We start from the raw sequence: 115,343 nt of genomic DNA, 5'->3' as shown, positions 1-115,343 counted from the left end.
GCGAAATGGCAAAAGCGTTTTATAAGAAATCAACTGGTGCGGCAGTACTTTGTTGCTGCCGAGCTTGAGCTAACGACTTCAATATTTAGGAACAACTATGAGCAATATCCCTTCAGATCTACGTTATGCCACTACTCACGAATGGGTTCGCCCTGAAGGCGACGGTACGTTTACTGTCGGTATCAGCGAGCATGCCCAAGAGCTTTTGGGCGATATGGTATTTGTTGAATTACCTGACGTTGGCGCGACCGTCAGTGCGGGCGACGACATCGCGGTTGCGGAATCAGTGAAAGCGGCATCAGACGTTTACGCGCCAATTGGCGGTGAAATTGTTGGCGTAAATGAAGACCTAGAAGACAGCCCAGAGCTAGTTAACTCTGACCCATACGGCGACGGTTGGTTGTTCCGCATCAAAGCAGACGATGCAGACGAAGTTGAAGGCCTGCTTGACGCTGAAGGTTACGAAAACAGCATCGAAGAAGAATAAGTATTCGTTAATACAAAGAGCAACCTAGTGTTGCTCTTTGTTGTTTTAACGATGGTTGTTTTTCATGTTTCTAAGCAGAGTTAGTGCCTTGCCAACGGCAACATAGGCTAACACTGCCCCTTGTATCACCAAATATATTACTTAAATCAAAGTTGTTTGCTTTGATTTAGGCCACTCACGTTTTAAGGAATCGGTAAGCCAGTTATGCCACATGCTAATTTTTCCCTTTCGCAGTTAGAGCAAACGCAAGATTTTATTCGCCGCCATATTGGCCCAAGTGAAGCTGAAATGGCTGACATGTTGGAATGTGTTGGTGCCGACTCGTTGAACGATTTAATGCAGCAAACCGTACCTGAAGGTATTCGTTTGCCAGAAAGCCTAAACGTGGGTGAAAGCCAAACTGAGGCACAAGCCTTGGCCTATTTGAAAACCGTGGCCAGCAAGAACCAAGTAAACCGTTCTTACATTGGTATGGGTTACAGCGATACCCTAACCCCGAACGTTATTTTACGTAACGTGCTAGAAAACCCAGGTTGGTACACAGCGTACACGCCCTATCAGCCGGAAATCGCCCAAGGGCGTTTGCAAGCGCTGCTTAACTTTCAGCAAGTGACCATTGATTTAACTGGAATGGAGCTTGCCTCTGCTTCATTGCTAGATGAAGCTACCGCTGCAGCTGAGGCCATGGGCCTTGCTAAACGCGTATCGAAAAACAAAAAATCAAACCTGTTCTTTGTGGCCGACGATGTACACCCGCAAACCTTTGATGTGATTCAAACCCGTGCGGATATGTTCGGTTTTGACGTCGTTGTGGGCAAAGCGGCAGATGCAGCCAGCCATGATGTATTCGGTGCCTTGTTACAATACCCAGGCACCACAGGGGCAGTAAATGATTTAACCGACATCATCGCCCAAGTTCAGGCAAACAAAGGCATAGTCGCGGTATCGGCTGATATCATGAGCTTGGTACTACTTAAAGCGCCAAGTGAAATGGGTGCAGACGTGGTGTTAGGCTCTGCTCAACGTTTTGGCGTACCTATGGGCTACGGCGGGCCACACGCTGCGTTTTTCGCCACGCGAGATGCCTACAAGCGCTCTTTACCTGGGCGTATTATTGGTGTGTCAAAAGACACGCGTGGTCGCCCAGCCTTGCGGATGGCACTGCAAACGCGTGAGCAACATATCCGCCGTGAAAAGGCCAACTCAAACATTTGTACTGCTCAGGTGTTACTGGCCAACATGGCATCGTTCTACGCTGTGTACCACGGCCCAGATGGTTTAAAAACCATTGCGTCACGTATTCACCGCTTTGCGGACATTCTTGCCGCTGGTATTACTCAACATGCCGACAAAGGCGTGAGTCTGGCCAATAGCACGTGGTTCGACACCATTACCGTGAATGTTGGCGACAAAAAAGACGCGATCGTGGCTGCAGCTCATGCCGCGCAAATGAATTTACGCACCGATTTAGACGGCGCTGTGGGTATCAGCCTTGATGAGACCACCACCCGGGATGACCTACAAAACCTGTTCAACGTGTTGTTAGGCGACGATCATGGTTTAGACATTAACCAACTTGATCAGCAAATTGTGGCGAAAGGCAGTCAGTCCATTCCGACTGATTTAGTGCGCACCAGCGACATTTTGACCCACGAAGTGTTCAACAGCTACCAGTCAGAAACTGAAATGCTGCGTTATATCAAATCACTAGAAGACAAAGATTTAGCGCTTAATCACTCGATGATAAGCTTAGGTTCGTGCACCATGAAACTGAATGCCACCGCTGAAATGATCCCAGTGACGTGGCCTGAGTTTGGTAAATTGCACCCGTTCGCGCCTATCGAACAAGCACAAGGCTACAGCCAAATGCTCAGCGAATTAAGCGAATGGTTGCTAGATATCACAGGTTACGATGCGCTTTCAATGCAGCCCAACTCAGGTGCACAGGGCGAATACGCTGGTCTTATCGCTATTCAGCGTTACCACGAAAGCCGCAACGAAGGGCATCGTAATATTTGCCTTATCCCAAGCTCTGCACACGGCACTAACCCAGCGTCAGCGCAAATGGTCAGCCTGAAAGTGGTGGTGGTGAACTGTGATAAAAACGGCAACGTCGATTTAGCCGATTTACGCAAGAAAGCCGCAGAAGTGGCAGACAACCTGTCTTGCGCCATGATCACCTACCCATCTACCCATGGTGTGTACGAAGAAACCATCAAAGAAATGTGCGACATAGTGCACGAATTTGGTGGTCAGGTGTATCTTGACGGTGCCAACATGAACGCACAGGTAGGCATTACCTCACCTGGCTACATTGGCTCTGATGTATCGCACTTAAACTTGCACAAAACCTTCTGCATTCCACACGGTGGCGGCGGCCCAGGTATGGGGCCAATCGGTGTTAAATCCCATTTAGCCCCGTTTTTGCCAAACCATAAAGTGATCGACACAGGCAACACCAGTGCCGGCAATGGCGCAGTATCTGCAGCGCCTTGGGGCAGTGCATCCATTTTGCCCATCAGCTACATGTACATCAAAATGATGGGCAGTGCAGGGCTTAAAAAGGCTACCGAAGTAGCAATTTTAAACGCTAACTACATCGCCAATAAGCTAGACGGCCACTACAACGTCTTGTATCGCGGGCGAAATGGCCGCGTAGCACACGAATGTATTATCGACTTGCGCCCTATTAAAGAAGCATCAGGCGTCACCGAAGTCGACATCGCCAAGCGCTTAAACGATTACGGCTTCCACGCACCGACCATGAGCTTCCCAGTAGCGGGTACACTGATGATCGAACCAACGGAATCAGAAGCCAAAGTCGAGCTAGACCGCTTCATCGAAGCCATGGTATGCATTCGCGCAGAAGCGGCAAAAGTAGAATCAGGTGAGTGGAGCGCAACAGACAACCCATTATACAACGCACCGCACACCCTAGATGATATTTGCGACGCCAACTGGGATCGCAGTTACGATCGTCACACAGCGGCATACCCGGTCGCCAGCGTAGCGAAAAACAAATTCTGGCCTTCGGTTAACCGCATCGATGATGTGTTCGGGGATCGCAATTTGATTTGTTCTTGCCCGAGTATTGAGAGTTATATAGAAGAGTAGGGGCGCTACGCTTAAAAGCATGCGCTTCGCTTACCGCCATCCATGGCTTTTTTCTCCCAGCATCCATGCTGGGAGACCTACTCTTCTTCTACAGCTAAGAAAAGTAGGCAAAAGAAGCCGCGCTCCAGCCAATTTTCAATTCATATTTATAATAGACTTCAATGCCAGAGCGGCGAAAGGTAACATCCATGTAAAGCGGTTCGCCTTGCCCTGACGTCCATGTCAGAGCATCTGGCAAGTCTATCTAAAATCTGGAAAATTGGAGTCGCGGTACATCAAAAGCATGGCTTTGCCATACAAGAAGGTGTTTCTTTTTCTTAAGTTAAGATTTTCAGGATTTCGTAGAAGAGTTAAACAGGCTCTTATGACAAGTTTAGGGTCAGTATTTTAAAATGACTCTGACCCCTTTTATTCTTTTATTCTGCTTCGATCAACTGCTTGTAACTCATGGTGATACTCTTTTTGTTTGGCGACTTAAGAATACCACCAACAGGCAGTTGTTCGTCTATCCCCAATTAACCATGAGTGGTGCACTTATTATCTGAATTCGGGAATACATCAGGGGATATCTGTTTTGATAGGTCAATGTTGGCATCGATCATAGCAAGGCTTTTAGATTCAGCTGATTGCTTGCTTATCTGTTCCATTTTTTTCATGTTTATTGCTTTATTTGGTATCTGATAATCGTTTGATATCTGCATACAGCTTGTAAAGCCTATGAGCAGACATATCTAAAATGGGTTCGTACATGAATGAGTTAAGATGAATATTCTCAGGCGTCATTAGGTTTACCTGATCAAGTAACGCCTGAATTGTTAACTCGCTTGAAAATAAATCACAATACCTATTGAATAGCTTTCTAGTTTGATCTTTGGTGATACCCAAAACGAAAACACTATCGTTTATTTGGCTGATCATAAATTCTTCAGCTTTTAGGCGAATAGAGATGGCTAATATCACCTTATTTTCTAACTCTATAGCATCGGTATTACCTTGCAGTAACTCTTCGCTTTTAGCATAAATCATGTCTTTTAATATATTTTCTTGATTTGGTAATACTAAGCCTTGTTGGTCTGCAAAGATGGCTTTATAGATATTTTCAAGATCGGATACCTTAATATCGGTAGTATCCAGTTTTATGTGTAATAGAGAGGTTAACTTTGTGTAGTGCGCCTGATGACCGCAGTATTCAGCTATATTTCGTGCAAATGGAATACTTGCTAATAAATATCCAACATTACCTGTTAGCTCTTGTTTCCAAGCGGCAAAAACATCATTTTGATATCTTTCTTGGGAAATGTCAGTTGTATCAACACAACGCGTTGCCATTAATCTATTTTTGCGTTTAACGCCCACTCTGCTACTGATTATTCGGTGAAAATCAAAATTGTGAGTCAGTGAAAATAAGTGAAAGATATCTATTCCAGCAATGTCTTGTAAATATTCGACAATAGCGTATTTGTTTTTATAATCGAATGAATCTGCAATATCGTCAATGACGATAATCGTTGGCATTGCTTGCTGCTTTTTAACCTCGACCTCAAATAGCACATTCAGAATGTATAATGCGCGTTTTTCACCTTGGCTAAGCGCTTCAATTAAGCTTTCTTGGTTGACTATTTCAGGAGCGCTACGTCCATCATTAAATTCAAACTGAATTGTTGGAGCCTGGTTATTTAAAATAACGTCATCTTGATTGTTTACGCTTAGTTTAAATGGCACGGTAAAACGTTCGTTAAACGTATTAACTACAGCTGCCCAGGTTGTTTGTTCGGCTTTAGCTTGTTGAATAATACCTTCAACCACAGCTTGGTTATTTTGGTAGGTTGTGACTAAGTCATCCCATAAACTTTGATGCGCTTGTAGGTAGCTTTTAATAACCGTTTTTTTAAATTGAGGGATATCTTGATAGTCAGCGAGCAACGCTGGGTTTTCAGTAATAAAATCTCTAAAAGCAGCAGTATCTTTTGTTTTTAACTTATCGTCTATTTTTGCAAATTGTTGTTTTAGGTCATCGCTATTGAGTACTTTCTCTTGTTCAGCTTGTAATATTGCATTTAGTTGTTCTAAATCTTCAGCCAATTGAGGCTTACCATCTACTGATATATTGACACTATGTTTCGCCTTAAAAAAGTCCGCCTCGCCAAGGTTTTTGGAAACTATACCGGCTTTTTGATGATTGAAGCTTTTTGTTAACACTGTTGATTGGTCAATTAATTTATCGTAAGTATCAACGTAATCTGATAACTCTTTGGCAAAGTCACCTTCAGCGATTACCGCTAATACCTTATCGTTAAATAGGTCTGCAAACTTATAAGCGGTATAGTAACTGTAGTCCGGCACTGTTTCTTGCTGTAACTCTGCTAGTAACTCTAAGAATGTCTTTTCAGGCTTCCCAAAAGTTTCACAAATTAATTTAGGAAAAGCATTGATAGCAACGCCTTTTTTACCTGCTGGCTTCGCTATTGCTTTAACTAGCGCTGTGCGCTTTTGGTCAACTTCTTTTAACGCTGTATCGTATTGTTGCTTTAGCGTATCGTTTACTAACAGTGTTGAAACTTGCTTAGAGCTATAACTTTCATTGTATGACTCTATCACCATGATTTGCTCAGGAGTGATAGCCACATTATCAATAGTGATATTTCTTTTAGTCACACGCTTAGGAAAGATCAAATCTTTGGTTTCTTTTCCGTTGATCACATCGATAAAGGTTTTAGCAAGTGATGTTTTTAGCGTGCCGTTTGGCGCATAGAGTGAATTAACACCAACGTTACTTACTGATTTTGTGAAATCAAATTCTCTATTTAACTGATTTATTCCATAGCAATTTTCTAAAGCTAATTTAAGTTTCATTGGCTTCCTTGTTATCAGCGTTTAAAGCTGTTCCTTAAGTTTTAATTTATTTTCTCTCTTGCTTGAATATTAAACTTAACCTTATTGTTCATAAAAATATACAAGCACCCATCACTAAAATTATCTACTGATTTTCTCCTTCTGCAAGATGGAGCTTCCTACACGAGGAGTTGACCTTCTTAAGGTCAGGCCGATCGAGGATTTTCACTGGAATGTTGAGCGTTGAGGAAGGAAAGGGCGTTTAGGGTTAATTTTTAGGCCAGAGGCTGAACCACAAGATATGTAGGGAATGTGTTTTTACAAGACACAAATCGAGAGTGGTTCAGCCCTGAAAATTGACGATTTTTATCACGGGTTTCTCTAAACCGTCCTTCTGATATTTTTAAACGCTATCAATTTTAAAGCGTTATTTTGACTGGCGTTTGTCGATTACATATTGAACGGCCATTCTAGCAAGACCAGCACCAATGCCTGACACTACTGCCCACGTTACAGCCTCTTTAAGGTCAGTGTTTTCACTTCCCTTGTCTTTCGGGGCGGGTTCGTTAGTTACCTTTTCCCACGATTTTTGTAGCGTTTTTCTTGCTAGAATGCCTGCCGATGCGGCGGCAAGTCCAATACCTACGTTCGTGATAAATTGTTTGTTGCTCATAATGTACCCCTTCAGATTGTGAGTTAATATTTGTTGCAAACCATAGACCTACTTTGTCAATTTCTTACGTTATTGTTTGAGTTGCGGTCGTAATACAGCTTGTAGGCTGATCGCAACGAAAATAGGATCGTTTTTTTGCGCCATAACAATCGCTGGAGCAAAAATTCGCTAACTATCTTACGGGTAATATTGTAAATATTGCTGCAGTAAAGGGCTCTATTCTCTTGATGACCGGTTAATCTCTTTATGTGATTCACTTTCTTTGCTCCTGTGAAAGTATTTGGCGCATAACCATAAAGTCAGGTAGCCGTTTCTAACGTTGAACTTGGCCATTTTTATTCAATGCAGCTACGAGTGTTTTGTCGTTTATTGGCTCCTGCAACGGCCGCGATAAATCATTGGAGTTGACCTTCTTAAGGTCAGGCCGTTTGAGGATTTTTATTGGAATCTTGATCGCTGAGGAAGGGAACGGCATGTAAGATCAGCCTTTAGGCAAGGGGCTAGGCTACAATATATGCATGATATGTAATGTTGGGAGTTGATTTAAGCACGCTTTAACAGAACTTTTGCTTTCGTCATTCCTCGCAGCCGTTGATGATGGGTGTGGCGCTTGAACGCATTCATCATTTGCTCAGCACCTGATGCATAGCAAAAGGTTTTTCGAACTCAGTAGTTAAGATTAACCATTGAGCAGAATCTAATCCTACTCTTTGTAGAATAGACCTTCGACTATTTCTTTTTGTCCTGCTGATTGGTTAGCGGGTACTCTGGCTTTACCAGCAAATTAATGAAGCTTGACATTTTTAAATTAGTAGTTCATTTTTTAAACAGGTAAGTTGTTGTTTGAAATATGGATTGTTTATATGCACTATTTAACCCTGCGTAATTTGCAACAATCTTTCTATATTCCCTTTTTTATTCTTGCCTTTTTTCTAGTAAATGGTTGTTCGGTTACCCATTTTGACAATGACACACAGACACTTCATGTAATTGGGTTTACTCACGTAAAAATGCGTGTTCCTAGAGAAAATGAAGGTAAAGCAGTACTCCATCAAGTTAACTCTTATGGTATTGCAGCGGGAAGTTTGCGTGAAGGTAGTCATTTAACGATAGGGTACAGTGAAAATACTTTGTTGGACATATCAGGTGATCAATTGTTGTGTTTCGAATGGCCAACAGGAAGTTTGATTGACGTGAAGGTCGATAACTCTAATCCCTTTATGCTAAATGGAGTTTGCAAAAATGAATCCGAGGAAAGGAATACTAACAACTAGTTTCGCAATATTTGTATTGTCTGGATGCGTCGGTATAGACTCAACAGCCTTTTATACTAAAAGCAATGTAGGTCTTGAAGTTACTAGTACCCCACCAACAGTAGCCCTAGATATTTCTAGAAATGAAGGGGTAATCACACCGCAATTTGAAGGTGGGAAAACACTCCCGGCACTCGCTAGTTTTAAGACTGAAAGTGATGGACTTTTTTCTGGTGATATAAGTTCAACATTTGCAACAGGTAATGCAGCTGTAACAATGGCTCGCCTTTATAATTCTGCTACAGAAGGCGAACCATTTAAATCCAAGCTGGAATTAAATAGAGCACCTCATAAATCAAAAACTGACAAGAGTAACCCGCTACAAACTAATGAAATAAGGCCTGTTTTTTTTGCAACTAAAACAAGTCTCGGATTGAATCTCTCTTGGTCTGCAATGACGGCTTCCGTTCCAGATAGCTTCACTCTTGGCTTTAACAGAAAAGAACTAGCGGTTTTACCTATTTCGCATTCTGAAGAATCAAATAAACACTACGTCGATCAAACGTCCTTATTGGCTACGTTGGACTTTGTTTACGACAATTTGAATGTTCCACCGGGTAGTAGTGAAAGTAATAAAAGTAAGCGGAAATACTTACAATATTTTGCGACAGGTGATTCTGCTAGTTATTTAGCGACACACCCTGAAGTTAGAATCGCAATGATTAATAGGTTGGACCCAGAGGCTAATGTTAGTCTTACTTCAGGAGCATTGACGATACTTCCTGCGTTAAAACGCACAATTGAAGCATATGCTGATAAAGATCGATATGCATCAGATCTCCTTAGTAGGGTCAACAAAAAAACTTACAATATGTCTAGTGTTTCTGAAGTAAAAAATATTATCAGTTATGAAGATAGTGTTTCCCCAAATGACGTTCGCCAGTCAGATCTTAGTATTAAAAGTAACGACTTTGACTCTCTTTACGGCTATGTTTTTGACTTAGATAGCAATATTGGTACCACACAAAGCGCTTTAGTCAGGATGAAAAGTGCAAAGAATAATTTAGATGCAAATGGAGCACCTGCTCCAATTACTGTGAATTATTTGAAAAGTGATGGGAGTCAAATATGGTCACGTGTGCCTTCTGATGCTGATGTAAAAGTAGTTGAAGACAATCTTAGTAAACTTAAACAAGAATATACTAAGCATTACCAAATATTAGCCCAAGACAAAGATGTAAAAGTGTTATTTAAATATGTAATTAGTAAATTTTCTCATGGAGGCTCATCATGAATCTGACGAAATTAAGAGACAATGAATTAACCACTAACACTGCTACTGAAAAAAATAAACGAATGATTGAGTTACTTGAAGGAAGATGGAACACCGAGAACTTGATGAAAATCGAATTTGAAGAGAAAGCGGATGGAAGTAAAGGAAGGTGGATAGCACAAAGCGCATAAATTGTTAATTTATAGTGGATAAGCGTTCTTCTAAACTGCGCTGATCTATCACTAGATGAATTACAGTGTATTTATTAAAATGAATTAAGATTTTGATGGAGAAAAGAGAAAAGAACGTTGGTTTGTAGTGGTATAGCTAATTTGATTAACAAAAATTCAACCTTAAACTTTGTAAATGTAAAGTTTGGCCGACTACAATATTGCAGTTTTGGAAGTTTAATGGCCTAATTTTCTCGCAAAAGGATTAAGTTAATATGTTAAATATTAAAGAGTTAAAGGGAAGTTTTTCAAACCTTAAAAATTCAAGTTTTCTGATCGCATTTTTGATTTTAGCAATTTATATGCTTGACCGGGCTATAGGGGCGATTATTTACCCTGCGGAAAGCTCAATATTAACTAACTTGCCACAAAATGACGGAAGTCAGCTATACCTGCTCGATTTGGATTCAGTTACTAGTTACGCTACGAACTCCATCTTATTTCCAATCCTTCTCTTAATTTTCTATCGATTGGCAAAAGGTAAAAAACTGCCTTTGCTTATTGCTCCCATTGCTCTACATTACTTGTCCGTCATTATTGTAAGTACATATTTTTTAATTATAGCTGCTGAGGAAACTTCTGAGTACTTGTTAAGACTTCAGGTATATGAAACCGATGCTGGGGAGCGTTTCAGGATTAATGAACACTTCGGAGGGCTTGAAATGAGTGATGGAAAAATATTAGATTTATTGAATACTCAGGAGGGACGTTATTTTTACGTTGTATCAAATGAAGGTTATGATGCTCCTGAAGATAGCAGGGTTTATTTAAAGGAGGTGGCGGGAAAACTTTCCTTAACAGAGTATACCGTATTCTATTATTCACCTTTAATGGCGCTGTTTTTCGTGTTCCTTAGTGCTTTAGGTCTATGGTATTGCTTCCAATTAAATTTAGACGAACTTTTTGAAAGCAAGAAAGAAAAAGATGGCAGTACTAACGAAGATATAAAAGCTGAGGAATAAAACTGGAAGTACGTAACATGAATATTTCTGAGCTACTAAAAATCATCGAAATTAGCGTTTATTCCCATCGATAATCATTTTGCGAGCTCTTGCATCTGAATTTCGAATCATATCGTCAATCAGTGCTGTTTCAGGCATGTTCTTCCAGTACTTTTTGGGCATTGAGCTTAGCATCGCGCTCTTTTTGATACGGGCGGGATTAAATATATTAGTGTAATAAGTGAGCCAATATTTTTCGATACGGTCTTCATCAGGACACACACTCGGGTCGGGATTATCTTCTAACACTAGCTTTTCAGTGTCCCAATGGGCAGCCCTATAAGGCGTCAGTATCGACCAGCGCATATTTTTAAAGCGAGTTTGGAAGAAGTCGAGTTTAACCTCTAAGCTGAAATGCTCGGGTTCATACCAAGCGATAAAGTGCTCTTGTCCGTCAAGCGCAACTTCTCTAAACCTCAAAAAAGCACTCATTTTGTATGCATCACGTTTTACCGCTTTGGCTAAAGTAACAAGCTGCATTATATCTTCGTCAGTTTTTAGCTGAATAAGGTTTTTGTTCTCGAAAATAACGCGCCATAAAACCCGATAACACAGTGCGAAGCGGCTAGCATCTCGATGACACAACGCGTATTTAAAAAGCATTAATATTGACTTGGGAATGGTGTGTTTCATTTGCCCTTTAGGGGCCGCAATAACCTCTTCAGGATGGCCAAACAAGTCGTCCTGTATGGACTCTGAAGTTTGCCAAATAATGTTTTCAGGGGAGATAGCTTGCGCTAAACATTCTCTTGATGCTTTGCGCCACTCGTTATATCCGGGCACGGAAGTGATGGTAATTTTTTTCATCTTGAGGCTACGTCGTTTAGGCGCCGAAGAGCTCAAACTGTTTTGGCTGTTTGAACTGCAGCTCAAAATTATTGCTATCGAGTAAGTGAATAGCAGGTGAGTAATCATTCACAGTAATAAAAGGTTTTAGCTTTTGTAATGGCAAACGCATTTTAGTGAGATCCATCCAGTTAAGCTTTGTATAACGGCGGATCGCTACAATTTTTTGTACGGTGCGCGCACCAAGACCAGGTACTCGTAACAACATCAGTTTGTCGGCTTTATTCAAATCGATGGGGAATACATGACGATTGCGCAATGCCCACGCGAGTTTAGGATCATGGTCCATATCAAGCATGTCATCGTGCAAGATTTCATCAAGATTAAAGCCATAAAAACGCAATAGCCAATCAGCCTGATAAAGACGGTGCTCGCGGATCAAAGGCGCTGGCTTGAGCGGTAAAACCTCAGACGCATCAGGTATTGGCGAGAACGCAGAGTAATAAACGCGGCGTAGCTTTTGTTGGCTATAAAGTTTAACACTTGTTCCCAAAATGACTTTATCGTTTGAGCCATCGGCCCCTATGATCATTTGAGTAGACTGTCCGCCAGGGGCAAAGCGAGGTGGACGTTTGCCGGTATGCGTTTTATCTACTTTATGCTCGGCTATTTTGTCTTTCAGAGTATTCATCGAGCTATGAATAGCGCCGAGGTCTTTTTCTGGCGCGTATTTATTTAATGAAGGCTGGGTCGGCATTTCTACATTAATGCTAAGCCTGTCGGCATATAAACCCGCTTCAGCCTGTAGTTCAGGCGAGGCATTGGGAATTGTTTTAAGGTGTATATACCCCTTGAACCCGTGATCGATACGTAACGACTTTGCAATACGCACCATGCTTTCCATTGTAAGGTCAGGGGAACCGACGATACCTGAGCTAAGAAACAAGCCCTCGATATAGTTGCGCTTATAAAAATTCAGTGTCAAATCTACCGTTTCTTTCACAGTGAAACGAGCACGTTGAACACTACTTGATACTCTATTGATACAATAGTGACAATCGTAAATACAGTAGTTCGTCATTAGTATCTTTAGTAATGAGACACAGCGGCCATCAGGGGTAAAACTGTGGCATATTCCTGTACCGCCAGTAAGCGAACCAATGCCCGTTTTATCAGTTTTCCCAGCCTTGCGTTTACCTGCCGTACCGCTTGCACATGATGCATCGTACTTAGCTGCATCTGAGAGGATCTCGAGTTTTTGAATCAGTTTGTCATGCATCGCAGATTATTACTTTCTCTTAGCAAATACACAAAAGCGGTCGATTCTGTCAGAAATGATGAAACAACACGTGTGTATCCGTTATTTGGTTTTTAAATTATCTTAGGGTTTATATCATGTATAAATATACAGTACAATTTGCATTCTAAATTAAAAGGATTATTAGTAAAAAGGGGCAGAATGCTTTTTAATAGGCGAGACGGTTGCCGCAAAAAGTACTCAGACCCTATCACTGCTTACCCCATCACAGCCCTTAACCTAAAGGGCCTGTTATACACATTCTTTTTCACCACCTTTGCAACGAAACGCACTTTCAACAAACTTATAAATAGATCCGTATTTAAAATTTCGTAATAGCTCGGACCGACTTCAAGGTGGATATTCCGACAACAAGAATTTAAGTACTTTAAATCAGGCCGGTTGCGGGTTTTGACAAGAATATTGAACGCTGAGAAGGAAGCGGCGCGCTAAGTCAGTTGTTAGGCAAGCGTCTAGGTTTAGGTAGGTATGAAATGTGTTCGTTAGGGGAGCTTCAAGCGCATTTTAATAGCGACGTTATCCCTTTTTGGCTATCGCTCTGCTAGTTTCAAAGATAGGGTAGGGCGCAGTGTCACCTATCGAGTTTACAGTGTTTCATTTAGGCTCGTGTTTATAACGTTGATTGGACAAGTTTTATATTGGTGTTGCTGACGCCGTGTTGTTTTGAAAGCGTTAGCTAGGCCTATCTTAAATTTTCTCTCATGCTTTGAGCTGGTTTTCTCTTGGCTTTATTTGGGAGTCAAAATGGCATTCCAGCGTAATACATGGGGGCGGCACGATATGCCTTTATCAAGTCGTATTGGGCAGGGCTGATGACAGCCCTATTCAAGATTTTTAGTCGTTTTAACAGGCGAGTTAATAAAAAGTAGTTAAAACAATAGACGCGCTAGACATCATCATTCACTAACCTTCAATCGCATTCATGCCAATAGTTGCCTGAAACGTGAACGTCGTTCTGCTGTCGTCTGAGCAAACGGATAATGTACCGTCATGAGCAGAGGTGATTTGGGAAGCAATAAACAAACCCAAACCTAGGCCGCCGGTTTGCTTGTTGCTTTCATTGCGCCAAAAAGGTTGAAACAGTTTATCAATCACCTCTGGTTTTATTGGCTCGCCGCCATTACTCACGCTCAGTGAGAATAGTCCGCTCTCTATCTGTGATGTCACCTCAATAGCTTGCTGCGGGTCGCCATGCACAATGGCGTTGATTAACAGGTTAGATAGCAACTGGGCGATTCGCTCAGGGTCGCAATTAACCGAGCCCTTGATATCAATGTGAGTCTGTATTTCACGCTGGGGGTGCAGCCCAGAGAGCTCATCAACGGTATGGGTAAGAATATCTTCTAGGTTGTTCACCGTCTTAACGTTTAACTGCATGCCGTTACCCATTTTACCTCGGGTTAGGTCCATCACATCGCTAATCAAGCGTTTCATTCTTGTTGCGCTGCTGTCCATGCGTGCGAGTATTTTTTGAGAGGTGGCGTCCGTTACTTGGTCTTTTAAAAAACTGACCCCCATAGTCAAAGCAGATAATGGTGTTCTTAAGTCGTGCCCTAGAATGGCAATGTACTGCTCTTGAAGTTTGGCCGCTGCTTTCTCGTTGAATAACTCGGATTGGGCAGTGATGAGCTGTTCGTCAACTTCAATCTGGCGAGAAATCAACTCAGCGAATGACTTAATTTGTTGTTGAATCTCAACCGTTTTCAACTTTATCGGTAGGGGATCTAAACCGCACAGCGTGCCGAAAAAATCACCGTCTTTATTGTAAATGGGAAACGAAAAGTAGCTTTCAAACCCATACATGATTGGAATTTCGCTTTTGCTGTAGTGATCATCTTTTAGAGCATGTTCAATAACAATCGGCTGAGTTGACCTTTTTACCTGAATGCAAAAGGTGGTAGATATATCAAGCTCGTCACCGGGAAGAAGGTTGAAGTTGACTTGATCGAATACCGCGCAGGTCGTCCACTTCTCATCTGTAACCCGTGCAATGCAAATGAAGCGCAATCCGGTGGCATCTGACAGCATCTTCATTATATGCGGCACAGCTTCTATAGACTGGATAGTCTGAATGTCTTTTTCAATTAACGCGTTCATTACGTACTCTTTGCTTTTCGCTCTTTTGGCTTATGACTGTTTACGACCTGTATATATTGTCATTCTATGGTCGATAAATCACTGAAGATTTTTAGTCATAAATGTCGGCGGTTTAACCGCTCTGCCACTTCGGCGGGATATTTAGTAAAACCAAATGACTTCTTAAATGACATTAAACCGTTTACTTCATCTTAAGTCTCTCTTTGAGAGAAAAAATTGTTGATATTGTCAGTTAGCGTTTATATCTATGGCCACTTTAACAAGTCTGTTCGCAAGTTCATTTTTCAAGGTATTTGACACAAGTTTCGCAAACATATTGCATTAAAACATTACTTAAATATCAGGGGGCAGGTCAGGGTTTTAGATGGCGGCACTCGGTATATTGGCTCTGGGTGAAGCAGTGTTACTTATACATTTATTTCCATGTAAAGCCCAACGCCTAGTACTAAGATATAACGTTTTATCAAAAGCGGTCTCAATTTATGCTCGCTGCTTATCCACTTATCCACTTATCCACTTATCCCCTTATCCCCTTATCCCTTTCATCCTTCCACTCTGGTCATTCATCCTGTGTTTTTATAATGATTTACAAGCGCTCAATAAAACAACAATGAATGTTGATCTGGATCAAGATGAGGATCAATAAAATCGAGTTTAATTTTATTAGCTGATAGGCGATGTCGTGCTAGCAAGCTTATCAGTCAACCCAATTCAAATTTTTGATAGGAGATTGATGATGAGTAATATCAACTTAACGAATCGTTCTACTGACAAAAAACCTTCCGGCCAGTTTCCTCATTTGTTTGGCCAACATTTTTTGGATGATTTTGTGCAAAACTTCAGTTCGCATTTTCCGTTCGTACGAGAGACACCAGCAAAGGGGGAAAGCAAACTAGATTTTGTGGATCCAAAGGTTGATATCACTGAGAACAAAAAAGCGTATACCTTAACCGCCGAGTTGCCCGGCCTTGATAATGACGACATTACCTTAGATTTATCCGACGGCATCTTGACTTTGAGCGGTCAGAAGAAATACGAAAATGAAGCTGACAAGGACGACAATATTCACATTATGGAGCGTAGCTACGGTAGCTTTCAACGCAGTTTCAGTTTACCGGTAAGCGTTGACCAAGATGCGATAAAAGCCGAGTTCAAAAAAGGCTTGCTCAAGGTGACTTTACCCAAATCGGTAAAAGCTCAAGAGCTGCAACGAAAAATCGAAATTTCTGGTTAAGGTTCGCTAAGTGAGTCATTTACTAAGCGTTAGCGCTTAACGAACAGTACAACACTTGGTCAGGGACGACCTTTATCGGAGCTTGTTATGAATGTGGAAGCAGATATGCAAACGGTAGTAAAAGACACCTTGGTATTAGTGCTTGCTGGCGGTCAGGGGTCGCGCCTTGATGGGCTAACGGAGATGCGCGCTAAACCCGTATTAGAGTTTGGCAGTCATTGTCGAATTATTGATTTTCCTCTGTCTAATTGTGTGAACTCAGGGTTGAATCAAATTGCCGTGCTGACACAATATAAATCGCAATGCTTAATACGTCACTTGATGAACCATTGGGGACGCTTGAACAGCAATGTCGGCGGTTGTTTTGATGTGCTGCCTGCTTCCCAGCAAAATGACCAGAGTTGGTATCAAGGTACTGCAGATGCTTGCTTTCAAAATATCGCCTACATCAAGGGGAAAGCGCCTAAGTATGTGATGATCCTCTCGGGTGATCACGTTTATCAAATGGACTACCGTAAACTGTTAGCTACCCATGTGAATAACAACGCAGATATGACGGTGTCTTGCATCGAAGTGCCCACTAAAAATGCTGCCAAACAACTCGGGGTACTCAGTGCTGCGCGTGATGGTCGCATTACTGCATTTGCTGAGAAACCTGATACACCTCACGCGTTAATTGATGCACCAGATTACTGCTTAGCGTCGATGGGTAATTATGTTGTAAATGCCGATGTGTTGTATTCATTGTTAGAAAAAGACGCGAAAGTCGCTGATTCTGCACATGACTTTGGCAAGAATGTGATCCCTAGCATTATTCAGCAACATCGCGTTTTCGCTCATCGTTTTCGCGATCCTAGCGGCGATCAAATACCTTATTGGCGAGACGTCGGTACCTTAGACAGCTATTGGCGTGCCCACTTAGATTTACTCAATAACCGCGACATGCTTAATTTTACCGACCCTGCCTGGCCGATATGGGGCAGTGCGTTCGCAAATTCCCCAGTGGAGATCACAAACAGCTCTGACTTGGCTAAGTGTGACATTAAGCAAGTACTCATCGGCTCAGGTTGTCGTCTAGACAGTTGCAGTGTTACACAATCGGTATTGTCTACTAACTGCAAAATCGATCCTTGCGCTGTAATAGAAAGATGTGTGTTGCTGCCTGACGTCACAGTCGGCTTTGGCGCTAAATTAGAAAACGTGATTGTGGATAAGGGGGTAAATATACCGGCTGAGTTTGTACTGAATGACAAAGACATAGCTCAACAGCAAGGTTTTACCGTCACCCCAAAAGGGATTGTGCTTGTAACGCAAAAAGTGCTGGATACCCTTATAGATAAGGAGCAACCCGATGTGATGCCCAAGCACATACTTAAATTGTGCGGTGACGAATGGCTAACCGCAGGTGGAAAGACGAACCAACCGCTTGCAGAAGTGCCCGAGAAGGAAACAGGTCGTCGCTCTGCGTCTTAACGCTAGATTTTATTCAGAGCATAAAAATAGAAAGAATGGGCGCGTGGTTTATTACAAGCGCTGTGGCCATAGGAAAACGGTAAAGTTAAAAAAACTCGCTAGTTATAGGTTATAGCTATCGCGCGTGAAGTGGAAATACTCCAATTAAGTGACACTTAGTAGGTAATAAGCCGTTAACAACGCCTATATAAATAAGCCGTGTTAAAGATACTATTTGCTAAATAAGCAACAACAAAAACACGCGCGAACCTCATTCAAGCTATTATTTTTCTGCCTGTAACAAATAAAGCGGTTATGAATTTTACCGATTATCCACGCTTTCACACGCTTATTAGCCCCAATTAATCATTAAGTGTATGATTTTATTAAGTAACAACTAAATCTTCCGTTATTTCTTTAGATCTAATCTGTGGATAAAAAATATCAAAACAAGACGTCTAGACGGTTGACATATAGACGTCTATACGGCAAATTGAGCTCCATGAACGTAGATTCGAAAATAATAACAAGCACCATCGGCATGATTATGATTATTACCTCTTTGAGGTGATCGCTGGCTTGTGCACATAAAACAGACATAAAGCCCGCAAATATAGCGGGCTTTTTTGTTATTTAGCGCAGCAAAAAGTTAATTAATGGTTGTTTCGACGCGGTGAAAGCCCTGCGTAAACAACCACCAGAGGAGCAAAATAAATGAAGGTGTTGAAGTTTGGCGGTTCGTCATTAGCTGATGCAGAGCGTTATTTACGGGTTAAAGATATCTGTTTGGATACCCACGCAAGCAACGGCGCAGCTGTTGTGTTATCAGCCCCTAAAGGCGTAACCAATGCGCTATCTCTGTTATGTGAAGAAGCGGGTAGTGGTAAAGATTACGGCGAGTTGTTCGCTAAGCTGAACATGGTGCTTTTCGGTATTTTAGATGATTTAAAAGATACCCTACCTGAATTCGATGACAGTGAACTTGCCCCTTACATTCAACGCATTTTGAATGAGTTGAATCAACACCTTGAAGGTTTTGCGCTATTACGCTGCGCGCCTGAATCTGTGGTCGCTAAGATTTTGAGCATTGGCGAGTACATGAGCGTTAATATCTTCAGTCAGATACTGACCACCCTTGGCACCAAAAACCAAATTATCGACCCAGCTGAATTAATTTTAGCAGAAGGCGATTACCTCGATAGCATCGCCGATGTGGCCGTGAGCAAAGCACGTTTTAGTGACGTTGATAGCTCAGGCGACGTAGTGCTTATTATGCCAGGCTTTGTGGCCGTAAATGCCGAAGGCGAGAAAGTCACGCTAGGGCGCAATGGCTCTGATTATTCAGCCGCTATTTTAGCTGCGTGTATCGATGCCGAATGTTGTGAAATTTGGACAGACGTTGATGGCGTTTATAATGCCGATCCTAACCAGGTTGATGGTGCGGTATTGCTCGATAAACTGACTTATCAAGAAGCCATGGAGCTTTCTTATTTCGGGGCGAAAGTACTTCACCCGAAAACCATCGGGCCGATTGCACAGCACCACATTCCCTGCCTTATTCGTAATACGCTTAACCCAGCGGCTCCTGGCACGCTTATCAGCAACGAAAAGAGCACCAAGTGGACGAGCGTTAAAGGTATTTCGCATCTGGATGACATGACCATGTTTAATGTGGCGGGCCCAGGTATGAAAGGCATGGTTGGTATGGCCAGCCGTGTATTTGAAGTGATGTCGAATGCGAATATCTCGATCAGCCTTATTACGCAATCTTCTTCTGAGTACAGCATCAGTTTTTGTATTCATAGTAAAGATGCCACCCGTGCTCAAGACTTGTTAGAAGACTCGTTTGCATTAGAGTTAGCGAATAACTTACTCGACCCGATTGAAGTACGTCATGATTTAGCGATTGTGACCTTGGTCGGTGACGGTATGCGCCATTCACAAGGCTTGGCGGCTAAGTTCTTTAGCTCATTAGCACAAGCGCGGGTAAACAACGTGGCGATTGCTCAGGGCTCGTCTGAGCGTTCAATTTCAACGGTAATTGAAAGCAGCAAAGCGAGAAAAGCAGTGAAAGTGGTTCACCAGAATTTCTTTTCAAATTTACACGCGATTGATGTGTTCTTAGTGGGCTGTGGTACGGTCGGCAAAGAATTGTTAGGGCAAATTGCTCGCCAGCAAGCGGTGCTACTTGAACGTGGCATAAGCTTGAAAATTTACGGTATCGCCAACAGCCGCAAACTTTTATTAGAAGCGGGCGGAGTGGACTTAAGCGCCGATTGGACAAGCCAGCTAAATGCTAGCGAGCAGTCGCTTTCTGTTGATGCTTTGCAAAACTTTGTGATGCGCAACAGCTTGGTAAACCCGGTGGTGATTGACTGCACTAGCAGCACAGTGATTGCTGAGCTGTACGTTGAGTTAATGAATAGCGGCTTCCATGTCGTTACGCCTAACAAGAAAGCCAATACTGCGTCTTACGCATATTACCAGCAATTGCGTGAAACAGCGCAAAATACTAATCGCCAGTTCTTGTATGAAACCACAGTAGGCGCGGGCTTACCGGTAATCGATAACTTGCAAAAACTGATTTACGCCGGGGATGAACTTCAGCGCTTTGAAGGCATTTTGTCAGGTTCATTGTCATTTGTATTTGGTAAGTTAGATGAAGGTCTAACGCTTTCTCAAGCCACTGAAATTGCTAAAAAGAACGGCTTTACTGAGCCAGACCCGCGTGATGATTTAAGCGGCACGGATGTGGCCCGTAAACTATTAATTATGGCTCGCGAGGCTGACTTAAAGCTTGAACTTGAAGACATTCAAATTGAGCCTGTGTTGCCATCGCACTTTGACGATAGCGGTAGCATCGACGAGTTCATGGCAAAGCTACCTGAGCTAGATGCCCTGTACACAGATAAAGTTAACGCGGCCAAAGAAGAAGGCAAAGTACTGCGTTACGTAGGCTCTATCAGCAAAGGTAAATGCGTAGTCTCGATACAGGCGGTGGGTGAGGATCACCCTCTGTTTGTGATCAAAGAAGGCGAAAATGCGTTGGCGATCCACAGTAATTATTATCAGCCTATTCCTTACGTAATACGTGGTTATGGGGCGGGCGCTGCGGTAACAGCTGCAGGTGTTTTTGCTGATGTACTTAGAACCATGCCATGGAAGCAAGACGTGTAATGAGCGAATTAAATGACATGATGGGTAAAACGCTGCGCGCTTTTGCCCCAGCTTCAACAGGTAATGTTAGCTTAGGCTTTGATTTGCTAGGCGCTGCGTTGAAGCCCGTTGACGGCACAGTGCTTGGGGATGAGGTTGACCTTGAATTGGCTGACGAGTTTAGCCTTGCGGTAGAAGGTGCTTTTGCTCATAAATTACCAGCGGATCCTGACACCAACATAGTGACCCGTTGCTATCAACACTTTGTAAAAGTGATGAGCGAAAAGGGCGTCGAGCTGCCGCCAGTCAAAATGACCTTACATAAACATTTGCCTATTGGCAGTGGTTTAGGGTCAAGTGCGGCATCGGTTGTGGCCGCACTGCATGGTTTAAATGAATTTTACGGCCAGTTATTGGGCGAGGTGCCATTTAACCAACATGAATTGCTGCTTATTATGGGCGAATTGGAAGGTCAGATCAGTGGCAGTGTACATTATGATAATGTCGCACCCTGTTACTTAGGTGGCTTGACCTTAATGGCAGAACAAGCCGATACGCTTGCCTTACAATTGCCAACGTTCAAACATTGGTATTGGGTGGCGTGTTATTCAGGTATTACGGTATCAACCGCAGCGGCAAGAGATATTTTGCCGAAGCAGGTGTCTATGCCAAATACGTTGAAATTTGGCCGTCAGTTGGCTGTTTTTGTGGATGCGCTTTATCGCCAAGACGAGAAGCTCGCGGTGAGTATGATGACGGATGTTATCGCAGAACCTTATCGCAAATCTTTATTGCCGCACTTTGATGAGTCACGTGAGTTTGCGATGCAAAATGGCGCTATGGCGTTTGGTATTTCAGGATCTGGGCCGACCGTATTTGCCGTGTGCGACAACCTTGAACAGGCGCAAACCATCAGTTCGTGGTTGCAAGAGAATTATATCCAAAATGACACCGGCTTTAGCCATGTGTGTCAGCTTGATGAACAAGGTGCTGTGGCAAAAGACATCAGCGCCTAGCATAATATTAAAATACGCTTAGTTGAATAAGCACATAAGGTAAGAAACGTGGAACTAGTTAATTTAAAAGACCCTTCGGACAAAGTTAGCTTTGCACAAGCGGTTAAAAAAGGGTTAGGCAAAAACCAAGGGTTATATTTCCCTACTAGTTTGCCAAAATTTGATGATATCGATGCCATTCTTGATATGCCATTTGTTGAACGCTCGGTTGAAATTTTAAGCCAGCTGATTGGTGATGAAATCCCTAGAGATCGTTTACAGGGCATCGTTGAGCGCGCTTTCGCATTTGACGCGCCATTGGCAAAAGTAACAGATAATATTTACAGCCTTGAGTTATTCCACGGTCCGACACTGGCGTTTAAAGATTTCGGCGGCCGCTTTATGGCTCAATGTTTAACCGAAATTGCCGCTGGCGAAAAAATCACCATTTTGACTGCTACCTCTGGTGATACTGGCGCTGCCGTTGCTCATGCATTCCATGGTTTAGATAACATCAATGTGGTTATCTTATTCCCGAAAGGCAAAATTAGCCCACTGCAAGAGAAGCTATTCACCACCTTAGGTGACAACATTCACACTGTCTCGATTGAAGATGACTTTGATGCATGTCAGCAAATGGTAAAAAGTGCGTTTGATGATGTTGAAGTGCGTGAAGGTTTGCACCTTAACTCAGCTAACTCCATTAACATTAGCCGTTTAGTCGCGCAGGTTTGTTACTACTTTGAAGCCGTTTCTCAGCTAAGCAAAGAGCAGCGTGATGATTTGGTTATCTCAGTACCTAGTGGCAACTTCGGTAACTTGACCGCCGGCATGATTGCGAAAACCATGGGCTTGCCTGTTAAGCACTTTGTGGCTGCTACTAACTTGAATGATACCGTGCCGCGTTATTTGAAAACCGGTGAGTGGGATCCTAAAAGTACCGTGGCGACTATGTCTAACGCGATGGATGTTAGCCAACCAAATAACTGGCCGCGTATTGAAGCCATCATCGAGCAAGGTTATTTGTCACGTGAAATACTGTCAGGTGACATGGTTGACGAAGACTATACCCAAGTGGCTATGCGTCAACTTGCCCAGTTAGGCTATGTGACAGAGCCTCACGCGGCGATTGCTTACAAAGCACTGCTTCGCCATATGGATGAAGGCGATACAGGGATATTCCTTGGTACGGCGCACCCTGCTAAGTTCCGCGAAACGGTCGAAAACGTATTGGGGCAACCGATTAGTTTACCTCAACCTTTGGTTGACTGTTCTACCAAAGAAAGCTTTGCTGTGGATTTACCAAGCGATTATGACGTGTTGAAAAAGCACTTGTTTAGCCTACTAGGCTAAGCGGTTTTATAACGCTATAAGGCAGGGTAAATGACGCAAGCCGCAACATGGCACACGCTACTCGGTGAAGAAAAGCAGCAAGCTTACTTCACCGACATGATGAACTTTATTGCTAGCGAACGAGCGAACGGTAAAGTGGTTTATCCCGCCGCTAAAGACGTATTTAATGCCTTTAGTTGCACCGAGTTTAATCAAATCAAAGTGGTTATTCTTGGGCAAGACCCTTACCACGGGCCTAATCAGGCCCATGGTTTGAGCTTTTCAGTACAAAAAGGCGTGAAAACACCCCCTTCTTTGAAAAACATGTACAAAGCACTGCAGCACGATTTTCCTGATTTTGTGGTGCCTGAGCATGGCTGTTTGCAATCTTGGGCTGAGCAAGGTGTATTTTTGCTTAATACAGTGCTCACCGTTGAGCAAGGTAAAGCCCATTCGCATGCCAAGATTGGCTGGGAGAGATTCACCGACAAAGTGATTGCACTTATCAATGAGCATGCTCAAGACGTGGTATTTCTGTTGTGGGGCAGTCATGCCCAGAAAAAGGCAGGGCTTATTGATGCCTCAAAGCACCATATTTTAACCGCTGCGCACCCATCCCCATTATCTGCTTATCGTGGCTTTTTCGAATGTGGGCATTTCGCTCAAACCAATCAAATCTTGCTCGACAGCGGACGTACGCCTATCAAATGGCAGATTTAAGTTCCACTCCATCTTCATTAACGACTGTATTTCGACCTCTTTGTTTGGCTTTATACAACGCGCTATCGGCTACGTTAAATAGCTCTGTGAAGTTCTGATTACGCTTAAGCTGTGCCACACCAAAACTACATTCTATCGGCTGACCAGGAGCGACTTCGGCGGCGTTAACATTGCTCAAAATCCGCTGTGCTACTTGCTGAGCATCGTTAATGGTTGAATCTGGCAGTAGCGCCACGAACTCATCGCCGCCGAAACGCCCTAGTAAGTCTGTGGGGCGCAGGGACAGTTGCGCCGCCCGGCAAACCCTCTGCAAGGCCTTATCGCCAGCACTATGGCCAAAGGTGTCATTTACTTTTTTGAAGTTATCCATGTCAAACATGATAAGTGACAACGGCACCTCGTCATTTTGGCTGCGATTTACTGCTCGTTCAGCTTGTTGCATAAAATGTTGACGCGACGCAGCTTGGGTCAGTGCATCAGTGGTGACGATAGCTTGCAGTTTTTCGTTGTGTGCCATCAATGCGGGGACAGCAATACCGAATAGGGCATTGGAAGCAACGATCACAATGGCAAATTGATAAATTAAGGCGAATTCATTTAATCCAAAAATGTTGACGAATAGCGCGATGATAATGCAGCTGTAAGTTAAGCTGAGTAGGTTGAACAGTGCGCTTTCCGTGCATGCTATCCACATATGCGGCAGCACGAGCAGGAAAATAGCAAAGGCACTCGCTTGTTGACCTGAGTACTGATTGAGTATAGTGGTTAGTATGACGAGTAAGGTGACGACGATAATTTTATGCGGGTACTCGGAGCTGGTTGTGGTTTGATTCGGGCTTAGATATTGTTCGAGATCAAAGCGCTCATGTGAGAAATATCGACTAAGTAAAGCACCAAAAAGCGGCGCTAATACCAACACACCCACATAATCACCGATCCAAAAGGGTAACCATGCTTGGCCTATTTCAGACGCAGTCATCATATTGCTGTAAATCAAGCTGAAGATCACCAACATAGTCGTAACAAGTGACCCTACGCCGGTGTGAATGATATACAGGATAATCAGCCCAGGTGTACTGAGTTTGTCTTGACGGGCTACCCAAGCAAATAGATATGCACTCAACCAGTAAGGTAAAATATGGGCCAAACCGAACAAAAGACCCGCTTGTATCATCTGGGGGGGATTTAGCGGGAGGGAATACTGGATGCAAGTCAGTATGGTCACTATCACTGCGCACAGCATAAGCGGTATAATTGCCCTGATACCGATAATTAATAGAGCTGCGTAGGTTAAGCCTGACACGGGAAACCACACACTTGCGTGGGCGGTGTATTCCATCAATTGTGCTAACAGCCAAACAATTAACCATAACGCGACAAACGCGACAGCACGATACCAACGAGAGGGTAGAACGTTATCTGACGCATACTCAGGCATAAATGGCTTACCTTCGGCTTTCAGTGGAATGAATAATTCAACCTAACCTAATCAGGGTTTGTAAAGTACTGACCGATACATAGTGAATATCGCACAGCGAATTTCAAAGCGCACAAGTAGTATTATATTGACACAATGAGGTTCTCTGTCACCCTTTTTTAAAAGGGAAATACCGCTCAACGTCAAGCATAGCAATGTGTAAGGTGTTTTAATTTACCGGTTTGAAATGAGAATTCACGTTAATAAATGGCCATAAAAAAAGCCCCTAAAACAGCAAGTGCTTTTGGGGCTTTTTAGTCAGCATGCGCTGACAAGATTATGTCGTGAGAATTATTTTTGTTTCGACAACCACACAATCAAATTAACAATGTCGTCGTTGTTCATATCACGGGTAAACTTAGCTTGGTATTTGCCGTTAACGATGAAGTTAGGTACCCCACGCAGGTGACTGCGGTATTCCTGAACGAGCTTATTGTTCTTTTTCAACATGCTGTTGACGCCAAAGCTACTCACAAGCTTATCGAAATCCGCTTCTTCTACACCGTTTACCATAAAGATATTTTTTAAATCTTTGATGTTGGTGATAGGTGATTTCTGTACATGAATGTAACGGAAAATAGCGGTACTTAGAGAATCTTCTTTCTTCAATGCGCGAGCAACCATAAGGGCACGACTGGCATCGTCTTGGGTTTCACCGCTGGTAAAGCCCATGAAGTTCACGTGTACTTTTTCGAATTTTACATCGTCACCCATTTTCTCTTGGATCTTTTTAGCGATGGGTTCGAACTGAAAACAATGTGGACACCAGTAAGAGAAGAATTCATTGATGACAGGTTTGTCAGTGGCGGTTTCGTTGATGATGGTGTAATGCTCACCTTCTTTCCACGTTTCTTGGGCGCATGCTTGAAGCGGCACTAATACCGCAATAAAAAAAGCAAGTATGATTTTTTTCATTGTTAATTCATCTCTTTAGTAAAAATAACTCGGGGCAGATTAGCATAGCTAACATAAAATGCCGACTGCACTTTGTAAGCAGTTATATGAAATTTATCTTATTGCGCTGGCGATTAACAGAATCTGAATAAGCTTAAATACGAAGTTCAGTTTCCTGCAAAGCGGAGAACTGCTCTTTAAGCGCGAGTATTTGTTGTTCCCAATACTTAGGCTCAGCGAACCAAGCAAACGCCTGAGGAAACGCAGGGTCTTGCCAACGTCTATGCAACCACGCCATGTAATGCACCATACGCATAGCACGTAGAGGTTCAATTAGGCTTAACTGTCTGGGGTTAAACTCACAAAACTCATCGTAGGCCTCGACTATGGTGCTTAACTGAAGCGATTGAGCTTGACGATCGCCTGATAGCATCATCCACAAATCTTGTACGGCTGGGCCATTACGGCAATCGTCTAAATCCACAAAGGTAGGTCCATCGCGCCACAAGATATTACCTGGATGACAATCACCATGTAAACGCATCATGTCGCTTGTGTGGTAACGCTCACTAGTCAGCGCGACCACTTGCTCTAAAATAGTGAAAAACGCTTCGTGTAAGCTTGATGGAATAAGCTGACTATTTTGTAACTCAGCCACTGACTTCACCAAATAATCGTCAATATTAATGGTTGGTCTGTGGGTGAATAAACGTGATTTAGCCACTTGGTGAATACGCCCAATAAAACGGCCCATCCACTCAAGCTGATCCAAATTATCAACTTCAAACTGACGCCCACCGACGGAGGGGAAAAGTGCAAAATGATAGTCTTGGTATAAGTGTAGGCTCTTGCCGTTGATCACGAGGGGCGCGACGACAGGCACTTCATGTTCAGCGAGTTCTAACGAAAAGCTGTGCTCTTCGTTTAGTTGTGCTTCACTCCAGCGCTGGGGCCGATAAAACTTTGCCACATAACGCTTACTATCTTGGCCAACAAACTGATAAACGCGATTTTCATAGCTGTTGAGAGCGAGCAAACCGGATTCCACTAATACGCCTTCAGATTCGATGGCATCTAAGATGAGGTCTGGCGTTAGCTCGCTAAAATTAAATGTACTCATCAACGATACAAGAACTTAGAGGTTTGCTCGATAACGGCGTCCTCGTCTTCTTGAGCACGAATGGTAAAGCTAAAGGCCGTCACAGGATCTTCTAATTGGTACGGGTCGATTGCAATACTGATTGGCAGGTTATATACCTCACCGCCCATTACCGTGACACTTTGTTCCCCTATATATCTGTGGCCTTCAAGACCATTCACTGCAATATTAAAATGTTGAGTATGCTGTGATTTATTGAGTATTTTAAGGGTGTATACGTTTTCTATTAGGCCGTCGTTGGTTTCACGATAAAGGGCGTTACGATCTCGAATAATGTCGACTTCCAATGGTACTCGGCTTAACAGTTCAAAGACCAGCAGGGCACTCATTAAGACTAATACAACGGCATAACCCATGAGTTTCGGGCGAAATATTTTAGTTTGACCGCCCGCTAACTGAGTTTCAGACGTAAAACTGATAAGCCCTTTCGGGTAATTCATTTTGTCCATTACACCGTTACAAGCGTCAACACAGGCGCCACAGTTGATGCACTCGTATTGCAGACCGTTACGGATATCGATACCTGTGGGGCACACTTGCACACACAAGTTACAATCAACACAGTCACCTAAGCCTTTGGCAGCATTTTGCTCACGAGTGGCCTTGCGCGAACGTGGGCCGCGTTGTTCCCCGCGCTGTGCATCATAAGCCACTGTGAAGGTGTCTTTGTCGAACATGGCGCTTTGAAAACGTGCGTAAGGGCAAATGTGGGTACACATGATTTCACGCATGTATGCGGCGTTACCATAGGTACAAACTGCGAAAAATAGCACACATACGGTTGCCCAAAAACTTGAGGAAAAAGTAAAGAAGTCGACGAATAAGGCGTCGATAGGCGTAAAATAGCCAACGAAAGTGAGGGATGTAAGCAGCGCAACACTCACCCAAGCAATGTGTTTCAAGGTTTTGCGGATAAACTTGTCTGTGTCCATTTTGCGCTCATCTAATTTGATGCGCTTGTTACGACTGCCTTCAATTTTCTCTTCAAACCAAATATAGATGAAGGTCCATGTGGTTTGCGGGCACATAAAACCACACCATACACGACCAGCAAACGTCGTAACGAAAAACAAGGCGAATGCGGCAACAATGAATATCCAGGCTAGCAGCGTTAAGTCTTGTGGCCATAGGGTTAAGCCAAATATTTGAAAACGCTGAGCGCCGATATCAAGCAAAATGGCTTGGCTACCTTCAAATTGCAACCACGGCAGAATGGCAAAAATAGATAGAAACACTAAACCAAAGAAGCGCCTGAAGTTTTCTAGGGCACCTTTAACCGCTCTCACATAGATTCGATTGCGAGGTGTGTACTGATCATTGTGTTTGCTTTTGTCAGGGCGATGCACCTGAACCGGGGAAATATCTTTTACGGGAATGCGGTCACTCATTGCTGCTCCTTGACTGAACCGAGATGCTTAAGGCACATAATCGCGGCGCATATTAGCATTTTTTTGCTGTCATTACGCTAGTTTGCGTTATCGATTATGTTAAAGGTTGATACAGATCAGGATGTTGTGCTGCTGATAATAGAGAAACGTAAGGTCGTGTTAGGGCGTTGATGATTGGCGGTCGTGGCGGGGGTAGCGCAATACAAATGCAGCGCCGCCCAGCGCTGAATCGTGTACTTGGCAGTCCCCTTGGTGCCACTGCTGAATACGCCGTACAATGGCTAAGCCCAGTCCCGCACCGCCCGACGCACGCGTGCGCGCTTCATCTGGGCGATAAAATGCATCAAATATCTTTTCTTGGACGTCTTTTGGAATACCAGGTCCGTCGTCTTCTATGCTGAGCAAAACATGGTCTTGGTCTTGGGTGATATTGATTGAGATGCGCGACTTTGCATATCGACTGGCATTCACCAGTAGGTTTTCTAGCGCCCTTTGTACGAAATGATCATCTGCGAGTAGCAGTATGTTCTCCCCAGAAATACATACCTGATGATCTTTCAAATGCAGGGTTTGCAGATGGGCTACCACTTGCTCTACAAGCTCCTTCAACGGGATTTCAGCTAAGTTAAGCTCAGGAATAAGCACATCACTACCGGCGTAATCAAGCATCTCTTGCACGAGTCTTTCCAGCTCTTCCACATCCAGAGACATGGCGTTCCATTTTTCAGAATTGCTCGCGGGTTGTGCTTCAAGCGCGAATTTTAAACGCGCTAGCGGCGTGCGAAACTCATGAGCCACAGCCCCAGATAGCTCTCGTTGCGATTGCAGCAAACTCTTTACCTTTAGGCTCATGTTGTTAAGCGCTTGGGCAATGGGGGCGATGTGTGATGTGCTAGCAATGTGGTTATCCACTAGGCTGCCATCGTCTTGAACATGACTCACGCTGCGTTTTAGGGCACTTAAATCACGCCACAATGGCCATAGCCAAAGAGCGATTAACGCCCCTAAACACACGAAGAATATGCCGCTGTACACCATGAGCGTTTGGCTGTTGGTTTGCGGGCGTGTGATATTGAGCTCTAACAAGTCGTTTTCATTAAGGGCGATATACAGCTGTTCACCCATTTGCTCGTCGTACAATAAAACGCTTTTATTATTTTTGAGCTGAGCCGCGCTTTGTGCGCTCCAACCAATACTGTTGTAGGGCACAACTGTGTGGGGCAGAGCGGTACTTTGGGCCAACGCAAGTAAGTTGTCATGATTGTTTTTGGCGGCGTCCAACAAGGTCATTATCGTCGTAACATGGCCTGTTGGGCCTTGGGGGGGATGGCTGAAAAGGCGTTCTAACCCTGCACTTAGGCCAATCATGGCTAACACAATAAAAAGGTACAAACTGATAAACAATCTAGCCATACTGAAAGATTATTCCCACGCGTCAGCGACGAAATAAAACCCTTTTCCCCAGATGGTTTTAATACGATAGGGATGACGAGGGTCATCCTGCAGTTTTTTACGCAGACGCGAAATGCGCACATCCGCTGAGCGGTCTAAACCATCATATTCTCTGCCGATAAGCTCGCGGTATAGCGTATTGCGATCCACTAGCTGGGACGCATTTGCGGCTAACTTCCAGAGCATATCGAATTCATGGCTGGTTAGGGGCACATCTTCGTTTTTAAGGGTCACCTTGCGTGCTAGATAATCAAGCGTTAGCTGACCAAAACGCAGTTGGGTCGCTCTCTCAATTGGGGCTTTAATAGTATTACTTCGTCTCAGCAGCGCTTGAATACGCGCTAACAGCACCCGGGGTTCGACCGGTTTCATAACGTAATCATCTGCGCCAATCTCAAGGCCGAGTACATGATCAAAATCGCTATTTTTTGCCGTCATAAACAACAGCGGTCCTTGATATTCAGGGCGAATTTTTTTGCACAACGTAAAGCCGTTATCCCCCGGTAGCATAACGTCAAGCACAACCAAATCTGGCGAATGTTGTTTAATCTCATCAAGCAAACCCGTGCCGTCACTTAAACTGGTCACGGTGAAATCATGTTGGTTCAAGTATTCACTCACAAGCTGGCTGAGTCGCGCGTCATCCTCAACAAGTAATATGTGCGGCATTAGAAAAGGCTCCAAGGATTGTTGACCCGAAAACGGGTACTGCGCCGGGTCGACTTCACCCCTAACGGTTGTTGAAGAAGGGTTCCACCCAATGCGTCTTTTAATAATAAACGTGTGTTGTCGTCTATGGTCAGGGTTAAGTCTTTTTGCACAACCGTTTCGCTGGAGCAAAATAGCCGTTGTGGTGACAGTTTAACCACATACACACAGTATTCCTGCTGGTGTTCGTTTTGTACCTGAACTGAGAGCGTAAACTGGCACTGTGTGCCAACGCGCTGAGTGACGCACACTATCGGCTGAATTTGCCAGTTAACGTCATGCTCTACAGCGTGTACTTTGTCCCCTAAAACTATGCTTAAACAGGCTAACAGCACTCTCAAATTATGCGTGCTCCAACGAATGAGTTGAAACTATCTGCGTCATCTGAATACGTACCCAAGACCAATAAATACCGTACTTGTGTATTTTTTATCTACCAGTGGGCTGTTAGTCATCCCAGAATGAAGCCAAGTCACACTGGTTCGGATAAGCCATTGCCATTGTTGGTTTATCTTCTTGTTGGCGCTGAGCGCTAAGCTGGGTTGCCAACCCGCTGAAGCGTCGTAATAAAGATCACGGAGCACGTTATCTTGCTGATCCACACCGTAATAGTAATCAACTAATTTGCTGCTCTTCCAAATCACAGTTGGCGCTAAGCTAACTTGCCACTCGTTTAGCGACCAATGGTGTTGGTAGCTAATTTCAAATTGATGCCCGTGATGCACGTTTGAGGCATCTGTTTTGACCGCGATGCGCCACTGGGAGTGGGCGCTGCGTTTATGCCAGCGTACGCCTGCATCTATCGCCCATTTTCGACTTTTTACTTCGTCGACTGAGACTTGGCGATCATCAAAAGGTGACGCATTTGTTGGCCCAATAGCGTTACTCAAAAAATGACCAGAAGCGCCAAGTACATTGCTTGGGTGCCAAAAGGTGAAAAAGGCTTTTTCGGTGTTAACGCTGAAAAAGGTGTCTAGCGCAAAAGTCGGGGTTTGTATCCATTGATAGCCGACTTCGGCGTTATCCAAATAAACGTTATCACCGTAGTAGGCTATATCGGGGATGAGCACCAGAGGAATAGCATCGCCGCCAACGAGTGGATTGGTCTTTGCGCCAGCGCCGAGGGCTATTCCCACTCGCCATTTCTCAGTTTCGATGCATTGGGCCGAGTTGCAGTCTGCGTACGCGTATTTTGCGAGGGTAAAAAAGCATAGCAAAATGCACTTTGCGCCTAGCTTTTTTATACTGTTTGTACCCATTTACCACACCCACACTTCGAAACAACGTTGATCATAAGATAATTATCAAAAGTTCATAAAAACTGCGAACTTTTCTATTGATGCATCCTAGCAAACCCGCGGGTAAAGCTCACCACAGGGTTACAATTATTCACAAATCCTCGCAATTAAGATCGAGACACCTCACGCAGTGTGATTAGGATATTAAGCCAACACGATAGGCCCGAAATAAGACGGGCGACATTGGCTCATAACATCAAGGAAATGCACCATGTTAGGTACTGGTTTACGCGGTTTATTCATCTTCATTCTCACTTGGCAACTCGGCGCATGTGGGGGCTCTGATGATAAAGAAGACAGCAAAAAATATGACAAGCCTTACTTGCAGTTTTACAACGGCTCTGGGGGAAGTGGCTCTGTTTTTCTCAGTATTGATGAGAGCAGTAGCGCCGGCTCTGCCGTATACGGTGATGCGACTAGTGTACTCACACTTGAAGATAATGACGTTGATTTGACCTTTACTGAAAAAGACAATGATGGTGTTACGCATACCCTAGAAGAGTTATCTGTAAAAGTGAGCACGGGTCATAAAATGCTGGTGGTGCTTAGCGCAAAAGACAGTACGGCGATATTTAATACCTATGAAATTGAGCGTACAGAACTGGATAAACGTTTTCGATTATTTGCTACATCAGTGCTGACGAGCGACCAAGACTATGATGTGTACTTAGGTGAGAATGGCAGCTCATTTGCGAATGCACATTTGTTGGCGACCGTGTCAACAGACGAACTTGAGCAATTTGACTCATGGCAAACCGAAGACACAAGTTCGTTTAGCCAGGGGGAATATCAGGTGTATTTAACCCTGCCCGGTGCAGATACCCCTGTGTTTGAAAGTTCAGCCATTGCATTTAGTTACGCCACTGAATATACAATGATCATTCGTGCCAGCTCTGGAGCGATAAAGAATAATATTGAAATGGACTTAGTCATCAACTCTTCTTCCGTAAATAAATACACCTCAACAGATGAGGCTGCGCAATATCGCATTTACAATAGTCTTGAAGAAAAAGACGTGATCGTAGATGTAATGGGTGGCCAGGATAATCAGCAACAAGTGTCTGTGGCTGCCAATGCTTTGAGTGATTTTCGAGGCATCGCTTTTGGTGATTATCAATTGTCGGGTCAGGTCAGTGACGATAATAATCTTGCATTCTCAAATCGTTTGCTAAGCCTGAGCCAAGGCAGAAGCAATGCGATCGTGATATACCAAGATGAGGAGCAACAGTTAGTCACACTTACGTTTGAAGAAAGTAACTTGCCGCAAAGTGTCGAACACGACATCCAAGTGGTGAATGTGAACCCAGATTATGATGACCTTGATGTCTTCTTTGTACGCCAAAATGAAACCATTAATACGGCGAAATATCGCACCCAAAATTTAGCCTTTGAACACTCTGCGCGCTTAACTATAAAAAGTGGTCAGTACGAGATTGTGATGGTGCATAACGACGAGAATAATAGCCCGTTATTACTCGCACGAAGTGAAATGCTGGAGATTGATCAAGACGTTAATTACATTGTTAGCCTTCAAGCATCAACGTTATCACCCAGCGGCTATAAAATCGTGCTACTGCACTAATACGTGATCGGTGGTTAGGCAATAGCGCTATTTGGTCGCTGAAGTCGTGCTATCTGTTTTGGAAGCTAGCAATGGGGACAATAGCCAGAAGTCTAAATATTTTGATAGCACGCGGCTGATGTACTGCGAATTTATTCGCCGCAATACGGTCTATTTAATATAAGCCAAGATGAAATAGCGCTTTTGGCCCTAATGTTATTGTTAATGCATGTTACTTTGAAAGGCTTAGATTAGAGAGAGCGCTCTCATGAGTAGCCGGATTGAGTCGCTTAAAGGTGTTAAATAAAGGTGTGAGATAGTGTTCAGGCCGTATTCAGCGCGTTTGCGGTAGACTTTGATCAAATGCGATATGCGATATGGCTCAAGCGCATCTTAAATTCGCACAAAAAAAGGTGAATGAATATGAAAAATCTAGCTGTCGCCCTGTTATCGGGCGTTACGTTAATGTTATCCGCGCAGGCCTACAGCCAGGCCAAAGTGGATGTGACGTGGCAAGACCCAGAGAAATACACAGATGTGCGCCCTTCAAATGAGTCGCGTACCCGCTTTAAAGAGCGCACGTTTAAACAATTAGACGAATATATTACAGAGCTCGCTAAAACCTTGCCTGAAGGCCAGACCCTGAAGATGAACGTAACGAACTTAGATTTAGCAGGGCAGGTTTGGCCCGCTTCGTTTGTGGGTATGGGCAGTGGGGCAAACGATGTGCGCCTGATTAAAAGTATTGATATTCCGCGCATCGCGTTTAGCTTTGAGTTGCTTGGGGCCGATGGCGCTGTAATTCAGCAAGGTGAGCAAAACTTAAAAGACATGTCTTTTCAAAATCGCCACAATCCGTTTTTTGCGTCTGAGAACTTACGTTATGAGAAAAACATGATACGAATGTGGTTCGATGAGCAATTTCCCCAGGAAGTCGCAAAAAAGAATACTCACTAATTTATAACGTCGCATGATTTGCGACGTTTTTTTTGCGCGATACTACGAGGTGATAATATCCGAATAATGCACCATCCGGTCGCGACCACTTTGTTTGGCTGAATAAAGTGCGTGATCCGCTAAACGTTGAACATAGTCTGCGTCTTTCGGATCTTGCGGTTGACAGGTTGACACGCCGATACTGATGGTCAAATGTTCTTCTTTGGGACTGTATTTATGCTCAAGGTTTGCATCACGCACGGCTTCTAATAGCGCCGTGGCAACTCTTATCGCACCATCTTTATCTGTATTAGGCAAAATAAATACGAATTCTTCACCGCCGTATCTGGCGGCAAAGTCACCACTGCGTTGGGCGAATCTTTCCAGCAATTGCGCAATCGCTACCAGAGCTGTGTCGCCTGCGGCATGACCATAATTGTCATTGTAAAGTTTGAAATAATCCACATCAATCATCAGTAACGACAGGGACCATTTTTCTCGGTTCGCTAGCCTTAACTCACGCTCTAATCGTTCATCTAACGCTCTGCGATTGGGGATACCCGTTAATCCATCTAACAGTGATAGTTCTTGTAAGGCGAGCTTTTGCTGCTCGATGGTCGTGGCAAAATAGTCGATGGTATCGGCAATGTCAGATATTTCATCATTGCCTGAGATATGCGTAGTATTGCTAAAACCGTTGGCCCTGTCTTGAACCACCATATTAAGCTGAACTAAGCGTCTAACCACGCGATTTTGAATAAAGAATACAATGACTAACAGCAAAATGAGTGCGCCAATGACGTACAGCCCCACATTGTCTATTTGTTCTTTGATTCGGGTAGAGGTTCTGCTTGTTTGAGTGATAAGGGAATCACTCAATTGATAAGACTTAAAGTTGAGTAGACGTGCGTAATCGGTGATCAAACTATGCACAAAGTTGCCGCGCCCGGTCACCCGGCCTGATATACGCAACAGGTTAATTTGTAACGGAAATATTCCTTGATCACGAAGGGCGATATGGGTGAATTCATCGACGATCTTAATTAATCTCGGGCGCAAGGAAATAGGCAACGCATTAGCGTTTTTATACAAAGTATCAGTGATGGTTTGAGCCGCAAAGGACGATTGGCGGATAGCTTGTAACCGAGTCAAGTTGGCGGCATTACTAGATAGGGCAACAGCTTCATACAATGAGGCACGCCAATCTTGCAAACCTTGAATATCCTTTTTCGACAATGATGGGGCAGTAGTGATTTTAACCACTCTGTTATTGAGTGCATACAAGGCTTTTTGCTGCACAGCAAGTTGCTTGGCAAGCTTGATTCTGTGTAGCGCGATGGTTTTTAACTCTAGAATTTCGCTTTCAATCGCATTCAAGTGAAAATCAAGGTATTGGGTGCCTCCGTGACGCTCAGCAACAGTTCGAATCTGCTCCATCTTGTCATTAACATGCCGTTCAGCGATACGCAGTGCCGCCTCAGAATTGGCATAACTCAAGCCATCACTGATGGCTGAAAGGGCAGTGATATGGTTGTTTATTTGCTCTGAAAATACTACGTTGGGCAACGATTTATTCGCAAGGTTATCGAGGATTTCACGAAAATCACTCAGGCGTGAATGGGCTAATATAGTCACACTGATAAAAATGGCGAACACACTAACAAACGCTATTGCAAATACGCTGCTAAGAGGTATACGCGCCTTTAACGTTTTACCGGGTTTGCTGATAGCTGGGAGTTGTTTACTCATTAATATCTACCAGTCTCTCATCTAAATTTGGTCCTAACTCTTTGCTATTTCTCATGCTTTCCATAAATACGTCAACCACCATTGGCGGCTCCATATATCCCAGCGTAATCTGAGGGCAAGCACTGAGTACTTGATAGCCATCCCCGCCCTGTGCCATGTAGTCTGTGGTGGCTAATTTGTAGGCTCGGGTTGGCACAATTGCTCTACCATCGAGCGTGATAGACACAACCCGTTCCCCTGCTTTTTGACTTGAATCGTATTTAACCTCAATACCTGAAATCTGCGGAAAACGGCCGCGAACATTTTCAATCTCACTTAACCCATTTTCAATCGCAGCTCTTAACTGCAAACCCGTCACTGTTAATACAGCCAATTTGCTGCGAAAGGGTAATTCTTCAGCGATTTCACGGCGTGTGAGTTGTTGCCCTTTGGTGTATGAGCGATTTCCGCGAATGATGCCACCGTTAAGCAGTGCCATATCGGCATTGGCGAATGATTTCAATGCATCAGCCACGGCGTTAGCAAAGGCATTCTCTTCGGTGCGTACACTGCTTCTTTTGGTTTGAAAAGCTTGTGTAACGTTAGCGATGGGTTGATCGAGTAGGCGGTTTAAGCGAGATGTATAGCCCTTTACTTGCCCAGCAACTATGGGCTCTTTGGAAAATTCCGATAGGTTTTTGCTAACCCAGCTTATGTCGAGCTTAGGTTTCTTGCCGGTATGCACATTTAAGTTTATTTCAGCTAAGTGATTCAGGTAATTCAACACAACGGCGTGAGGATGTTGAGGTAATACTTCATCAGGTATGATCGTGGACTCAGGTGTTGTTGTTACTGATATGTCGATAATCTGCTTGTTCAATAGCTGATCTATAAACGCAAAGCTGTAGGAATACATTAAGATGACAATGTCAGCGCCTTTTTCTCGCAACGTTCTGGATGTTTCAGTAATGATTTGCTGTGGGTCGCGAATGACAATCTGCTTTAATAAATAGTCAGTGATAGCGCTATCATCTAGCACAGAAATAACGCCGAGCTTTACCCCTTTTTGCTCGACTATGACGTAATCGAGTAGTCCGTCTACATTGGCTTTACTGCGTTTGTCATAAACATTACTGGATATCAGTGGAAAAGCCGCTTCGTAGGAGCGTAATGACAATTCGTCTTCAAAATAGCTAAATTCACGCTTAGTGACAGACATGACGTCGGGCTCTAGGCTATTAAGAATATCAATGATATGTGTGCCGCGGTCTAGGGATGAAAGCGGACTAGGCGCCAGACTGTTGCCACCGAATAAAAAAAACGTGCTGGTATCTTTTTGATTGCGATACAATTGCAGTGCGCTAGAGAGCTCAGGATAACCTCCGACATGTTTTAAGCCTATAACCGGCATGTCAGATGCGTAGATGATTGTCACATTCTCACTTTTAGGCACGTCAGCGGTGACTTTATAAGAAAAACACGTCAGCATGCTGATGCACAAAAGTACAAATTGTATCCGATTGATGTTGCAGTCCCCTAGATCAAAAGAGCGTGTAACTAGCTGAAATGTATCAAGCAAGTATTACATATTGACGTTATTCAATAGTCAGCTATTAGTCTAATTTATACCAATTGTTTTCGTTTATTGTCGTAAATCTCTTTTCTCAATCAATTCTTGTTACGAGAGGCTTTTCACACCGCACTTTTCTCACCACACTTTTCACACCAGACTTGGCGACAAATGCATTCTGCACTGATTTTACAAGGTGTGCGAGTTAAATGACGTGTACTGTTCGTGTAGATATCGACGGCAATAAACTGCGCAGGCAAGTAGGCCTGCGCAGGAGGGACTACTTACAAATTTTCAATGGTTTGTTTCTGCTCTTTCAACTTCGTCATTTGCATGGTGAAGTCATCAAGCTTGGCTTTTTCTTTATCAATGACCGCTGGTGGTGCATTGCTAACGAATTTTTCGTTGCTCAATTTACCTTGAGTACGGCCAAAGTCAGCTTCAATTTTTGCTAACGCACGGTTAATCCGGGCCAGTTCTGCGTCTTTATCTATTAGCCCAGCCATAGGAATAAGAATCTCCATCTCACCTACTAGCGCGGTAGCACTGGCAGGGGCTTCTTCTTCTGGCTGCAACAATTCAACGCTTTCAAGTTTGGCTAGCGCCCCTAAAAACTCACGGCTGCTTTGCAAACGTTGCCAATCTTGAGCACTGGCGTTACGAAGCAACACATTTAACGGTTTATTAGGTGAGATATCCATTTCGCCGCGAATATTACGAATGCCCACAATCACGCTTTTGATCCACTCCATTTCAGCCAGTGTGTCTTCGTCGCGCAGCGCTTCGCTTTGTGCTGGGAATGGCTGAGTCATGATGCTGTCGGCTTGAATGCCGCATAGCGGCGCCAACCTCTGCCATATCTCTTCTGTGATAAACGGCATAATCGGATGCGCTAAACGCAAAATGCTTTCAAGTACATTGACCAATGTATGGCGGGTACCGCGTTTTTGCGCGTCAGTGCTCACTTCAGAGTTAAGTACCGGCTTCGATAGCTCTAAGTACCAATCACAGAATTGATTCCAAGTGAACTCGTACACCAAGTTCGCTGCAATATCGAAACGATAACCCGTTAAGGCATCTTCAAAGTCTTTCAAGGTTTGCTGGAAGCGCGCCAAAATCCACTTATCCGCTAGGCTAAGCTCCATGTCGCCGCCATTTGCGCCAGTGTCTTGGTCTTCAGCGTTCATCATCACAAAACGCGATGCGTTCCATAACTTGTTACAGAAGTTGCGATAGCCTTCAACTCGCTTCACATCAAAGCTGATGTCGCGACTGGTAGACGCCATCGCAGCAAACGTAAAGCGCAATGCATCGGTGCCATAAGCAGCAAAGCCTTCTGGGTAGCTCTTGCGGGTATTCTTTTCGATTTTAGCGGCTAGTTTAGGTTGCATCATGCCTGAGGTGCGCTTGGCGACTAAGTCATCAATACTGATACCGTCAATCAAATCGATAGGGTCGATAACATTGCCTTTCGATTTAGACATTTTATCGCCTTGCTCGTCGCGGATAAGCCCGGTGATATAAATTTCTTTAAACGGAATTTGCCCAGTGAATTTCTTGGTCATCATGATCATTCTGGCTACCCAGAAGAAAATAATATCGAAACCGGTAACCAATACGGCGCTAGGTACAAAAGTATCAAGCTCTGGGGTTTTCTTTGGCCAGCCCATAGTAGCAAATGGCCATAGGGCAGAAGAGAACCACGTATCTAACACGTCTTCGTCTTGGCGCAATGTGACGCTGGCATCAAGGCCGTTCTTTTCGCGTACTTCAGCTTCTGTGCGGCCAACGTAGATTTTGCCATTTTCGTCATACCAAGCAGGTATGCGATGACCCCACCAAAGTTGGCGTGAAATACACCAGTCTTGAATGTTGTTCATCCACTGGTAATAGGTTTTGTCCCAGTTTTCAGGAACGAATTTAATCTCGCCACTTTTCACGGCATCAATTGCGGGTTTCGCTAGCTCTTGAACTGCCACATACCACTGATCGGTTAAATAAGGTTCGATAACCGAGCCAGAGCGATCGCCTCGGGGCACTTTTAATTTGTGGTCTTCAATCTTAACCAATACGCCTGCGGCGTCTAAATCAGCGACGATTTGCTTACGTGCATCAAAGCGGTCAAGGCCACGGTATTGCTCAGGGGCAACATCGTTAATTTTGGCGTCATCGGTGAGAATGTTTATCATCTCTAGGTTATGACGTTTACCCATGTCGTAATCGTTGAAATCATGGGCAGGGGTAATTTTTACGCAGCCAGTACCGAAGTCTTGCTCAACGTAGTCATCTGCGATGATCGGAATAAGACGGCCTGTAATCGGCAGCTTGATTTGCTTACCGATAAAGCCTTGGTAACGCTCATCATCAGGGTGAACCGCAACGGCTGTGTCACCCAGCATGGTTTCGGGGCGCGTGGTGGCGACAATCAGCTCACCTGTGCCATCGGCTAATGGGTAGCGCATATGCCACATGAAGCCATTTTCTTCTTCGCTAAGTACTTCTAAATCTGATACCGCAGTGTGCAATACCGGATCCCAGTTGACTAAGCGTTTGCCGCGGTAAATCAGGCCTTCTTCGTGCAAGCGAACAAATACTTCGTTCACGGCTTCCGATAAGTCGTCATCCATGGTGAATACTTCACGATCCCAATCGGGTGACGTACCTAAACGGCGCATCTGTTGGGTTATGTTGCCACCAGATTCTTTCTTCCAGTCCCAAATTTTTTCAACGAACGCTTCACGACCTAAGTCGTGACGGGTTTTACCTTGGGCGTTTAACTGACGTTCTACCACCATCTGCGTGGCAATGCCCGCGTGGTCGGTACCGCATTGCCATAAGGTATTGTCACCCTTCATACGGTGATAACGAGTTAGCGTATCCATGATGGTTTGTTGAAAACCATGGCCCATGTGTAAGCTGCCAGTCACGTTGGGGGGCGGTAGTAATATGCAGTAAGGTTGGCCTTCGCCGCTGGCTTTAAAATAGCCTTTATCTTCCCACGCTTGGTAGCATTGCTGTTCAATGTTTTGTGGGCTAAATGTTTTATCCATGGTGTTGGGTCTCGTTATTGCGATGACTAATGACCAGCGAGTGAGTTGAGTAACTCAGTGCTGGGTAACGTATCTAGTTGGTGGCCTGCGGCGCGATAATGCTTATAGCGCTCACGAGCTTGCTGCTTTAGCGCATCCGCGGCGGGTACAAAATCATAAATTCGACTGAATTTGCCATGAAAATCAGGCATGTTGTCAGCCAAATTAATCAGTACCGGCTTATTAAATTGGCTTGGGCGTTGCCAGCAAATTTCAACAGGCGTACCCGCTTGTGGGCCTTCACCAGTGAGGTTGTGCGGCACAAAACGATCGTTAGGCAGTTGCCATAACAGCTCATCGAATTGTTCTGCTTGTGCCTGACTTTGGCACATCACCACACAGCGCTGTTTATTGCTAAAACACTGGGCCGCCAATTGACAAGCCAGCGCAAGGTGCGCTGGCTGTTGGCTGGTTGCTTCTGCTTCTTGCTCAAGCAGGTAAAACGTGACCTTTGACATCAGGTTATCCGTTTATTATTGGCTGACTAATCTTCTGACTCAATGCCTGCTCGGTTCATTAAGAACTGAGATAGCATAGGTACAGGGCGACCAGTAGAGCCTTTTTCTTTACCGCCAACCCAAGCTGTACCTGCGATGTCCATGTGCGCCCAGTTGTACTTACGCGTGAAGCGCGACAAGAAACAAGCAGCGGTAATTGAGCCCGCTGGGCGACCGCCTAAGTTGGTCATATCAGCGAATGGGCTTTCAAGTTGGTCTTGGTATTCATCCCACAGCGGCATGCGCCAAGCTTTGTCGCCACTTTGCTCTGATGCATTTACTAACTCATGGGCAAGAGGATTATGATTACTGAATACACCCGTCGCGTGGTGACCAAGAGCGATAACGCAGGCACCGGTTAAGGTGGCTACATCAATAACCAATTCTGGGTCGAAGCGTTCAACATAAGTTAAAGCATCGCACAGTACCAAACGGCCTTCGGCATCAGTATTTAGCACTTCAACGGTTTGACCTGACATGGTGGTTAAAATGTCACCAGGGCGATACGCATTGGCATCAGGCATGTTTTCACAGCCAGCTAATATGCCTACGACGTTTATCGGCAAGTTAAGTGCGCTGATGGTATGCATGGCACCTAAAACACCCGCTGCGCCGCCCATGTCGTATTTCATTTCGTCCATGGCTTCGCCTGGCTTGATAGAAATACCACCTGAGTCAAAGGTCAAACCTTTACCGACGAGCACAATAGGGGCTTGATCAGCAGGGCCGCCTTTATGCTCCATGATGGTCATAATGGATTCATTCACTGAGCCACGCCCTACCGCAAGGTAAGAGTGCATGCCTAGGGCATCCATTTGCTTTTCGTTGACTGAATCAACGTGCAAATTTTCATACTCAGCTTCAAGGGCTTTGGCTTGCTCGAAAAGGTACATAGGGTTACAGATGTTGGGTGGCATGTTGGCTACGTCACGGGTGGTCTTGCTACCCAATGATACGGCTAAACCGTGTTCAACTGCGCGCTCACCAATTGTTAGCTCGCGGCGTGTCGGTACATTAAACACCATTTTACGTAATGGTCTGCGCGGCTCGCCTTTTTTGGTTTTCAACTGCAAGAAGGTGTACAAAGAGTCTTGCGTCGCTTCAACCGCTTGGCGTACACGCCAGTAGGTATCACGGCCTTTAACGTGAAGCTCTGATAAGAAACATACGGCTTCCATTGAACCCGTTTCATTTAAGGTTTTAATGGTTTTAGAGATGATTTGCTTGTATTGACGTTCGTCTAACTCGCGCTCTTTACCACAACCGACCAACAATACACGCTCGCTCAGTACGTTAGGTACATGGTGTAACAATAACATTTGGCCCGGTTTGCCTTCCAGATCTCCACGGCGCAATAGGTTGCTAAGGTAGCCACCACTGATTTCGTCTAATTGTTCGGCCACTGAGGTTAAGCGGCGTGGTTCAAATACACCGACTACGATACAGGCACTACGTTGTTTTTCTGGGCTTCCACTTTTTACACTAAATTCCACGGGGCATCCTCGTCACGAAACTGTTAATCTGTCATTACATACTGGTTGTAACACTGAGCTTTTTGAATTTGTTATTGTGATGTTGTGCAAAGCGCTACGGCGTTATCTTTATAAACAGCGTTTCATTGCAATTGCAAGAAGAGCTCAAGCCAGACATAATCTGTAGATTACGTGCGGGCAAGCGCTTTAAAATGGCACACATTGCAAATGAAACGTGTGAAAACGTTAAGTTTACTTAAAATTTTGTAGCTTGCCACTAAAATTACCACTTTTGTGTTGGATATTGCGTGCTGATATTTCGTTATTTAGTTAAAGAAACCGTCAAATCCCAAACTGCCGTTTTTCTGGTTTTGATGGCCATTTTTATTACCAATAAATTTGTTAGGGTGCTCTCTGAAGCCTCAAACGGTGACATTCCTGCTAGCCTAGTTCTGGGTTTCTTAGCCTTGAGTATGCCGGTATTGGCCTCGCTTATTTTACCTCTGAGCTTATTTTTGGGGATCATGCTTGCTCATGGCCGTTTGTACGTAGACAGCGAAATGACTGTGATGCGGGCGTGCGGTATCAGTGAATGGTACGTGACACGCGTTATGCTAGTGCTTGCTGTGATCATGGCCTTGATAACAGGAGCCATGACATTATGGATAGCGCCCCTGTCAGTAGAGCGAGAATATCAACTTGAAGAACAAGCGGGTGCAGATACAGGTTTAACCACATTAATTCCTGGGCGTTTTCAACAAACCGCCAATGAAAAAGCAGTGATTTTTGTACATGAAATCGGTAACGACAGTGAACCGCTCAAACGTGTGTTTATGGCACAACACGACACCACCACCGATAGCCAAAATGTACACTTGGTTTACGCTAAACAAGGCGGCTTGCGTGAACTGCCTGATGGCTCTGAAACGCTAGTGCTTGGCGATGGTATTCAGTACGAAGGTACGCTCGGTGAAAAGGACTACCGCGTGGTCGAATTTGGTGAGTATCAAATTCAAATTGCAGAGCAAGAAGCAGAGCAAAAACGGCGCAAATTATCGGCATACACCACCATGCAATTGTTTGAAGACTCATCCATCGATGCTATAGCCGAATTGCAGTGGCGTTTTGCAATTCCATTATCCTTATTTTTCTTGGTGATTATTGCTGTGCCCTTAAGCGCTGCTGACCCGCGACAAGGGCGCTTTGGTAAAATGTTCCCAGCACTCATGTTGTATCTTGGTTACTTTTTGTTGTTGCTTGCCGGGCGTAAAGTGCTCGAAGATGGCAAAATACCGCCGATGCTCGGTTTATGGTGGGTGCACGCTGTCATAGGTATCATTGGTATGACGCTGATCTTTAAAGGGCGGCCAGTGGGCGTGCGAATACGAGCACGATTGCGGGGGAACAAAGCATGATTAAAATCCTCGACTGGTACATCGCTCGTACGCTACTCAGCACCACAGCCATGAGCTTAGGTGTATTGGTTGGCCTAAGCGCATTAATCAAATTCATCGAACAGATGAAAAGCGTTGGCAGAGGCAGTTACGATATGACTGTTGCCGCTGTTTACGTATTCTTAAGTTTACCCCGTGAGCTTGAGCAGTTTTTCCCTATGGCTACTTTGATTGGTGGCTTAATTGGCATGGGTATTTTAGCCAGCAACAGTGAATTGGTAGTGATGCAATCGGCAGGGCAAAGTCGCTGGAACATTATTATATCCGCCATGAAGTCGGCCATTTTAATGGTGTTATTTGTAATGGTCATTGGCGAGTGGGTTGCCCCGGTCAGTGAGACCAAAGCCAAAGAAATTCGCACCCAAGCAATATCGGGCGGTAGTTTGTTCTCATCTGACAGATTAGTGTGGGCTAAAGACGGTGATAACTTCGTGAGTATCGGCGAAGTGGTTGATAAAGATACTCTGCGGGATGTGAGTATTTACGAGTTCGATAACGAATTGTATTTGCGCCAAATTACCACCGCAGAAAGCGCTACGTATCAAGACAAAACATGGGAGTTGAGCCATGTTCAATCTACTGAGTTTTCCGATAACCGCATTCAAGTACAAGACGCGGCTGACGGGGCATGGGCTTCGTCATTAACGCCAGATAAATTAGGTGTGGTCACAGTGAAGCCTGAAGCACTGTCCATCCGTGGGTTGATTGATTATGTGAATTACTTAGAGAACAACAGCCAAAACTCTGAGCGATACCGTTTGGCATTATGGCGTAAAGTGCTGCAACCGATTTCGGTTGGGGTCATGTTATTGATGGCCTTGTCGTTTATTTTTGGGCCACTGCGCAGTGTGACCATGGGGGCCCGAGTGATAATGGGGGTGCTGACGGGATTTGGCTTTTTCGTCAGTAATGAAGTGTTCGGTTCATTAAGTACTGTGTACCACATACCGCCTTTTATCGGTGCTATTTTGCCAAGTGTGGTATTTACCGGTATATCGATCCATCTTTTGCGCCGCTAGAGGCGCTTTCAGTCATGACTAAACAGCTAGTTCAGATGACGCCAACTGCGATGGTGGTTGGCTTCTTTCGTTAGGCAAATCACTTCGGTACCCGCAATGCGATCTTGCAGCGATTGCTTATGTTTATAGTCGAGTAATACCAACAAGGTACCCAAACCTAAGAATGACGTCACCATGCGTAAAAATGCGCGGGGATACGTTAACGGGTTTTCATTCGTGCTCACGATACGCAGACGCCAAGCGCGCATACCAATCGTTTGGCCGCCGTTGCGCCAAAACCATAAAAAGAACGCGATAACCCAAGCGCCAACCCAACCTTGTAATACGTATTGATAAACAGGCGCATGCTGAATCAAATCACTGAAATGCTCGTAGCCGTGGTTGTCCAGCACGTTGTTTTCAACCAATAACAACATAGCCACCAACATCACCATAGCGGCGCACATACCCACAGCAACAGCGACCAAAATATCGTAAATAATCGCGGCTAAGCGACGAAAAAAACCAGCGCGGTAATAATGCTCAGAAGTCAAAAGGGCGTTCTCTCAGGTGAAGCGAAATTCAGCATACAAAAAAGTAAGCGTTTTAAGGCAATAGTTACTTACTCATAGTTTCGCATAGTTAATGAGGGTTAGGGTAGGGACGATAGCAAAAATGGTAAAGTTGATGATAAGTTGAGCAATTAAAACAGCAAGGCAAAAAATCACTTGCGCGCTTCAGGTAAATCGCTATAATGCGGCGCTCTTAAAGGTTGCACGCAACCTGAAAGCACCTTTGCCAGTGTGATGGAATTGGTAGACATGACGGATTCAAAATCCGTTGCTGAATAAGCGTGGCGGTTCGAGTCCGCCCACTGGTACCATCTCTTTGTTGTCTACACAAAGAGTACACAAACCGACTTCAAGTCGGTTTTTTTGTGTCTGAAATCCACGAAGTCGCCACGCGCGCGTGTCGGCCGAAGGTCGGTCCCATCAAGCCCGCACTGGTACCAAACATTTAAACCAACTTTTTAGTTGGTTTTTTTGTATCTGGGATTTGGTTTATTGGATGTACTGGATACAGAGTTAACACATCCCTGATGAAATTCCCCCAGCCACCGCATCCATGCGGTGTCGTGCAACTCGGCGGAACTTCGTTCCTAAGAAGACGAGCTTCACCCTCAAGTCGGTTTTTTTGTGTCTGAAATTCACGAAGTCGCCACGCACGCGTGTCGGCCGAAGGTCGGTCCCGTCAAGCCCGCCCACTGGTACCATCTCTTTGTTGTCTACACAAAGAGATACACAAACCGACTTTATGTGGCTTTTTTGTGTCTGGGATTTGGATTATTGGATTTATTGAGTACAGAGTTAACACGTTCCTGATGAAGTTCCTCCAGCCCAGAGATCCATGTCTGGTCGTTCAGCTCGGCACAGGTTTCTCCCTTCTTAAATATCAGGTTGTCCGTTAACATCAAAGGGTTTATCAGTGAACGCAAATAAGGTTTCAATTTCTTCCATAAGTGCATTTGCTTTGGTGTCGTTTGCACTAATGTTAGTTGTAGTCGAAAGGTGAAGGTAAATTCCCCATAAAATGCCCAATGAAACCGATTGGGCATATCTCACCACCCACATATGTCCCAGTTTCTCAAGCTCATCTACTACAGCACTACTGAGTAGCATCCCGTTTATGCCTTCTTTCAACTCAGTATATTTGAGCGGTCTATAATTTTCTGGAATAAAGCCCTTTACGGTGTCTTTTAGTTTTTCAAGGTAAGATATTTTAAGTGTTGTTCTTTGCTTAACATTTTCGAATTCAGGCTCATTGTCACTTTTCTTAAACTGCAGGAAAGCATCACGTTCTAAACTCGCTATATCAAAAAAATCACAAACTAAGCAGCAAACAAAAAGTAAGGGTAAAATGTTTTGGCCCGGCTCCTTTGTTTTGGATTCATTGGCAAGTTGCTGAATCTTTTCTTTAATTTCTCTAGTTGTCTTTTTCCTATCCGTTTTGTTAGTGTGTTTTGCTTCTCGGGTAAGACAGCAAACTTTATAGAAGAGGTAGAGAATAATACTGCTCGACAGACTGCCATTATCTGGTTCTTCATTTGCAGCTTCCTTGTCCAAAGGACTTTTTCCGTCATCAATTGTTTGGCTAGAAACGAGTTCAGTGGAGGTGAAAAGAAAAAAATTAATCAAATAGGTAAACATCGACAGTTCTTTCAAGTTATTTTCACGGGAGTCTGCGTCATCGTTTATAAAGGCTTCGAGATATTTAATACAGGGACTGTGTTCTGAGTATCTGACTTCTTCTTTTTTTTCCGACTCATCTTCTACTGGTAGTTTAATTTGATGTACGTTACGCAAAGCGAGTACACCAGCGGCGGCATTATCCCCTATCCCATGAGCAGTATATTCTGTATCTTTTGTTCCCTCTATTGTTAGCATTACTGCAGCGGAACCTTCTTCTATTGATATTTCTTCAAACGAGCCGGCTTGATCTTTCCAAAGTGCAATAATGGGTTTAAATGACTTTCCTTTCGGCTGAGATAGCTTACACATTCCTAACGCAGTTACCGTGAGTACCGATGACCCTGGATCTTCTGCTAAAACAGTAGCGTAGCGGGCTGGCCACCTCTCTTTCATTTGAGGGCCATCTAACAAAGCTGCAACCACAAGGTTTGGACCTACTCCTCGAATGACTCTAGATACCGGCTCAACTCTTGCTAAATCCTCGCAGATCAAAGGGCATAATGTGAACCATCCCGTGGCACTGAGAAACGCTATTTTTCGTTTAGGAATTGATGAGTTCTCCCACCAACTTCCCCCCCCTGGCAAAAAACCAGAAAGCCCATAATTTTCTATTTGGCTTGAATCTAACCTCCAGCGGTGGTGCTTGTCCTGATATAGGTCGTACCATCTTCCAGCAAAATATGCACTCAATACTACTCTGTTGCTCACTGTCTTAGCACATCGAGTATCGCCATTATCGTCATCCTCAACACTACTGCGTGAGGATCTGACGCCGGCCATAACCAATGGAATTTGATCGTTTGATGAATTGAGGAATAAATATTCCTTCAAGTGATTCAATTCCGCTTCAGAAATAGCGAGTTCAGGCAGAACCAGCATATGCACACGTCTGCAGTGCTTGCGACTAGACTCGATAATTCTCTGAACCTCTCGCACGAATGCAGCATCCCGATTTTCAACGGCCTCTTGCGGCTCAAAGCTAAAGTATCTAGCACTGTCGAAAGAAGCCCTAAAACGCGGAGTGATAGGTTTAAACCAGCTTTTACTTATTTCATTAGGTTTGGGAATAATGACGATATTTAACGTGTTTTCATCGAGATTCATCCAGGGGAGAGTTCGCCATACAACTTCAACTTCTGACTTGATGAAAGAGAGGTTGTGTGACATGGACCTAAGGGACAAACCTACTTTAGGTGTGCGAAGTTTAGGTAGTACGATACCGTGAGCTTTAGAAATACGTGATAGAGTTCCTTTCGACAGAAGCATGGTATTGGCTTCAAGTTCCAAGACACCGCGTTGTGCTTCACTGGGGCGGACAACACCCAAATTAACGGAAACTAAATCTGCGATGGCATGCATTTCTATCACGTCGACTATAAATTCGACGTATTTTTTATCTTTTTTATTTAGTTCATCACTTTTTCGTGTGTCGTAAAAGAGACTGTCATCCTCTACCAATTCATCAAGATATCTGGCTTTAGTTCCTTCCCAAAAACGATGAAACTTCTCCAATAAGCGTCTAAAACTTTTAGACTTAACGTGCTTAATTGAATTAGGTGTCGATTTTTCTATAGATTTTATGGTTGCCGTAAGCCTTTGGTTACTAATCTCCGTTGGGTCGCACTCCAATATATCTATCTTTTTTAACTTATTGATTTTTTTTAGTTGTACCATGTGCAGCCAAAGTCGCCACGCATTGGCGTATTCCTGAATTTCCTCTGTCCATTCAGGGTTAGTTAACCAGCATGAAATTTCATACTTGTGAATTTTTGTTAGAAATACCGGTGGACTCTCAACAACGAGTCGATACCAACCTGAGGTATCAAATAATATGGATGTAATACAGAAAATATCCGGGGGCCAGGAAAACCAGTTAACTTTCGACTTGGCATCAGCCTTTCTACTATTGTCTGGCCCGTAAATGTCTTGCATAAACTGATTTATAGTGTTGTTTGATTTTCCGCTCATTATAATCCCTTGCTTTATTCCGTGAATTCACTTTTTATTCTTTTTTGTCTCGTATCTCATGGCGACAGCATCTTTTAGCCCCAAGATGTTTTTCAAGGTGTTAAACCAAAATGGAGCCCCTAAACTTATGAGTATGGTACTGAGCAATAACCCCCCCAAATGACTCCGATAATCATTCCAAGACCAGTTATGGGGAAAAGGCCTAAGTGGCATATGGTTTTCCAAATAAAGTTTATTATGAGTGGGGCATCTAGCGATGTTTGCATTGGGAATATTGCACTCGCTGACAAGTAAATTAGTGGCCTGCCCAGGCTTGGTGTGTTCTTCCGATAAATTAAAAACAGAATTCTGTCTCATCTGATCACTAAGATCTTTAATAAGTGTGATGGCGTCAAGTTGAAGTACAATGACAAACACAGAAGCAATAAGAATCGACATAACGTCGCTATAGCCCTTATATCTTCCTCGCGTTTCATCTTCTACCAACGAAAACCAGCGCGCCAGTTTATCCTTATCTAATTCAACATTATCGGGAAGGAGATTTGATTTATTGTTAGCTTGTTGATATGCGTTTAACAGCTCATCAAAAGATGTGTACGCATTGCGTGAACGGGCGATGCCTTTACCAATAACACTATCGATAGACGATTTTATTCTGTTCTGGATTTCGTCATCCTGAGTTGTTTCTTTTGCGATGCAGTCGGCTAGCTTCCTCATACCTTGTTTCATAATCCAATATTTAACGACATCGCCGGTATTTAAGGCTGTCAAAGTAGTGGTCACGAGTAAACTCAGTGTCAGCATGATTGAGGCAAAAGCGATAATGATGCCTAGAAGTTCAAGCATTTGAATGCACCCCACTAAAAGCAGAGAAGTAAGAAAGTGGGAGTGTTGATGTTGAGGAATTCACGTTGCTGTCCCTTTCATCCATAAAAATATTACGCGACAGCTATTACACGTAGACAGCCAGAATCTAGTATATCGACTTCTGCTTTTCAAGTTTTCAATAACACATTAAGCCTCGTTCTCGAATAGCCAGAGGGTATGGCGACGAAAATTAATGACTCAAAAATTGGTAAAGGCGCTCTTGAGGGAACTACTCTCTCGATGTCATCTATGTGGATGGGGCCGACGACACTTCGTTCCTAAAAAGAACGAGCTTTACCCTCAAGTCGGTTTTATTGTGCTTGATATTTGATTTCACATTCTCTTGGAAAAGACTCAGACGAAGATTTAGAGTTGTTTGCTAATGAGACCACTGTCAATACAGGTGAAATGGTGTCGCTGATGCTCACCTTTGCAAAATGGGAAACGTATAGCGATACATCAAGTTACCAAAACACTGGCACTTGAAGGTATTGCTATAGCGGGTTACGAAACAGCGATTAGCGTGGTAACTGGTCAGATTGGGGTTTATTCGCTATTACTAGAAGAGTTAATCGACTAAGTTGAAATAACAATGCTTAAACCGAACGCTTTTCGCATTTCAAGAAACGTATTCTTCCATGCGTGTATGCCACCACTCATTATCTTCGTGCTGTTAGCCGTGTCATTATGGACACCAGCAAATGGTGAAGTGGAGTTCCCGTTAACCATGGCAATTTTTATTACCGGGGCGGGCGGAGGCATAATAAGTACCTACTTTCGCTTAAAGGGCGTGGTCTCAGCTAGAGTCGAGGCAAACGCGATCCTACAAATATATATTTCTCCGATTATTGCCGGATTACTTGGTTGGATTTGTTACGCCTTTTTTATTACCGACATGCTTAGCGGGCCGTTGTTTCCGGAATTTGTAAACAAGGAGCATGAGTACAACGGCCTCAAAAGTGTTTTCCAAATTCAACCGCAACACACTATAGATGCAGCCAAAGCCTTATTGTGGGCGTTTATCGCTGGTTTTTCCGAAAAAATGATCCCCAACATTCTCGATAAACTATCTCATCAGGCTGAAACTGAAATCAGGGTAAAAGAATCAAACACCACCATTGAAGTAGTGACGTCAAACGAAGATCAAAAATAGGAGAAATGAAAATGGATATCAGAAAAATAATCGATTTTCGGCAAAGTATCATTAAGCCGGTATTAAACCAAATGGGCGCCTCGAGCATAGCCGCGGAAGAGTTGTTATTGGGTACAGCTATTCAGGAAAGTTTGTTTTTAAAATATCGCGTTCAAATGGGCGGTGGGCCTGCGCTGAGTTATTATCAAATCGAACCGGCCACTCATAATGATATTTGGGACAACTATTTAAGATATCGCAGTGAGCTTGCTGCCAAGGCTATTGCCTTTCTTAGCTCGCCCGATGCGGACAAAATTGCAGAGCTTGAGGGCAACGACAAATACGCAACGGCAATGGCGCGAATTCACTATATGCGGGTACCAGAAAAGTTACCTGATGCGGGAGATGTAAAGGCGCAGGCAAACTATTGGAAACAATATTACAATACGCCGCTGGGTAAGGGTAAACCAAGGGAATTCATTGAAAAGTGGGAACAGTATCTTGAGGAAAGTAACATTTGGAACACGAAAAACCCTTAGTGTCGGTTTATGGGTTCTCTTGCCATGTTTGAGTGCTTGTTCAACAAGCAGCCAGCCCAACCAACAAGAACGGTCAACCCAGCAGATAGAGAATTCTGCTACTCAAGTAATTGATATAAAACCTAAATACGTGACTAATTTTAGCGCGTCAGGCAAGCCGTACTATCACTTGAGTTTTACGCTTGATATCGAAAACGTGGTGCAAGTAGAGCGCTATACAGTGCAAGAATTCGAGCAAAATGGTGGGCAGTTTGAAGTGCTTTTAAAAAAGAGCGCTTTCCCAATTCAGGCACCAAATTGCAATTCTAATCTGATTCTGCGCATGCCTTGGGTCCCTTCAAGTGTTGATTTGACCTTGAAATATCAATTATACAAATCAATCTTAGCTGTTTCTTTAGGGCAAACCGAACACGTCTCTGTCGTAGTAGAACTAAACCCTTATGTGCAGGAAACCGAGCAAGGACTCGAGCTAACGCAATGTAACTTATTTTTTAGGCATGCTAACTCTAGGTACGTACCGCACACTAGAAGTGTGAATTGATCTGCAAGCGTTGTCTCAATTAGCTGAATGTGATGACTAGGCCAGATCTTCAATCAGCGTTTTGCATCATGAGCCTGAAGATAACACGCAGCTATATCTCACTATCTGTATTAACAATCTCCATTGCTCTTGTTCGCTTTGTTTTCCTCATCTTTTACCATCTTAAGGTAGGTTGCGAGGCTCTTGTCTTTTTCGTCTTGGTAGCGTGTATTGAGTTTTGTAAATTCGGATATTCGGTCGAGGCGAAAGTTTCTATACGCACCGCGCAGTTCGCACCAGCCGGCGAGTAGCCAAATAGGACTAAAAGAAATTAACGCCAGAGGCCGGATAGTACGCTGGCTTTGTTGGTCGCTTAAATCTGTATAGGTAAAGCTTACAAGGTGCTTGCGCCTTATGCATTCTCGCACTTCGGTGAAGTTCACCTGCCATGGGATTTTATAGCGACTGGGGGCCGAAAACGTACTGATTTGATGAAGCTCGTTGATTAAAGGGGCGGGCAGAGTTGCTTGTATTTTGCGATAAGCACTTTGCGCTTTTTCAGCGAACTTTTCGTCAGTCCAGTTACTCACCATACCAATGCCCAAGGCGATTGCTTCTAGTTCATCGGCATCAAACATGATGGGAGGTAAATGGTACTTTTTATCAATCACGTACCCTACACCCGCTTCACCCAAAATCGGCACACCGGAATCAATCAGGTCTTGTATATCGCGATAAATGGTTCTGTGACTTACTTCTAATGTTTCAGCTAAGGTTTGCGCCGTCACTGCTTGGTGCATTCTGCGTAAGTGATGAACAATATCGTTGAGTCTTTCGGCTTTGCGCATATTTGATTGCTTTGGCGTTGTGAATACCTGACGTTATGTTATTCAAACACTACTGACATTAGCTGTCAGTAGTCAATGGCTACTATGAAGTTGCGTTAATTAATAACTTACAGGAGAGCGCAATGATTGGTTACGTAACGGTTGGAACAGCTGACTTGGCGAAGTCAGGTGCATTTTATGATGCGTTGTTAGGAACGATAGGGGCGACGCGATTTATGGAAGAGCCTAACTACTTTATTGCATGGGCCAAAGCCCAGGGAGAGGCATCTCTTGGAGTGGCATTGCCCTTTAATAAAGAGCCCGCCACTGTGGGTAATGGCACTATGGTGGCGATTGCACTAGAAACCCCAGAACAAGTGGATGCGTTTTACTTAAAGGCATTAGAGTTGGGGGCCACCACTGAGGGCGATGTAGGCTTTCGCCCAGCGGATGCCAAATCGGGTTTTTATGCAGGATATTTCAGGGACCTAGATGGCAATAAGCTCAATGCTTTTTGCATAGTGAGCTAGGCCTATTAGTAAATTTGCTTTCATCAGTCTGTTGACTGAGTAAGCAAAGCTGAGCAAATCATGCTGAGCTGATACAGCAGTCAATCCCGTGATGCTTGTGTAAAACTCTATGCCCTGAAGTGCAGTAATTCAGGGCTTTTTCGTTACTTGCGACCCTTGAAGTGTAAAGACAACCTTTACACTCTGGTTGGAGTAAACCGCTGTAATCTGCGTTAACATATACCGTTTAATGACACTTCACTTTATTAACCGAAATTTATCAACAGAGCGGTCTTAACCGAACGGGCAAAATCGAACTTTATACACATATCGCATTCTAAAACGAGCATGAAGGGGAGCGGGTGCCTATTTACGTCGCGTTTCTAGTGGTATGTGACATGTATTCAGCCCAAATACTCACTCTATTGAACAATTTAAGGATTTATATATATGAAAAGCAGTATGAAAAGCAGCACGAAACTATCTTCTATTTTACTTATTACCACGTTGAGCTTGTCGTCACAGGCGTTTGCGAATGACACAGTAGATAAATTGAAAGGTTTGCTAGGTAAATCCGGCAACACTGAGTCAGTCCAAACAACGCAGAGTGACGCTTCAGAGGCATCTGAATCATTAGATATAGCAAGCTTGGTTAGCATGGTGTCTGATAATTTAGGGGTGAGTGAAGAGCAGTCTCAAGGCGGTGTTGCATCCATTTTTGATTATGCTAAAGAGAACCTATCGGGTGGTGATTACACCCAGCTTGCTTCGAGTATTCCTGGCTTAGATGGTCTAATGGATTACGTTCCAGACGTGTCTTCTGACTCATCGTCGAAAAGCTCTGCCATGTCAGGCTTGTTAGACAAGGCTTCTGAATATAGCTCTTCGTTAAGCAGCATTAACGAATTGAAGAAGCAATTTGAAGCCCTTGGCTTAGATTCTGACATGATCAGTAGTTTTGTGACCCAAATCAACGCTTACTTAAGCGGTGACAGCGACACCCAAGCATTGCTTCAATCTGGGTTAGGTAAGTTAACCTCTTTACTTTAATCATCGTTTGGCGGGCTTATTGTCTATCTGTGGTCGGCTCGCCAGCCTATAATACTCTTCTCGTTTTAACATCAAGCCTGCCATGTCATTCAAAAATTTAGCTTCAACGTTCAGCAAGCAAGCAAAGTGGGTACGTATTGCTACTTATCTGGTTATTGCTTATCTCCTTTATGCACTGATTTTAGGTGTTATCACGCCGCTGGTGTTGCAATCTCAGTTGCCCAGTGTGCTAAGTGAAAAAACAGGGCGTGATGTAAACATCGAAAAAATACGCATTAATCCCTTTTTATTGCGCGTCCGGGTAACGAATATTCAAATTAACGAACAAGCTAGCAATGAGCCTTTTGTGCGCGTTGCGTTATTAGAGCTAGATGCAGGATTTTGGCAATCGTTATTACACCTGACACCAGCGGTTGAACATGTGTTTATAGAAAAGCCATATGCTCACGTAGCACGCACAGCGGGTGGCGATAATACTCGTTTTAATTTCACTGGTATGATTGAAGCGCTTTCTCAAAATGGCGATAAGCAACCGCAGGAGGATGAAGCGACTAGCGAAATCCCACATATTCGCCTTGGATTATTCCGACTTTCAAACGGCCACGTGATGCTGTCAGACAAGGTGACAGGCACTCAAATCAATTACCCAGAGTTAGGGTTCGAATTAACCGACCTAGATACACTCGCGTCAATCACGGTACCTGCCACAAAGAGGGATGCCCTTCTACCCGAAAATCACTATGCGTTTACCTTACTAACCGATGAGGGCGGGGCGGTTCATCTTGACGGGCAATTTCAATTGTCGCCCGTTGACGTCAAAGGGAAAATCGAATTAGAGAGTATTGCCCTGCCGCCTTTGTGGCCATTGTCGAATGCATTAATGGCAGCAAAACTCACAAGCGGACTGTTAGATCTTAATTTGAACTATGCCGTGACACAGGGTGATAGCGACATGCATTTACAAGTTAACCGTGCGCAACTGCGCGTTTCGGACTTGACGATGAGTGATGCGACGAGTCAGCCTAAAATTAATATCGCAGGTATACACATAAACGATTTTGAACTTGATACTGCTACGCAGCAGATTGATATTAATAGTATTCGAATCGATGAACCGTGGTTTGAAGCGAGCCTCGATAAAAACGGTGTGGATCTGGTTGCTTTACTGACGCCGAAATCAGAAACATCTTCTGCTTCGAACGCTGAATTCAATACAGAATCGATAGCTGAACCTAAAACGAAGCCACAATCAGAGCCTGAGCCAGAGGCTAAAACTGCTCAGGGCACAGAGCCACAAAACGAGTCTCGAACGGAATCACAGGCTGCATCTGTTTCACCCAAGCCCGCCGAGCCCGCATGGCGTGTCATCTTGCAATCATTTGCATTAAATAATGGTGGGGTTGATGTAAATGAAAGTATGGTTGCTGACGACGTTCACTGGCGCGTGTTTGATATCAATGCCTCGACAGGGGTAATCGATACGCGTTTTGAAAGCCCTATTGATTATACATTACAGCTCGGGGTAGCAAGTGATGCTACTAAGCGCCCAACGAGTGCATCAGGTAAGTTTGCGACTAACGGTAAGGTTATGGTTGCGGAGCAAAAACTGTCCGGTTCGGTAGATTTTAGCCAGTTCGCCTTGTCGCAATTACAGCCTTACATCTCACAGTATTTAAACGTCAACATGCAACAGGGAGACGCTGGCGTATCGGGTACATTTGCTGCTGGTGCAAATAGCCCTATTAGCTTTACGGGGCAGGCTGGCGTGAGTGCGCTTGTGGTCACCGACGGCCCCAAGCAAGAGCCGCTGCTTAAATGGCAAGATATGCAAGTGGCTGGCATTCAATACGACTCACAGAAACGCGCATTCTCACTACAAAAAATCGCCTTTGATAAGCCTTTCGCCAAACTAGTGATTGATAAAGATAAAAATACCAATATCAGTGATTTGGTTGTACAGCAAGCTGCAAATGATGGGATCACTGAGCATGCACCAGCAACTGATGACAGTAGTGATACAGCACATCAATCTGACCAGCAAACATCACTTGAAACAGCACCTGCAATGGCGATTAATATCGGTGAAATTCGCCTGCTCGGTGGCAGCGCTTACTTTGAAGATAATTCACTAAGGCCGCGTTTTGCATCCAGTATCGAGGCGCTCAATGGGAGTATTGCTGGGTTGTCGTCTAGTGCTGATAACCCTGCAGAAGTGGATATTGCTGGCAAAATTGATGGCTATGCGCCTGTTGCATTAAATGGGGCGATTAACCCTCTGCTTGAGGACATGTTTCTTGATTTGAATTTTTCAGTCAGTGGCGCAGAGCTGACCTCGGTTAATCCCTATTCAGGCACATACATGGGGCACTTTATTGATAGAGGGTTGTTGTCTCTGGATGTGAAATATTCCCTGCAGGACAATCAGTTACGAGGTGACAACCATGTGGTGATTGACCAGCTAACCTTGGGGAGAAAAACAGATTCAGATCAGGCGCTTAGCCTACCACTGGGGCTCGCTATTGCGTTGTTACAAGACTCAGATGGAGTGATTGACTTAGGCATGGAAGTGTCAGGTGATTTGAATAACCCTAGCTTCGGTTTTGGCTCTATCATCTTAAAAGCGCTCGGCAACTTAATTACCAAAGCCGTCACCGCGCCTTTTTCCTTATTGGCTAATTTAGTCGGCAGTGACGACGAGTTGAACGAAGTTGCGTTTTCCTCTGGCTCTGCTGCGCTGAACGAGGATATATCTGAAAAATTGAATACATTAGCTGAAGCTTTGGCTAAGCGCCCAGGCCTGCGAGTTAACATTGAGGGGACAGTGAACGAGGTGCCAGATGCGTTCGAATTGGCCGAACAAAAATTGCAGCAACAGTTACTTGATGTGTCTGGGGAGGCTGCTCTTCCTGTTGATTTATCTTCAAGTACGCTAGTACTAGCCAGTCCGTTTGGAAGTGCATTAACCACTATGTTTACTAGCGCGACGAATAAACAAGTGGATGAAGAAAGACTCACCGTAAAAGCCCAATTGTTGCAAGACCAGCCTGATGCAGTTGATGGCCAAAGCACTATCACTCAAGAGCAGTTGGACCAAGCCCTAGTTATTGCCATGTACAATCAGGTGAGAAGCAGTATTGATATTCCTCCGCATGCCCTGGGCAAACTGGCCGATACGCGGGCTAAAGCGGTTAAAACCTTTTTAGTTAACTCTGCCAATGTTGATACCAATCGTCTATTTTTACTCAATAGTCGCCAGCATTTACAGCGAGATGAGAGCGGTGTGACGCTCACTCTGGAAGCTAACTAGCAAGCTGACGAGCACGTAGTCATATTAGTGATAAATACAAAAATGCCGCTCAGGTCTTCTGCTTAACAGAACTGAGCGGCATTGACTTGTATTAGACGTTCATTGCTATGTGCATAGCAATTGACGCCTTGCAGTTAGTATTTAACGCTGACACCTGCGAATAAACGAGGGCGGTAATCGTTTACTTCTCCCAAGTTACCTTGCACATAGTAGTCCTGAGATTTCGGTGCGCTACATAGGTTAATCGCCTCTACTTTCACCCGTATATTGCTATTGATTTTATACGACGCGCGGGCTTCCCACACTCCTACTTCATCAACATAACGAAGACGAGCGGCGTTGCTGATATAAAGTTGGAAACATTCCCAGCGCCGATTATGTTAATAAATAACGATATAACCAACACATTTTAATTTACTTGACTAAAGTTAAAGGGTGGACGACTGTAAATCATTGATAATAAAAAATTAAAGCCTTTAAAACCGCACCCATAGAGATACCAATGAAAATCTCCAGTAAACTCCTGCTTATCGTTGTGTTGACCATTTTCGAAATAACGCTCACGCTATTTTCGATACTTGAGATCTCCAAAGGCGCCAAGTTTCATCAGTTGAACTCCTTGCATCTTAAGTACACCGTTCAATTTTCAACATATATTTCGACGTTGGAAAAAGACCAAGTAGATGAAAGAGAAAGTGACCTAGAGCAGTTGCGGATGGCAGTCAAAAATGTTCGCCAGCAACCCACTGAATGCTTAGATACCGTGGATTTTGTCAACGGTTTTATCATGCGCCAAATAGGTACTTTCCACGCAGTAGAAATATGTAAAAAAGATATCAATGACGCCAATTTTGCATTGAGCGTTATCGATAATTACGCTCAAGGTTTGATAGAGCGTGACACCTTTATTACTGATCTGAGAGACGTTGCACTGAGATTTAATCGAAACTCTGCGGATTTTGAGAAGCCAGTTGCAGATACTGTATCTTTTGTTATGCGCACTATGATCCCTTTTGTTATCTGTATTTCCTTGTTTAATATCCTCTTTATTAGTTACATGTCGAAAACGATTTCTTCTTCTATCCGAAACACAATTAAATTACTACGACGCACTGACGACACGCAAATTCTGTTTGAGCAGATAGAAAAACGTACACCAGGAGAGCTGAAAACACTGTTAAAAGTCGCTAAAAAACGTATTGCTAATGAAATGCTGACTGCCCAGATTAACCAGAAGCTCGAACGCCTAGTAGAAGAACGCACAAACAGCCTTTTACGAGCAAATGATGAGTTAGCACAATTTGCATATCGGGCTTCTCACGATCTTAAAGCACCGCTCACCTCATCAAAGATGCTGACCCAGTTTATTGTCGAAGACATTGAGAATGGCAACTATGCCAATGCCATCATTGATACCAATAAAATTCATGATCAAATGGAGCGTCTTGAGGCTTTGGTAATCGGTATTTTGTCGTTGACTTCAGCAGATGCAGAAAATGGTCACTACTCTAATATCTCATTGAATGCGGTCGTAGAATCAATAGAGCAGAGACTTTTTGGACCTGAAAATATCTCCAAGGGATTTGTTCACTTAAAAGACGACATGACCCAGCCGCTATTCAGTGACGAAGTGCGTATTGTGCAGATATTAGAGAATTTGATATCAAATGCGTGGAAGTATCGAGATGACTCTAAAGAGACTGAGCCATATGTGAAGGTATCGTCACGCTGTGTAAAGGGTGAATACCAGATAGTGGTTGAAGATAACGGTTTAGGTATTCCAAGCGCTCGAAAAGATGAAATTTTTCAGATGTTCAAACGTTTTCACCCCAAGGTAAGTTCAGGTTCAGGCTTGGGCCTAGCGATTGTGAAGAAACATGTGGAAATTTTAAAGGGGACCATATCGGTAGAGACATCAGAGCGTGGCACCTCTTTTGCTATTACATTGCCTAAACAGGTGTAAATATGAAAACAGTAAAAGTACTTATCGTAGATGACAGTGAGCTCGACCGATATATTCTACGCCGTCAGTTAAGGGAGTTAGGTGTTGATAAAGTGGAAGAAAAGGACGATGGCTCAACCGCTCTTGAATACCTGCGAGATTACGAACGGAATCTACGGTTACACCCCGACAAATATCCGCCCATAGTCATCTTTTTAGATATAAATATGCCTAAAGTAAACGGGTTCGATTTTTTGAAAGAGTTTGCCATTCTTCGTACGCAATTAGCCATATTGTCTTGTGTGGTCGTGATGTATTCATCTTCTGAGCGACGTGAAGATAAAGAGCGGGCTTTGAAGTATGAGTTCGTTCAACGTTATTTAGTAAAAGGTGAATTAAACCAAGGAGTGCTTGATGAAACGATTCAAGCGCTCGGCTAAAAATGATGGATAGCTGAGAAGGAAGGCAAATGCTAGAGATTGAACATTACATCGGAAGACCTAATCTGGCTGCAGAAGATTCAGAATGGCAGCTGAATTTAGATCCCTCCTTACTGGTCAACCTCAATAATATCTGCGAACTTGTTTTGCTAACGCTCGAGCCACTTTACTGCAGATTGGCATGTCACTATCAAAATATCGCTATCCCCGTCGCCCACAGCGGAAATGCCACAGCGCAAATGCTCGCAGATACCCATTCTTTTCGACAGTCGTTGTATTATCGAGATCAGGTAAACACCACAGAGTTAACAGACGCGAACTGGGTTTGCATTGACGACGATTATCATCGCGTAAGTATGCCAATCGTTCTTGGTGACGCCGCTGATGGCAAGGTACCCTTTGGTTATTTAGAGTTATATTACAGTCAAAAACGTGAATTTTTGCCCAAGGATATATCTACCTTAAATGTGTTAGTACGCGGCATTACTAGCCATCTTGAGCAGCACAAACATATTATCGAATCTCACCAAGCACGCGAACTTGACCAGCTTGTCTCTGAATATAATAAGGATTGGATCTACGTTAAAGACGCCAAATTTAGGTTCATTTACGCCAATCAAGCGTTCATGTCACTTTTCCCTAAAGATAGACAGCATGAGGTTATTGGCAATACCAATGTCAAAGAGCCTAGTGGCCAAGAGGCTAAGGATATACTCAACCAAGACAAAAAAGCGTTCAAAGATGGCCAGTGTGTCAGTATACAAGAGGCGTACTCATCAGCAGGTCAAAGGATGGTATATGAAACGATAAAAAGGCGATTTTACAACGCCAGCGGAAAGCCGCATATTTTATGTATTTGCAGAGATATCACAGATCGCGAAAATCTGATTCGGCAGTTGAAAAACGCTAATGATGATTTAGATGATTTTACCCATATCGCTTCTCATGACTTAAAAGCCCCTTTAAATGCCATACGTCGACTCCTTGGTTGGATTGAGGAAGATTGCCACAATATTCTGCCAACGGAATCGCAAGAGAATCTTCGCTTAGTTGTCAATCGTGCCAATAGGATGTATCAGCTTTTAGACGACTTACTTTCATTTGCCAAAATTGGTCGTAAAGATACAACCACAAAGCGCATTGTGTTGGAAACTCTGGTAGCAGATTTAACGCCACTCTTAGACGCCCCAGAAGAGTTTACTATCAATGTTGAGCCTGCAGAGCTAACGGTCGCCCCCGTTCCGTTTAAAACGATCATGCTAAATTTATTGGGAAATGCAGTTAAGCACAACGATAAATCAAGCCCACAAATCAATGTTAGCTTTCGCGAAATGCAACATTTTTACGTCGTAGGTATTGAAGATAATGGCCCAGGTATAGATCCAAAACACTTTGAGCGTATCTTTCAACTTTTTCAAACGTTGAAATCCAGAGATGAAGTAGAAGGCAGTGGGATAGGACTCTCTGTTGTGCTCAAGCACCTGAACCAGTACGGTGGCAAAATAGAAGTTGACTCTGATGGCGAAAATGGAACTACATTTACTGTGTATTGGCCAAAACCTAAACATGGAGTAGAGCAGGGATGAGAACATGTTTCAGTTATAACGTAAGACGCTATGCATCCATTGGGGGTGGCGTATGAAGGTACTCATTGTTGACGATGATGCTGTTGACAGGCGTGTTGTAAGAAGAACGCTTAGCGCGTCGGGTGATACCTATCATGAAGTGCAAGAGGCTAGTTCTGTTGCAGAAGGGCTTGAGCTACTTGATGGCAATCAATTTGATGTCATCTTACTTGATTGTCGTATGCCGGAGGTGGATGGCATTGAAATGGTCACTGATATGCATGCCAAGCCAGATATGGGTAATACTGCGGTCGTTATGATAAGTGCCTCAGACGATCCCGCTTTGGCGCTGCAATGTATCGAAGCGGGTGCTCAAGATTATATTTCTAAAAATGAGATCACGTTAGCCAAGTTAGAGCGTGCGATTTTGCATGCTAATAAGCGCTTCGAAATCGAGCAGCGCATGCACATGAGTTATTTAGAAGTGAAAAAAATGGCTGAAATGGACCCCTTAACAGGCCTGTCAAATCGCTACCATTTTGAAGAAACCTTAAAAGTGATGATTGCTAGCAATAAACGAGACGGCAGCAATGTTGCCCTTTTAGCATTGGACTTGGACAACTTTAAGCACGTGAATGACACCATGGGACACGAAGCCGGTGACAGTGTGCTTAAGCAGTCTGTAAAGAGAATACGCAGTTGTTTGCGCAATAATGAAGGGTTCGCACGCCTAGGAGGAGATGAGTTCGCCATTATTCTGGGGGACATCGCTCGTGTCGAGGATGTAAACAACATTAGCAATCGTGTGCTCAATTCATTTAAGCAGCCCTTTAATATTCAAGGAAAAGAATTTGTATGCGGCGTTAGCATAGGTGTAGCGCTATGCCCAGTGGATTCAGGTGATTCTCAAGCACTGTTGAAATGTGCAGATATTGCTATGTATCGCGCTAAGCAAGATGGCAAAAACGGCATTAGGTTTTATGAGCCTCATTACCAAATAGAATTTAACCAACGGTATATTATTCATAATGCCTTGACGAATGTGCTCGAAAATGACTCGTTCAGGTTATTCTACCAACCTATTTTCTGTGCTAAAAGTGACAAACTCCTAGGCTTTGAGGCACTGATTCGCTGGCCAGAAGCAGAAATATGCTACACGCCAGATGTGTTTATTCCCGTGGCAGAACAAAGTAAATTAATTGATCAAATTGGACGATGGGTCATTGAAACCGCAATCGCACAGCTTTCGACCTGGCATCAACGGTTTGATGAAAACTTGACCCTGTCGATTAATATCTCCCCGGTACAGTTGCAAAATGATGGGCTACTGAGCGAGTTTCAGCGCACGCTTGAAGCGCAAAACGTGTTAGCAAATAACATCATATTAGAGATAACTGAAACCGCATTGATTAAAGATAACAGTAAGGTAACGCACTCTTTGAATATCTTGTCTGAAAATGGTTTCAAAATTGCGCTAGATGATTTTGGTATGGGGTTCTCGTCGGTCGCGCACTTGATGGATTACCCCATTGACATTGTTAAATTAGATAAGAGTATGCAAGCCACTATGCAAATCACAGATAAACGCTTAAGAGTTTTTGAAGCGTTAGCACTGATGCTTAAAAAATTGGATTTCATTGTGGTTGCTGAGGGGATAGAAACACAGAATCAAGTAAGCCTATGCCAAAAGTTCGAATTAGATAGGCTACAAGGGTATTTACTCGGCATGCCAATGGACGTCAGTAAATGTAGTGCGTTTCTGGCTCTGCATCATAAAAAATAGCCTAATAAGGAAAATCTGATGTAAGCAAGTCGGTTAGCAGTGTCATGTTTTGGATATTCAATGCCCAGTTGAACTTGCATAACCGAAAAGGCGAAAACTTACCCAATGCCAACAAACGTAGATTTATCTTGGGATTGCCACTTGTACTGCTCTGACAATCCACTTAGTTCGCAACTTTCCACTCTCAATCGATTTTTCAAATTTTCTTTTATAGTCGCAAACAGTGTTCGAACTCGTCTCATTGTCAGGTTTTAGCTCTCCTATGTATCGCTTATAAATAATAAATTGAAATAAATGAATGCAACCAAAAGTCTAATTGCTATCATTTTATTCATTCAATAATTTCATTTTGGTCCGTTCGTTATTTTCATATTAAAATAAATCATTTCAAAATCAGTGCTTTGCAAATTGGCATGCTGCTTGCTTTTTACCGTTAGAGCGATAGTGCTAACTGAATTTACTTCGAACTCGGCGAGTGGATTTGAAAAGGAAAATATAATGAAACCAAAATTTAATAAGCAGCGAGCAGTACTGCTAGCGGGAATGGTGTGCTTTAGCGCTTTCGCAACAGCGGGCTTAAAAGTTAGCAGCTTAGTTAACGACATCAAATCTACTGTTGAGCCAGGTTCACTCGGAACTTCACAATTAGTTAAAACCGTTAATAGTTTAGTGGGTCTGAATAATGAAGTGATTATTCAGGGGGCTGAAATCAGTATCTTAACTGAAGTGATTAATACGCTTGGCGGCGTGATAACACATGAATTGCCCCTCATAAACGGGATTGGCGTTCGGGTAAGTGACGCACAGCTAGTTTTGCTGAATCAGTTGACTGACATTATTACTATCAAAAAGAACGAAGCCGTTTATACATCCAGCGCATTGGATCACTGTTTAGTATATGGAAGTCACGTAGCAGAGCTAACCAATAGAAGTATTCGCTGGAACTTGTATAACGCCCGTGACATGGAAGCTAACATGCAAAGCATGTCTTTCAAATGGCCTGAAGAGCTGGGACATATCTATTCTGTAAAAGTGAACGGTGCCACTGTTTACTGGCGCTTGTACAGCAAGAAGACTGGTGAACTGTCGATTGATATTAAGCGACTCAAACGTTTTGCCAAACTAGATTCGTTCGAAGGCGTAACGGTTGAAGTATCTTTTGCCAAAAAAGGCGTGAAAAATTACCAACAACGTGATTTTTCTTTGGATGTTCAATTCAAAGAGGGTTGTGATCGCAGCCTAGTGAAGGGGTACGACACCCAAGCAAATGAAGGTGATAGCAACAGTTATTATGTGAATAACATTGGTGCTGACGAACTACATGATCGTGGCATTACAGGTAAAGACGTTACCGTTGCTGTTATCGACAGCGGCCTATGGGCTGCGCATAGCGCGTTAGGGAATGACACGGCGAATAATACACGTATTAAAGCGGCATATGATGCTTTAGAAGATACGGAACTGAACGTGAGTAATCTTACTGATGAAAACAGCCACGGAACTCACATTACAGGCATCATTGCCAATAGTGACCGTGCGGTCGTAGACGGCCAAATGCGCAGTTATTATCAAGGTGTTGCACCGGACGCAAACCTAGTGGTCGTAAAAGCCTTTTACGAAGACGGTCATAGTACTTACTTAGACGCATTACGCGGCCTACAGTACATAGCTGATAACCATGAAGCGTTAAATATAAGGGTAGTAAACCTTTCCTTTGGTGCGCCGCCTCGTTCAAATTACTGGGATGATCCCATTAACCAAGCGGTAATGGCATTATGGGAAAAAGACGTCATTGTGGTGACATCAGCGGGCAATACAGGCCCAAGTGCAATGACCATTGGCGTACCTGCAAACGTACCTTACGTAATAAGCGTGGGGGCAATCAGCGATAATTACACTCAGGACAATGCAAATGATGACACCTTGCTTTCGTTCTCATCTCAGGGCCCAACTCACGAGGCCTTTATAAAGCCTGATATGGTGGCACCTGGCGGCCATATGTTTAGCTTAGCGAACGAAGACATGTATGTGCCTGCTAAATACCCTCAGTATATGGTTGGTAAAGACCGCTTTATCATGTCCGGTACGTCACAAGCTTCAGGTGTGGTCAGTGGCGTAGTCGCGTTAATGTTACAAGACGATCCAAGTCTCAGTGCGAACGATGTGAAATGTCGCTTGATGACCAGTACGACTATGGCTCAAGTGAATGGCAAACTGGCTTACAGCCCATTTCAACAGGGCTCAGGCAGTGTTAATGCAATAAAAGCCGTAGATTCCAATGAATCAGGTTGTGCGAATAATGGCATGGACATAGCGGCCGATATTAGTGGCGACCAACATTATATGGGCGCAGCTCGAAAAGATGAAAACGGCAACTACTACATTCAAGGGTTTGAGTTTGAAGTTTGGGAAGAAGCCTTCATGTGGGAAGAAGCTTTCATGTGGGAAGAAGCCTTCATGTGGGAAGAAGCTTTCATGTGGGAAGAAGCCTTCATGTGGGAAGAAGCTTTCATGTGGGAAGAAGCTTTCATGTGGGAAGAAGCCTTCATGTGGGAAGAAGCTTTCATGTGGGAAGAAGCCTTCATGTGGGAAGAAGCACACATGAACCAAGAAAACTTCATGCTGCAAGAATAACGACCTAATTTCCTAGAGGTATGCGGTAAGCCTCTTATCACTTTGAGCCTAGGTTCATAGCGATAAGGGGCTTTTCTATTTTCAATAATTAAAAATGCAACATTCTTTTATTTCTGCTTAAAGCGTACTTCTTGAGCTTAATTGGAGGGATAACTGCGGATTATGGCGCCATGAGAGGTTGCCAAGCTGCTGTATCTGTTGGCAATTCTACAGCGATGGGGTAGTCTGTTTTTTAAAAAATAATAAGTCACTGCACGCATATGGTCATGAGTAAGGTATTTGGCGTTCTATTTTTCTTCACGTTCGCTATGGGTATTCACGCTTCTGAAAGCCCTAATTTCAGTTTTACGTCCGCTGAATTAAACAAAGAATTATCGCAAAAAACCGTACGCCAGATTTATCAGGACAGTACCGGATACCTGTGGATCGTCACGCAAGAAGGCCTCAGTCGGTACGATGGTTATCAGCTCCTTAGTTTTGTACACGATCCGCGGCAACCGAACTCCCTCGGTTCAGATAATGTACGCGCAATATTAGAAGATGAGCAAAAAAGACTATGGATTGCGACTGATGGTGGGGGACTGAATCTTTTTGATTCAGCCAAGCAGACCTTCACCGTCTGGCAAGATGCTAAAGACTCTGGCCAGTCACCATTATCAAACAGACAGCAATCTCTTTATCACGACGCAGAAAATTACATCTGGATAGGTTATCGCGACGGTAACTTTAGTCGGTTCAATCCCCAAGATATGACATTTGAACATTTTGACACCCGTGCTCTGTTGCCTGAGTTGGACAAAGACGCCGCGGTCATGTCGCTAGTGGAAGATGGCAACTGTATTTGGTTGGCGACCGACGGCAATGGCCTACTCAAATTAGATAAAAAAAACAGAACGCTGACGCGTATTCATGCAGGCTCAAACGAACCACTGTTCAGTGACAAATTAACGCAAGTTTTCATTGATGTTCAGCAACGCTTGTGGATAGCCAGTCACGATGCAGGGGTAAGTATGTTGGACCCTCAGCGCACTAGGTTTACCACTTGGCAACATGAAAACGAGCAGGCAGGTAGCCTTGCGGCAAATCTAGTACATAGTATTTATCAGGATCAACGTCAGCGAGTGTGGTTGGGTACTGAGTCCGGTGCAAGCTTGTGGAACGGGCGTAACATGTTTACTACCTACACCACAGAAAACGGATTGAACGACAATAAAGTGCTGTCGATATTGCAAGATCCTTCTGGGTTAATGTGGTTTGGAACATTCAACGGGATCACCAAAAATATAGAAGTGCCCTTTGAGCATATTACTAAGGGCTTGGCCAATAATGTTGTACTGGGATTTGCGGAAACGCAGTCATCAAAAGGGGAGCGTGCTATTTGGGTGGCGACTTATGGTGGCTTATCGCGATTAAACGCCCAAGGCGAAGTGCAAGATGTTATTAATAAAGACAGCACCCCTGCATTACGTGATGCCAGAGTGATGACAGTGCGTGGTGATAACAACATGCTGTGGTTTGGTACCCGAGGTGGTGGACTGGGGCGTCTCAATGTCGATACTCAGCACATTGATTATTATGTGCATGATCCTCAAAATCCGAAAAGCCTGAGTTTTAATGGTGTCACCAGTGTCTTTCCTGACAGTGCCGGCAATATTTGGGTCGGGACATTCGGCGGCGGGCTTAATTACTTGGCGGCAGGCAGTGAAGAATTTGTGCACTATCGCTACGACGAAAATGACCCACGCAGCCTCAATAGCGATCGTGTGCTCGCTATCTACCAACTTCTTGATGGAACCATAGTGGTCGGCACGGTTGCGGGCATTAATATGCTTGATCCGGTATCGCTGAATTTTGATCATATAGAGCATCAACCGAACGACTTCGATAGTCTATCTGCACCTATGGCGTGGGCTTTTTACCAGGATTCAAAAGCACAACTTTGGGTCGGTACTCAAGGCGGCGGCTTAAACAAGTGGTCTGCGAGTGATATTGGACAATTACGAAATCACTTTACTCGTTTCGACGGTTTCAGTGGGCTACCCAGTAGTCATATTTACGCTATTTTGAATGATAAAAATGACAACTTATGGCTGAGCAGCACGGCGGGTTTAACGCGGTTGAATCCAGAAAGCGGCAAGGTTCGCCATTTCGACACCTCACAAGGGCTCAAAAATAGCGAGTTTAATTTCGGCGCGGGGTTCAAAGACAGTCAAGGCGTAATGTATTTCGGTGGCAATGAAGGCGTTGTGCGTTTTCACCCTGATGATATAAAAGACAACGATGTCGTGCCGCCTGTGGTATTGGTGCGCATTAAAAAGCTCAATGAGCAAGTGTGGTTCGATGTCCCTTACCAGCGTCTACAAAATCTGGAGTTGGATTACACAGATTATTTCATCTCGTTTGAATTTGCTGCTTTAGATTATAACGCGCCTGGCCTAAACCAATATAGATACAAACTAGAGGGACTTGATCCTAGTTGGATTGAACTGGAGCACAGACGCTTGGCTACCTTTACTAATTTGCCCCCAGGTGAATACGTTTTAAAAGTACAGGCGAGCAACAACCAAGGCTTGTGGAATACCCAAGGGGTTGAATTGCCCATATCTGTGTTGCCTCCGCCATGGAAAACCCTTTGGGCTTACAGTTTATATTGCTTGATAGCGCTGCTAATTATCCTCAACGTTATATGGCGATATCGTAGAAAACGGCAAAAGGAACTGCAACAACTCATAGAGTTGGAAGAAAAAGTTGCCGAGCGTACCAAGGAATTAAGTCATGCTAATAGCCAGCTTGAGCAAGCAGTAGTAGAGACCGAAAAAGCCCGTAGACTCGCTGAACAAGCCAGTAAAGAGAAAAGTGACTTTTTAGCTATTATGAGCCACGAAATTCGTACTCCAATGAATGGCGTCTTAGGTATGACCGAGGTCTTATTAAGCTCAGATCTGAAACCAAAACAGCAGCACTTTGCCCAGCTGGTGTACCGATCTGGCAGGCTATTGTTGGATTTACTTAATAACATTTTGGACTTTTCAAAATTGGAGGCGGGTAAAGCGACGCTGGAGTCAGTGCCTGTTGACCTAGAAGCACTGATAGAGGAAGTGTGCGATCTATTTAGTGAGGCTGCGTACAACAAAGGTCTCAACATTAACGCCATTTTATCCCCTGAGCCTTTGCCGCAGGTCTACGGCGATCCTGCTCGCCTGCGCCAGATCATCGCCAATCTAACCAGTAATGCGATCAAATTTACTGAGCGTGGAGAAGTCAATGTCAGTATCAGGCGAGTCGCCTGTCATGATACTGAACATGAGGGTAACAACAAGTACAGCGGATTCGTATTTTGCGTACAGGATACCGGCATTGGTATGGCACCAGATCGCCAGCAAAAGGTCTTCGAAATGTTCACGCAAGCAGATGCGTCAACCACACGTAAATACGGCGGGACAGGTCTAGGCTTGGCTATCTGTAAGCAGCTTACTGTGCTTATGGGGGGGCAAATAGGCGTGCAATCCAACATTGGGGAGGGCAGTCGCTTCAGTGTTAAGATTGATTTACCGCTTTCGGACACCTCATTGATCCAACCTGCGCCAATATTAGCCTGTCCGACTGTGTACTTAGTTAATTTAAACGGTGGGTTGGGGCATGCGATAGAAACCATGCTCAGTAAATTAGATATCAACTTGGTGCACGTGCAACGGGTTAAATCTGAACTTGCCTCCGCCAAACAGGGCTTATGGATCAGCCAAGGTGAATACCAGTCGTCTATCCAAGAAGCGGGCATTCCTTTGGATAATTGGATTTGTCTGGTGCCGACTTCCCAATGGCAGGAGAACGACACGCGCAATGTTTTGCCTCTTCCGGTGCATTTTAGAGGCTTGTATAAGAGTTTAAATAGAGCGCTGGGCATTGAAAACATCCCGTCGAGTCGAGCTGATGACGAACATCGCAATCATCAGCATTTTTCTGCCAATATTTTAGTGGCAGAAGACAGTTTGACCAATCAAGAAGTCGCCAAAAGTATGCTCGGGCTATTGGGGTGTGAAGCCTGGTTAGCTGACAATGGTGCCGAAGCAGTAGAGCAAGTGAACTTGCAACAACCTGATTTGGTGTTGATGGACTGTCAAATGCCCGTCATGGATGGTTACGCTGCGACTAAAGCTATTCGCCAGAATTGGCCGAATATTCCTATTATAGCGCTGACCGCAGGCATGGGCGATAACCTGAGGCAACAGTGCTTGGACTCCGGCATGAACGATGTCATGTCTAAACCTTATTCGTTGCAAGAATTAGAGCAAACCTTATCGCGCTTCTTGGAAACGCCTGTTGCTAAAGATGGGCTAATCACAGATGAAGAGCCACCTCACGATGCACTTAAAGAGACTGATGAGAGCCAAGAGCAACTCGCGCTGTTAGACATGTCGACTGTGGATACGTTACTCAATATTTCTCGAGATACCGGTAACCCGGTGTTTGCGAAAGTACTTGATGCCTTTACCCAAGAGGCGGAAAAACTGGTTGAGCAATTGGCCCAACTTTCACAAACAGCGCCGTTAGATCTAGCCGTTACCGAGGAAATCGCCCATGCACTTAAATCGATGTCCGGTAACTCTGGCGCGAAGGCCTTATACGAATTGTGTAGGGAGTTAGAGAGCAAAGTAAAGAATAATGAAGTACAGGAAGTGCTTTCGTTAGCTCAGCGTATTCAAGCGACTTTTATCATCAGCTGCGAAAAATTGGAGACGTTCAGACATGTCGATTGAAGGAAAGGTTAAGATTCTAGTCAGTGACGATGATCTCACTGCACGGATCTTAATGAGGGAAACACTCGCCAGTGACACCATTGAAGTACTAGAAGCTGAAAATGGTAAACGCGCGATAGAGCAATTTGAAGAGCATAATCCTGCCTTGCTGTTGCTAGATGTTTCCATGCCTGAAATGAACGGTTTTGACGTCTGTGAATATATTCGTACGCATAAAAATGGTAAGCACATCCCCATCATTATGGTGACGGGCTCAGATGATATTGATTCAATCCATAAATCCTATGCGGTAGGCGCCACAGACTTTATCGCCAAACCGATTAAATGGCCCATTTTGGGAGAGCGAGTTAAGTATATTTTACGCGCTAGTCAAGCGTTCGCTGATTTAGTCACTCAACAACAAGAATTGCATCAGCTAGCGTTTTATGACTCGTTGACAGGGTTGCCCAATCGTCAATATTTGATGCAAGATTTAAAGCGCTTTTTAGCTATGGCCAAGCGCAACAAGTATCAAGCCGCGATGCTGTTTATAGATTTAGACCGCTTTAAGCGAATTAACGATACCATGGGTCACAGCTATGGTGACAAGCTGTTACGCAAGGTCGCACATCGCTTACAAGCTAATTTACGAGACAGTGATACATTTGCGCGCGTCGCCGCTGAAAAAAACAAGGAAGCCCCTCAATTATCTAGCTTTGGTGGTGACGAATTCACTATTTTCCTTAGCCGTTTGAATGATCCAAATGAAGCCATGCTGGTGGCGGAGCGGGTTATTCGTAGTTTCAGTACACCATTCCAGTTAGAGCAATACGAAGTGGTGGTAACCCCCAGTATTGGCATTTCGACATTTCCTAATGACGGTGAAGATGCTGAAACACTGCTAAAAAATGCTGATACTGCTATGTATTTTGCCAAGCAATCTGGCCGCTGCTGTTACAAATTTTACCAAGACTCCATGAACTCTAAAGCCGCGGCACGCCTGCAATTAGAGCAAGATCTTCGACAAGCACTAAAAAGTAACGAAATCGTACCCTTTTATCAGCCACAAGTGTGTGCCAAAACGGGGCGCATTGTTGGGGTTGAGGCGCTTGTTCGTTGGTTACCGTTAAAGGGAGGGATTATTCCTCCTGATGAGTTTATTCCTATTGCTGAAGAAACAGGCCTTATCAATGAACTGGGAAGACTCGTGCTTGAGCAAGGGTGCTATCAAGCCAAGCAATGGTTAGATTCAGGTCACTCAGTGCGTATGGCCATCAATGTATCTGCGCATCAATTTAGGCAGCTCGATTTTACCCAAACGGTTGCTAAGGTTTTAGCCCAGAGTCAGCTTCCTCCCTCGTTATTAGAATTGGAGTTGACAGAGTCGGTGATCATGAGTGACGCCGAGGAAAACATCGCCCGTCTGGTTGAGCTTAAATCCCTTGGGGTTTCGCTTGCCGTAGACGATTTTGGGACAGGGTACTCTTCGTTGAGTTATCTCAAGCGTTTTCCAATCGATATTCTCAAAATAGATCGCTCTTTTATGTGTGATGTAAATTCGGCCCCAGATGATGTGGCGATAGTGGAAGCCATTTTGGCGCTGGCTGAGAGCTTAACACTCGGGGTTATCGCCGAAGGTATAGAGTACTGCAGTCAAATTACCATCCTCAAAAACACCAGTAATTTACTGTTACAAGGCTATCTATTTTCTAGGCCTGTAGCGGCAGATTATATTGGTCCTTTGCTTAGCCAAGACTTTACGTATCTGATGTCAGAATTATGATGAAAATGTCTCCCGCCTTCGTCCAGCTAGCAGATGAATTTGAGCGTATCCAATTGTTCGTGGATAAACCAAATACAATACATATTCGAGAGCTAAAAAAGCACACTGCCAATACTGAATTTATGTTTGATATTGCGCCACTTAGCCTAGCCGTCAACGCGATTAAGAGTGATCAATCAGCACCTTTGTTAGTGGCATGTGATAGTGAAGAGCATGCAATCGCATTAACTGACAAATACGAACTGCTCGAGCAAGACGTTTATTGGCTAACCGCTGACACCGCAGCCTTGCAAGATACTCAGCCCGTTCCTGGGCATATATTCGTTGATTGGCGAGCAAGCGGTGTATTAGCGATGATGCTTTCACTGTTGAGACAACAAGCCAGCATTAGCCAAGATAAAGTGTATGTTGAGCATAAACTAAACCTATTGTCAGATTGTTTAGGAGATCTGTCGTTAACCTTAAATGCCAGTGGGGAAATTAAAGATATTAACCCTGAGTTGTTGTCTATGCTGGGAACCAAAGGGTTATCAGCGATAGGGCAAAATTGGCTTAGCAGCTTGCATATTCCCTCTTCTACAGCGAAAAAGCGCCTGCAGCATATATTGTCTGACTTAGGGCTTACGCATTCCATGACGCGTCTACCGCCATTTCCCATTCAATTAGACAAAACCGTATTGATGGTAGATGGGTTTGTCGGGCCGTTACCCAATGATGAAACCTTGCTCATTTTGCGCGAAGTGGCTCAGTGGCAAAGCCAAGAATGGGTTGCTCAGTTGAGTGAGCAAAGTACCCCTGTCACCTTGCTGCTGATTAATCCTGACGAATTTGCAGAGCTTAATCGTGTTCATGGGCGTGAAATTGGCGACGAGGTGCTCAAAGAAGTGATGCAGTCTATTTCGGCTGTATTGAGAGGCAATGATTTTGCCAGTCGTTACAGTGGGGCTGTGTTTGCCGCGCATTTACCTGAAACAAACGAAAAGCAGGGCCAGATCCTCGCCACGAGGATGTTACAGAGCCTGCGCTCTATGTCATTTACAAGTAAAAAGCTGAAACTAGAATTTAGCCTAGGCTTAGCGTCGTTAGATTCAGAAGAGCAGTTAGGAGAACAGTCACCGCTGGAATTATTTCGTCGAGCGAACGCAGCGCTACAAGCTGCGCGTAGCATAGGGGGCGGTAAACTTGTCAGTTGGCAACCACAGTTTGACGCTAATATTTTAGCCAATCTTGACCGTATGAGCGGTAAGTTCTCACAAGCACCCAGCGATGATTTCAGATTGATGAACTTGCAGTGGGATATTATTCGCCTTATTGGTAATACCCATTCTTTAAAAGATTTTTCATCCCAAGTCTGTCAATTACTGGCCAGCGGATTACAGAGCATGTTTGCTGGTCTGTATATCCAACAAGGTGAAGCCTTGTCATGTTTATCTCATAGCGCAGCCATTGCGGACATCGAGGTTCAGCGAATACACCAGTGGGTAAATAGTAATATAACGAATTCTTCTACGCATGAGCGTTTAGCGCAATCAATAACAGATTTATCTGAATTTCAATGCGCTGTTATCCCATTGGAAACCAGAGCCCAATGCTTGGGCTTTTTAGTGGTTTGCTGGACGCCAAATGGAAAGGAAAACGCACACAAATGCGCTGAGCAGTTAGCGCAAGTCACTCCTAACTTAGCGGCTGCTATTGACCGTATTATGCTACTTGAACAAGATGAGAATCGCCGCGTTGTAGCAGACAAAGATCCATCCCCAGAGCATGAATTGCTGTTTGAATCAGCAGCAATGCGTACCTTAATGCAGCAAGTACAACTAGTCGCTCCCACTGACGCGTCTGTGCTAATCATTGGGGAGTCTGGAACAGGAAAAGAGGTCATTGCTCAGCAGTTGCATAATCACAGCCTGCACCCTGATAAGCCGTTTATCACGGTCGATTGCTCCACCATAGTCGAGCATTTAATTGAAAGTGAGCTATTTGGTCATAGAAAAGGTGCCTTCACTGGGGCAACAACTGACCAACCAGGCAAGATTGCCCAAGCAGATGGCGGTACTCTTTTCTTGGATGAAGTGGGTGAACTACCGCTGGACATCCAATCAAAATTACTGCGTTTTGTTCAGGAAAAAACCTTTGTTGCGGTAGGTGACCAACGTGTCAGAAAGGTTGACGTGCGCTTAGTATTGGCCACAAATCGAAATTTGCCAGACGAAGTAGCACAAGGCCGCTTTAGAGCAGATCTTTATTACCGTATTAATGTATTCACCCTTAACTTGCCAGCATTGAACGACAGAGGGGATGATCCTCTGCTCTTGTGTCGGCATTTTTTGCGTAAGTTTAGCCGGCAATACCACAAAGATATTTTGGATTTTTCTGCCACAGCCATAGACAAGCTGAGCGCATATACATGGCCGGGTAACGTGCGAGAGTTACGTAATTGTATGATGCGTGCGGTCATACTTTGCGCCGGTGCATATGTGGAGCCTGAGCATTTAATCTTGCAGGAACAGGGAGACGACGTCTCGTTAAAAAGCAGTGCCAATTCATCTGCTCAGATGCCAGATTTACTCACCGCAGGGACTAAACCTGATAGCGTGACATTAGAGCAGATTTCGGCGCTGCTAACACAAACAATTGCCTTTGCATGTCAACAAAATCAACTGTTCTCAATCAGTGGTTGGTTGGAAAAGCAGTGGTTGAATCAGTGCGTAGTAAAGTGGGGCAGTTTATACCAGGTCGCTTTGCAGCTTGATCAATCAGAATCGACCATCAGGCGGCGCTATGCCAAGCTGAACAAACAGGATTTTGATCATCTCGATCTCGCTGAGTTAACTCTGCTATGCAGTCGAATTTTTACCGAGATACTTGAGCATAAGCCGCACAGTGCTTCGTGGCCAGTAATTGAATCTTCATTGCAGCAACTGGTGTTACAGCAAGATTTGAGTCAGCAACATAAAGCCAAGCTGCTAGACGTCACTCAGCCCACGTTACGCAAAATCATTCAGCAGATCCAAACGGCTGTATGATCTGAAAAGAATTGATTTGAAAAGAAGCGATCTGAAAAGAAGTGACTTGAAAAGAAGCAATCTGAAATGAAAGTGAAGTGCAACCATGGCGCACTTACGGGCATTGCACTCTCTTAACAAAGCGCTCGCTCAGGTCCATATCGCGCGGCGAGGCGCCGTGTACTTACTATATCAGGCCCTGCGACTAATTCTCGGCGTGAAATTTGCTAAAGCCCTTCCTATTGAAAACCAGCTAACGAATAACAGACAGCGACGGATAGTTGCTTAGGGGATCGTATTCTGACATTCGTTAGTCGCTACGCGCTATTTAGTGCGTGTAAGCACCCCGTCGATGTTCATTCTATGCTCGGTCAATACACACAATATCTACTTAACAACCTTAAATGGAATGCCGAGTGTATCTGCTTGGCTACACGCTCAAGAGGAGTGAAAAGCATGATCAGCCTGCGGGAGATCAAATTTTTAGTTAGCGGTCGCTTAAAGGCGTTTGCTGCGGTTTTGTTGATCGCGACTGTGACCACAGCAGCTCAGGCCGCGCAACGCGTTAGCGAAGCGTCGACAGCAAGATTAACTGCTCAATTATCTACCCAGTTAACGGCACAACTAATCGTTGGCGAAAGTGTACCTGCTTACAAAGCCATTGCTCTGAAAGGTCTGGGGCCTGAAGGTGGCACAGTCGATGTTAAACTGCTCAAAGACGGCACGACGGTTACTATGGCCAGAGCGCACATAAACACCCAAGGGCAGTGGCAAGTATCACTTGCTCAGCAACCTCCTGGGGGGCCTTATCAGTTCCTTATTAGCGACGGTGAACAGACCCAGTATCTGCATGATATTTACGTGGGTAATGCTGAGCCTAGTATGCGAAATCCAAAGGGGGACATTATTCTATCCACCCGCTTAAGCGATAATATGTTACTTCAACCCGGTGAAAAAATTAACGTTGGTGGCCTTGCCGAACCAGGGCGAACCGTTGATATAAAGCTGATTAAAGAACAAGAAACCTACACGATGGCCAGGGTGCAAGCAGGCAGCAATGGTCTGTGGCATGTGACTATGCCAGGACAGAAAGCTGGCGGCCCATTTAAGTTGACTGTTACTGATAGCACACACTTTAAGACCGTAAACGGTATTATTATTGGTCATGCAGATGTGAAGAAAGTCACACCTGTTAAGCCAGACGTTGGCGTGGCCAAGGCAGACGCGAAAAACAACGTTATTTTAAGAGCTAATCCAAGAGCTACTGCAGATAAAGCGTCAACTCAGGGGATTGAAAAAGTGTCTCTGGATAATGCTAGTACCACGGGCGAACCCGCTGCAACCGTGTCAGATGGGGCATTGGCGAACAAACCCAAGCGCCCAGTAGAGCCACTTCAATCCGTCGCTATGGACAAAGAAGAAGCCAAACCTGTGCTACCTTCACCTTCAACTTCACGTTCAACTCCGCCTTCAACTTCTACGCCTGTGAAGAGTGAATGGCTGCAACCTCAGTTTGATGATTCCCAGTGGCCGCTCATGAATCTAGCGTCTATGGAAGGGGCTGCTACAGGTGAAACTCTGATCGCTCGAAAGCACGTGCACTTCGCAATTGACCCAGAAGTGGTGAGTTTAAGTGTCGGAAAGGCAAATCAAATCAAGCATATTTACATCAACGGAAAGGCACTCAATAGCCAAGATTGGCAGTATAATCCGTTAAAGATTGCTATACCCAGTGAGCTATTTCGATCAGGCGACAATGTTATCGCCTTGGTGTCTCACCAACAATGGGACAACACCCAGTTAATTGGTAAATCTGCTCGCTTTAACCTCAATATTGACCAATTCAGTCTAGAGCTGTCCAGCAACTGGAGCATATTTCAAGCGGGGAAATAAGCAGGGCTGTACCCTATCTTAAGTGCCGTTTTCATCATCGCTGAACACTTCAACGGCGCTTATGGTTCTGTCACATATTATGTAATGCTATTGTTGTTTCACATGCTAATGTGCCTAAGTGTAAATTAATTTAACCCCTTTTGGCGTTGTGCGTCGTTACTCCATTAAACAATAGGAGAAAAGCGATGCACACAACCCTTGATTTAGTTTCACCTCAATTAACACATCCTTCCCTTCAAGTTATGGCGCGTTTAGCGGGCAGCCTGCTAATAGCCTGCACCGTAACTTTTGGGTTATTTGTGGCGATGCAAAAACTAATCGAAAACAACGCAACCGGCGTGACGTCAGTGGAGGCTTTGCCGATAATTAATCTTTATCAACAGTTTGAAGAAAATCCAGTCATTGAAAAAGTAAGACCTTTACCTAAACCGAAGCCTGTTCCTATTCCCACAGAGCAAATCAAGCCTCAAGAAGAAGCGCCTGATAAATCCGCGCTAATCTCTAAGTACGTGCCTGATATCACTATTGCCGGGCCATCAGGCCCAATTGGCACACAAATAACGCTGGATGAAGGTGAAGCGCGTCCAGTGGTACGAATAGAGCCTAAATATCCGCCTCAAGCCGCTCGCGATGGTATTGAAGGGTGGGTAAAGTTGACGTTCTCTATCGGTACGCAAGGGCAAGTTATGGATGTGCAAGTGATTGATGCCCAGCCCAAAAGAACATTTGATCGCGAAGCCAGAAGAGCATTGGGGAAATGGAAGTACAAACCGCAAATCGTAGCGGGCAAACCACAGCAGCAAAATGGCTTAACGGTGGTACTCGATTTCAAACTATCCCATTAGCGCACGCTCTGGCATAGTAAAAGTGATATACGACCGTTGAAAGAACGTATTTAGAGGGAACGCTATTGACGATTAACTTAGCGCTGAAATCTTGGTTTAGTCAATCAAACAGTAATGAGCGTTTGATGCGACGATATGCCGTTTCAGGTGACCAAGGCGTATTAACCAAACTCTATGATGATTGTGGAGACGATTTATATCACTTTCTGCTGACATTATCGGACAGCACCTTGGCAAGAGATATCAGTCAAAAGACGTGGCTCAAGGTTATTGAGAAAAGACATTTATATCAGGACACAGGGCTTTTTAAAGCCTGGTTATTTACCTTGGCGCGAAACCTGTTGATTGACGAGTATCGCGAAACAAAACGTTTGGTGTACGAAAGTGCGCCAATCGATAGGGCTGCTGCTCCTGCTATCACATCATGCTCACTGCTAGCGCGCTTTGATGGAGCGTTGAATTCGTTAGCGTTTGTGCAGCGAGAAGCTTTTTGTTTACAACAAGAAGGGTTCAGCATGCAAGAAATTGCGCAAATCACCCACTGCGGTCAGGAAACCGTTAAGAGTCGACTGCGTTATGCCAAAGCATCGCTGCGCGAGCAATTGAAAGAGGGGTTAGGACACAAGCATGTCTGAGCAAAAAGAGAAACACAATCAAAATGAATTAAACGATTCGTCACTAGCGAGTTTATATCTAGCGCGCAAAGCACAGATCAAAGCGCCACCAGCAATTAAGCGCTCTACGCTTAACGCCCAGCGCTCTACGTTTAACGCCCAGCGCTCTGGATTGCAGAATAGACACGTTTGGCAACGCCTTGGAAATGTTGCGTTAGCCGCAAGTACACTGCTTCTAGTGCTGATCACGTTCTGGCACCACAGCGCTTGGGATGATTCATCACAGGTATTTGCTAATAAAACATATACCCAGGTCACGTTGCATTCATTAGCTTCAACTAAACAGTCGGAGGCGATTTCAGAACGTTTTGCCACGCATTACGCTGACTATTTAGCACAGCGAGAAGTATTGGTTATGCACCACCAAAAGCATGCTGTGTTAGCCCAAGTAAGCGACGGCTGGCAACTGCAAACCTGCGACGTGCAAATTGTCAGAGTTTCTCAACGTTTAATCGATGCTCTTCGTAACATTCAGCAGATTGAAGGTCGGTTTCATCAGGGGGACTTTGTCGACGTAAGGTTCGGCAAAAACGGGATTATTCTCGGTATTGAACGCAGCAGGCAGAGCATGCACTGCTGAGTTCCGCATTTCGTTATCAAATTTTCATTGAAAGTCTTTCTGCATTCTGCTGGTTTTTCAATATAGCAATGAAAGATAGTATTTCATCACTGACTGAGGCAGACCTGTTGCGGCAACATGAAGTGACAGACGCTGCCTTTAAACCCAATGAAATATTTCAATAGAAAGGACTTGACCATGCTCACTCTGATCGTAAAATTTGATGTAAAGCCCGAACAACTCGAAACGTTCAAACAGGTTTTAAATGATAATAAACTAGGTTCACAGAACGAGCCGGGGATGCTGGAAATGCGTTTCTTTGAGGGGAAGGATTCACCAACGACCATTTTTGCTTACGAGCGCTGGGCAAGTGCTGAAGCTCACCAAACGCATGCGAATCAACCGTACGCAAAAGCGCTATTTGAGCTGGCTGAAACGGCTCTTGCGTCGCCCTTGGAAGTGCTAAATTTAAAGGATACTCATCCAGCGCCATTGCATGAAAGCAACCCTAAGCAGGTGCAGCCCCAAGATGAAGTCTTCAGTATCTTTTTTATATTTAAGATTAAGCTTGAGTATCGAGAGCAGCTGCTTAAACAATTTTCCAGTCACATTGTGCATACGAGAAGTGAAGAGCCAGGAAACTTAGTGTTTGACTTATATACTATCGAGGGGCAAGACGACACCCTAGTCGTATATGAGCATTGGCGTACAGAGTCTGACGTTTGGGATATTCATTTTAATCAGCCTTATGCCATCGATACCGGCAAGCTGTTAGAGCAAGCCATAGTGGGCGACATGAAACAATACATGAATTTCGTCAAGGAGTTTTAGGGTTACTAAGTAGGCTCTACCCCCGAATCTGCAGTACAAAGTTGTGTGTCATCGAGTGTGACTTCCTATTGGCCATAGCCGAGTTATTTAACTCTCTATGGTCTTTTTTGTGCTTAATCTTTATGCCATGAAAATTGGACTAGGTCTTCGGGCTCTGATATAAAAAGCTTACGGATCAGTGAGCTAGGTATCTGCGATAGGTAGGCTAGGGATCATGAAAAGCCGATTATTTTAATAGGGATGTTATGCAATTATTAGTTAGAGTGTTTTGTACTTTGCTGTTTATCGCAACGATGAACGCACGAGCTCAAGACGCCGTACCCAGTCAACAATCAAGCGAGCTGGCTCAACAAGAGCTAGATCAACAAGCGCTAACCCCCCAAGATATAGAACAGCAAGAATACATAAAGTGGGCCAATGCGTTATGGGACTCGATGGAGCCGAAAACAGGTAATATATCGCTACCAGGGGATGTCGCAGAGCTAAACGTGCCAGATACATTCTATTTTTTAAACGCTGCGGATTCCCGTAAGGTATTGGAAGATATATGGGGCAATCCACCAGGCAGTGCAGAGACCATGTTAGGGATGCTTTTTCCAACAGGCGCGACTCCGTTTGAAACAAGCTCTTGGGGCGTCACTATTGAGTATGAACAAGATGGTTATGTCACAGACGACGATGCTGACGACATCAATTACGATGACTTGCTGACTCAAATGAAAGAAGACACCTCACTCAACAGTGAAGAGCGCGTTGCACAAGGTTACGACGCTATATCATTAGTAGGCTGGGCTGCGAAGCCCTACTACGATAAAGCGTCGAATAAGTTGCACTGGGCCAAAGAGATTAAATTTGGTGATGCGCCGGTAAATACGCTTAATTACAATATTCGTGTGTTAGGCCGAAAGGGAGTTTTAGTACTGAACTTTATTGCGGGCATGGATCAATTGCCGCTGATCAATCAAAACCTCGATAGTGTGCTGGCTATCGCTGACTTTAAAGAGGGGTCAAAATACGCTGACTTTAACCCAGATATAGACGATGTGGCAGCATATGGGATTGGTGCGCTGGTGGCTGGCAAAGTGCTTGCAAAAACGGGGCTAATCGCGGCTGCATTGATATTTTTGAAGAAGTTTGGGGTGATCATCGTTCTCGGGCTCGGGGCGTTTATGCGAAAATTGTATAAAGGCCGTAAATCAAAAGCACAAGAAAGCTCTGATTCCTCCGCCGAAAGTTGAGTAAGCTTTAGTTAAAAAACGCTGCCAAATGGCAGCGTTTTTCGTTTATACCTTTGTGGATAAGATACTTTGCAAACTATCTACGAAAAGGATAAACGATATTCGGTCACCGAGTAATGCTCTTCATTGGCCTTAAGCGTGGCGCTGGGGAAATGACTTTGATTAGGTGAGTCTGGGTAGAACTGCGTTTCAAAGCAGTATGCTTGTTTGCCTTGATACTCTGTTGCGCCTTTTCCAATGGGCTCTGGTCCAACGTAATTTGCTGTGTAAAGCTGCATGCCAGGCATAGTGGTCAAAACACGCATAGTGCGCCGACTTTTTGGCTCGAAAGCCTTAGCGACCAGCTCTGGCGCATTCATCTTGGCTTGGTAAGCATCTAAGCACCAGTTGTGATCAAAGCCATTACCAAGTTTTATCTGCTTATGGCTGGACTGCAATGGGCTCTTAAGTGTCGTCATTTCACGCAAGTCAAACGGCGTGTTATTTACATCAACCAATTCCCCCGTGGGGATAGCGTTCTCATCGGTTGGGGTGTAATGACTGGCCAAAATTTGCACTTGATGATCTTCAATGGAGCCGCTGTTATGTCCGGCTAAGTTAAAGTAACTGTGTTGGGTAGGATTGAACACCGTGTCTTGCGCTGCTTTTGCGCGGTAGGTTATTTTCAAACCCGTTTCATGCAAAGTGTAAGTCACATTGACTTCTAATCGACCGGGAAAGCCTTGATCGCCATCGTCACTGGTAAGCGTTAGCATCAAGGAGGCTTCAGCGTCATTATCTAGTGTTTGCGCTTGCCAAACTCGGCGATTAAACCCTTCAAAACCGCCATGTAAGCTGTTACCACCTTGATTCACATCTAACTGATAATTTACATCGTTTAAAGCGAAATGTCCTTTGGCGATACGGTTTGCGTAGCGCCCAACAAGTGCCCCTACGTAAGCTTGGTCAGCGATATAATCTTCGAGAGTATCGAAGCCAAGCACGATATCCACTGGTGCCTGCGGCGCATCTGATTTTAACGGTTCTGCATCTGGCACTAACCAGCGACGAATGATGCCGCCCAAATCAAGAATATCTACCTGCATTCCGACTTTATTTCGCAAGCTGTATTCAGTGACTTTCTGTCCGTCAGGCAGCGTCCCAAAAAGACGATGTTTGATCATTTCGTATAACCTAATGTGCTTTGTACCGCGTTTTCCCAGCCCGCAATTAATTTTCGGCGCTGAGAAGAAGGCATTTTAGCGTCAAAGCTGCTTTCTACTTCGTTCATACTGGCTAGCTGCTCACATGACGCGTAGATGCCCGCTTTAAGACCGGCAAGATAAGCCGCGCCTAGGGCTGTGGTTTCCATGATTTTAGGCCGCTCTACTGTGACATCTAAAATGCCAGCCAAGAATTGGCATAACCAGTTATTGCCAACCATACCGCCATCGACGCGAATCTTATCCAGTGATACGCCATCTTCTGCCATGGCATGCAGCAAATCTGAGGTTTGATAACACACTGACTCAAGGGCCGCGCGCACGAAGTGTGCATTAGTGGTGCCTCGAGTTAAACCGAATACGGCACCGCGAGCATCTGGCGCCCAATGTGGCGCGCCTAGTCCTGCAAAGGCCGGCACCATGTATACACCATGATCGTCATCCAATGACTTGGCTAAGTCTTCAGTTTCTGAAGCACTTTTAATGACGCCTAAACCATCACGCAGCCATTGAATGGCAGCGCCAGCAATAAAAATTGAGCCTTCAAGGGCATAATGGGTTTCACCTTTAATGGTGTAAGCCACGGTCGTGAGCAGTTTATTTTTAGAGTTAAAGGCTTTGGTGCCTGTATTTAGCATGACAAAACAGCCAGTACCATAGGTGCTCTTTATCGCCCCTTCTTTGAAGCAACATTGCCCAATGCTGGCGGCCTGTTGGTCTCCTGCAACACCTAGGATTGGCAAGGAAAAGCCGAATAAATCTTCGGTAGTATGGCCAAAGTCATCAGCGCATTCTTTGACCATGGGTAACACTGATTTAGGGACGTTGAAGACCTCTAGCAGTTTTGGATCCCATGCCATGTCATGGATATTGAATAAGTTGGTGCGACTGGCGTTGGTCACATCAGTGGCGTGCACCTGTCCGTCTGTTAACCGCCAGATCAAAAACGAATCAATCGTACCGAAAGCCAAGTCTCCGGCGTCTGCTTTTTCACGAGCCCCTTCAACATTATCTAAAATCCATGCGACCTTTGAGGCGGAAAAATATGGGTCAAGCAATAAACCTGTGCGTGAATTCACCACGTCAAACAAGCCTTTGTCTTGCATTTCTCGGCACGTTTTTGCGGTGCGTCTATCTTGCCATACAATGGCGTTGTAAATAGCTTGGCCTGTGTTTCTATCCCACACGACCGTAGTTTCACGTTGATTCGTAACGCCAATCGCTGCGATACGGGCGCCTTTTGCTATTGCTTCTGAAATAGCTTGGCGACATACCACAACGGTTGATGACCAAATATCTTCTGGGTCATGTTCTACCCAACCATCATTTGGGTAATGCTGAGTGAATTCTTGTTGGGCTACGGCAATAATGCTCGAGTCGGGCGCAAAAATAATGGCTCGTGTTGAAGTAGTACCTTGGTCAATAGCTAATATACAATCTTTGATCCGCATCGCAATTTCGGTCCTTTTACAGGTTAACTTTTTATAGGTTAACTTTGTTGAGATTTTCTGTTCTTTTCATCGTCTAGCGCTTTATTGAGAAGGGTTTTTGCTTCTAACAATAGGCTACGCATTTGGTTCTCAGCGGACTGATGATCACCCGCCAAAATATAATCTAGGATCTCTTGATGATCTTCCACACTTGCACGGTCTACGCCTTTGTGGCGGTTGGTAATACGAATACTGAAACGTAGCGCAACCTCAATGGTATGTCGCATATTCCAAAAAAAACGATTTCCGCTGGCTTCTAAAATGCCAACATGAAAAGCAATGTCAGCATCGAGATGATCGTCTTCTCCCCTTGCTGCTGCTTCCATACGCTCAATGGCTGCGTTCAGGGTTTGCCGGTTTTCTTCTGTTAAATTTTGCGCCGCCAACCCTGCAGCTGCAGGCTCAATGGCTAAGCGCATGTCGGCGAATTCTGAAATAATTGGCAGTGAGCCTTTTCGATCTAGTAGCCAATTTAAAATATCAGGGTCTGACAAGTTCCACTGTGACTCTGGTAACACTATGGTGCCGCGGCGAGGGCGGGCATCTAACATGCCTTTCGCGGTTAGCATTTTTACTGCTTCACGCAATACAGTGCGACTTGCATCAAACGATTCGCACAGCGCAGCTTCTGCCATAAGCGGCTCCCCTTGTGGGTACTCACCTAAAGCAATTGCCTTGCCCAACGATTGCACTATGTGACGGGTAAAATTCCCGCTAAACATTCTACTTGCCATTATTTTTTCCGCGTTTCATTGTTATTTTAATTAATGAGCTGACAGTGCCAGTTTCGCCGAGACGGTGTTATTGCCGCCGAGGCACTGTACATATTGGCTCCGCTATTCCCTTAAACGGTGTGTGATAAATCATTACCGCCCCATTGTGCTTATAGATTTCATCATCCTCACGAGATAGCCCCTCACGTGCTGATGTAATAATTAGATGATTAAGGTCTGGGCCGCCAAAGCTTACGCATGACGGCTGTTGGCAATCAACGGGGAGGGTGAAATCTAGTGTTCCTGATGGGGAGTATCGTTTTACACAAGCGCTTCCCCACTGAGCATTCCAAAGGTAACCTTGATTGTCAATGCACGAGCCATCTGGAAATGCGTTGCCTGTTGTAGCAAAAAAATGCTCCAATTGACTTGGCGTGCCACATTCAGACTCAAAATCACTGCGCCATACTTGTTGCTTAGCTGAATCAGCGAAATACATTGTTTTACTGTCGGCGCTGAACGCCAGCCCATTGGCGATGGAAATGCCATCTAACATAGTGCGCGCTTGGCCATTAGCGTCTAAGCGATAAAGTTTGGCTTGTTGGTCGTTTGCAAGTGTGGAGACATCCACACTGTCATCTTCGATGACGGAGCCGGCCCAAAAACGCCCTTGACGGTCAACTTTGCCGTCATTCATACGAGTGTAAGGTAAATCGGCTTCTATTTTGCTTATCCATTGGATGTCTTGTTCAATCGGATTAAAAAATGCAAAACCCGTTTCAAACGCAGCGATAAACCAATCTGGCTCAGGGGTTAAGCCAAAAGAACATAATCTTTCAGGGCAGGGGTATTGAGTCACCTTGTTATCAAAATCCCAGCGATAGAATTGTTTGCCTAGTATGTCTGTCCAAAAGGCACATCGTTGCCTGGGATCCCAAATGACGCCTTCGCCTAATTCGTTTTCCACTGCTAAGCAGCGATATAAACTCACGTCTTTTGACTGATTTATTGGCTTCACGTTACGATTGCTCGCTTGGTGTATTAGCGGCGAGGTCGCGCCATTTTACTGAAGCTAGGGTTTGTAGGCCTAATAAGGTCGCATCTTCGTTGCTAAAATGTTCAGTGCTGATCCCCATATACTCTAGTGCCTCAACATACAAACCGCAGATATGGTCCGAGCCAATGACTGCCACATGCGAGAAAATATCAAAATCTTGCATAGCCGCTTTTACATCTGACCCAATCAGTAAGCCTGACAAATAACCAGCAGCTTCTGCGTTGGTGCGTTTGTCGATGATCTGATACGCCCGGGTAGCAAACAAGGTATGCAGCAAGTTACTCGATTGATGCATGCCTACCCGTAATCCATTGGTAAAACTGCTTTTACACCAACTGGGTACAGAAGCAGGGCTAAGCAGTACACTATGTTGACTCAGCACTTCATAGAGTTCTCCCACTGGACTGGTCACAAAAGAAGCAATGCTTTCACCTTCACATAATGCCCATTTGGTATGGGTGCCTGGCAAGCAAATTAAGCGTTTATCGGAGGCGTTAAGCACTTGAGACAAAAAGCCGAATACTTGGGTTTCTTCACCGCGCATAATATCAGGCAGATGATGGCGGTTCTGACAAGACACACCGGGTAAAATGGTGATGTTCAAGCCGCGAGCTGAAAAACTTTTACTCAATGCCAATAAGTTGTTCTTATCTGTGGGACAAGGCACATAGCTGGTTTGTTTCCAGCCGGTGTCAGAGCCGACGGCACCAATTAAAAATACCGGCACATTTCCGTATAATTCTATCCAAGGTTGGCATAACTCAAAAAATCGAGACTCAGGGTTATTAATATATTTGATGCCCATGCCTTTGGTGCGTGCCAAAACGGTGAGCTCTTGTTGATGAAAGCGGCACAAGTAGAGACGGCATACGCTTGTGCCCCAATCACCCAAAATAATAATATCAGACTGCATGTTCATCAGGTTCGCCCTGCGTCAATGACAAACTGCTGGCCAGTAATCATTGCGCTGTCCTCTGCTGCTAAAAATAGCGCCATATTAGCCACATGTATGGGTTCAAGGCTGCCGCGCAGGGCAACGGATTTTTGCCATTCCTTATCTGCTTCTGGCGTCAACCAAAGAGCGAGCTGACGGTCAGTGGCCACCCAGCCGGGTAATATAGTATTAACTCGTATGCCATATTCGCCGTATTGATTGGCCAAGGATTTACTCAAACCGTTTAACGCCGATTTAGCCGCTACGTAACCGGGCATTTGTTTTGGTCCAATCAGCACATTGATAGAGCTCATATTAATAATATTGCCGGTACGTTTGTCGCGCATTAGGCGGATCGCGCTTTGACAAGCAAAAAACGTCGAGTCGAGGTTTACAGCCATACAGTCGCGCCAACCTTGCTGGTCGATATCAAGAGGTGAGTGGCGTGTGTCATTGGCGACATTGTTAATTAACACGTCTAACCGCCCGTGACTGTGTCCAATTGAGCTTATAAAGGCCTGTAGTTCGTCTATATGCGTTGTATCTAAGTTCTTGAAAATGGGGGCTGCACCCAGCTCTGCATGCAATTTGCTGCACAATGCATGAGCAGCTTCTTCTTGCACATCAACAAAAAGGACTCGGGCTTGTTGGCGCATAAACGCTTCTACCATAACCGCACCGATACCAGTAGCACCGCCGGTTATAAGAATAACTTTGCCTTTCAGGCTTGGGTAAGTAGCGTAATTGGACATAACTAACTCATTGATATTGATAGGGCTGTCATTATAAGCAAACACGTGGTTCAATCACCAACGTCGGACAGTTTCTTATGTACATATATATTATAATATTATTTATTTTCAAATTTAACCCATTTTATTTACATATTTACCCCTTTTTGTGTGTGACTTCCTTCCCTGACTGATTAAAAATCCGCCGTCTTACCTGCCTTCGCAAACGAGTAGTGAGATTTATTTGCCTTCGGTGATGCCAAAATGCGTCACTTTTAGTAATTCCTTTCACATATCAGTCACTTCAGCCAACGCCTTGATTTCTCTGGCTTGGGGCATCGTCAAATTGCCTGTTTTATCCCTTGACATGATGGACATGAGGTACCTAAACTGTGCATCGTGGGTAAAAGTGGCAAAAAGTGGATCAAAAACTCATATTTAGTGAGAAATGGTTCTAAATCAGTAACGAATTATAAAAAAGGCTAGGAAATGTTCCGCGGCGCTAACGCAATCAATCTTGACGTAAAAGGACGGGTAACGATACCAACGAAGTATCGTCAGTCTTTGCTGGATGATTGTCAGGGGCAACTGGTGTGTACTATTGACACCCAGCAACCTTGCTTGCTGCTTTACCCACTTCCTGAATGGGAAGAAATTGAGCTTAAACTTTCGCGCCTATCCAGTATGAATCCCCATGAGCGCAGATTACAGCGTTTACTGCTCGGTTATGCAACCGAAGGGGAGATGGATAAGAGCGGTCGCTTTTTATTGACTGCGCCGCTGCGCGAGCATGCTCATTTAGATAAACAAATTATGTTGGTAGGCCAATTGAACAAATTCGAAATTTGGGATCACAGTGTCTGGCAACAACAAATACAACAAGATGTTGCGACTGAGCAAGAAGCAGCCTTTGAATTAACTGAGCGCTTGCAGGATTTCTCACTCTAATGACTACGCAACCATCACACCTATCTGTACTGCTGCAAGAATCCATTGACGGGTTAGCGATTAAACCCGACGGTGTCTATCTGGATGCCACATTTGGGCGTGGTGGTCACACTAAGCAGATATTATCTCAGTTATCGCCAAATGGACGCTTGATTGCCCTTGACCGTGACCCTTCAGCGATTGAAGCGGCTAAAGCGCTGGCGGATGATGCACGTTTCAGTATACATCATTGTAACTTTTCAGAAATGGAAGACGTGCTTACCTCCCTTGAACTGCACGGCAAAGTAGACGGTATTTTGATGGATTTGGGCGTGTCTTCACCCCAGCTAGACGAGCCGGAGCGAGGCTTCAGTTTTATGCGTGAAGGGCCATTAGACATGCGCATGAATCCAACTAAAGGGCAAAGTGCTGCCCAGTGGTTAGCCCATGCTGAAGAGCAAGATATTGCACAGGTCATCAAAGAATTTGGTGAAGAAAAATTTGGTAAACGTATTGCTCACGGTATTGTTAACGCACGTCAAGAAGCACCAATAACCACCACGGCGCAATTGGCCGAAATTATCGATTTGGCGGTCCCCGTTAAAGACAAGTTCAAGCATCCAGCAACGCGCAGTTTTCAAGGTATTCGTATTTATATCAACAGTGAATTGGATGAAATTCGCACGGGTTTGAAAGCCGCGTTAAATAGCTTGAATTCTGGTGGACGCTTGTCTGTGATCAGCTTTCATTCATTGGAAGACAGACTAGTAAAACGCTTTATTCGAGAGCAAAGTCGCGGTCTTCAAGTTCCCCATGGTTTACCCATTATGCAGGCTGAAATAGATTCTCATAAAGCCATGAAAGCCATAGGCAAAGCCATAAAACCCTCAAGTGATGAGTTGTCTCGAAATGTCCGTGCCCGCAGTTCGGTTCTCAGGGTTGCCGAAAAATTATGAGTACCCAAGAAACTAACTTCAAACTCGTCGGCTTTCTGCTTGCTGACCTAGCCCGCCATCCCGTGCGGGTTTTGTTGTTTTTGTCACTGTTAGTTAGCGCGGGTGCCGTTATCTTGAGTGCACACCATAATCGCCAGGCGTCGATTGCACTTGAGCGCCTGATGCAAAAGAAAGATCAGCTAGATGTCCAATGGCGAAATCTGATTTTAGAGCAAAGCGCGTTAACCGAACATAATCGTATTGAGAATTTGGTGTCTAAGCAATTAGGCATGCGCCGTCCGCAAGCTGATGAAGAAGTGGTGGTGAGAATAAAATGAGCCGAGTTAGCACCAACAAAAAACGTAATCAGCAAGCGAAGCAAAATGTCGCCCCTACTGCTTTGCAGTGGCGCTATTTGCTCGTGATAGGCGTGATTATGTTGGTGTTTGTTGGGCTATCAGCGCGGGCAGTTTACATTCAAGTTATTGACCCTGACTTGCTGATTAAGCAAGGGGATAACCGCACATTACGCACACAAAATATGCCGGTGCATAGAGGTTTAATAACCGATAGAAACGGCCAGAATTTGGCGGTAAGTGTGCCAGTAAGAGCCATTTGGGCTGACCCGAAAACCATCGTTGAAAACGGTTCATTAAATGACAAGCGCCGCTGGCAGGCGCTCGCTGACGTGTTAGGTCAAGATTACACCAAGCTCGTTTCACGCGTGAAAAATCCGAAAAAGCGTTTTGTGTACATTCAACGTCAAGTTTCACCCGCGATGGCTGATTATGTGGATCAGCTTTCAATCAGTGGGGTGTATTTGCGAGACGAGTCTCGTCGCTATTACCCAACAGGAGAAGTGTCTGCACAGCTAATTGGTTTCACCAATGTTGACGATCAGGGCATCGAGGGTATCGAAAAGTTATATAACGAATGGCTGAAGGGAGCCCCCGGCAGTCGTAAAATTCGTCGTGATGGCAAAGGCCGTCAGGTGGAAATTTTAGAGCAAGAAGCCGGTGAAGAGCCAAAAGATATTCAGTTGACGATTGACCAGCGTATTCAGGCCTTTGCCTACAAAGAATTGAAAAAAGCCGTGCAGTATTACAAAGCCACTTCCGCTTCAGCCGTGGTGGTTGATGTGCAAACTGGCGAGATACTGGCCATGGTTAATAACCCGTCTTATAACCCGAATAATCGTAGCGGCGTTTCTGGTCACAGGATTCGTAATCGCGCGATTACAGATGCTTTTGAGCCCGGCTCATCGATTAAGCCTATTGCGGTGCTTAGCGCATTGGAATTTGGCTCAGTAGAAATGGACAGCGTTATTGATACCTCACCTGGTTGGATGCGCGTGGGCGGCAGCATGGTGCGAGATTCTCGTAACTACGGTGAGTTGGATTTAACCGGGATCATTCGTAAATCGAGTAATATGGGCACCTCAAAGTTGGCTTTATCTGTGCCAAAGCAATTCTTGATAGATCAGTATTACAACATGGGGTTAATGAGCGACACAGGCTCGAACCTTATTGGTGAAAGTAGCGGTATATTTCACGATCGCAGCCGCTGGTCAGAGTTTGAATTATCCACCTTATCATTTGGTTATGGCTTGTCGGTGACCACAGCCCAGCTAGCCAGAATGTATAGTGTATTGGGCAGTGGCGGCATTAAACGCCCGCTTAGCGTGATAAAGAGTGAGCAAAAAGCGCCCGAAGAGCGAGTACTCAGCGAGGACATCGCTCATGAAGTACTGACCATGATGGAAAGTGTTGTCAATGAAGGCGGCTCAGGCACGAAAGCGCGTGTTCCTGGTTATCGCGTAGCAGGCAAAACGGGCACCAGTCGAAAAGCGGTCGCTGGTGGTTACGGCGAAGAGTACGTCAGTATTTTCGCTGGTGTGGCGCCTGTATCTGACCCGCAACTTGCGGTAGTGGTACTGATCAACGAACCCCGCGGTGACTTATATTATGCGGGTGATACCGCAGCGCCTGTGTTCTCAAAAATTATGTCTAATAGTTTGCAAATGTTAAACGTTCCCCCCGATGACAAATCAGTGTCTTCACTGGCCTCAATTACGGGAGCGTCTCATGCTGGATAGCAAACAAGTGCAAACTAACCAAGCTCAATTAAAGCAAGCTCAATTAAAGCGGGCTCATTCAAAAACAGCGCAGAGTATAAAACCGCTACTGTTAGAATTTGGTATTCAGGCCGGGGACATTACGATTGAATCTTTGGTGCTTGATAGCCGTGATGTGGCTATTCACAGTGCATTTATTGCGCTCAAAGGCCATGTACGTGACGGGCGAGATTTCATTCCTCAAGCGATTAGCTTAGGCGCAAAGGTCATCATAGCCGAGTGCGAAACCCAAGCAGAGCACGGGCATACGAGTATGCGCGAGCAATCGTTAATCATCAGCTTTTATGACTTATCTGCTCAGTTATCCGCACTTGCGGCTGCATTTTATGGTTACCCAGCCAAGTCCATACAAGTGATTGGCGTGACGGGCACCAACGGCAAGACATCGACAGTACAATTAACCAGTCAATTGGCAGCGCTACTTAACAAGCGCGCCGCGTCAATTGGCACATTAGGCTCGGGTGTGATTGACCAATCAGGGGCATGCGCATCGCATAATGAAACGGCGAACACCACGCCAGACGCTATCAGCATGCATAAATTGATGGCGCAATTTGCACAAGATCAGGTTAAACAAGTCGCCCTTGAAGTGTCTTCTCATGCATTAGTACAACAACGCGTTGCTGCGCTTAAAACAGATGTGGCTGTGTTGACGAACTTAACGCGAGACCACCTCGATTATCACGGCACTATGCAAGCCTACGCCCAAGCTAAACGCGAGTTATTGAAGCAACCTGAGCTAAGATTCGCGGTACTCAACGGGAATGAAATTGAGAGCAAGCATTGGCTGGCGCAATTACCTTCAGCGGTAACGCCTGTTATTTACGGGATCGCTGACGAGAGCTTAATGCTAACGGACGCTGAGCATCAATGTTTAGCCAAGGATGTCGTGTATTCGAACCAAGGGTGCCGATTTAAATTGGTGAGCTCATGGGGTGAATGTGACATTCAATTGTCTCTACTAGGGCGCTTTAACATTTTTAACGCACTGGCTGCAATAGCGAGTCAGTTATGCCTAGGTGAGTCGCTAAATGATATCGCTAAGCATGCGCATTTGTTGGTGCCGGTCACCGGTCGCATGGAGCGTTTTGGTGGGGACAACTCGCCTACCGTGGTAGTAGATTACGCCCATACGCCAGATGCCTTAAAGCAAGCGTTAGTGGCGCTTCGCCAACATAGCCAAGGGCGTTTGTCGGTTATTTTTGGGTGCGGTGGCGACAGAGACACAGGTAAACGCTCTTTGATGGGAGAGGTCGCTGAAACCTACGCAGATGACATGACCATTACCAATGACAACAGTCGTTCGGAAGATCCCACCGCGATTGCTACCGATATTCTAAGTGGCTGTGTACACCCAGAAAAAGTGCAGGTGGTACTTGACCGCAAGGCGGCTATTGAACAAGCCGTATTGAACGCGACAGCGAATGACATCATTTTAGTGGCAGGTAAAGGCCACGAAGATTACCAAATTATTGGCAACCAAACGGTTGCTTACGACGAGCGTGAATACGTACAACAAATGTTTGAGAGGAACATCACATGATCCCGGTTTCATTGGCGTGGATTGCGCAGCAAGTGCAGGGCGAAATTATTCGCAGTGAAAACAGTATTGCTGAAGACGCCATAATTCAGGGTGTCAGCACTGACACGCGTCATATAAATTCAGATGATTTATTTATTGCCTTGAGCGGACCAAATTTCGATGGCCATAAATTTATCGAACAGGCTCAAACAAGTGGGGCAATAGCGGTAGTTGTTAGCCGTCAAGTGGAGACCCCGTTAGCCCAAATATTAGTTAGTGATACCAAAGCCGCTCTGGGACTATTGGGACAGGCAGTAAAGCGTGAGGTAGCACCAAAGACGGTGGCTATAACCGGTAGCAGTGGCAAAACCACAGTCAAAGAAATGGTTGCTGCTATTTTATCTCGGCGCGGTAAAGTGCTCGCCACGAAGGGCAATTTCAACAACGATATTGGTGTGCCTCTTACCTTATTGCGTCTTGAAGCGCAGCACGAGTTCGCCGTGGTTGAGTTAGGTGCTAACCATCTTGGGGAAATTGCTTATACCACTGAGTTGGTAAAGCCAGATGTGGCTACAATCGTTAACGCTGCTGCTGCCCACCTTGAAGGATTCGGTAGCTTATTAGGTGTGGCACGCGCTAAAAGTGAAATTTTCAAAGGGTTAGGAAAAGACGGGCTAGCTATTTTCAACGCCGACAGCCAATTCTACGCGTTCTGGCACGGTAAGTATGAACATCTACGTAATCAGCGTTTTTCGACCCAAGGTGAAGCCGACTATTACGCACAGGATGTCGTACTTGGTTTAAGTGGTTGCGCAGACTTTCTGATGGTCACGCCCATCGGTAAGGTGTCCATCACTTTGCCTTTGCCTGGTATTCATAACGTCAGCAATGCCTTAGTTTCTGCTGCATTGGCGATAGAAGTAGGTGCTAACTTACAAGATGTGCAAGCTGGGTTGCAGTACATGGCACAAGTAAGTGGTCGCTTACAAGTTAAGCAGCTAAGCGGTCAAGTTAAAGTACTTGATGACACATACAACGCTAACGTGGCCTCTGTAAACGCAGCCATTGATTTACTTGGCAGCTTTGCTGGGCGCAAAATTCTAGTGCTAGGCGATATGGCTGAACTAGGAGAGCGAGCACGCTTTTATCATCAGCAAGTAGGGGAATATGCCAAAGAAAAGGGCATAGACGACTTGTACACTCTTGGCGTGCTCAGTCAAAGCGCCAGCGATGTGTATCAAAAGAGCGGTTACCATTTTAGTGATAAAGACAAATTAGTCGCGGCATTAGCCGAGCATTTAGCAGCGGAGAAACGAGATATCAGCATTTTAGTAAAGGGCTCCCGTAGTGCGCGTATGGAGTTGGTAGTGGAAGCTTTGGAGGCATCCCCCGTGGGAAAGTTTGAACGCTTTAGGGAGCTAATGGCATGTTGATGCTACTGGCCGATTGGCTACAACAGTTTGAGCCAAGCTTTAGGGTCTTCTCGTATCTGACGCTTCGTGCCATTTTGAGCACGCTAACGGCCCTGTTAATCGCCGTTTTAATTGGCCCGCGGATGATCCGTTGGTTGCAAACCATGCAAATTGGTCAAACGGTGCGTGATGACGGCCCTCAATCTCATCTGGCCAAATCAGGCACACCTACTATGGGTGGCTTACTGATTTTGGCGGCGATTGTGGTAAGTGTACTGTTATGGGCAGACTTAACCAATCGCTATGTTTGGGTCACGTTAAGTGTCGTTGTCGGTTACGGCATTATCGGCTTTATTGATGACTACCGTAAGGTCGTGCGTAAAGACCCGAAAGGCTTGATTGCGCGCTGGAAGTATTTTTGGCAGTCGGTTATTGCTATTGGTGTCGCCTTGTATTTATACGCCAGCCAGCAAGACCCAGCTGAAACTGCCTTGCTCGTGCCATTTTTCAAAGATGTGATGCCGCAAATGGGCATGTTCTTCGTTGTGATGACTTATTTTGTGATTGTCGGCACCAGTAATGCGGTCAATCTAACTGACGGTTTAGATGGCTTAGCTATCGTGCCTACTGTGCTAGTGGCTGGTGCATTCGCGATTTTTGCTTACACCACAGGTAACATTAACTTTTCCGCTTACCTGAATATTCCGTATTTACCCTTGACCAGTGAACTGGTGATTGTATGCACGGCCATTGTCGGCGCGGGCCTTGGCTTTTTGTGGTTCAACACTTACCCAGCCATGGTGTTCATGGGCGATGTTGGCTCACTGGCACTTGGCGGCACGCTAGGGATCATCGCTGTGTTAGTGCGTCAAGAAATCGTACTGGTGATCATGGGCGGCGTATTTGTGGTGGAAACGCTCTCAGTTATTTTGCAGGTGGGATCATTTAAATTGCGCGGCCAACGGATTTTCAGAATGGCGCCAATCCACCACCACTATGAATTAAAAGGCTGGCCAGAGCCTCGCGTTATCGTGCGATTCTGGATCATCTCCATCATTTTAGTCTTGGTTGGCTTAGCCACCTTGAAATTACGTTAAAGGATATTGCGTTAAATGGCTGCTAATCCATTAGCAAATAAAAATATCATCGTAGTTGGACTCGGTTTGACCGGTTTGTCCTGCGTGAGATTTTTAGTCGCTAAAGGTGCCAATGTGAGCGCAGTGGATACCCGTGCAGATTTGGAAGTCAGTGTATCCGTTCCTGTGTTTCTCGGTGAACTGGATAGCGCCCGTTTGTGCGCCGCAGACATGCTGGTAGTCAGCCCAGGTTTGAGTTTGAAAACACCGGCCATCAATGCCGCCATTGACGCGGGCGTGCAGGTAATTGGCGACATCGAACTGTTCGCCATGTTCAACAATACACCTGTATTAGCGGTTACCGGCTCTAATGGTAAATCTACGGTGGCAACACTTGCCTACGAGATGTGTTTAGCGGCAGGTAAAAAAGCGTTATTAGGGGGGAATATTGGTATTCCTGCCCTCGAATTGTTAGAAAAAGACGCTGACATTATTGTTTTAGAGCTATCGAGCTTTCAGCTGGAAACCACCTATACCTTGCGCCCTCACGTGGCTTGCATGTTAAATCTCAGTGATGATCATTTGGATCGCCACGGAGATATGCTGAGCTATCAGCGCGCAAAACTGCGGATATATCGCGATGCACGATTCAGCGTGTGTAACCGTGACGACGCTGCCACATGGCCTATGACGATTAATCCTGATGTCATGTTTGGTTTGAGTAGCAGCGAACGTGGCCTGAGCTGGAATAAAGACACCGCGCATATTTTACTGGACGGTAAAGACTTCCTTGATAGCCATGCCTGCATGTTGGTAGGCGAGCATAATATGCTCAATATTCAAGCTGCCACTGCCATGGCGATGTTGGCGGGTATTGATCTTACTGCCATTAAGCTTGCAGCAACCAGCTTTGCAGGTCTGGCACATCGCTGTCAAACCGTGGCGGTGAGTCATCATGTGCGTTGGATAAATGATTCCAAAGCAACCAACGTTGGCGCCACTATTGCCGCCATCGATGGCCTATCACCGACCTGTAAAGGCAAATTGATCCTTATCGCGGGTGGCGACGGGAAAGGAGCTGATTTCTCGCCACTGGAAGAGCGGTTCAACGTACAAGTAAATGAGTTAATTACCCTAGGTAAAGATGGTCCTAAGTTGGCTGAATTAAAGGCAAACAGCCATCAGGTTGCAACCTTAGACGATGCAGTGCAATTGGCTGCTACGTTAGCAGAGGGCGACGCGACCGTGTTGCTGTCACCTGCTTGCGCTAGCTTGGATATGTTTAAAAACTATCAGCAACGCGGCGACTTATTCGTAAAAGCGGTAAACACTCTGGTAGCTAAGCAAGGAGGTCAGCGATGAACACATCGACTTTCGCGACGCCTCTTCGCGCTATGTTTGCTCAGCGACATGATGCTGCCCCAGCGGTGGTTCGCCCTTACGATGTGAGCTTGATTTTACTGGCGCTGTCGTTAATGGCGATTGGCTTGGTTATTGTGACGTCTGCGTCTATGCCGGTGGCGTCTCGTTTGTTTGACAACCCGTTTCATTTTGCTATCCGCCATGGCATCTATATCGTATTGGCGATTGGTGCGGCCTTAACCGTGATGCAGATCCCGATGCAGTGGTGGCGCACCAGTAATGCTTGGTTATTGCTGTTAGGTCTGGTGCTGTTGATTGCCGTCTTATTAGTAGGGCGCAGTGTCAATGGCAGTACTCGTTGGCTAGCGATAGGACCCATTACTATTCAAGCGGCCGAACCCGCTAAGTTATTCTTTTTCTGCTATCTAGCGGGGTACTTGGTTAGGCGTTATGAGGAAGTGACTGAAAACATTAAGGGCTTTGCGAAGCCGTTAGTGGTGTTCTTTGCCTTTGCTGTACTGCTGCTACTTCAACCTGATTTAGGTACCGTTGTGGTCATGCTATGCACCACTATTGGGTTACTGTTTTTGGCGGGGGCTAAACTGTGGCAGTTCTTTGGCTTGGCGTTTACCGGCGGCGCAGCAGTGACCTTCTTGATCATGTTCGAAGAATATCGCATGAAACGAATTACCTCCTTTTTAGATCCTTGGGCCGACCCATTTGGCAGCGGTTACCAGTTAACTCAGTCCCTGATGGCCTATGGACGTGGCGATGTATTTGGACAAGGCCTAGGCAACAGTTTACAAAAGTTGGAATACTTACCTGAAGCACACACTGATTTTATCATGGCTATCTTAGCAGAAGAGCTTGGTTTCGCTGGAGTGCTAACGGTGCTGGCACTTATGCTATGCATAGTGCTCAAAGCCATGAAAATGGGTAGCAAAGCACTGCAAAATGAACGTCCTTTTGATGCCTATCTTGCGTACTCCATTGGTATTTGGTTTAGCTTTCAAACCGCAGTGAACGTGGGCGCGAGTGCCGGTATTTTGCCCACTAAAGGCCTTACGTTCCCGCTATTAAGTTACGGCGGCTCTAGTTTGATTATTATGGCTGCAGCAGTGGGTTTATTGGTGCGTATCGATTTTGAAATGCGCGTTGAAGGTATTCAAGCCATCGACCGAAGCGGCAAAGCGAAAGCGTCTACATCGAGCAGCAGAAAAAACAAACCGAAAACAGCCAGTAGTGCAGGTAAGAAAAAAGTCTCTACTGTGCTTGATGATGTGGCTTACGCCGTCGTCGATGACGTGCAAGACGAAGAACAAGATATCGATTCTATCATGGATGACTTTGCCCAAGACGAATCTGCGCAAACAGTAAGCCATCAAACCAAACGTGCTAGCAAAAGCACCAGTAAAACCCCGCGTGGCAAGGACGAAGAGCAGGAGGATGGCTATGTCTAATCGAATTGCATCTGACTCTGTTATGACGCATACCTTGCTTGTGATGGCTGGTGGTACCGGGGGGCATGTCTTTCCTGGTCTTGCTGTGGCACAGGCACTCAAAGAACAGAATTGGCATATCCATTGGCTTGGCACCGCGCAGCGAATGGAAGCAGACCTAGTGCCCAAGGCTGGGTTTGAAATCAGTTTTATTGATATCGCTGGTGTGCGTGGTAACGGATTAGTGCGCTTGCTAGCGGCGCCGTTCAAAATCATCAAAGCGGTTATCCAAGCAAGGGGTGTTATCAAACAGGTTAAGCCCGATGTTGTGATCGGTATGGGCGGTTTTGCTAGTGGCCCGGGCGGCGTAGCAGCTTGGCTAATGGGCAAACCTTTGGTCTTACATGAGCAAAACGCAGCGCCAGGTATGACCAATAGATTACTCGCCCGAATTGCGAATAAAGTACTGACAGGATTTGCTGGTACATTCGATGCGCAAAAAACAGCAGACCGTCAGGGGCAAGACGTAAGTGATTCCGCAAAATATCAATGGGTAGGGAATCCAGTGCGCGCGGGCTTTGCCACAATTATGCCCAAGCAAATATCCGGTATTAGCCGCGCTACAAATGTCCTTATTCTCGGTGGAAGCTTAGGGGCGAAAGCGTTGAATGAGAATGTCCCTCTAGCGTTAGCGAAGCAGAATGAAATTAAAGTACGCCACCAATGTGGAAAAGGCCATTTAGACTCAGTCACCCAATTGTACCAAAATCAATTAGGCGACAGCGGTGATTGGCAGGTGGATGAATTTGTAGAGGATATGCCACAGGCCTATCAATGGGCTGATTTGGTGATATGCCGAGCTGGCGCTTTGACCGTGGCTGAGGTAGCGGCATCCGGTGTGGCAGCTATTTTCGTGCCTTTGCCCCATGCTGTGGACGATCATCAAACCAAAAACGCGCAAACGTTAGTCGAGCATGAAGCAGGCTATTTGTTGGCGCAAAATGAATTAGTACAAGGCGGGTTAACTTCATTGTTAGAAGCCTGTCTTGCACAACCAAACATGCTAGTGGAAATGGGTAACAAGGCCCGAAAGTTAGCGAGATTAGATGCAGTACAACGAGTCACTCATTGCTGCCAGTTGTTAGTGGAGAAAGCGCAATGATCGCACCCGATAAAGTTCATTACCATGTGCCAGAGATGCGCCGAATTAAAAATATTCACTTTGTGGGTATCGGCGGTGCTGGCATGGGTGGTATTGCTGAAGTGTTATTAAACGAAGGTTACCAGGTATCCGGCTCTGACCGTCAAGCCAATGGAATGACAGATCGCTTGTCAGGCCTTGGGGCAACTATTTTCTTTGGACATCAAGCGAGTAATGTTGAGAAAGCCAATGTGGTAGTGGTGTCCAGTGCGATTGACCCAACTAACCCAGAAGTAAACGCCGCCAACGAAATGCGTATTCCTGTTATTCGCCGAGCAGAAATGCTAGCGGAATTAATGCGTTTTAGACATGGCATTGCCATCGCGGGAACGCACGGCAAAACAACGACGACTAGCTTGATAGCGACTATTTTTGCTCAAGCAGAGCTTGATCCTACCTTTGTTATTGGTGGCTTACTTAATAGTGCAGGCACGAATGCTAGATTGGGTTCGAGTCAGTACCTTATTGCAGAAGCAGACGAAAGTGATGCGTCCTTCGTGCATCTTCAACCTATGGTGTCTGTGGTCACGAATATTGAGCCTGATCACATGGAAACTTACCAAGGTGACTTCCAAAAGATGCAAGACACCTACATTGACTTTCTTCACAACCTACCTTTTTACGGTTTAGCCGTGTTGTGCATTGATGATCCGGTGATCACGCAATTACTCCCTCGCATAAAACGTAAATACCTGACCTATGGCTACAGCGAAGTCGCGGATGTGCGTGCGACTCATGTTAAGCACACATTTAATCAAAGTGAATTCACTTTAAAGCGCAAAGATCACCAAGACATACAAGTTGTGGTCAATGCGCCAGGGAAGCACAACGTACTTAACGCTCTTGCTGCTATTGCCGTGGCAACGGATGAAAATATTGAAGATGCTGCAATCACAGCCGCGTTAGCGAATTTCTCTGGCATTGGCCGTCGCTTTGAAATGTTGGGCGAATTTGCCACAGGCGAGGGCGACGTGCTGCTGGTTGATGATTACGGTCATCATCCCACTGAAGTTGAAGCGACCATAGCGGTAGCGCGTAATAATTGGCCTGACAGACGACTCGTTATGGCTTATCAGCCTCATCGCTATTCACGAACCCGTGATCTGTACGAAGATTTTGTGCGCGTATTATCACAAGTAGACGTGCTGTTGCTCCTTGATGTGTATTCCGCTGGTGAAGAAAAAATAGAAGGGGCAGACAGTAAATCCCTGTGCCGTTCTATGCGTCAACGTGGTCAACTTGAACCCATTTATGTAGCAGACAAAAACGAATTACCTAAGTTATTGGCAGACAACCTAAAAGACCAAGATATTTTGTTGACCCAAGGTGCTGGCAATATTGGCCAAATTGCCAAAGAGCTACAAGAAATGAAGTTAGACAAGGGCGCGTTGCGTACCGGGTGGTCAAAGTGACTCTGGCGAACGCAACACACACTAGTGCAATAGATATTGCACGCTTTGGAAAGGTCGCCGTGATGTTTGGCGGGCGCTCTGCCGAGCGTGAAGTATCCCTGCGCTCAGGGCAAGCTGTGCTTAGCGCATTGATCAGCGCTGGTGTAAACGCCCATGGCTTTGATCCTGCTGAGTCTGAGCTACATCAACTTGTGGAACAGAAATTTGATCGCGTGTTGATCATGCTTCATGGCCGTGGCGGTGAAGACGGCTCGCTACAAGGCGCATTACAGCAAATGAACATGCCTTATACCGGTACGGGCGTCTTAGGTTCTGCCTTATGCATGGATAAAATACGCAGTAAACAGGTGTGGCAGAGTCTGGGACTCCCAACAGCCAATTACGAAATTGCGGATAAAAGAGACTTTAATGCCGCGAACTGCAGCGATATAATGTCCCGCTTAGGAGATCTGGTTATGGTCAAGCCTGCTCAAGAAGGTTCGAGTATCGGCATGGCCAAAGTGTCAAATGCGCAACAACTCGCCGCAGCGATCCAACAGGCTTTTGAATATGACGATAAAGTGTTGTTGGAGCAATTCATCCAAGGTTCAGAGTACACCGTTAGCCTATTAAATGGTGAAGCGATGCCCTCGATCAGTATGTCGACCCCACGAGACTTTTATGACTATGAGGCTAAGTACCAGTCTAATACGACTGAGTATTTTTGCCCTAGCGGTTTGCCTGCGGAACAAGAAGGGCTGTTAGCGCGTCTTGCGTTGGACGCATTCGATGCCGTCGCAGGCTCAGGTTGGGGAAGAGTAGATTTTATGCAGGATATGTTGGGGCAGTTTTATTTACTAGAAGCGAACACAGTACCGGGTATGACGGAAAAGAGTTTAGTGCCTTTAGCGGCCAAGCAAGCAGGGTTGAGCTTTGAGCAACTTTCCTTAGCTGTGTTGGCAACGGCAGGTTAATTGCTATGACCAGCGAAGCGAAGGTAACGACTGAGCAACCCAACTACCGATTTATCGGTGGAATGCTGTTCTTGTTGTTATTGCTCGCTGGCATTGTATACGGCGCTTGGACCATAAAAGTGTGGGCCGAGGACGAGCAAAAAGCGCCAGTGCGCGATATTGCCTTGTCGGGTGATTTACGCTTTGTTAAACAAAGCGAGATTGAGAGCTTAATACGTAAAACCCAGCCGGGCAGTTTTTTTGAACTAGACGTAGAGCAAGCGCACCAAGATATTGAGAATTTGCCATGGGTTTACCGAGCATCAATCCGTAAACGCTGGCCAAATAGTTTGAAAATATATGTGCTGGAACAAACCCCAGCAGCGAAATGGAACAACGACTTGGTGTTGAATCAATACGGTGACGTATTTGCTGGGGAGCTCGCCAAGGCCACGACGCCGCCTCAGTTACCAAGTTTGTTTGGGCCTGGCGGCAGCGAACATACCGCGCTTGAAGGGTACAACTCTATGCAAGCGTTACTAGCAAGTGCTGGTATGAACATTGATGAATTGTTTTTAAGTGAGCGTTTCGCCTGGCATTTGCGCTTAGTCAATGGCATCAATCTGAATTTAGGACGCAACGAATACATAGCGAGATTACAACGTTTTATCGACTTGTATCCCTTGCTGAAGAAGAACGAAAGAGCCGTAGATTATGTTGATTTACGCTATGACACAGGTTTAGCTGTGGGATGGAAGTCCCCTGAACAACCTACACAAGAGAGCTAATGAAAGTGAGAGCAGCACGATATGTCTAAAGTTACAGATAGAAAGCTAATTGTAGGCTTAGACATTGGTACCAGCATGGTAAAAGCCGTCGTCGGTGAGCTACTTGACGATGGTGGGATCAGCGTTATTGGTGTCGGTAGTCATCCATCTAAAGGGATGGATAAAGGTGGCGTAAACGATTTGAACTTAGTGGTTCAATCGGTACAGCGTGCCATGAGCGAAATGGAATTAATGGCTGATTGCCGGGTGTCGTCAGTGTTTATGTCGATCTCTGGGCGTCATGTTCAATGCCAAAATGAAAGTGGCATGGTCCCCATCAATAACAAAGAAGTGACCCAAGAAGACGTTGATAACGTGATCCACGCCGCTCGCTCAGTGCCTATCGCCGCTGAACGTCGTTTGCTTCATGTATTGCCACAAGAATTTACGATTGACGTACAAGAAGGGATAAAAAACCCAATTGGCATGTCAGGAGTGCGTATGGAAGCTCAAGCGCACATTATTACTTGCGCTGACGACATGGCTAAAAACTTAGTGAAATGTGTAGAGCGTTGCGACTTAACGACAGACCAGTTGATTTTCTCATCGTTAGCCTCGAGTTATGCGGTACTAACCGATGATGAAAAAGAGTTAGGTGTGTGCGTGGTTGATATCGGCGGTGGCACTATCGATATTGTGATTTACACAGACGGCGCCATTAGGCATACCGCTGTCGTTCCCGCTGCCGGTAATCAAATTACCAGTGATATTGCGAAAATATTCCGCACGCCTATCAGTCATGCAGAAGACATTAAAATTAATTATGCCTGTGCCCTAAAAGACATGGTTAGCATGGAAGAGAACATCGAAGTGCATAGTGTCGGTGGTAGACCGTCTCGCGCTATGTCTCGTCATACCTTGGCAGAGGTTATTGAACCAAGGTATCAAGAGCTGTTCGAATTGGTGCAGAAAGAAATACGTAATAGCGGCTTTGAAGAGCAGATAGCCGCAGGGATCGTGTTAACAGGCGGTACTGCCAAAATGGAAGGGGCGATTGAATTCGCCGAAGAAATTTTTCAAATGCCTGTACGTGTGGGTGAGCCATTATCTATCAAAGGTTTGTCGGAATACGTGGAAGACCCAACATTTGCCACAGCGATTGGGTTGCTTCAGTACGGAAAAGAACACATTACGGCCAAAACAGCGGCCAAAACGAAAGCGTCAGAAGGCGTTTGGGAACGAATTCAAAGTTGGTTTAAGGGCGAGTTTTAAACCTGCTTTTAAATGAACCTAAAAAACTATAGGCCGCAAACTATTTTGTTTGCATGTCTTAGCGCAAAAACCGGAGAGTAAATATGTTTGAATTAATGGATAGTCATAGCGAAGAAGCCGTCATTAAAGTTATTGGTGTCGGTGGAGGTGGCGGAAACGCTATCGAACACATGGTGTCACAATGTATTGAAGGTGTTGAATTCATCGCCATCAATACCGATGCGCAAGTTTTACGTAGCTCAGCGGCTAACGTGACTCTGCAAATCGGTTCTGGTGTTACCAAAGGCTTGGGTGCAGGTGCAAACCCTAACATAGGCCGTGAAGCAGCTGAAGAAGACCGCGAAACCATTCGCCAATCGCTGGAAGGTGCCGATATGGTATTTATCACAGCTGGTATGGGTGGTGGTACCGGTACAGGTGCAGCGCCTGAAGTGGCTAAAATCGCTAAAGAGTTGGGTATTTTGACTGTAGCGGTTGTCACTAAGCCTTTTCCTTTTGAAGGCCGTAAGCGTACTGATTTCGCTGAACAAGGTATCGAAGAGTTATCAAAATACGTTGATTCACTGATCACCATCCCGAACGAAAAATTACTGAAAGTCATGGGTAAAGGTACGCCTTTACTGCAAGCGTTCAGTGCTGCGAATGACATTTTAAGCGGAGCGGTACAAGGTATAGCTGAGCTTATTACACGTCCTGGTTTAATCAACGTGGATTTCGCCGATGTAAGAACCGTTATGTCAGAAATGGGTACGGCCATGATGGGTAGTGGCAGTGCTTCTGGTGAAGATCGCGCTGAAGAAGCTTCAGAAGGTGCAATTGCGTGTCCATTATTAGAAGACATCGACTTGTCTGGCGCCCGTGGTATTTTGGTTAACATCACAGCTGGCCCCGACTTCTCAATTGATGAATTCGAAATCGTGGGTAATGCTGTTAAGGCGTTCGCATCTGAAAACGCAACTGTGGTTGTGGGCACGGTTATCGACATGGAAATGTCTGATGAGCTGCGCGTGACCGTTGTGGCGACAGGTATTGGTGCAGAGCGTAAGCCTGACATCTCTTTGGTATCAAACCGCACTTCAGCACGTGTACCGAGTGAACAGCAAGAAGTTCGTATTCAAGCCAACGGTACTGACAATGTACAAACCAGTGTGACCACTGAAAGTAGCCGTACAGTGGTGAATGAAGAAAGAACTGACTCAGGTAATGATCTTGAATATTTAGATATTCCTGCGTTTTTACGCAAGCAAGCTGATTAAAAGCGGGTCTATGAATTATTAGACTAATGCGTTGTCTTATCACTTCAGATCAAACAACAGATTATCCTGTTGTATGGACTTGAAAAGGGTGAATATGACACTATTTTGACAATAGACGCATTAATTCATATAATACGTGCCGCTTTTTATTAGGTTAACTAGAGCCAAGAAATAAAATGATTAAACAACGTACCATTAAACAATCTGTTCAAGAGACTGGAATTGGTCTGCACAAAGGTGACAAGGTCACTATGACTCTCCGGCCTGCGCCGGCGAATACAGGTATTGTATTTCGCCGCGTTGACCTTGAGCCTCATGCGGATATTCCAGCTCGCGCCGAAGCGGTGGGTGACACGATGTTGTGTACGTGTATAACCAACGCTGACGGTGTGTCTATTTCCACCGTTGAGCACTTGGCTTCAGCGCTTGCCGGCTTAGGCATCGACAATATTATTGTTGAAGTTGATAGTGACGAATTGCCGATCATGGACGGTAGCGCTAGCCCTTTCATCTTCTTACTGCAATCTGTTGGTATTGAGGAGCTTAACGCCCCTAAGCAATTCATTAAGATCAAAAAAGCGATCAAAGTGAAAGACGGCGACAAGTGGGCAGAGTTACGCCCGCATGACGGTTTCCGTGTGGATTTTCGCATTGACTTTGATCACCCTGCGATCAGTCAGACGCGCCAACACATGGTGTTAGACTTTGATTCATCTTCCTATGTTGATGAAGTGAGCCGTGCTCGAACGTTTGGTTTTATGAAAGATCTAGAATACATGAACGCCAACAACCTTGCGCTTGGTGGCAGCATGGCGAACGCCGTGGCTTTAGACGAATACCGTGTGCTTAACCCTGAAGGGTTGCGTTATAGCGATGAGTTCCTAAAGCATAAAATTCTAGATGCCATTGGTGATTTATATTTAGGTGGCCACAGTATTATCGGTGAGTTAGTTGCCTATAAAACCGGTCACGGATTGAATAACAAATTGCTTAATGCGTTGCTGCAGAACCAAGCTTGTTGGGAATTTGTCAGCTATGACAACAGCGAAGAGCTACCTATTAGATTCGCATCACCTATTTTAGCGAACTAAATTGAATTACGACTAAAATGCCGCTTTAAGCGGCATTTTTTGTTTAAGACGAATTGATTTTGTATATCAAGAACCCTTTGTTAAACTGCATCTCACAAGAGATGTAAAGCATCCAAACTTTTGGGAAATCGTTCAATAATGAGTCTGACACTACTGTATCGCAGTAAAAAATCACGTTTTATTTATCGGCCTACTAAGCGCCAGATATTGCCGTGCTTTATTGTCATATGCGGTTTATTTCTTATTTCCAGTCGCTCTACAGATTTACCCAATGAAAACTTGGCTCGGTTGTCGTTAGCGCAATCTGGTTTACAACAGCAACAGACCCAGCTAGACGACCTTAAAACCACCACTGAGCAACGTTTAGCAGCGGTGCTGCAAAAATTAGCTGAAGCAGAAAGCCGCTTAGTTAAAGTGAATGCATTAGGCGCAAGGCTAGTAGAGCAGGCTCAATTAAACCCTGATGAATTTAGTTTTTCAGTGAGTGGCGAAGAAGCGCAAGTATTGCCTGATACGCCAGTTGACGTGAGCCAATACAATATGGTTTCCCGTATCGAAATCATGCTTGATGAGTTAGCAGATAAAGAGAAGCAATTGGGTGCGCTTGAATCTATCTTCATGAGTCACCATATAACCGAAGAAAGCGCATTGGCGGGCCGCCCAATTGAGGCTGGTTGGCTATCATCGTATTACGGTATCAGAACCGACCCATTTTCCGGTAAACCCACCATGCACAAAGGGTTAGATTTCGCCGGTGCAGAAGGGGAGCCCGTATTAGCCACTGGCGCAGGCATAGTAACGTGGGCGGCAACGCGATATGGTTACGGTGAATTAGTAGAAATTGACCATGGTAATGGCTTGGTCACACGATACGGGCACAATAAGTCCGTAAAGGTAAAGATGGGTGACGTAGTGACCAAAGGTCAATCAATCGCCTTGATGGGTAATACTGGTCGTTCAACCGGTGCTCATGTACATTATGAAGTTATAAAACAAGGGCAACCACAAGACCCATTACCCTTTGTATATCGCAACTAGCTGTTAAAGCGTCGGCTTAAGCAAGGGTAGTCTGTTTGATATCGCCCAACGAAACATTTTTCGTTATTTATTGGCAATCGGCTCTTTAAAAGCGATTTGTCTTACTTTAGTCATGATTTTTATGCCTTCGAGGCTGTAAGGTCATTCATTTATTAGATTGGAAGCTGTAAATCCATGTTTTCGAGTATTCTGACCAAGGTTTTTGGTAGCCGTAATGACCGAACTTTAAAAAAATTAAATAAAATTACTGAGCAAGTTAACCAGCTAGAAGCACAGTATGAGGCGCTGAGTGATGAGCAACTCAAAGCTAAGACGGGTGAGTTTCAAAAGCGTTTGCAAGACGGTGAAGACACAGACAATTTATTGCCTGAAGCGTTCGCTGTTGTACGTGAAGCCAGTAAGCGTGTGTTTTCAATGCGTCATTTCGATGTACAGATGCTTGGTGGTCAAGTGTTGCACACAGGTCAAATCGCTGAAATGCGTACCGGTGAAGGTAAAACCCTTACCTCTACACTACCTGCCTACTTAAACGCTTTAAGTGGTAAGGGTGTGCACGTGATTACCGTCAACGATTATTTGGCGAGTCGTGATGCTGAGGGCAGCCGTCCACTATTTGAATTCTTAGGGTTGAGTGTTGGCTGTAATATCCCTGGCATGAACCATGCCCAGAAAAAAGAAGCCTACGCTGCTGATATTACTTACGGCACTAACAATGAATTCGGTTTTGATTACCTGCGTGACAACATGGCCTTTAGCCCTGGTGATCGTGTTCAGCGCGAACTGCATTACGCCATCATTGATGAAGTAGATTCAATCCTTATTGATGAAGCCAGAACGCCGCTGATTATTTCCGGTCAAGCGGAAGACAGCTCTGAGCTATATCGTAAAATTAATGCCATTATTCCTCAGCTTGAACAGCAAGAAAAAGAAGACGAAGAAGGCAAAAATGGCGACGGTGACTACACTATCGACGAAAAAGGTAAACAGGTACATTTGACTGAAAAAGGTCAAATTCATGTTGAAGAGATCCTTAAAACCAGCGGTATCCTCGGGGAAGATGAATCTCTTTTCGCTGCGGCTAATATTTCGTTGTTGCACCATGTGAATGCGGCACTACGTGCGCATAAATTGTTTAGCCGTGACGTTGATTACATCGTCAAAGGTGATGACGTAGTTATCGTTGATGAGCACACTGGCCGCACAATGGAAGGTCGTCGTTGGTCTGAAGGTTTACACCAGGCAGTAGAAGCCAAAGAAGGTGTAAATATTCAAAACGAGAACCAAACACTCGCGTCAATCACCTTCCAAAATTACTTTCGTTTGTATGACAAGCTTGCAGGTATGACAGGTACAGCGGATACCGAAGCGTTTGAATTTCAAAGTATTTACGGCTTAGATACCGTAGTTATTCCAACGAATAAGCCTATGGTCCGTAAAGATAAAGCCGACTTAATATACTTAACCGCCCAAGAGAAATACGAAGCGATTGTTGAAGATATTAAAGATTGCGTTAAGCGTGGCCAGCCGACATTAGTCGGTACAGTATCTATTGAAAACTCTGAGCTTATTTCCAATATATTGAAAAAAGCAAAAATTCCTCACAAGGTATTGAATGCGAAATTCCATGAGCAGGAAGCTGACATCGTTGCACAAGCGGGTAAGCCCGGTGCCGTGACGATTGCTACTAACATGGCTGGTCGTGGTACGGATATTGTTCTTGGTGGTAACTGGCAAGTAGCCGTTGATGGTATTAACGATCCTAAGCCTGGCACAGTGGAGAAAATCAAAGAGCAATGGCAAAAAGATCACGATGCAGTAATTGAGGCCGGTGGTTTACACATCATAGGCACAGAGCGTCACGAATCTCGCCGTATCGATAACCAGCTTCGTGGTCGTTCAGGCCGTCAAGGTGATGCGGGGTCTTCGCGTTTTTACTTGTCGCTCGATGATGCCTTAATGCGTATCTTTGCCTCTGAAAAAATGGGCAACATGATGAAGCGTCTAGGTATGGAGCGCGGTGAAGCCATTGAACATCCTTGGGTTACGCGTGCAATCGAAAATGCACAACGTAAAGTGGAAGGTCGTAACTTCGACATGCGTAAGCAGTTACTTGAGTTTGATGATGTGGCAAACGATCAGCGTAAGGTCATTTACGAGCAGCGTAATGAGCTACTTGATGAAGGCGATATTTATTCGACCATCGAAGCCATTCGCATCGATGTAGTAGATAGCATTATCAGCCAATACATTCCGCCGCAATCACTGAGCGAAATGTGGAATGTTAGCGGATTAGAAGAGCACTTTAAAAGTGAGTTTTTATTGGATATTCCATTACAAAAATGGATCGATGAAGACGACAAATTATACGAAGAGAAAATCCGCGAGCGCATTTTAGAAGAAGTGAATAACGCTTATAAAGCGAAAGAAGACATTGTTGGTCCTGACGTGCTTCGCCAGTTTGAAAAAGCGGTGATGTTGCAAAACTTGGACAGTCATTGGAAAGAGCATTTGGCGGCAATGGATCATTTACGCCAAGGCATTCATTTGCGTGGTTATGCTCAGAAAAATCCGAAGCAAGAATATAAGCGCGAATCGTTCGAACTGTTCACTGAAATGTTAGAAGCATTGAAAGTAGAAGTGGTTACTGTACTAAGTAAAGTACAAGTGAAGGCGGAATCTGATGTTGAAGCCGTTGAAGAGCAGCGTCGTCAAGCGGACGAACAACCTAAACAGTACGAGCATGAAACTGCTAGTGCGACACAGGCGCCTGAACAAGCACCAGAAGCAGCGCCTGCTGCACGTCCGGGCAATGCACTGCGCGATGGCCCCAAAGTAGGTCGTAATGATCCGTGTCCATGTGGTTCAGGGCTTAAATATAAACAATGCCATGGTAAATTAAGCTAGTTATTGCGTTTTTAGCTTAATATCATAGGCAGTAAGAGCGGGCTATTCCTTTAGGAGCAGCCCGTTTTTTTTGAATAAAAATGAGGTATAGCGGTGAAAGTGATTGATGTTGCAGTTGGGGTAATAAAACGCGAACAAGAGATATATATCAGCAAGCGAGCGGACGACCTGCATCAAGGTGGTAAGTGGGAATTCCCAGGAGGCAAACAAGAAAGAGGTGAGACTCCTGCTCAAGCGTTAACACGAGAACTACAAGAAGAAGTCGGTATTCACGTTACGCACGTGCAAGACTATATGTTGATAGAGCACGACTATGGTGACAAATGCGTTCGCTTACATATTCAACTCGTCGATGAATTCAGCGGCGAGCCAATACATTTAGAAGGGCAAATTAGTCGCTGGGTGAATATTGCCCAATTGAGCGATTTTGATTTTCCGGCTGCTAATGTCGCTATCGTTAATAGGCTGCAGCAGGAATTCCTTTAGTGCGTCTTATTTAGCCGGTAATAGTTGCTCTGTGTTCTTGCTTTAAGCGACTGATTTCCTCTTGCGCTGATCGCAGTTCCCGCTCCATTTGCCGACGAGAGTCGATCATTTCATTGGCGATGGTGGCGAGATATTTAAACTCTGAGAAGCCCATGTTTTTCTCATCCATATGCTGGTATTCGCGCTTACAGCGATAGAAAAACATCACAAAATTGCTAAACGCCCGTTGCAACGTCAAAAAGCTACGTACAAGTAAAATGATCAGTACAACCGAGGTGATAAGCAAGATGATGATGCTCGTTATTTCTACGTGTTGCTGAGCTTTACTGACTTGGTGCTGTAGCTGCTGATCTAAATTAATAAAGTTTTGCTCTACCAAATGCGCTTGATTACGAAAGCGTCCCTGAAGCCCGCTGTTATGATCGAGTCCGACATGGCGATAAGCATCCACTAATTGCATGAATTGTTGCTGATATTGAGTCAGAAGAGGCATAAGTTGCGCATACATAGATGCGGGCTGGGTTTCAATTCGTTGTCTTAGGGAAGAGTACAAGTTCAGTTCTTTATCCACATAGCCCATGTCTTTACGAAGTAGAAAATCTTTTTCGGCTCTGCGTATTTGTAACAGCAATTGGTGCATGTATTGCAAATTTGCTTGGGTTATTTTGGCTTCCAAGGCGTGGGTCGCTTCTCGAAAGGCACCTTGGTATCCGCTATTTTCATCAAGCCCCATAGCCACTCGCATCTCTACTAAGGTGTTAAATTGTTGCTGGTACAGAGGCAGACTAGCCAGTAACTGGGTAAAAATGGCTTGATTGGCCCCAGAGTGCTCATCTGCTTTCTGTATCGCGACTAACTGGGTGAGGAATTGATCCGTTTGCTGATTAAATTTATCCACATAGGTGGTATCGAGGCGCAGTAAAAAGTCTTTTTCATGTCTTCTTAATTGCAAGAAATCTTGGCCGAGGCGCAGAAGAGATTTATTTTTCTCATTTAAATCAACCAGTTTTTGGGTGTAATAAATTTGGCTTCCTACCAATAGCAGCATGCCTAAAACACACACTGTGATAATTAATACGAGGCGAGTTTTTATCGAATCTAAATGAATGGACACAACGAGATACTACGTTTGACTAAGTTATCCGGTCAGTTTGCCATTGTTATATGACGATTTTGTGTACACTTGGGTGTCTATTAAATGCATGCGAGCCGCTAAAGAGCGGCTCTACTTGAATTGGCTAAATTAAGTATTACTCGTTTACTTGAACACCGCTCTCGCTGCCTGTGAGCACAACGTCGGCCCCTCGGGCTGCAAACAAGCCGTTAGTGACAACACCGACAATGTTGTTTAACTGTCGCTCTAGCTCTACAGGATTCAGTATTTTCAGATTATGTACGTCTAGGATGACGTTACCATTGTCGGTCACCACACCTTGGCGATACACTGGATCGCCACCGAGCTTTACAATCTCCCTAGCGACGTATGAGCGCGCCATAGGGATAACCTCAACGGGGAGTGGAAAGGCACCTAATACGCCCACGTTTTTGGTATCGTCGATGATACAGACGAACTTCTGTGCTACCGCTGCAACAATTTTCTCACGAGTTAAAGCCGCACCCCCGCCTTTAATCATATGTCGGTGTTCAGTGATTTCATCCGCGCCATCAACATACACTGATAATTGATCAACCGAGTTCAAATCAAACACTTCAATACCTAACGCTGTTAAACGTTCTGTTGATGCTTCTGAGCTGGAAACCGCACCGACTATATCGTTCTTGATTGGCGCTAAGGCCTCAATGAAGTAATTGACAGTAGAGCCAGTACCAACGCCTATTATGGAGTCTTGCTCTACATATCGTACCGCTGCTTGGGCGACTGCTTTCTTCTTATCGTCTTGATTCATTATGTTCTTCTTTGGGCCATTTGATGTGTAAAGTATACCCAAGGTAGTGTTAGAAGCCAGAACCTAATGAGCATTGAGAACACAAAGGTAAGGGCAGGCCCTTAACCGTTTAAAAGACAAAAACTAAGCGTAATACGCGGTTAGGCGTGGCTATAGACATGCGATGGCGTCATTATCTTGTGCATGGGAATATCCCACTTTTCAGTTTTTAAGCCGCTGCTTACTTTCTGGCAGTCGTGGGCCACCCCGTATATCTGCAAAGGTATTTCATGGCGTGTCACTGGGGCCAGCGTACGATCATAAAACCCCCCTCCCATGCCCAATCGTTGGGCGGTGTCATCGAAGGCAACTAACGGAGTAAAAATAACGTCAAGTTTTGCAATGGGGACAATGTCACAGGCGTTAAGCTTAGGCTCGAGAATGCCAAAGCGATTGGTCTGCATTTTACTGTTTTGTCGGTAGCGCACGAAAACTAAATGTCCTTTGCAAAAAGGGTGTAGCACGGGCAAGCAAACGGTTTTGCCCTTCAACCAAGCATCGTTAATTAATGGGGTCAATGCGATTTCGCCATCTTGCGCTAAATAACAAGCCACAACGTGGGCATTTTGATATTCAGTCAGAGCACTGCACTGCATCAAAAGTTGCTCGCTAGCAAAAGTCTGTTGTGCTTGGCTGAGGTTATTACGCGCTTGGCGAAAGTGTCGTCGTAATTGATTACGCTTATCAGGTACTGGCATGCTAATAAAAACTGGGGTGACGTGTAGGGAACATCATATTCAATCATCGCGCTTTTTGTCGGAGTTTTTGCTGTTTTATTGGTTTTTGTATGAGTTTATTAACGACAAAGAAACTGCACCTATGTGGGTGCAGTTTCATCAAAACAGCCTGAGGCTTAGTAGGTGTCTAAATAAAGCTTGGTTAGACGCTCTTTATCTACTTTGACTGCCACATCAATCTGCTGCGCTTCAAGCCAATGAGGGCTTGCAGTGGTATTTTTAGGAGCAACAGTCGTTTGCCCTATGTTCAAAGGGTCGGTAGACACACGTGCGTGGCCACGAACAATTTCGAATAAGCTTGGGTCAACCAAATGTGCAATAGGCATAGCATCATGGAAGAAACACACACGCTTTTCACGGTTTTGCGAGTAAAAGTCCATGTAGAACTGCGCCGCGTCGTGAACAAATCCACCTAATTTGGCATTGTTATCACGTAAACCTTCTAAAAATGCAGGATCAAAGGGCAGAGTCATTGTCACATCTAAACCGAACATGGTGAGGTTCCAGTCAGCAGCAAATACGATCTCTGCTGCGTACGCATCGTTCCAAATGTTGGCTTCAGCAACCGGTGTAACATTTCCTGGCACAAAAGCAGCGCCGCCCATAATAGACACACCTTTTAACAGCTTAGGCAGTTCAGGCTCTAAACGAAGCGCTAATGCCAAGTTGCCTAGTGGACCAATGGCAACGACGGTGATTTCACCTGGGTGCTGGCGTGCCATATCAACAATAAATTGCGCTGAGCTACGAGGGTCTAAGGGGCGTTTTGACGGTTCTGGACAAACGTTACCGAAGCCATCATCGCCATGAACGAAATGTGCATAAGTAGACTGAGGG

Annotated in this window: 90 protein-coding genes, 1 tRNA gene and 2 pseudogenes (2 of these 93 only partly in view); 58 read left to right on the top strand and 35 right to left on the bottom strand. The window is 44.8% G+C overall.

Features of this window, described 5'->3' with window-relative positions:
* The 3 genes from gcvT to gcvP form a co-directional block, all read left to right on the top strand.
* A protein-coding gene (gene gcvT / locus PATL_RS18415) for a glycine cleavage system aminomethyltransferase GcvT (protein WP_011576319.1) crosses the window boundary here: on the top strand, positions 1–25 show its 3' portion. The gene continues 1,055 nt to the left of window position 1, outside the view; the window shows 25 of its 1,080 coding nt (coding positions 1,056–1,080); its start codon lies off the left edge, out of view; the stop codon is at positions 23–25.
* 72 nt (positions 26–97) lie between these two features.
* Positions 98–487: a glycine cleavage system protein GcvH gene (gene gcvH / locus PATL_RS18410; RefSeq protein ID WP_011576318.1), complete on the top strand. Its 390-nt coding sequence runs from the start codon at positions 98–100 to the stop codon at positions 485–487.
* Positions 488–691: 204 nt separating this feature from the next.
* Positions 692–3,601, top strand: coding sequence for an aminomethyl-transferring glycine dehydrogenase (gene gcvP / locus PATL_RS18405; protein ID WP_011576317.1), 2,910 nt, complete (start codon positions 692–694; stop codon positions 3,599–3,601).
* A 515-nt stretch (positions 3,602–4,116) separates the two neighbouring features.
* On the opposite strand, the gene PATL_RS22740 is transcribed toward gcvP, so the two are convergent.
* The 4 genes and pseudogenes from PATL_RS22740 to PATL_RS22980 form a co-directional block, all read right to left on the bottom strand.
* Positions 4,117–4,257: a hypothetical protein gene (locus PATL_RS22740; protein ID WP_157043428.1), complete on the bottom strand. Its 141-nt coding sequence runs from the start codon at positions 4,255–4,257 to the stop codon at positions 4,117–4,119.
* A gap of 10 nt (positions 4,258–4,267) precedes the next feature.
* Positions 4,268–6,454 (bottom strand): hypothetical protein, encoded by a 2,187-nt coding sequence (locus PATL_RS18400; RefSeq protein WP_011576316.1) that lies wholly within the window; start codon positions 6,452–6,454, stop codon positions 4,268–4,270.
* Between the two features lie 406 nt (positions 6,455–6,860).
* On the bottom strand, positions 6,861–7,106 hold the full coding sequence (locus tag PATL_RS18395; RefSeq protein WP_041714064.1) for a DUF4235 domain-containing protein: 246 nt from the start codon (positions 7,104–7,106) through the stop codon (positions 6,861–6,863).
* A 543-nt stretch (positions 7,107–7,649) separates the two neighbouring features.
* Positions 7,650–7,840: pseudogene (locus PATL_RS22980) on the bottom strand (transposase); the annotation flags it as partial.
* A gap of 129 nt (positions 7,841–7,969) precedes the next feature.
* On the opposite strand from PATL_RS22980, the gene PATL_RS18390 reads away from it, so the two are divergent.
* The 4 genes from PATL_RS18390 to PATL_RS18380 all read left to right on the top strand — a co-directional run bounded on the left by PATL_RS18390 (position 7,970) and on the right by PATL_RS18380 (position 10,824).
* The gene (locus PATL_RS18390; RefSeq protein WP_041714061.1) at positions 7,970–8,380 is read left to right on the top strand and encodes a hypothetical protein; all 411 of its coding nucleotides are present in this window, start codon (positions 7,970–7,972) and stop codon (positions 8,378–8,380) included.
* On the top strand, positions 8,349–9,653 hold the full coding sequence (locus PATL_RS18385) for a hypothetical protein (RefSeq protein WP_011576314.1): 1,305 nt from the start codon (positions 8,349–8,351) through the stop codon (positions 9,651–9,653). The genes PATL_RS18390 and PATL_RS18385 overlap by 32 nt, the downstream gene beginning before the upstream one ends.
* On the top strand, positions 9,650–9,823 hold the full coding sequence (locus tag PATL_RS22735; protein WP_157043427.1) for a hypothetical protein: 174 nt from the start codon (positions 9,650–9,652) through the stop codon (positions 9,821–9,823). The genes PATL_RS18385 and PATL_RS22735 overlap by 4 nt, the downstream gene beginning before the upstream one ends.
* Before the next feature lie 254 nt (positions 9,824–10,077).
* Positions 10,078–10,824, top strand: a complete 747-nt coding sequence (locus tag PATL_RS18380; RefSeq protein WP_011576313.1) for a hypothetical protein — start codon at positions 10,078–10,080, stop codon at positions 10,822–10,824.
* Positions 10,825–10,875: 51 nt separating this feature from the next.
* On the opposite strand, the gene PATL_RS18375 is transcribed toward PATL_RS18380, so the two are convergent.
* From PATL_RS18375 to PATL_RS18365, 3 genes are all read right to left on the bottom strand, one after another.
* Positions 10,876–11,670: a TIGR03915 family putative DNA repair protein gene (locus tag PATL_RS18375; RefSeq protein ID WP_011576312.1), complete on the bottom strand. Its 795-nt coding sequence runs from the start codon at positions 11,668–11,670 to the stop codon at positions 10,876–10,878.
* A gap of 16 nt (positions 11,671–11,686) precedes the next feature.
* The gene (locus PATL_RS18370; protein WP_011576311.1) at positions 11,687–12,928 is read right to left on the bottom strand and encodes a putative DNA modification/repair radical SAM protein; all 1,242 of its coding nucleotides are present in this window, start codon (positions 12,926–12,928) and stop codon (positions 11,687–11,689) included.
* Between the two features lie 942 nt (positions 12,929–13,870).
* Complete coding sequence (locus PATL_RS18365; protein WP_011576310.1) at positions 13,871–15,064, bottom strand: GAF domain-containing sensor histidine kinase; 1,194 nt, start codon at positions 15,062–15,064, stop codon at positions 13,871–13,873.
* Positions 15,065–15,797: 733 nt separating this feature from the next.
* Here PATL_RS18365 and PATL_RS18360 point away from each other — a divergent pair.
* From PATL_RS18360 to ung, 6 genes are all read left to right on the top strand, one after another.
* Positions 15,798–16,298, top strand: coding sequence for an Hsp20/alpha crystallin family protein (locus PATL_RS18360; protein WP_011576309.1), 501 nt, complete (start codon positions 15,798–15,800; stop codon positions 16,296–16,298).
* 87 nt (positions 16,299–16,385) lie between these two features.
* Positions 16,386–17,771, top strand: a complete 1,386-nt coding sequence (glgC, locus tag PATL_RS18355) for a glucose-1-phosphate adenylyltransferase (RefSeq protein WP_011576308.1) — start codon at positions 16,386–16,388, stop codon at positions 17,769–17,771.
* Positions 17,772–18,464: 693 nt separating this feature from the next.
* Entirely contained in the window at positions 18,465–20,927 is a 2,463-nt protein-coding gene (gene thrA / locus PATL_RS18350) for a bifunctional aspartate kinase/homoserine dehydrogenase I (protein ID WP_011576307.1), read from the top strand.
* The gene (thrB, locus tag PATL_RS18345; RefSeq protein ID WP_011576306.1) at positions 20,927–21,922 is read left to right on the top strand and encodes a homoserine kinase; all 996 of its coding nucleotides are present in this window, start codon (positions 20,927–20,929) and stop codon (positions 21,920–21,922) included. The genes thrA and thrB overlap by 1 nt, the downstream gene beginning before the upstream one ends.
* Positions 21,923–21,970: 48 nt before the next feature.
* A complete protein-coding gene (gene thrC / locus PATL_RS18340) occupies positions 21,971–23,254 on the top strand; it encodes a threonine synthase (RefSeq protein WP_011576305.1) in 1,284 nt (427 codons plus the stop codon).
* A 30-nt stretch (positions 23,255–23,284) separates the two neighbouring features.
* Positions 23,285–23,953, top strand: coding sequence for a uracil-DNA glycosylase (gene ung / locus PATL_RS18335; RefSeq protein ID WP_011576304.1), 669 nt, complete (start codon positions 23,285–23,287; stop codon positions 23,951–23,953).
* Here ung and PATL_RS18330 read toward each other — a convergent pair.
* From PATL_RS18330 to PATL_RS18295, 8 genes are all read right to left on the bottom strand, one after another.
* Complete coding sequence (locus PATL_RS18330; RefSeq protein WP_011576303.1) at positions 23,937–25,391, bottom strand: sensor domain-containing diguanylate cyclase; 1,455 nt, start codon at positions 25,389–25,391, stop codon at positions 23,937–23,939. The two genes, ung and PATL_RS18330, sit on opposite strands and share 17 nt — an antisense overlap.
* A gap of 330 nt (positions 25,392–25,721) precedes the next feature.
* Positions 25,722–26,345, bottom strand: a complete 624-nt coding sequence (locus tag PATL_RS18325) for a thiol:disulfide interchange protein DsbA/DsbL (RefSeq protein ID WP_006994201.1) — start codon at positions 26,343–26,345, stop codon at positions 25,722–25,724.
* 133 nt (positions 26,346–26,478) lie between these two features.
* On the bottom strand, positions 26,479–27,444 hold the full coding sequence (locus PATL_RS18320; RefSeq protein WP_011576302.1) for a serine/threonine protein kinase: 966 nt from the start codon (positions 27,442–27,444) through the stop codon (positions 26,479–26,481).
* Complete coding sequence (gene ccoG / locus PATL_RS18315; protein WP_011576301.1) at positions 27,444–28,871, bottom strand: cytochrome c oxidase accessory protein CcoG; 1,428 nt, start codon at positions 28,869–28,871, stop codon at positions 27,444–27,446. Before ccoG ends, PATL_RS18320 begins: the two co-directional genes overlap by 1 nt.
* A 159-nt stretch (positions 28,872–29,030) precedes the next feature.
* Complete coding sequence (locus tag PATL_RS18310; protein WP_011576300.1) at positions 29,031–30,284, bottom strand: ATP-binding protein; 1,254 nt, start codon at positions 30,282–30,284, stop codon at positions 29,031–29,033.
* Positions 30,285–30,293: 9 nt separating this feature from the next.
* The gene (locus PATL_RS18305; RefSeq protein WP_011576299.1) at positions 30,294–30,992 is read right to left on the bottom strand and encodes a response regulator; all 699 of its coding nucleotides are present in this window, start codon (positions 30,990–30,992) and stop codon (positions 30,294–30,296) included.
* A complete protein-coding gene (locus PATL_RS18300; RefSeq protein ID WP_232283342.1) occupies positions 30,992–31,366 on the bottom strand; it encodes a DUF3019 domain-containing protein in 375 nt (124 codons plus the stop codon). The genes PATL_RS18305 and PATL_RS18300 overlap by 1 nt, the downstream gene beginning before the upstream one ends.
* A 45-nt stretch (positions 31,367–31,411) precedes the next feature.
* Positions 31,412–32,290 carry a MipA/OmpV family protein gene (locus tag PATL_RS18295; protein WP_011576297.1) on the bottom strand — a complete coding sequence of 293 codons (879 nt, stop codon included), beginning with the start codon at positions 32,288–32,290 and terminating at the stop codon, positions 31,412–31,414.
* 250 nt (positions 32,291–32,540) lie between these two features.
* On the opposite strand from PATL_RS18295, the gene PATL_RS18290 reads away from it, so the two are divergent.
* On the top strand, positions 32,541–33,911 hold the full coding sequence (locus PATL_RS18290; RefSeq protein WP_011576296.1) for a hypothetical protein: 1,371 nt from the start codon (positions 32,541–32,543) through the stop codon (positions 33,909–33,911).
* A gap of 402 nt (positions 33,912–34,313) precedes the next feature.
* Entirely contained in the window at positions 34,314–34,847 is a 534-nt protein-coding gene (locus PATL_RS18285) for a DUF3016 domain-containing protein (protein ID WP_011576295.1), read from the top strand.
* 42 nt (positions 34,848–34,889) lie between these two features.
* Here the strand turns inward: PATL_RS18285 and PATL_RS18280 are convergent, their stop codons facing one another.
* The 5 genes from PATL_RS18280 to pepA all read right to left on the bottom strand — a co-directional run bounded on the left by PATL_RS18280 (position 34,890) and on the right by pepA (position 43,203).
* Positions 34,890–36,575, bottom strand: a complete 1,686-nt coding sequence (locus tag PATL_RS18280; protein ID WP_011576294.1) for a sensor domain-containing diguanylate cyclase — start codon at positions 36,573–36,575, stop codon at positions 34,890–34,892.
* Positions 36,568–38,043, bottom strand: coding sequence for a bifunctional metallophosphatase/5'-nucleotidase (locus PATL_RS18275; RefSeq protein ID WP_011576293.1), 1,476 nt, complete (start codon positions 38,041–38,043; stop codon positions 36,568–36,570). Before PATL_RS18275 ends, PATL_RS18280 begins: the two co-directional genes overlap by 8 nt.
* 365 nt (positions 38,044–38,408) lie before the next feature.
* Complete coding sequence (locus tag PATL_RS18270) at positions 38,409–41,174, bottom strand: valine--tRNA ligase (RefSeq protein WP_011576292.1); 2,766 nt, start codon at positions 41,172–41,174, stop codon at positions 38,409–38,411.
* A gap of 26 nt (positions 41,175–41,200) precedes the next feature.
* Positions 41,201–41,671, bottom strand: a complete 471-nt coding sequence (locus tag PATL_RS18265; RefSeq protein WP_011576291.1) for a DNA polymerase III subunit chi — start codon at positions 41,669–41,671, stop codon at positions 41,201–41,203.
* A 26-nt stretch (positions 41,672–41,697) separates the two neighbouring features.
* A complete protein-coding gene (pepA, locus tag PATL_RS18260) occupies positions 41,698–43,203 on the bottom strand; it encodes a leucyl aminopeptidase (protein ID WP_006994216.1) in 1,506 nt (501 codons plus the stop codon).
* Positions 43,204–43,490: 287 nt separating this feature from the next.
* Between pepA and lptF the strand changes: the two genes are divergently transcribed.
* Together lptF and lptG are read left to right on the top strand one after the other, a co-directional pair.
* Positions 43,491–44,597 (top strand): LPS export ABC transporter permease LptF, encoded by a 1,107-nt coding sequence (gene lptF / locus PATL_RS18255; RefSeq protein WP_011576290.1) that lies wholly within the window; start codon positions 43,491–43,493, stop codon positions 44,595–44,597.
* Positions 44,594–45,655, top strand: a complete 1,062-nt coding sequence (gene lptG, locus PATL_RS18250; RefSeq protein ID WP_011576289.1) for an LPS export ABC transporter permease LptG — start codon at positions 44,594–44,596, stop codon at positions 45,653–45,655. Before lptF ends, lptG begins: the two co-directional genes overlap by 4 nt.
* A 26-nt stretch (positions 45,656–45,681) precedes the next feature.
* On the opposite strand, the gene PATL_RS18245 is transcribed toward lptG, so the two are convergent.
* The gene (locus PATL_RS18245) at positions 45,682–46,188 is read right to left on the bottom strand and encodes an RDD family protein (protein ID WP_011576288.1); all 507 of its coding nucleotides are present in this window, start codon (positions 46,186–46,188) and stop codon (positions 45,682–45,684) included.
* Between the two features lie 243 nt (positions 46,189–46,431).
* Here PATL_RS18245 and PATL_RS18240 point away from each other — a divergent pair.
* Positions 46,432–46,517: transfer RNA gene (locus tag PATL_RS18240), tRNA-Leu, on the top strand.
* Between the two features lie 562 nt (positions 46,518–47,079).
* Here the strand turns inward: PATL_RS18240 and PATL_RS18235 are convergent.
* Positions 47,080–49,851: a hypothetical protein gene (locus tag PATL_RS18235; protein ID WP_011576287.1), complete on the bottom strand. Its 2,772-nt coding sequence runs from the start codon at positions 49,849–49,851 to the stop codon at positions 47,080–47,082.
* A gap of 27 nt (positions 49,852–49,878) precedes the next feature.
* On the bottom strand, positions 49,879–50,697 hold the full coding sequence (locus tag PATL_RS18230) for a hypothetical protein (RefSeq protein WP_011576286.1): 819 nt from the start codon (positions 50,695–50,697) through the stop codon (positions 49,879–49,881).
* 348 nt (positions 50,698–51,045) lie between these two features.
* Between PATL_RS18230 and PATL_RS22730 the strand changes: the two genes are divergently transcribed.
* The 4 genes from PATL_RS22730 to PATL_RS18215 all read left to right on the top strand — a co-directional run bounded on the left by PATL_RS22730 (position 51,046) and on the right by PATL_RS18215 (position 52,930).
* Positions 51,046–51,204, top strand: coding sequence for a hypothetical protein (locus PATL_RS22730; RefSeq protein WP_157043426.1), 159 nt, complete (start codon positions 51,046–51,048; stop codon positions 51,202–51,204).
* A gap of 106 nt (positions 51,205–51,310) precedes the next feature.
* Positions 51,311–51,871, top strand: a complete 561-nt coding sequence (locus tag PATL_RS18225; protein WP_011576285.1) for a hypothetical protein — start codon at positions 51,311–51,313, stop codon at positions 51,869–51,871.
* An 11-nt stretch (positions 51,872–51,882) separates the two neighbouring features.
* A complete protein-coding gene (locus PATL_RS18220; RefSeq protein WP_011576284.1) occupies positions 51,883–52,389 on the top strand; it encodes a hypothetical protein in 507 nt (168 codons plus the stop codon).
* Positions 52,352–52,930: a hypothetical protein gene (locus PATL_RS18215; RefSeq protein WP_081429952.1), complete on the top strand. Its 579-nt coding sequence runs from the start codon at positions 52,352–52,354 to the stop codon at positions 52,928–52,930. Before PATL_RS18220 ends, PATL_RS18215 begins: the two co-directional genes overlap by 38 nt.
* A gap of 110 nt (positions 52,931–53,040) precedes the next feature.
* Here the strand turns inward: PATL_RS18215 and PATL_RS18210 are convergent, their stop codons facing one another.
* Complete coding sequence (locus PATL_RS18210; protein ID WP_011576282.1) at positions 53,041–53,757, bottom strand: helix-turn-helix transcriptional regulator; 717 nt, start codon at positions 53,755–53,757, stop codon at positions 53,041–53,043.
* A 122-nt stretch (positions 53,758–53,879) separates the two neighbouring features.
* On the opposite strand from PATL_RS18210, the gene PATL_RS18205 reads away from it, so the two are divergent.
* From PATL_RS18205 to PATL_RS18195, 3 genes are all read left to right on the top strand, one after another.
* Positions 53,880–54,266: a VOC family protein gene (locus PATL_RS18205; protein WP_011576281.1), complete on the top strand. Its 387-nt coding sequence runs from the start codon at positions 53,880–53,882 to the stop codon at positions 54,264–54,266.
* A gap of 441 nt (positions 54,267–54,707) precedes the next feature.
* Positions 54,708–55,295: a DUF2780 domain-containing protein gene (locus PATL_RS18200; protein ID WP_041714593.1), complete on the top strand. Its 588-nt coding sequence runs from the start codon at positions 54,708–54,710 to the stop codon at positions 55,293–55,295.
* A gap of 82 nt (positions 55,296–55,377) precedes the next feature.
* Positions 55,378–58,602: a DUF748 domain-containing protein gene (locus PATL_RS18195; protein WP_011576279.1), complete on the top strand. Its 3,225-nt coding sequence runs from the start codon at positions 55,378–55,380 to the stop codon at positions 58,600–58,602.
* A gap of 134 nt (positions 58,603–58,736) precedes the next feature.
* Here PATL_RS18195 and PATL_RS22975 read toward each other — a convergent pair.
* Positions 58,737–58,973, bottom strand: a pseudogene (locus PATL_RS22975) (hypothetical protein); the annotation flags it as partial.
* Positions 58,974–59,104: 131 nt separating this feature from the next.
* Between PATL_RS22975 and PATL_RS18190 the strand changes: the two are divergent.
* The 14 genes from PATL_RS18190 to PATL_RS18120 all read left to right on the top strand — a co-directional run bounded on the left by PATL_RS18190 (position 59,105) and on the right by PATL_RS18120 (position 82,530).
* On the top strand, positions 59,105–60,565 hold the full coding sequence (locus tag PATL_RS18190; RefSeq protein ID WP_011576277.1) for a sensor histidine kinase: 1,461 nt from the start codon (positions 59,105–59,107) through the stop codon (positions 60,563–60,565).
* Between the two features lie 2 nt (positions 60,566–60,567).
* On the top strand, positions 60,568–60,984 hold the full coding sequence (locus PATL_RS18185) for a response regulator (RefSeq protein ID WP_011576276.1): 417 nt from the start codon (positions 60,568–60,570) through the stop codon (positions 60,982–60,984).
* 29 nt (positions 60,985–61,013) lie between these two features.
* Positions 61,014–62,570 carry a PAS domain-containing sensor histidine kinase gene (locus PATL_RS18180; protein WP_011576275.1) on the top strand — a complete coding sequence of 519 codons (1,557 nt, stop codon included), beginning with the start codon at positions 61,014–61,016 and terminating at the stop codon, positions 62,568–62,570.
* A gap of 52 nt (positions 62,571–62,622) precedes the next feature.
* Positions 62,623–64,332: a two-component system response regulator gene (locus tag PATL_RS18175; protein WP_011576274.1), complete on the top strand. Its 1,710-nt coding sequence runs from the start codon at positions 62,623–62,625 to the stop codon at positions 64,330–64,332.
* Positions 64,333–64,830: 498 nt separating this feature from the next.
* Positions 64,831–66,966, top strand: a complete 2,136-nt coding sequence (locus tag PATL_RS18170; RefSeq protein WP_011576273.1) for a S8 family peptidase — start codon at positions 64,831–64,833, stop codon at positions 66,964–66,966.
* Between the two features lie 260 nt (positions 66,967–67,226).
* Positions 67,227–71,723: a hybrid sensor histidine kinase/response regulator gene (locus PATL_RS18165; RefSeq protein WP_011576272.1), complete on the top strand. Its 4,497-nt coding sequence runs from the start codon at positions 67,227–67,229 to the stop codon at positions 71,721–71,723.
* Complete coding sequence (locus PATL_RS18160) at positions 71,713–73,485, top strand: two-component system response regulator (protein WP_011576271.1); 1,773 nt, start codon at positions 71,713–71,715, stop codon at positions 73,483–73,485. The genes PATL_RS18165 and PATL_RS18160 overlap by 11 nt, the downstream gene beginning before the upstream one ends.
* The gene (locus tag PATL_RS18155) at positions 73,482–76,511 is read left to right on the top strand and encodes a sigma 54-interacting transcriptional regulator (RefSeq protein WP_011576270.1); all 3,030 of its coding nucleotides are present in this window, start codon (positions 73,482–73,484) and stop codon (positions 76,509–76,511) included. Before PATL_RS18160 ends, PATL_RS18155 begins: the two co-directional genes overlap by 4 nt.
* Before the next feature lie 435 nt (positions 76,512–76,946).
* A complete protein-coding gene (locus tag PATL_RS18145; RefSeq protein WP_011576269.1) occupies positions 76,947–78,383 on the top strand; it encodes a hemoblobin-interacting domain-containing protein in 1,437 nt (478 codons plus the stop codon).
* 185 nt (positions 78,384–78,568) lie between these two features.
* Positions 78,569–79,228: a TonB family protein gene (locus PATL_RS18140; protein ID WP_011576268.1), complete on the top strand. Its 660-nt coding sequence runs from the start codon at positions 78,569–78,571 to the stop codon at positions 79,226–79,228.
* 65 nt (positions 79,229–79,293) lie between these two features.
* Positions 79,294–79,863, top strand: a complete 570-nt coding sequence (locus tag PATL_RS18135) for a sigma-70 family RNA polymerase sigma factor (RefSeq protein WP_367643484.1) — start codon at positions 79,294–79,296, stop codon at positions 79,861–79,863.
* Positions 79,856–80,482, top strand: a complete 627-nt coding sequence (locus PATL_RS18130) for a hypothetical protein (RefSeq protein ID WP_011576266.1) — start codon at positions 79,856–79,858, stop codon at positions 80,480–80,482. Before PATL_RS18135 ends, PATL_RS18130 begins: the two co-directional genes overlap by 8 nt.
* A 177-nt stretch (positions 80,483–80,659) precedes the next feature.
* Positions 80,660–81,292 carry a putative quinol monooxygenase gene (locus PATL_RS18125; protein WP_011576265.1) on the top strand — a complete coding sequence of 211 codons (633 nt, stop codon included), beginning with the start codon at positions 80,660–80,662 and terminating at the stop codon, positions 81,290–81,292.
* 245 nt (positions 81,293–81,537) lie between these two features.
* Positions 81,538–82,530, top strand: coding sequence for a DUF2167 domain-containing protein (locus PATL_RS18120; RefSeq protein WP_011576264.1), 993 nt, complete (start codon positions 81,538–81,540; stop codon positions 82,528–82,530).
* A gap of 80 nt (positions 82,531–82,610) precedes the next feature.
* Here the strand turns inward: PATL_RS18120 and PATL_RS18115 are convergent, their stop codons facing one another.
* The 6 genes from PATL_RS18115 to PATL_RS18090 all read right to left on the bottom strand — a co-directional run bounded on the left by PATL_RS18115 (position 82,611) and on the right by PATL_RS18090 (position 88,678).
* Positions 82,611–83,693, bottom strand: coding sequence for an aldose epimerase family protein (locus tag PATL_RS18115; protein WP_011576263.1), 1,083 nt, complete (start codon positions 83,691–83,693; stop codon positions 82,611–82,613).
* Positions 83,690–85,183: a glycerol kinase GlpK gene (glpK, locus tag PATL_RS18110; RefSeq protein ID WP_011576262.1), complete on the bottom strand. Its 1,494-nt coding sequence runs from the start codon at positions 85,181–85,183 to the stop codon at positions 83,690–83,692. The genes PATL_RS18115 and glpK overlap by 4 nt, the downstream gene beginning before the upstream one ends.
* 38 nt (positions 85,184–85,221) lie before the next feature.
* Positions 85,222–85,956 carry a FadR/GntR family transcriptional regulator gene (locus PATL_RS18105; RefSeq protein ID WP_011576261.1) on the bottom strand — a complete coding sequence of 245 codons (735 nt, stop codon included), beginning with the start codon at positions 85,954–85,956 and terminating at the stop codon, positions 85,222–85,224.
* A 67-nt stretch (positions 85,957–86,023) separates the two neighbouring features.
* Positions 86,024–86,953, bottom strand: a complete 930-nt coding sequence (locus tag PATL_RS18100; RefSeq protein WP_011576260.1) for an SMP-30/gluconolactonase/LRE family protein — start codon at positions 86,951–86,953, stop codon at positions 86,024–86,026.
* Between the two features lies 1 nt (position 86,954).
* On the bottom strand, positions 86,955–87,911 hold the full coding sequence (locus tag PATL_RS18095) for a 2-dehydro-3-deoxygalactonokinase (protein ID WP_011576259.1): 957 nt from the start codon (positions 87,909–87,911) through the stop codon (positions 86,955–86,957).
* Entirely contained in the window at positions 87,911–88,678 is a 768-nt protein-coding gene (locus tag PATL_RS18090; RefSeq protein ID WP_041714588.1) for an SDR family NAD(P)-dependent oxidoreductase, read from the bottom strand. Before PATL_RS18090 ends, PATL_RS18095 begins: the two co-directional genes overlap by 1 nt.
* A gap of 468 nt (positions 88,679–89,146) precedes the next feature.
* Here PATL_RS18090 and mraZ point away from each other — a divergent pair, with 468 nt between their 5' ends.
* The 19 genes from mraZ to mutT all read left to right on the top strand — a co-directional run bounded on the left by mraZ (position 89,147) and on the right by mutT (position 111,823).
* Positions 89,147–89,605 (top strand): division/cell wall cluster transcriptional repressor MraZ, encoded by a 459-nt coding sequence (mraZ, locus tag PATL_RS18085; protein WP_006994258.1) that lies wholly within the window; start codon positions 89,147–89,149, stop codon positions 89,603–89,605.
* A complete protein-coding gene (gene rsmH, locus PATL_RS18080) occupies positions 89,605–90,540 on the top strand; it encodes a 16S rRNA (cytosine(1402)-N(4))-methyltransferase RsmH (RefSeq protein ID WP_011576257.1) in 936 nt (311 codons plus the stop codon). The genes mraZ and rsmH overlap by 1 nt, the downstream gene beginning before the upstream one ends.
* A complete protein-coding gene (gene ftsL / locus PATL_RS18075) occupies positions 90,537–90,857 on the top strand; it encodes a cell division protein FtsL (protein ID WP_011576256.1) in 321 nt (106 codons plus the stop codon). The genes rsmH and ftsL overlap by 4 nt, the downstream gene beginning before the upstream one ends.
* A complete protein-coding gene (locus PATL_RS18070) occupies positions 90,854–92,614 on the top strand; it encodes a peptidoglycan glycosyltransferase FtsI (protein ID WP_011576255.1) in 1,761 nt (586 codons plus the stop codon). Before ftsL ends, PATL_RS18070 begins: the two co-directional genes overlap by 4 nt.
* Entirely contained in the window at positions 92,604–94,196 is a 1,593-nt protein-coding gene (locus PATL_RS18065; RefSeq protein WP_011576254.1) for a UDP-N-acetylmuramoyl-L-alanyl-D-glutamate--2,6-diaminopimelate ligase, read from the top strand. The genes PATL_RS18070 and PATL_RS18065 overlap by 11 nt, the downstream gene beginning before the upstream one ends.
* The gene (gene murF, locus PATL_RS18060) at positions 94,193–95,608 is read left to right on the top strand and encodes a UDP-N-acetylmuramoyl-tripeptide--D-alanyl-D-alanine ligase (protein ID WP_011576253.1); all 1,416 of its coding nucleotides are present in this window, start codon (positions 94,193–94,195) and stop codon (positions 95,606–95,608) included. The genes PATL_RS18065 and murF overlap by 4 nt, the downstream gene beginning before the upstream one ends.
* Entirely contained in the window at positions 95,602–96,684 is a 1,083-nt protein-coding gene (gene mraY, locus PATL_RS18055; RefSeq protein ID WP_041714050.1) for a phospho-N-acetylmuramoyl-pentapeptide-transferase, read from the top strand. Before murF ends, mraY begins: the two co-directional genes overlap by 7 nt.
* Positions 96,685–96,699: 15 nt before the next feature.
* On the top strand, positions 96,700–98,025 hold the full coding sequence (gene murD, locus PATL_RS18050) for a UDP-N-acetylmuramoyl-L-alanine--D-glutamate ligase (protein WP_011576251.1): 1,326 nt from the start codon (positions 96,700–96,702) through the stop codon (positions 98,023–98,025).
* A complete protein-coding gene (gene ftsW / locus PATL_RS18045) occupies positions 98,022–99,485 on the top strand; it encodes a cell division protein FtsW (RefSeq protein WP_011576250.1) in 1,464 nt (487 codons plus the stop codon). The genes murD and ftsW overlap by 4 nt, the downstream gene beginning before the upstream one ends.
* Positions 99,478–100,626 carry an undecaprenyldiphospho-muramoylpentapeptide beta-N-acetylglucosaminyltransferase gene (murG, locus tag PATL_RS18040; RefSeq protein ID WP_011576249.1) on the top strand — a complete coding sequence of 383 codons (1,149 nt, stop codon included), beginning with the start codon at positions 99,478–99,480 and terminating at the stop codon, positions 100,624–100,626. Before ftsW ends, murG begins: the two co-directional genes overlap by 8 nt.
* Complete coding sequence (gene murC / locus PATL_RS18035; protein ID WP_011576248.1) at positions 100,623–102,077, top strand: UDP-N-acetylmuramate--L-alanine ligase; 1,455 nt, start codon at positions 100,623–100,625, stop codon at positions 102,075–102,077. Before murG ends, murC begins: the two co-directional genes overlap by 4 nt.
* On the top strand, positions 102,074–103,030 hold the full coding sequence (locus tag PATL_RS18030) for a D-alanine--D-alanine ligase (RefSeq protein WP_011576247.1): 957 nt from the start codon (positions 102,074–102,076) through the stop codon (positions 103,028–103,030). Before murC ends, PATL_RS18030 begins: the two co-directional genes overlap by 4 nt.
* A gap of 5 nt (positions 103,031–103,035) precedes the next feature.
* Positions 103,036–103,797 carry a cell division protein FtsQ/DivIB gene (locus PATL_RS18025; protein ID WP_011576246.1) on the top strand — a complete coding sequence of 254 codons (762 nt, stop codon included), beginning with the start codon at positions 103,036–103,038 and terminating at the stop codon, positions 103,795–103,797.
* A 21-nt stretch (positions 103,798–103,818) separates the two neighbouring features.
* On the top strand, positions 103,819–105,048 hold the full coding sequence (gene ftsA, locus PATL_RS18020; protein WP_011576245.1) for a cell division protein FtsA: 1,230 nt from the start codon (positions 103,819–103,821) through the stop codon (positions 105,046–105,048).
* Between the two features lie 83 nt (positions 105,049–105,131).
* The gene (gene ftsZ, locus PATL_RS18015) at positions 105,132–106,304 is read left to right on the top strand and encodes a cell division protein FtsZ (protein ID WP_011576244.1); all 1,173 of its coding nucleotides are present in this window, start codon (positions 105,132–105,134) and stop codon (positions 106,302–106,304) included.
* A 176-nt stretch (positions 106,305–106,480) separates the two neighbouring features.
* Complete coding sequence (lpxC, locus tag PATL_RS18010; protein WP_011576243.1) at positions 106,481–107,395, top strand: UDP-3-O-acyl-N-acetylglucosamine deacetylase; 915 nt, start codon at positions 106,481–106,483, stop codon at positions 107,393–107,395.
* Positions 107,396–107,533: 138 nt separating this feature from the next.
* Positions 107,534–108,433, top strand: a complete 900-nt coding sequence (locus PATL_RS18005; RefSeq protein WP_011576242.1) for a M23 family metallopeptidase — start codon at positions 107,534–107,536, stop codon at positions 108,431–108,433.
* A 174-nt stretch (positions 108,434–108,607) separates the two neighbouring features.
* The gene (gene secA / locus PATL_RS18000; RefSeq protein WP_011576241.1) at positions 108,608–111,337 is read left to right on the top strand and encodes a preprotein translocase subunit SecA; all 2,730 of its coding nucleotides are present in this window, start codon (positions 108,608–108,610) and stop codon (positions 111,335–111,337) included.
* A 93-nt stretch (positions 111,338–111,430) separates the two neighbouring features.
* Entirely contained in the window at positions 111,431–111,823 is a 393-nt protein-coding gene (mutT, locus tag PATL_RS17995) for an 8-oxo-dGTP diphosphatase MutT (RefSeq protein WP_011576240.1), read from the top strand.
* A 10-nt stretch (positions 111,824–111,833) separates the two neighbouring features.
* On the opposite strand, the gene PATL_RS17990 is transcribed toward mutT, so the two are convergent.
* The 4 genes from PATL_RS17990 to PATL_RS17975 form a co-directional block, all read right to left on the bottom strand.
* A complete protein-coding gene (locus PATL_RS17990; protein ID WP_041714047.1) occupies positions 111,834–112,937 on the bottom strand; it encodes a hypothetical protein in 1,104 nt (367 codons plus the stop codon).
* A gap of 136 nt (positions 112,938–113,073) precedes the next feature.
* Complete coding sequence (gene rpiA, locus PATL_RS17985; protein WP_011576238.1) at positions 113,074–113,730, bottom strand: ribose-5-phosphate isomerase RpiA; 657 nt, start codon at positions 113,728–113,730, stop codon at positions 113,074–113,076.
* A gap of 140 nt (positions 113,731–113,870) precedes the next feature.
* Complete coding sequence (locus tag PATL_RS17980; RefSeq protein ID WP_011576237.1) at positions 113,871–114,467, bottom strand: 5-formyltetrahydrofolate cyclo-ligase; 597 nt, start codon at positions 114,465–114,467, stop codon at positions 113,871–113,873.
* 155 nt (positions 114,468–114,622) lie between these two features.
* Positions 114,623–115,343, bottom strand: the 3' portion of a protein-coding gene (locus PATL_RS17975; protein ID WP_011576236.1) for a nucleoside hydrolase. Its footprint extends 215 nt past the window's final position; only the last 721 of its 936 coding nucleotides appear in the window; its start codon lies off the right edge, out of view; its stop codon occupies positions 114,623–114,625.

Source organism: Paraglaciecola sp. T6c, assembly GCF_000014225.1.
Taxonomy (GTDB): Bacteria; Pseudomonadota; Gammaproteobacteria; order Enterobacterales; family Alteromonadaceae; genus Paraglaciecola; species Paraglaciecola atlantica_A.
The sequence above is the reverse complement of the archived record's forward strand: the minus strand, read 5'-3'. Positions and strand labels throughout refer to the sequence as shown.

What these genes read in the sequence shown, in the direction of transcription:
- ftsW (WP_011576250.1), top strand. Translation starts at nt 98,022, where the DNA reads ATGAACACATCGACTTTCGCGACGCCTCTTCGCGCTATGTTTGCTCAG.
- PATL_RS18295 (WP_011576297.1), bottom strand. Translation starts at nt 32,290, where the DNA reads ATGGGTACAAACAGTATAAAAAAGCTAGGCGCAAAGTGCATTTTGCTA.
- murD (WP_011576251.1), top strand. Translation starts at nt 96,700, where the DNA reads ATGGCTGCTAATCCATTAGCAAATAAAAATATCATCGTAGTTGGACTC.
- PATL_RS18270 (WP_011576292.1), bottom strand. Translation starts at nt 41,174, where the DNA reads ATGGATAAAACATTTAGCCCACAAAACATTGAACAGCAATGCTACCAA.
- PATL_RS22735 (WP_157043427.1), top strand. Translation starts at nt 9,650, where the DNA reads ATGAATCTGACGAAATTAAGAGACAATGAATTAACCACTAACACTGCT.
- PATL_RS18185 (WP_011576276.1), top strand. Translation starts at nt 60,568, where the DNA reads ATGAAAACAGTAAAAGTACTTATCGTAGATGACAGTGAGCTCGACCGA.
- PATL_RS22740 (WP_157043428.1), bottom strand. Translation starts at nt 4,257, where the DNA reads ATGAAAAAAATGGAACAGATAAGCAAGCAATCAGCTGAATCTAAAAGC.
- gcvH (WP_011576318.1), top strand. Translation starts at nt 98, where the DNA reads ATGAGCAATATCCCTTCAGATCTACGTTATGCCACTACTCACGAATGG.
- ung (WP_011576304.1), top strand. Translation starts at nt 23,285, where the DNA reads ATGACGCAAGCCGCAACATGGCACACGCTACTCGGTGAAGAAAAGCAG.
- PATL_RS18375 (WP_011576312.1), bottom strand. Translation starts at nt 11,670, where the DNA reads ATGAAAAAAATTACCATCACTTCCGTGCCCGGATATAACGAGTGGCGC.
- PATL_RS18330 (WP_011576303.1), bottom strand. Translation starts at nt 25,391, where the DNA reads ATGCCTGAGTATGCGTCAGATAACGTTCTACCCTCTCGTTGGTATCGT.
- PATL_RS18190 (WP_011576277.1), top strand. Translation starts at nt 59,105, where the DNA reads ATGAAAATCTCCAGTAAACTCCTGCTTATCGTTGTGTTGACCATTTTC.
- rsmH (WP_011576257.1), top strand. Translation starts at nt 89,605, where the DNA reads ATGACTACGCAACCATCACACCTATCTGTACTGCTGCAAGAATCCATT.
- PATL_RS18025 (WP_011576246.1), top strand. Translation starts at nt 103,036, where the DNA reads ATGACCAGCGAAGCGAAGGTAACGACTGAGCAACCCAACTACCGATTT.
- PATL_RS18310 (WP_011576300.1), bottom strand. Translation starts at nt 30,284, where the DNA reads ATGGCTAGATTGTTTATCAGTTTGTACCTTTTTATTGTGTTAGCCATG.
- murC (WP_011576248.1), top strand. Translation starts at nt 100,623, where the DNA reads ATGATCGCACCCGATAAAGTTCATTACCATGTGCCAGAGATGCGCCGA.
- gcvP (WP_011576317.1), top strand. Translation starts at nt 692, where the DNA reads ATGCCACATGCTAATTTTTCCCTTTCGCAGTTAGAGCAAACGCAAGAT.
- ccoG (WP_011576301.1), bottom strand. Translation starts at nt 28,871, where the DNA reads ATGAGTGACCGCATTCCCGTAAAAGATATTTCCCCGGTTCAGGTGCAT.
- lpxC (WP_011576243.1), top strand. Translation starts at nt 106,481, where the DNA reads ATGATTAAACAACGTACCATTAAACAATCTGTTCAAGAGACTGGAATT.
- PATL_RS18070 (WP_011576255.1), top strand. Translation starts at nt 90,854, where the DNA reads ATGAGCCGAGTTAGCACCAACAAAAAACGTAATCAGCAAGCGAAGCAA.
- PATL_RS18115 (WP_011576263.1), bottom strand. Translation starts at nt 83,693, where the DNA reads ATGATCAAACATCGTCTTTTTGGGACGCTGCCTGACGGACAGAAAGTC.
- PATL_RS18280 (WP_011576294.1), bottom strand. Translation starts at nt 36,575, where the DNA reads ATGAGTAAACAACTCCCAGCTATCAGCAAACCCGGTAAAACGTTAAAG.
- PATL_RS18265 (WP_011576291.1), bottom strand. Translation starts at nt 41,671, where the DNA reads ATGTCAAAGGTCACGTTTTACCTGCTTGAGCAAGAAGCAGAAGCAACC.
- thrB (WP_011576306.1), top strand. Translation starts at nt 20,927, where the DNA reads ATGAGCGAATTAAATGACATGATGGGTAAAACGCTGCGCGCTTTTGCC.
- PATL_RS18230 (WP_011576286.1), bottom strand. Translation starts at nt 50,697, where the DNA reads ATGCTTGAACTTCTAGGCATCATTATCGCTTTTGCCTCAATCATGCTG.
- PATL_RS18320 (WP_011576302.1), bottom strand. Translation starts at nt 27,444, where the DNA reads ATGAGTACATTTAATTTTAGCGAGCTAACGCCAGACCTCATCTTAGAT.
- PATL_RS18140 (WP_011576268.1), top strand. Translation starts at nt 78,569, where the DNA reads ATGCACACAACCCTTGATTTAGTTTCACCTCAATTAACACATCCTTCC.
- mraY (WP_041714050.1), top strand. Translation starts at nt 95,602, where the DNA reads ATGTTGATGCTACTGGCCGATTGGCTACAACAGTTTGAGCCAAGCTTT.
- PATL_RS18200 (WP_041714593.1), top strand. Translation starts at nt 54,708, where the DNA reads ATGAAAAGCAGCACGAAACTATCTTCTATTTTACTTATTACCACGTTG.
- PATL_RS18090 (WP_041714588.1), bottom strand. Translation starts at nt 88,678, where the DNA reads ATGTCCAATTACGCTACTTACCCAAGCCTGAAAGGCAAAGTTATTCTT.
- PATL_RS18235 (WP_011576287.1), bottom strand. Translation starts at nt 49,851, where the DNA reads ATGAGCGGAAAATCAAACAACACTATAAATCAGTTTATGCAAGACATT.
- ftsA (WP_011576245.1), top strand. Translation starts at nt 103,819, where the DNA reads ATGTCTAAAGTTACAGATAGAAAGCTAATTGTAGGCTTAGACATTGGT.
- PATL_RS18285 (WP_011576295.1), top strand. Translation starts at nt 34,314, where the DNA reads ATGAAAAATCTAGCTGTCGCCCTGTTATCGGGCGTTACGTTAATGTTA.
- murF (WP_011576253.1), top strand. Translation starts at nt 94,193, where the DNA reads ATGATCCCGGTTTCATTGGCGTGGATTGCGCAGCAAGTGCAGGGCGAA.
- thrA (WP_011576307.1), top strand. Translation starts at nt 18,465, where the DNA reads ATGAAGGTGTTGAAGTTTGGCGGTTCGTCATTAGCTGATGCAGAGCGT.
- glpK (WP_011576262.1), bottom strand. Translation starts at nt 85,183, where the DNA reads ATGCGGATCAAAGATTGTATATTAGCTATTGACCAAGGTACTACTTCA.
- PATL_RS18205 (WP_011576281.1), top strand. Translation starts at nt 53,880, where the DNA reads ATGATTGGTTACGTAACGGTTGGAACAGCTGACTTGGCGAAGTCAGGT.
- PATL_RS18195 (WP_011576279.1), top strand. Translation starts at nt 55,378, where the DNA reads ATGTCATTCAAAAATTTAGCTTCAACGTTCAGCAAGCAAGCAAAGTGG.
- PATL_RS18120 (WP_011576264.1), top strand. Translation starts at nt 81,538, where the DNA reads ATGCAATTATTAGTTAGAGTGTTTTGTACTTTGCTGTTTATCGCAACG.
- ftsZ (WP_011576244.1), top strand. Translation starts at nt 105,132, where the DNA reads ATGTTTGAATTAATGGATAGTCATAGCGAAGAAGCCGTCATTAAAGTT.
- lptG (WP_011576289.1), top strand. Translation starts at nt 44,594, where the DNA reads ATGATTAAAATCCTCGACTGGTACATCGCTCGTACGCTACTCAGCACC.
- PATL_RS18290 (WP_011576296.1), top strand. Translation starts at nt 32,541, where the DNA reads ATGTTAGGTACTGGTTTACGCGGTTTATTCATCTTCATTCTCACTTGG.
- PATL_RS18395 (WP_041714064.1), bottom strand. Translation starts at nt 7,106, where the DNA reads ATGAGCAACAAACAATTTATCACGAACGTAGGTATTGGACTTGCCGCC.
- rpiA (WP_011576238.1), bottom strand. Translation starts at nt 113,730, where the DNA reads ATGAATCAAGACGATAAGAAGAAAGCAGTCGCCCAAGCAGCGGTACGA.
- PATL_RS18175 (WP_011576274.1), top strand. Translation starts at nt 62,623, where the DNA reads ATGAAGGTACTCATTGTTGACGATGATGCTGTTGACAGGCGTGTTGTA.
- PATL_RS18165 (WP_011576272.1), top strand. Translation starts at nt 67,227, where the DNA reads ATGGTCATGAGTAAGGTATTTGGCGTTCTATTTTTCTTCACGTTCGCT.
- PATL_RS18275 (WP_011576293.1), bottom strand. Translation starts at nt 38,043, where the DNA reads ATGCTGACGTGTTTTTCTTATAAAGTCACCGCTGACGTGCCTAAAAGT.
- PATL_RS18125 (WP_011576265.1), top strand. Translation starts at nt 80,660, where the DNA reads ATGCTCACTCTGATCGTAAAATTTGATGTAAAGCCCGAACAACTCGAA.
- PATL_RS18145 (WP_011576269.1), top strand. Translation starts at nt 76,947, where the DNA reads ATGATCAGCCTGCGGGAGATCAAATTTTTAGTTAGCGGTCGCTTAAAG.
- ftsL (WP_011576256.1), top strand. Translation starts at nt 90,537, where the DNA reads ATGAGTACCCAAGAAACTAACTTCAAACTCGTCGGCTTTCTGCTTGCT.
- PATL_RS18210 (WP_011576282.1), bottom strand. Translation starts at nt 53,757, where the DNA reads ATGCGCAAAGCCGAAAGACTCAACGATATTGTTCATCACTTACGCAGA.
- PATL_RS18360 (WP_011576309.1), top strand. Translation starts at nt 15,798, where the DNA reads ATGATGAGTAATATCAACTTAACGAATCGTTCTACTGACAAAAAACCT.
- PATL_RS18380 (WP_011576313.1), top strand. Translation starts at nt 10,078, where the DNA reads ATGTTAAATATTAAAGAGTTAAAGGGAAGTTTTTCAAACCTTAAAAAT.
- PATL_RS18390 (WP_041714061.1), top strand. Translation starts at nt 7,970, where the DNA reads ATGCACTATTTAACCCTGCGTAATTTGCAACAATCTTTCTATATTCCC.
- PATL_RS18130 (WP_011576266.1), top strand. Translation starts at nt 79,856, where the DNA reads ATGTCTGAGCAAAAAGAGAAACACAATCAAAATGAATTAAACGATTCG.
- PATL_RS18105 (WP_011576261.1), bottom strand. Translation starts at nt 85,956, where the DNA reads ATGGCAAGTAGAATGTTTAGCGGGAATTTTACCCGTCACATAGTGCAA.
- PATL_RS18160 (WP_011576271.1), top strand. Translation starts at nt 71,713, where the DNA reads ATGTCGATTGAAGGAAAGGTTAAGATTCTAGTCAGTGACGATGATCTC.
- PATL_RS18400 (WP_011576316.1), bottom strand. Translation starts at nt 6,454, where the DNA reads ATGAAACTTAAATTAGCTTTAGAAAATTGCTATGGAATAAATCAGTTA.
- mraZ (WP_006994258.1), top strand. Translation starts at nt 89,147, where the DNA reads ATGTTCCGCGGCGCTAACGCAATCAATCTTGACGTAAAAGGACGGGTA.
- PATL_RS18370 (WP_011576311.1), bottom strand. Translation starts at nt 12,928, where the DNA reads ATGCATGACAAACTGATTCAAAAACTCGAGATCCTCTCAGATGCAGCT.
- PATL_RS18385 (WP_011576314.1), top strand. Translation starts at nt 8,349, where the DNA reads ATGAATCCGAGGAAAGGAATACTAACAACTAGTTTCGCAATATTTGTA.
- murG (WP_011576249.1), top strand. Translation starts at nt 99,478, where the DNA reads ATGTCTAATCGAATTGCATCTGACTCTGTTATGACGCATACCTTGCTT.
- PATL_RS18305 (WP_011576299.1), bottom strand. Translation starts at nt 30,992, where the DNA reads ATGCCGCACATATTACTTGTTGAGGATGACGCGCGACTCAGCCAGCTT.
- PATL_RS17980 (WP_011576237.1), bottom strand. Translation starts at nt 114,467, where the DNA reads ATGCCAGTACCTGATAAGCGTAATCAATTACGACGACACTTTCGCCAA.
- PATL_RS18365 (WP_011576310.1), bottom strand. Translation starts at nt 15,064, where the DNA reads ATGAACGCGTTAATTGAAAAAGACATTCAGACTATCCAGTCTATAGAA.
- PATL_RS18065 (WP_011576254.1), top strand. Translation starts at nt 92,604, where the DNA reads ATGCTGGATAGCAAACAAGTGCAAACTAACCAAGCTCAATTAAAGCAA.
- PATL_RS18170 (WP_011576273.1), top strand. Translation starts at nt 64,831, where the DNA reads ATGAAACCAAAATTTAATAAGCAGCGAGCAGTACTGCTAGCGGGAATG.
- glgC (WP_011576308.1), top strand. Translation starts at nt 16,386, where the DNA reads ATGAATGTGGAAGCAGATATGCAAACGGTAGTAAAAGACACCTTGGTA.
- secA (WP_011576241.1), top strand. Translation starts at nt 108,608, where the DNA reads ATGTTTTCGAGTATTCTGACCAAGGTTTTTGGTAGCCGTAATGACCGA.
- PATL_RS18005 (WP_011576242.1), top strand. Translation starts at nt 107,534, where the DNA reads ATGAGTCTGACACTACTGTATCGCAGTAAAAAATCACGTTTTATTTAT.
- PATL_RS18225 (WP_011576285.1), top strand. Translation starts at nt 51,311, where the DNA reads ATGCTTAAACCGAACGCTTTTCGCATTTCAAGAAACGTATTCTTCCAT.
- PATL_RS18220 (WP_011576284.1), top strand. Translation starts at nt 51,883, where the DNA reads ATGGATATCAGAAAAATAATCGATTTTCGGCAAAGTATCATTAAGCCG.
- PATL_RS18325 (WP_006994201.1), bottom strand. Translation starts at nt 26,345, where the DNA reads ATGAAAAAAATCATACTTGCTTTTTTTATTGCGGTATTAGTGCCGCTT.
- PATL_RS18095 (WP_011576259.1), bottom strand. Translation starts at nt 87,911, where the DNA reads ATGAACATGCAGTCTGATATTATTATTTTGGGTGATTGGGGCACAAGC.
- PATL_RS18180 (WP_011576275.1), top strand. Translation starts at nt 61,014, where the DNA reads ATGCTAGAGATTGAACATTACATCGGAAGACCTAATCTGGCTGCAGAA.
- PATL_RS18155 (WP_011576270.1), top strand. Translation starts at nt 73,482, where the DNA reads ATGATGAAAATGTCTCCCGCCTTCGTCCAGCTAGCAGATGAATTTGAG.